Source organism: Pseudomonas sp. 8(2025), assembly GCF_052665325.1.
This window is the reverse complement of sequence record NZ_JBQOIE010000006.1, coordinates 54,873-166,881: the sequence shown is the minus strand read 5'-3', so window position 1 is coordinate 166,881 and position 112,009 is coordinate 54,873. Positions and strand designations below refer to the sequence as shown.

Below are 112,009 nucleotides of genomic sequence, written 5' to 3'. Positions count from 1 at the left end.
TGATCATCGCCATGCTGTTCATCGGCGCCGGCATGGTGGCGTCGGTTTCCGCGCGTCATGAATGGCTGATCCACCTGCACAAGCCCCTGGGGATCGCCATCCTGCTGTTGGTGCTGGTGCGCCTCTGGGTGCGGTTTTACACCCGACAACCGCCGTTGCCGGCAGACCTGCCGGGCTGGCAGGTGCTGGCGGCCAAGGCCTCCCATGTGCTGCTGTACGCCTTGATGCTGAGCCTGCCGCTGCTGGGCTGGGGCATGATCTCGGCGGCCGGCGACCCGGTGATGCTCGGCAGTTCGCTGCAACTGCCGGCGATCCTGCCGGCCAATGCCCAGCTGTTTGCGGTGTTGCGCAAGGCCCATGGTTATCTGGCGTACCTGCTGTTTTTCACCGTGCTGCTGCACCTGGCCGCGGCGCTGTTCCATGGCTGGGTGCGTCGCGATGGCGTGCTGCAGAGCATGCTGCGCGGCCGCGGTTGATTGAACTCGGCGGCGCCGGGCTCAAGTGGCGCAACGCACCCTGGCCGCGGCTTTGCCCGGGGCCAGGCTCCATAGCCAGTAGATCAGCGCCACGCCGTTGATCCCGGCACCCAGCAGGCAGACCCCGGTCCAGCCGGCCCAGGCATAGGTGGCGGTGGCGGCGATGGAGCCTGCGGCGCTGCCCAGGGAATAGAACAGCATGTAGCCGGCGGCCAGTCGGCTCTGCGCCTCGGGGCGCACGCTGTAGATCAGGCTCTGGCTGGTGACGTGCACGGCCTGCAGGCCCAGGTCGAAACTGATCACCCCCAACAGCAGGGCCCAGAGGGACGATTGAGTGAAGGCAATGGGCAGCCAGGACAGCAGCATCAGGCCCAGGGCCAAGCCGCTGGTCCACTGCGCCAGGCCGCGGTCGGCCAGGTGCCCGGCCCGTGCCGCGCCCAGGGCACCTGCCGCGCCGGCGAGGCCGAACAGGCCGATCTCGGTGTGGGACAAGGACAGTGGCGGGGCGCTCAATGGCAACACCAATGGCGTCCACAGCACGGTGCCGGCGGCGAAGATCAGCATCGCCAGCACCGCCCGGTCCCGCAGCACTTTTTCCTCCCTGAACAGTTGCAGCAGCGAACCGAGCAATTGCCCGTAACCCTGGGTGGCCTTGGGTTGCTCGCGGGTAGGCAGGGTTTTCCACAGGGCCAGGGCCACCAGCAGGGTCAGCCCGGCGGATAACAGATAGACCGAACGCCAGCCCGCCAGGTCGGCCATGGTCCCGGCCACGGTACGGGCCAGCAGGATGCCAACCACCACGCCGCTGGTGACCATGCCCACGGTTCGGCCACGTTGCTCTGCCGGGGCCAGGTTGGCGGCGTAGGCCACCAGTACCTGGGTTACCACCGCCAGCAGGCCGATGCAGGCCATGCCCAGCAGCAGCCAGGCGCTGCTCGGGGCCAGGGCCACGGTGAGCAGGGCCAGCACCGAGAGCAGGGTCTGGGTCACGATCAGCCGTCGCCGGTTGTACAGGTCCCCCAGGGGCACCAGCAACAGCAGGCCCAGGCCATAGCCGACCTGGGTCAGGGTGATGACGATGCCCACGGTGGCCGGCGCCAGGTCGAAGGTATGAGCCATGGCATCCAGCAGTGGCTGGGCGTAGTAGACGTTACCCACCGCCAGACCGCAGGCGATGGCGAACAGCAGCACCACTTTAGTGGAAAGAGCAGGCGAGGCATGAGGGGAAGAATTGGCTGACATGTTGGGCTCCGGGTTTTGGTTTCATAATGAAACCAGTTGTACGGTAAAGATCGTGGTTTTATATTGCAACCACTTTCCTTTGGCCTGATCGGAGAATGCCCTACATGGTCAAGCGCACCAGCCTGCAAGATGCCGAGTGCCCGGTTGCCCGCTCACTGGACGCCATTGGCGACTGGTGGTCGCTGCTGATCGTGCGGGATGCCTTTGACGGAATCCGCCGTTTTGGCGAGTTCCAGCGCAACCTCGGCATGGCCAAGAACATCCTGGCCACACGCCTGCGGACCCTGGTGGAACATGGGGTGTTCGAGGTTGTCCCGGCGTCCGATGGCAGTGCCTACCAGGAGTACGTGCTGACGGAAAAGGGCAGGGGGCTGTTTCCCCTGATCATCGGCTTGCGCCAATGGGGCGAAGCGTTTTTCTACCAGGAAGGGGAAGCGCATTCACGGATGGTCGACCGGCAGACCGGGCAGCCGTTGCGCGCGCTGGAACTGCGCTCGGCGGACGGGCGCTTGCTGGGGCCGGAGGATTGCCGGCGGGTGCCGGTCGGGGAGGGTGACTGAGGGCTGCGCAACGGGGGGCGCAGCCCTCAGTCGGGTTCAGCGCAGGTGATCCACCAGGTCGGCCAGGGTGCTCAGCACATCCTTGCCCAGTTGCATGGAGCGTTTGCCCGACCAGCCGGTGAGCGGGTTGGGGTTGTCATCGTGGTCCTTGAAGGGCATTTCCAGGGTCAGGGCCAGGCAGTCGTACTTTTCCCCGACGGCATTGCAGGCCAGGGCCATGTTGGCCTGGCCGGGTTTGTCCCGGGTGTAGCCGTGGGTGGTCTGGAAGTCCCGGGTCTGGCGTTTCAGGTGGCTGCGGAAATGCTCCTCGAGCTTCTCCAGTCGCGGGGTATAGCCCGGGTTGCCTTCGCAGCCGGCGGTGAACACGTGGGGAATCTCTTCATCGCCGTGCACATCGAGAAACAGGTCGACGCCGTATTGTTCCATCTGCTGCTGGACGAACAGCACTTCCGGGCTGAGTTCCTGGCTGGCGGTCTGCCAGGCACGGTTCAGGTCCTGGCCCTGGGCGTTGGTGCGCAGGTGGCCGTGGAATGCGCCGTCGGGGTTCATGTTCGGCACCAGGTACAGGTCGGCCTTGGCCAGTAGCGCGTTGAGCTCCGCATCATCGTGACGGAACAGGCGCTCGATCACGCCCTCCATGAACCATTCGGCCATGTGCTCACCGGGATGCTGCTGGGCGATGATCCAGATCTTGCGTTGGCCTGGCGCGCCGCTGCCTTTGCGCAGCAACTGGATGTCCCGGCCTTCGACGCTTTTACCCACGGCCAGCAACTCGGTGCCGGCCTTGGTCAGGGCCTGGTCGATCAGCCAGTCGTGGCGGCCACGGCTGTAGGGTTCGAAGTAGGCGAACCAGGCATGGGTCTGGGTGGCTTCCAGGTTGAAGCGCAAGGCGTCGCCTTCGAAGATCGTCGGTACGCGAAACCAGTTCACATGGTCGTAGGAGGCCACTGCCTGGTAGCCGGTCCAGGCTTTGTTGTAGGAGGACTGGCTGGCGTTGGTCAGGCGAAACCAGTGTTCCTGGCCGACATGCAGGCCGCTGACCTTGAAATGAAACCACTGGAAGTGCGGGCTGCGGGTATCCGGGCGGATGGCCAGCAGTGCCTGCAACGGGTTGCTGATATCCAGTACGTCGATGTTGCCACTGTCGAAATCAGCGCAAATATCAAAAGAAGTGTGATTGCCCACGGTCATAATCGATTCCTTATCAGGATTGTTATGAGCGCTACTCTACACAGAAGGGGGGGTAAAAGAAGGGGGGCGTCGTCCTTGACGCAGACGAAGCTTAGTGGCTATGCGATTGATTCTCAAGCGCTACTTTTTGATTTGCGAGGCTTTTACGACGGGCGTTTGCTTGCAAAAGGACATTCTTTTGCTATCATCGCCGCCATTATTTTTTGCGACACCTACAGTCTTCATTAGCCTGAAGCCAAGCCAGAAAAACTGGCAAAAAAAAAGACCCGGCAAAAAGCCGGGTCAAAAACCGTGATTAGCCTGATGAGGAGATAATCCAAAGGTCCGACCTAAGGTCCTTTGGGCTATCGACTGATCTCGCGACCAGTTGCTTGCAATAATAATCATTATCATTTGCAAGTCAAATGTTTTTCCCCGCCTTCCGGAAAATATTTTTCCACTTCCGTTTTTTCCCGTCGCTGGCTTCACGTCCAGCCGTGCGCAGGGCTTCAGTTCGACTCAACGCGCTGGCTTTCCAGTGATTTGTCCACCAGGGCCTTGGCCAGATCGATCATGTGCACCACTGAAAACGCCAGGTCGCGATTGGCTCCCCGCAGATTGTCCGCTGCATCGTAGGCGGTGGCCGCTGCACAGCGCAGCAGGTCGGAAGCGTGGATCATGGCTTCCTCGCTGCTCAGGCTGCGCCTGATTTCGAAGAACTTCTCTTCCTTGTCTGACTCGGTAATGGCCGGCTTCAAGTAATAGTCCATTGCGCGTCGGGCAGCCTGGCTGTCCTTGAGTGAGCTTAATGTGGTCTCTGTATCGAGTTCCGGCACGTCCTTGCTGCTTGTGTTCATGAAGTGTTCTGCCCTGTCTGAGAAAGGAAAGAGGGGTAGGCCGATGTTAATACACATTGTAATTGTGACGGGATTTCAAATACTACAAGTTGTGTGTTGAGGCTGGAAATACACAACGTATTGTTCGGCCCATGGACAAATGGATCGAGTTGGTCAAAGCCAACATGAAAGGCCGCAAGGTCACACAGGAAAAGCTCGCCGAGCGCCTGGGCATGTCTCAAGGGGGTATCGGTCACTGGTTGAGCAAGCGCCGCCAACCGAAGATCGAAGACATGAACCGGGTGCTGGAAGAGATCGGCATGGGCTTTCTCGAAGTGGCCCTGGTGGTCCGCGAGAAACCCTTGCTAGGAGACGATGGCGAGCCCCTGGCAGACGGGCCTGCGCTGCTCAACAAGTACAACCCGTACTTCCGATACCCGGTGAGCGATTGGCGGGTGGCCGGCGAAGTTCGCGAAGACGGGCAGCCTGCCTACGTGCCGGAGCGCTACGAGCTTTCCGACTATCAGGCCCGGGGCGCGGCATTCTGGCTGGTGGTGGTCGGCGACGCGATGATCGCTCCCAGCGGTCTGAGCATCAGCCAGGACATGCTGATCCTGGTGGATCCGGCAATTGGCGCCGAACCCGGGAAGTTGGTGGTTGTACAGTGTCCTGGTAGTGACGAGGCGATCTTCCGCAAGTTGGTGCAAGAGGGTGGTTTGCGTTACCTGGTTCCGCTCAATCCTACTTATCCGAAGATGCTCTACAGCGACAAGTGCCGGATTATTGGTGTAGTCGTACAAGCTACTGCGAAGTTTTAACTTTCCCTAGAAGCCCCTTCCTGCAAACAGGAAGGGGCTTTCTTACTTGGGAGTTATTCCAACTCCACCAATGCACTGCCTTCGCTGACCATTTCGCCTTCCTGGCAATACAGCGCCTTGATGACCCCGGCCTGGGGGGCACGAATGCTGTGTTCCATCTTCATGGCTTCCAGCACTACCAGTTGTGCACCGGCCTCGACGCTTTGCCCCGGGCTGACCAATATCCGAACGATGCTGCCATTCATCGGCGCAGTCAGCCCGCCTTGCTGGCTATGGCTGGCTTCGGCCGCGGCAATCGGGTCATAGGCGCTGACGGCATGTGTGTCGCCCTGCCAGTTCAGGTACAGGGTGTCGCCGCGGCGGATGGCCCGGTGCTCGCGGCGCAGTCCCTGTTGCTCTGTCCATAGGTGCTCGCCCTGCAGCTCAAAGGCCGCAGTGCGAGCGCCAAGGCTGATGGCCTGATCCTGGCCGGCGCAGCTCAGGTGCAGGCTGGTTTGCGCTGGCAGGCCGTTGCGCCAGCCGTTGATGGCGGACCATGGCGAGTCGGGATCATCGCTTCGTGTGCGTGGCGGCTGGCTCTGGCTGAAGGCGTGGGCGGCCGCTTGCCAGAAGTCTGCACTCAGCTCGCCTGCGGCTGGCAGCAACTGCTCCTGATAGCGAGGGATAAAGCCGGTATCCAGCTGCGCTTCGGCAAAGGCCGGGTGGGCAATGATGCGCCGCAGAAACGCCAGGTTGGTCTTCAGGCCACCGATGACGAACTCGTCCAGCATGCTCAGCAACCGCAGGCGCGCCTGCTCGCGGTCTTCGCCCCAGGCAATGAGCTTGCCCAGCATCGGGTCGTAGAAGGGCGAAACGCTGTCGCCTTCCTCGACACCGCTGTCCACCCGCCGACCGGGGCCTGCAACCGATTCGCGGTACAGCTCCAGGCGCCCGGTGGCCGGAAGAAAGTCGTTGGCCGGGTCTTCGGCATACAGCCGTACTTCGATCGCATGCCCGCGCAGTGGCACCTGCTCCTGGCTGATGGGCAGGGTTTCGCCGCGGGCCACGCGGATCTGCCAGGCCACCAGGTCCAGGCCGGTGATGGCCTCGGTGACCGGGTGTTCCACCTGCAATCGGGTGTTCATCTCCATGAAGAAGAATTCGCCACGGGCATCCAGGAGAAACTCCACGGTGCCCGCGCCCACGTAGCCAATGGCCTGGGCCGCGCGCACCGCGGCTTCGCCCATGGCCTTGCGCAGTTCGGGGCTGAGGCCCGGGGCCGGAGCTTCCTCGACCACTTTCTGGTGGCGGCGCTGGATCGAACAGTCGCGTTCGTTGAGGTACAGGCAGTTGCCGTGCTGGTCGGCAAACACCTGGATCTCCACGTGCCGTGGCTTGAGCAGGTACTTTTCCACCAGCATCCGCGAATCGCCGAAGGACGACTGGGCTTCGCGCTGGGCCGAGGCCAGGGCTTCGGCCAGTTGGCTGACGTCCTCGACGACTTTCATGCCCTTGCCGCCACCGCCCGCGGTGGCCTTGAGCAGCACCGGGTAGCCGATGCGTTCGGCGGCATTGCGGAAGGTTTCCAGGTCCTGGGCTTCACCGTGGTAACCCGGAACCAGGGGCACCCCGGCGGTTTCCATCAGCGCCTTGGCTGCCGACTTGCTGCCCATGGCGTCGATGGCCGCGGCAGGCGGCCCGAGGAAAATCAGCCCGGCGGCTTCGATGGCTCGGGCAAAACCGGCGTTCTCCGAGAGAAACCCATACCCGGGATGGATGGCCTGGGCGCCGCTGGCCCGGGCGGCGGCAATCAGCTTGTCGATCTGCAGGTAGCTGTCGGCAGCCTTGCTGCCGCCCAGGTCCACGCGGATATCCGCTTCACGGCTGTGCCGGGCGTCGCGGTCGGTAGCGCTGTGCACGGCCACGGTGGTCAGGCCCAGGGCCTTGGCGGTGCGCATCACCCGGCAGGCGATCTCGCCGCGGTTGGCCACCAGCAGGGTGTCTAGAACAGGGGCGCTCATCAACGGGACTCCTTGGACGTGGTCTCGGACTGCCAGCTGGGCGGGCGTTTTTCCAGGAATGCCCGCAGGCCTTCCTGGCCTTCGGCGCTGACCCGGATGCGGGCGATGGCGTTTTCGCAATAGCGACGCAGGGCGGTGGTCAACGCGCCGTTGCCCACTTCCCGCAGCAGGTCCTTGCTGGCGCGCATCGCCTGGGGACTGTTGAGCAGCAGATTGTCGACCCACTGCTGGACCTGTTGATCCAGCTCTGCGGCGGGATAGCTTTCTGCCAGGAGACCGATTTCCCGCGCCCGCTGGCCGCCAAAGCGTTCGGCGGTGAGGGCATAGCGGCGGGCAGCGCGTTCGCCGATGGCCTGGACCACGAACGGGCTGATGACCGCTGGTGCCAGGCCGATGCGCACTTCGGAGAGGCAGAACTGCGCCTCGTCACTGCCAATGGCCATGTCGCAGCAACTGATCAGGCCCAGGGCCCCGCCAAAGGCCGCGCCTTGCACCACCGCCAGGGTCGGGATCTTCAGCTTGGCCAGGTTGTACATCAGCTCCGCCAGTTCCCGGGCGTCGTCGAGGTTGGTGTGGTAGTCGAGCTCGGCCGATTGCTGCATCCAGGCCAGGTCGGCGCCGGCGCTGAAATGCCGGCCGCGCCCGCGCAGCAGCAGGAAGCGCAGGCTCGGGTCGCCCTGCACCTGATCCAGGGCGAGGATCAGTTCACGGATCATTTCGGCGTTGAAGGCGTTGTTCTTGTCTTCGCGGCTGAGCCACAGGGTGGCGAAGCCTCGAGGGTCACGCAGCAGTTCCAGGGTATTGAAGTCGCTCATGTTCTTCTCGCGCAGGATTACATGCGGAACACGCCGAAGCGGCTCTGTTCGATGGGGGCGTTGAGGGCCGCAGACAGGGCCAGGGCCAGTACGTCACGGGTTTGCGCCGGGTCGATGACGCCGTCATCCCAGAGCCGTGCGCTGGAGTAGTAAGGGTGCCCCTGATGCTCGTACTGGTCGAGGATCGGCTGCTTGATCTGGGCTTCCTGGGCGGCGTCGAAGCTTTGCCCGCCGCGCTCGGCCTGTTCGCGCTTGACCTGCACCAGGACTCCGGCGGCCTGCTCGGCCCCCATCACGCCGATGCGCGCGTTGGGCCACATCCACAGGAAGCGCGGGTCATAGGCCCGGCCGCACATGCCGTAGTTGCCGGCACCGAAACTGCCGCCGATGATCACCGTGAACTTCGGTACCTGGGCGCAGGCCACTGCGGTCACCAGCTTGGCGCCGTGCTTGGCGATGCCGCCAGCCTCATATTTCTGCCCCACCATGAAACCGGTGATGTTCTGCAGGAACAGCAGCGGAATCCCGCGCTGGCAGGCCAGCTCGATGAAGTGCGCGCCTTTTTGCGCGGCTTCGGCGAAGAGGATGCCGTTGTTGGCGAGGATGGCCACCGGGTAGCCGTGCAGGTGGGCGAAGCCGCAGACCAGGGTGGTGCCGAACAGGGCCTTGAACTCATCGAATACCGAACCGTCCACCAGCCGGGCGATGACTTCACGTACATCGAACGGCTGCTTGGGATCGGCCGGGACCACGCCATAGAGTTCGTCGCGGGCATATAGCGGAGCGATCGGCGTGCGTTGTTGCAATTGGCCCTGTTTGTGCCAGTTGAGGTTGGCCACGCTGCGCCGGGCCAGGGCCAGGGCGTGTTCGTCGCTCTCGGCATAGTGGTCGGCGACCCCGGAAATCTTGCAATGCACATCGGCGCCGCCCAGGTCCTCGGCACTTACCACTTCGCCGGTAGCGGCTTTCACCAGGGGCGGGCCGGCGAGAAAGATAGTGGCTTGTTCACGGACCATGATGGCTTCGTCGGCCATGGCCGGAACATAGGCACCCCCGGCGGTGCAGGAGCCCATCACCACGGCGATCTGCGGGATGCCCTGGGCGCTCATGTTGGCCTGGTTGAAGAAGATCCGCCCGAAGTGCTCGCGGTCCGGGAACACTTCATCCTGGCGCGGCAGGTTGGCGCCGCCGGAGTCCACCAGGTAGATGCACGGCAGGCGGTTCTGCTGGGCGATGGTCTGCGCCCGCAGGTGCTTTTTCACCGTCAGCGGGTAATAGGAACCGCCTTTCACCGTGGCGTCGTTGGCCACGATCATGCATTCGACGCCTTCCACCCGGCCGATACCGGCAATCACGCCTGCGGCGGGTACGTCTTCGCCATAGACCTCATAGGCGGCCAGGGCGCTGATTTCCAGGAACGGCGAGCCGGGGTCGAGCAGGCGGTTGATGCGCTCGCGGGGCAGCAGCTTGCCCCGCGAAGTGTGGCGCTCCTGGGCCTTGGCGCCGCCGCCTTGCTGGACCTGGGCGAGCAGGCTGTGCAAGGCGTCGACCTGGGCCAGCATCGCCTCGCTGTTGGCCACGAACTCCGCCGAGCGCGGGTTGAGCTGGGTATGCAAGATAGCCATGGACAGCTCCGTTAGCGGGTTTCGTTGAACAGTTCGCGACCGATCAGCATGCGGCGGATCTCGCTGGTGCCGGCGCCGATCTCGTAGAGCTTGGCGTCGCGCAGCAGGCGGCCGGCGGGGAATTCATTGATGTAGCCGTTGCCGCCGAGGATCTGGATTGCGTCGAGGGCCATCTGGGTCGCGCGCTCGGCGCTGTAGAGAATCACCCCGGCGGCATCCTTGCGGGTGGTTTCGCCGCGCTCGCAGGCTTGGGCCACCGCATACAGGTAGGCGCGGCTGGCGTTGAGCTGGGTGTACATGTCGGCGATCTTGCCCTGGATCAGCTGGAATTCGCCGATGCTCTGGCCGAACTGCTTGCGGTCGTGGATGTAGGGCACCACCAGGTCCATGCAGGCCTGCATGATCCCGGTGGGGCCGCCGGAGAGCACCACGCGCTCGTAGTCGAGGCCGCTCATCAGCACTTTGACGCCACCATTGAGCACGCCGAGGATGTTTTCCTCCGGCACTTCCACGTCATCGAAGAACAGCTCGCAGGTGTTGGAGCCGCGCATGCCCAGCTTGTCGAACTTGTTGCTGCGGCTGAAGCCTTTCCAGTCGCGCTCGACGATGAACGCGGTGATGCCGTGGGGGCCTTTCTCCAGGTCGGTCTTGGCGTAGATCACGTAGGTGTTGGCATCGGGGCCGTTGGTGATCCAGGTCTTGCTGCCGTTGAGCACGAAATGGTCGCCGCGTTTGTCGGCCCGCAGCTTCATCGACACCACGTCGGAGCCGGCATTGGGTTCGCTCATGGCCAGGGCGCCGATGTGTTCGCCGCTGATCAGCTTGGGCAGGTATTTGCTCTTCTGTTCGTGGTTGCCGTTGCGGTTGATCTGGTTCACGCAGAGGTTGGAGTGCGCGCCGTAGGACAGCGCCACCGAGGCCGAGCCGCGGCTGATCTCTTCCATGGCCACCACGTGCGCCAGGTAACCCAGGCCGGCGCCACCGTATTCTTCCGCCACGGTGATGCCCAAGAGGCCCATGTCGCCGAATTTGCGCCACATGTCGGCGGGGAACAGGTTGTCGACGTCGATCTGCGCTGCCCGGGGTGCCAGCTCCGCCTTGACGAAGGCCTGGACCTGTTGGCGCAGCATGTCGATGGTTTCACCGAGGGCGAAGTTCAGGGTCGGGTAACTCATGGCGGGGCACCTTCAAACTTGTTTTTATTGAGGGAATAGGATGTCGAGAGCGGCGCGGCCTGGCTCTCACCTTTACGTTAACGTAAACCTGCGACCGGTGACTGTCAATCGCCCTTTACGTAAACGTCAACTTGCGCCAGAGTAGCGAGGCTTTCGATTGGAGCCAGGCTGTTTTGCACCTTTCGCCTGGCTCCTGCACACCCACTAATAAAGACAATAGGGGTCGTCATGGAACACTCGGGTTTCCAGCCGGATCGCAGTTACACCCGTGGTACGCAAGACCAGCCGCTGCTGGCGTTGACCATCGGCCAGGCTTTCGATAACACCGTCGCCGCCTATCCCCAGGGTGAGGCTCTGGTGGTGCGCCACCAGCAGCTGCGCTACACCTGGCAGCAACTGCGCGAGGCGGTCGACCTGCATGCCCGGGCGCTGCTGGCCCTGGGGCTCAAGACCGGCGATCGCCTGGGGATCTGGGCCCCCAACTGCGCCCAGTGGTGCATCGCCCAGTTCGCCAGCGCCAAGATCGGCGCGATTCTGGTGAACATCAATCCGGCCTACCGCAGTTCCGAGCTGGAGTATGTGCTCAGGCAGTCCGGCTGCCAGTGGCTGATCTGCGCCGGAGCCTTCAAGACGTCCGATTACCACGGCATGCTTCAGGGCCTGGTGCCCGAGCTGGCGGAACAGTCCATCGGCCAATTGCACAGCGAGCGGTTACCCGAGCTGCGCGGGGTGATCAGCCTGGATGCGCAGCCGCCGTCGGGTTTCCTGCCCTGGTCGCAGCTATCGGCGCTGGGGGCGGGGGCCACGGCCGAGCAGTTGCAGGCGCGCCAGGACAGCCTGGATTTCGACCAGCCGGTGAATATCCAGTACACCTCCGGCACCACCGGTTTCCCCAAGGGCGCGACCCTGAGCCACTACAACATCCTCAACAACGGTTACATGGTGGGGGAGAGCCTGGGCCTGACTGCTGCCGACCGGCTGGTGATCCCGGTGCCGCTGTACCACTGCTTCGGCATGGTCATGGGCAACCTGGGGTGCATCACCCACGGCACCACCATGATCTATCCCAATGACGCCTTTGACCCGCTGCTGACCTTGACTGCGGTGGCCGAAGAGCGCGCCACCGGCCTGTACGGCGTACCCACGATGTTTATCGCTGTGCTCGATCAGCCCCGACGCAGCGAGTTCGACCTGTCGAGCCTGCGGACCGGGATCATGGCCGGGGCCACCTGCCCGATCGAGGTGATGCGCCGGGTGATCAGCGAAATGCACATGAGCGAAGTGCAGATCGCCTACGGCATGACCGAAACCAGCCCGGTGTCGCTGCAGACCGGGCCGGACGACGACCTGGAACTGCGGGTGACCACCGTGGGCCGGACCCAGCCGCATCTGGAGAGCAAGATCATCGACGAGGCCGGCAATGTGGTGCCCCGCGGCACCATCGGTGAGCTGTGCACCCGGGGCTACAGCGTCATGCTCGGTTACTGGAACAACCCTGAGGGCACCCGCGAGTCCATCGATCAGGCCGGCTGGATGCATACCGGTGACCTGGCCACCATGAACCAGCAGGGGTACGTGTGCATTGCCGGGCGCAACAAGGACATGATCATTCGCGGTGGCGAGAACATTTATCCGCGAGAGCTGGAAGAGTTCTTCTTCACCCATCCTGCGGTGGCCGATGTGCAGGTAATCGGCATCCCCTGCGACAGGTACGGCGAGGAGATCGTCGCCTGGATCAAGTTCCACCCCGGCCATTCGGCCAATGAGCTGGAGCTGCAGACCTGGTGCAAGGAGCGTATCGCGCACTTCAAGACGCCGCGTTACTTCAAGTTCGTTGAAGAGTTTCCCATGACCGTGACCGGTAAGATCCAGAAGTTCCGCATGCGCGAAATCAGCATCGAGGAGCTGCGTGAGCGCATGAGCAAGGGGTGAACCCGGATGGAGCGTGCATCGGCGCCGGTGCACGCTTTATGGGCAGCAAAGAGGGATCGCAGAAAGCACAAAGGGGAGCCGAAGCTCCCCTTTAATTTTGTCGTTGCGTGCTCTTTTTTTATTATTGAGGGGCGGTCTATTGTTGTTTTTGGCAACCGTTGCCCTTTACTGCTGTTTTTGGCGATCCCCATCCGGGATCAAGAGCAAACGTATTTTTTTGAGCGCTGATTCAATGTGTCGCCAGGGCGATCCAACCAGTTCGGGAGCTACCTCAGGGTAGTTTTATTGTTCTCTGACCGGTTGCGGGTGGCTCTTGCAAGCCCTCCTGCACAGTGCATCCTCTCCAAAAAAATCTGTTAGCTGCGTCTCTGCCGTGTTGTTTTTGTTATCTCAGAGTCGTTACGTCTTATTTTTATTAGGTTTGCTGCTTTTTATTCTTGTTATGCCATAGAGATAGCAGAAGCCGTGCCAACTTTTTAAAGTCCTTTAAAATCAATGGTTTGATAATTTTGTAGGACAATCTGTACCGCAACAAATTCGACAAACTGTTTCCGTGTTACTCGTTCCCGCCCCAGATCGGAGTGGCCGGTAACACCCGGCCGCACAATGCCTCAGCTGGCGTTACGCGCCTTGGCCACGCGGGAGCCGGTGGGGCGCCCCAGCACGTTGCAGATCTGCCGGCCGGCGTCGATCAGGCTGTCCATGTCGATACCGGTATGGATGCCCAGGCCATTGAGCAGGTAGAGCACGTCTTCGGTGGCGACGTTTCCGCTGGCGCCCTTGGCATAGGGGCAGCCGCCGAGGCCGGCGATGGAGCTGTCGAACACCGCGATGCCTTCCAGCAGGCTGGCGTAGACATTGGCCAGGGCCTGGCCGTAGGTGTCGTGGAAGTGCCCGGCGAGTTTTTCCCGTGGTACCTGGGCGCCTACCACCTCGAACATGCGCCGGGTGGCACCGGCGGTGCCGGTACCAATGGTGTCGCCCAGAGAGACCTCGTAACAGCCCATGTCATGCAGTTCACGGGCGACCATGGCCACCTGTTCCGGGGCCACTTCACCTTCATAAGGGCAGCCCAGCACGCACGACACGTAACCGCGCACGCTGATGCCGTGCTGCTTGGCGGCGTCCATGATCGGCACGAAGCGTTCCAGGCTTTCGCTGATGGAGCAGTTGATGTTGCGCTGGGAGAAGGCTTGCGAGGCCGCGGCGAACACCGCCACTTCCTTGACCCCAGCCGCCAGGGCATCTTCGAAACCCCGCAGGTTGGGCGCCAGTGCGCCATAGACAACCCCGGGCTTGCGCTGGATACGGGCGAAGACCTCGGCTGAACCGGCCATCTGCGGCACCCATTTGGGTGACACGAAACTGCCGACTTCTATGTAGCCCAGGCCGGCGGCGGTGAGGGCATCCACCAATTGCACCTTGTCTTCGACGCTGATGGGCTGGGCTTCGTTCTGCAGGCCGTCGCGGGGGCCGACTTCGATCAGGCGTACATGGCTGGGGAGTGACATAGAGGTTCACCTTCTTATAGGGAGTGGCGGATACCGGCGTCCGGGCGCAGGTGTGCCGATGATTATCGGGCGGTGCTTTTCTGGTTCAGGATGGTCTGTTCCAGCGCCTGGGTGCAGCGCTCTTCGGCGGTGTCCAGTTCCAGCTTCATCTGTTCGATGTCGAGCAGTTGCTGTTCGAGCTGTTCGCGACGCTCGGCGATTTTCGCCAGCATGCTGTGCAGCTGCTTCAGGTTGCCGCTGCTCGGGTCGTAGAGCTCGATCAGTTCGCGGCACTCGGCCAGGGAAAAGCCGATGCGCTTGCCCCGCAGGATAAGTTTCAGGCTGACCTTGTCCCGGGGCGAATAGATGCGCTCCTGGCCACGGCGTTCGGGAGCCAGCAGGCCCTGCTCTTCATAGAAGCGGATGGCCCGGGTGGTGATGTCGAGCTCGCGGGCGAGGTCGGAAATGCTGTAGGTCTGGCTGCTCATGGAGGCGCTCAAGAGGGGGCTTGGCGCTAAGCTAAAGGCAGGTTGACGTATACGTCAAGCAGTCCGAGCCGATCCCGTTCGCCGGCAAGCCGGCTCCTGCAGTGAGGGCTTGCCGGCGAAAGGGCTCAGGCGGTCTGCTGGTCGAGCTTCTTTTCGTAGGCCGTGACCTGCTGGCAGAGCTCGATCATCTGCTCGCGCATCCAGCGGTTGGCCGGGTCCTGGTCGGTGCTCTCATGCCAGTACAGGTGGGTTTCCACCGGCGGGACATCATTGACCGGCAGGTTGAACGCGTGCAGTTCATGGCGACGGGCAAAGCGCTCCGGTACGGTCATCACCATGTCGGTCTGCTGCAGCACCTGGGAAGCCATCAGGTAGTGCTGGGAGCGCAGGGCGATCTTGCGCTGGATACCCATCTTGCCCAGGGCCAGGTCGACATGCCCGAGGCCGCTGCGGCGGCTGGAGATATGGATGTGGGTCAGGGACAGGTAATCGTCCAGGCTGAATTTTTCCTTGCCCGCCAGCGGGTGGCCCTTGCGCATGGCGCACACATAGCGGTCTTCCATCAGCTTGACGTGACGCACCTGGGGGTCGGTATTGAGCGGTGCGTCGACGGCAAAGTCCAGGCGCCCGGCTGCCAGCTCCTTGGTGGTTTCCCGGCGCTTGGAGAGAAAGCTTTCGATGATCACCGCCGGCGCCAGGCGCCGCAGGCGCTGGAACAGTGGTGGCAGGATCACCGCTTCGGTGAGGTCGGTCATGCTGATGCGGTAGGTCTTGACCGCTTGCAGGGGGTTGAAAATGCGACTTTCCTGGACCGAAACCCGCAGCAGCGACAGGGCATTGCGCACCGGCCCGATGATGTTCTGCGCCATGGGCGTGGGCACCATGCCCTGGGCGGTACGCACGAAGAGCGGGTCGTTGAAGGTCTCGCGCAGGCGTGCCAGGGCGTTGGATACCGCCGGTTGGGTGATGCCGACGATCTGCCCTGCGCGGGTCAGGTTGGCTTCGGTGTAGATCGCATCGAAAACGATGAAGAGGTTGAGATCGACCTTGCTCAGATTCATTGCGCTGCACTCTTATTGTTAGGGCCTGTGGGAGGGCTCGGAAGCCTGTCGGATCAGCCGATCATATATCGGTGATGAATGTTAATACACGCCGAGAATAGGCTAGGTAAATTTTCGTAGCTGATCTAGCATCGATTTCAGTCCTCCAACACCCGATCGTCACAAAGGTAGAGCTGCCCATGGAATTCGCCTATTCCCCCAAGGTTCAGGAACTGCGTGAGCGTGTCACCGCGTTCATGGATGCCTATGTTTATCCGGCTGAAGCGGTCTTCGAGCGTCAGGTTGCCGAAGGCGATCGCTGGCAGCCGACCGCCATCATGGAAGAGCTGAAACTCAAGGCCAAGGAGGCCGGGCTATGGAATTTGTTTCTGCCTGAGTCGGAGTTGGGGGCAGGCCTGACCAACCTTGAGTACGCGCCGCTGGCGGAAATCATGGGGCGGTCGTTGTTGGGCCCGGAGCCCTTCAACTGCTCGGCACCGGATACCGGCAACATGGAAGTGCTGGTGCGCTACGCCAACGAAGAGCAGAAACAGCGCTGGCTGGAGCCATTGCTGCGCGGCGAGATCCGTTCCGCGTTCGCCATGACCGAGCCGGACGTGGCGTCCTCCGATGCCACCAACATGGCGGCCCGTGCGGTACGCGACGGCGACCAGTGGCTGATCAACGGCAAGAAATGGTGGACCTCGGGCGCCTGCGACCCACGCTGCAAGATCCTGATCTTCATGGGCCTGAGCAACCCGGATGCGCCGCGTCACCAGCAGCACTCGATGATCCTGGTGCCGGTGGATACCCCCGGGGTGAAGATTGTTCGCCCGTTGCCGGTGTTCGGCTACGACGACGCACCCCATGGCCACGCCGAAGTGCTGTTCGACAATGTCCGGGTGCCCTACGAGAACGTGCTGCTGGGTGAGGGCCGTGGTTTCGAGATTGCCCAGGGCCGCCTTGGCCCGGGCCGGATCCACCACTGCATGCGTTCCATCGGCATGGCGGAGCGGGCGCTGGAACTGATGTGCAAGCGTTCGGTGAACCGTACTGCCTTTGGCAAGCCGCTGGCGCGCCTGGGGGGCAACATCGACAAGATCGCCGACTCGCGGATGGAGATCGACATGGCCCGGCTGCTGACGCTGAAGGCCGCGTACATGATGGACACCGTGGGCAACAAGGTGGCCAAGAGCGAGATTGCCCAGATCAAGGTCGTGGCGCCGAACGTGGCCCTGCGGGTGATCGACCGGGCGATCCAGATCCACGGCGGGGCCGGGGTCTCCAACGACTTCCCGCTGGCCTACATGTATGCGATGCAGCGTACCTTGCGCCTGGCCGACGGCCCGGATGAGGTGCACCGCGCGGCGATCGGCAAGTATGAAATCGGCAAGTATGTACCCAAGGAGCTGATGCGCAGCGGGCATTGAGGGCGATGCGGCCGGCCTGTCGAAAGGCCGGCCGCTGTGAGTTCAGTACACCCAGACCTCCACGCGGCGGTTCTTGATCCGCCCTTCGTCGGCACTGTTGGCCGCTACCGGCAACTCGGCGCCAAAGCCGCGAATCTCGCGAAACACCACGCCGCTCTTCACCAGTTCCCGGCGTACCGCCATGGCCCGCAGTTTGGACAGCAGGGCCGCGCGGGCCGGATCGTTCTTGGCGTCACCGAAGCCGGCCAGGGTCACCTGGCGGTTCATCTTGCCGTGCTGGCGCAGGTAATCCAGTACCCGATTGAGGTCCTGGCGGGCCTTGTTGTCCAGGCTGGCGCTGCCTTCCTCAAAACGAAAGTTGACCGTCAGGCGCTGCGCCTGGCGGGTGAGCGCCTGATAAGCCTCCGGCATCTGCGGGCCGGGAGCGACGCGCATGGCCTGCACGGTCTGGGCGATAAAGCCGTTGGCGGCGACGATGGCCTGGCCCTTGCTGCCCTGGGCAAAGCTCACCAGGGCATCGGCCCAGGGGTTCTGCCCATTGGGCGGCAGGTACAGGTACAGGCGCCGTGACAGCGGGTAATCCTCGGTGGCGATCAGGCTGTTGAGCGGCAGCATCGGCTGTGAGTCGCCGTCGACAATGGCCACCGCCTTGGCCTGGCGCACATAGGGCAGGCCGATGAAACCTATGCCCTGGGGGTCATGGCTGACTGCGTCGGACAACTGCTCGCTGGATTCGAAACGTTTTGCGCCGGGGCCCAGGGTCTTGCCGCGACGGCTGAGTACCAGTTCCTTGAAGGTGTCGTAGGTGCCGGACTGGTCATCCCGGGCATAGAGATGTACCGCGCCGCCAATGCCACCCAGTTCTTCCCAGGTCCTGGCTTCGCCGCTGAACAGCCGGGCCAGTTGCTCGGTGTTCAGTTGGTTCAGCGGGTTGTGCGGATGCAGGATGATTGCCAGCCCGTCGATGGCGATCACCTGTTCGGCGCTGGGGCTTTTCAGGTCCCCCAGGCTTTCAAGGTCCACCAGCTCGCTGTCCTTGATCGGCCGTGAAGCGGCGGCCAGGTCGGCCCGGGCGGTTTTCAGAGCGGCAAAGCCGGTACTCGAACCGTGGGCGGCCACTTCCACCCGCACCGCTCGGCCCTGGGCGGTTTGCCCCACCACCTGTTGTTCATTGTCTTTGCCACTGGCGGTGATCCTGATATCGCGCAGGCCCTGTTCTTCCATCAGGCCCTTGACCAGGGCCGGGCCCAGCCGGGCGCCGATGGTATTGGAGCCTTGGATGCGCAGGACCGGCGCATTGTCCGGGGCTGGGGGCAGGGCGGCGAATACCGACCAGGGCAGGGCGTAGCAAACGAAACCGATCAGAAACAGGCTGATGGTCCGGCACCAGATATCTCGTTCGCTGACGGTGGAAGCGCGGGGCATGGCGGCACTGGCCTTCTATATAGAGGGAGGAGGTAAGTGCTGGGGACATTAAGTCAGGGAGGTGACAGGGATGTGACGGACGGGGCTATTTGCGGAGAAATGGCGAAAGTCCTACATCATAAATAGCTGTTTTCTCTAGATTTTTTGAGATTTGTCCTAAAGACCAACCCCGGAACGGCGCGTAGAGTGGGCAACTTTGTCTGGCGGGGATTGGGGCGACTGCCAACGCGTCATCCCCCGCGGATGCCTCGGCAGTGTTGAGCTGCTATTTCGTAGTGTGCAAAGGAGTTACAAATGAGTGCCTGGTTCGAGCTGAAGCAGTATGGCAGTGGTGCATGCAGATTCTTGCTGAAGACAAAGGAGGCGCAGACCATGCTTCAAAGCGACCGCTACCCTTGCCGGGACAGTGCCGAGGCGGCTCTCGGCCTGTTCCGCGCACACTGCGCTTCCCCGGAACGCTACGTCAAGAAAATTTCGTCGGGCGGCAAACCTTTTTTCAAGCTCAAGTCCGGTAAGGAAGTGATTCTGGTCAGCCACTTGTACGATTCGGAAGCCACCCTCGAGAGCGCCATCAGCGCTATCGCCAGTGCCGGTACCACGGAGCGAGTCGAGCACATACAGCTGTAACCGCAAAAAAAAAGCCCATCGGCAGATGGGCTTTTTTGTGCCTGTCGATCAGCCCAGTTCGAGCCAGATCGGCGCATGGTCCGAAGGTTTTTCCATGCCTCGCAGTTCATAGTCGACCCCAGCGTCCTTGACCCGTGGCAACAACCCCTGGGAAGCCATGATCAGGTCGATGCGCAGGCCGCGCTTGGGCTCATCCTCGAAGCCGCGGCTGCGGTAGTCGAACCAGCTGAAGCGGTCGTTCACCTCGGGGTTCAGGTGACGAAAGCTGTCCACCAGGCCCCAGTTCTTCAGGCGGGCCATCCACTCGCGCTCTTCTGGCAGGAAGCTGCACTTGCCGGTCTTTAGCCAGCGCTTGGCGTTCTCGGCGCCGATGCCAATGTCGCAATCTTCCGGGGAAATGTTTACATCGCCCATCACCACCAGGGGCTGGTCATTGCTGAAACGGCTTTCCAGCAGGTGCTGCAGATCCTGGTAGAAGCGCTCTTTGGCCGGGAATTTGGTGGGATGGTCGCGGCTTTCGCCTTGGGGGAAGTAGCCGTTCATGATGGTCACCGGGGTGCCGTTGGCATCGGCGAAGGTGCCCCAGATAAAGCGCCGCTGGGCGTCTTCGTCGTCACCTTCAAAGCCTTTATGCAGGGCCAACGGTGCCTGGCGCGAGAGCAGGGCTACGCCGTAATGGCCTTTCTGGCCGTGGTAATGCACGTGGTAGCCCAGGGCCTGGATGTCGGCAAGGGGGAACTGTTCGTCGGCGACCTTGGTTTCCTGCAGGCCGATCACGTCCGGCTGGTGTTTGTCGATCAGCGCCGCCAGCTGATGGGGGCGGGCACGCAGCCCGTTGATATTGAACGAGACGATTTTCATGGTCGGCGGTCCTGGCAAAACAGCGATGCTAGCTGACAACGCCCGGGCCGGCCAGCGTGGCGGCGTGGCGGATGCGCTGCTAATGTCCCAGGGGCGCGGGAACGATCAGCGGCGCGCAGGGCTCGTACTAACAAGAACGCGGCCATTTGAGCCGGGTCCAGGGGAGAGTGACCGTCATGCCTGATTCCTCCAATGTCATCGCCGATATTCACCAGCTCGACAGCGGCTATTCCCGCGAAGCGCGGTCGCTGCTGTACCAGGCCTACCGCCATGAGCCGACCTTCGGCTTCATTTTCGAAGCCGATCGCCCCGGCTACGAACAGCGGGTACGAGCCACAGTGCGCGAATTGGTGAAGCAGCATTTTCTTCAGGACCTGCCGGCCATCGGCCTGCTGGTCAATGACCGGCTGATCGGTATCGCCCTGATCGCGCCGCCGCAACGGCGCCTGGGCATCACCGAAAGTTGGGCATGGCGCCTGCGCATGGTGCTCAGCACCGGGTTTCGCTGCACCCAGCGCTATCTGGAGTATCACCAGGCGGTGCAGGCCTGCCTGCCCAATGATGCGGTGCATGTGCTGCCGCTGCTGGGGGTACATCCGCAGTTTCAGGGCCAGCATTTCGGTGAGCAATTGCTGGCGGCGGTGCACAACTGGTGCGCCGTGGACGAGCATTCCCAGGGTGTGGTGCTGGACACCGGCAATCCGCGTTACCTGGAGTTCTACAAGCGCCAGGGCTATGAAGAGATCGGTGAGATTGCGGTGGGGCCGGTGCGTGAGCACGTATTTTTTCACCCCAACCCGCAGCACTTACAAAGAGCAACAGCCTGATATAGAACTTTCCGTGCACCTGAGCGCTCTATCGCCCTCCCAAGCTCGTGATAGCATCCGCGCCTATGAAGTTTCCAGGAAGATTTACCAGCGGCTTTTTGCTGTTGTTCACAAGCTGTGCGGCGCTGGCGCAGAGCGAATTGGATGTCAGGGTCAAGCCCGCCAATGACGAGTTGAAGGCCAATGTGGAGGGTTACATTGGCAGTGTCGGCGATCGCGATGAAGAAGCCTTGCTGCGGTTCAGCCGGGGCGCCGAGGAGCAGGCGAAGAAAGCCGCCCAGGCCCTGGGCTACTACCAACCGCATATCCAGAGTGAGGTGCGCGGCGGTGACAAACCGCGCCTGATGTTGCGGATCGACCCCGGCGAACCGGTGCACCTGCGCAACGTGACAGTCCGGGTCGAAGGTCCGGCGGCCTCCCTCAAGTCGTTTCGCCTTCCCGACGGCGACCAGCTCAAGCCTGGTGCCGTGCTCAATCATGGCCATTACGAAGACGCCAAGCGCCTGATCCAGAACCAGGCTTCGCGCTATGGCTTTTTCAGCGGGCGCTTTACCCAGCAGAAACTGTCGGTGGACCCCCAGGCAGGTGTCGCGGACATCGACCTGGTCTATGACAGCGGCCCGCGCTACGCGCTGGGCAAGGTCAGCTTTAGCGGCGACTCCCTGTTCGATGAAGACCTGTTGCGGCGCATGGTGCCGTTCAAGGCCGGCGCGCCCTATGACTCCGAACTGATTGCCGAACTCAACCAGGCCCTGCAGTCGAGCGGCTACTTCGAGGGCGTGCGGGTGGACGCCGCGCCTACTGCCGCCGAGCACGAGGTGATTCCGGTGGCGGTCCAGCTGGAAACCCGCAAGCCCCGGACCATGGGCCTCGGCCTCGGCTATTCCACCGACGTGGGGCCGCGGGTCAAGGCCAACTGGACCCGGCACTGGGTCAACCCCCAGGGCCACAGTTACGGCTGGGAGGCGGAAGTTTCTGCCCCGCGGCAGAACGTCGGCCTGTGGTACGACATTCCCCTGGACCCGCCTTTGACCGACAAGCTGCGGTTCGCCGGTGGTTACCAGAATGAAGAGATTGCCGGCACCGATACCCTGAGTAAGTTGCTCACCATCGGTCCCGAGTGGCACAGCAAGTTGCCCAGCGGCTGGCAGCGGGTGCTGTCGCTGAAGTATCAGCGAGAGGAATATCGCCTCGGGGACGACTCGGGACTGAGTAATCTGCTGATGCCTGGCCTGACTTATTCCTACCTGCGCAGCGACAATCGCATCGACCCGCATAACGGCTATCGCATTCAGTTCGACACCAAGCTGGCCAAGGAAGGGGTCGGTTCCGACACCAACCTGCTATATGGCACGGTGCTGCTCAAGGGCCTGACCACGGTCTGGGACAACCACCGCTTTCTCGGGCGAGTGCAGTTCGGTGGCAGTGCCACCAATGGCTACAAGTCGATTCCGCCGTCCTTGCGCTTCTTTGCCGGTGGCGACCAGAGCGTTCGGGGCTACGACTATCAGACCCTGTCACCGGAAAACTCCGAAGGCGATCGCATCGGCGGCCGCTACATGGTGGCCGGTAGCGTCGAGTACCAGTATTCGATTGCCGAGAAATGGCGGATCGCGACCTTTGTCGACCAGGGCAACTCTTTCAACAAGCTGGAGCTGCCTAACCTCAAGACCGGGGTGGGCGTCGGCGTACGCTGGGTTTCGCCAGTGGGACCGATCCGGGTCGACCTGGCCCACGCGATGAATGACGACGGCGGTATTCGTTTGCACTTTTCCATGGGGCCAGAGCTTTGAAGCGTGGTTTGAAGATAACGCTGCTGGCGATTGTTGCGCTGGTGATCCTGATCATTCTGGCCGTGGCCAGCGTACTCGGAACCCAGGCTGGCAGCCGCTGGGCCCTGGCGCGAGTGCCGGGGCTGACCCTGGACAATTTCGAGGGCCGCCTTGGCGGGCACTGGAGCGCCGATCATTTGCTCTGGCAACAGGAGGGCAACCGGGTCGAGCTCAACGCCGTGCAGTTCACCTGGTCGCCCGGCTGCCTGCTGCGCATGACCCTGTGCATCGAGCAGTTGGAAGCCGATCAGGTCAGCCTGCTGTTCCCTCCGAGCGGCGAAACCGAAACCAGTTCGGAGCCCATCAGCCTGCCGGAATTGAAGCTGCCGTTGGCCATCGAGTTGGGGCAAGTGCGTGTGGGCAGCCTGCTGTTCAATGGCAGTGAAGAACTCAAGACCCTGCAGCTGGCGGCGCACTGGACTGCCCAAGGCCTGCAGATCGACTCTTTGCACCTAAAGCGCGATGAACTGAGTCTGGACCTTTCCGGGCTGCTGCAACCCAGTGGCGACTGGCCCCTGACCGCCCAGGGCAACCTCGGCTTGCCCGCTCCCGGCGGTGGCCCCTGGTCCCTGGCGTTGAAGGTTGAAGGCGACCTGCTCAAGACTCTGCTGCTCAATGCCGACAGCAGTGGCTACCTGCAAGGGCAATTGAGCGGCCAGTTGCAGCCCCTGGTGGAGAACCTGCCGGCCCAGGTGCGCATCACTGCCGACGGGTTCAAGGCCAGCGCCGATCTGCCGGACACCCTGCAACTGGATCAGCTGGAACTGACTGGCCAGGGCGACCTGAAAAGCGGCTACCAGCTCGCCGGCAAGGCCAGCCTGCCGGCGGAGCAGGGCCCGGTGGCCCTGTTGCTGCAAGGCAAGGTCGACGCCAAGGGCGCACAGATTGCCGCCCTGGACCTGAGCGCCAACGACAAGCAACACCTCAAGCTCAGTGGGCAACTGGACTGGAGCGAAGGTTTCGCCGCCGAGGCCAAGCTGGCCTGGCTGGACTTCCCCTGGCACCGCCTGTATCCGCTGATTGACGAGCCAGCGGTGCGGGTCCGCAGTTTTGATGCCGAAGTGGCTTACCGTGACGGTAACTACCTGGGCAACTTCAAGGGCGACCTGGACGGCCCGGCAGGCGCGTTCAGCCTGAGCAGCCCGTTCAGCGGCGACCTGACGAAAATCTATCTGCCGCAGTTCAAGCTGGCGGCGGGCCAGGGCAAGGCCGAGGGCCACCTGAACCTGCAGTTCGCCGACGGCATTGCCTGGGATACCGCCCTGGATCTGTCGGCCATCAACCCCGCGTACTGGGTGGCGGAGCTGCCCGGAACCCTGGCCGGCCCCCTGCGCAGCCAGGGCGAAATGAAGAACCAGCAACTCAAGCTCAATGCCAACCTCGACCTCAAGGGACGCTTGCGCGGACAGCCGGCGGTTCTCCAGGCCAAGGCCGACGGAGCGGGCGAGCAATGGACCCTGGGCGCGCTGGACATCCGCCTGGGAGACAACCGGATCAACGGCTCCGGCAGCCTGCAACAGAAGATCGCCGGCCAGCTGGAGATCAAGATGCCGCGCCTGGGTCAGCTCTGGCCCGAGTTGCGTGGGCAGCTCAACGGTCGGCTGGACCTGGCCGGCACCCTCAAGGCGCCACAGGGCAAGCTGGACCTGGCCGGGCAGCAACTGGCCTTTGCCGAAAACCGCCTGCAGAACCTCAAGTTGGACGCCACTCTGGATGGTGCGCAAAAGGCCCAGGTGGACCTCAAGGGCAGCGGGATTCAACTGGGCGACACGCAGTTGGGGACCCTGACCCTGGCCGGCCAGGGCGACATCAAGAAACAGAAACTGCAACTGGACCTGCAAGGGCCGCTGTTGAAACTGGCCCTGGGCCTGGATGGCGTCCTGGACCAGGGCAACTGGCGCGGGCGCCTGGCCAGCGGTGATGTACAGACCGGCGGCCAGGACTGGAAGCTGCAGAACCCGGCCCGGCTTGAGCGGCTGGCCAACGGCACGCTGAACTTCGCTGCCCACTGCTGGGCCAGCGGCGATGCCAGCCTGTGCGGTGAAGACCAGCGGCTGATGCCGGACCCGAAACTGCGTTATCACCTCAAGCGTTTTCCCCTCGACAGCCTGGCGCAGTGGCTGCCCAAGGATTTCGCCTGGAAGGGCATGCTCAATGCCGATGTGCAACTGGACTTGCCGGCCAGCGGGCCCCAGGGCCAGATCATGCTGGACGCCAGCGGCGGCACCTTGCGGGTCAAGGAAAAGGACCAGTGGCTGGATTTCCCCTATCAGGCGTTGAAGCTCAATACCCGACTCACCCCGCGGCGCATCGACACGCAGTTGCAGTTCGACGGCGGCAAACTGGGTGAGCTGATGCTCCAGGCGCAGATCAATCCTTTGCCGAAAAGCAAACCGCTGTCCGGTGATTTCCGCCTCAGTGGGCTGGATCTGTCCGTGGCGCGGCCGTTCGTGCCCATGGTGGAAAAGCTCAGCGGCAGCCTCAATGGCAGCGGTCGTTTGTCTGGCGGCCTGCTGGCGCCTCAGGTCAACGGCAACGTGCAGTTGTCCGGGGGCGAGGTGTCCGGCTCCGAGTTGCCCATCAGCCTTGAAGACCTGCAACTGAGCGCGCAGATCGCTGGCGAGAGCGTGCAGCTCAACGGCGGCTGGAAAAGCGGCAAGGCCGGGCAGGGCAGCCTCAATGGCAACATCGCTTGGGGCCGGGCGCTATTGGTGGACCTGAGCCTCAAGGGCACCCAACTGCCGGTGACGGTGGAGCCCTATGCAGCGCTGGAGGTGGCGCCGGACCTGAAGATCTCGCTGCAGGAAGAAAAGCTGGCGATTGCCGGCAAGGTGCTGATCCCCAAGGGCCAGATCACCGTGCGCGAATTGCCGCCTTCGACGGTCAAGGTCTCCGACGACACGGTGATCGTCGGCCAGCAGACCGACGACGGCAAAAAGCCCATGGCCATGGCTATGAACATCGATGTGGAGGTGGGCCAGGACAAGCTGGCCTTCAGCGGTTTCGGCCTGACTGCCAACCTGCAGGGGCACGTGCACATTGGTGACAACATGGATACCCGCGGTGAGCTGTGGCTCAACGACGGCCGCTATCGGGCCTACGGCCAGCGCTTGACCGTGCGTCGTGCGCGGCTGCTGTTTGCCGGCCCCATCGACCAGCCTTACCTGGACATCGAGGCCGTGCGCCAGACTGACGACGTGATTGCCGGCATCCGCCTGAGCGGCAGCGCCGAGCAACCGGCGACGCAGATCTTTTCGGAGCCGGCCATGAGCCAGGAACAGGCGCTGTCCTATCTGGTCCTGGGGCGCCCGCTGACGTCCACCGGTGAAGACAACAACATGCTGGCCCAGGCGGCTCTCGGGCTGGGGCTGATGGGCAGCTCGGAACTGACTGGCGGCATTGCCAAGAACCTGGGCATTCAGGACTTCCAACTCGATACCCAGGGCAGCGGCAACAACACCAGCGTGGTGGCCAGCGGCGCCATTTCCGAAAGGCTCAGCCTGCGCTATGGCGTCGGGGTCTTTGAGCCGGCCAGTACCATCGCTCTGCGTTACAAGCTGAGCAAGAAGGTCTATCTGGAAGCGGCGAGCGGTTTCGCCAGCTCCCTGGATATCTTTTACAAGCGCGATTTCTGAGGAATCAGGGGCGGCACACCAGTGTCGCCCGCTCGTAGTTCAGCGCGGTGTTGCGTTCGGGCAACGCATAAGGCGCTTCACAGCGCTGGCCCTGCCAGTTGATGGTCAGGGTACCGGCGTCGGCTTCAACCAGCGCCAGAGCCTTGCCACCAGGGTCAGAGATCGCCAACTGTTTGCCGGCGCTGTCTTCGAGCGACGCGCCAAACGGAATCGGCTGGTGTCGAGCGTCGAACAGCGCGAACTGCACTCGCCGTCCGGTCTTGCTGGTGTAACGCGCCAGCACCACGGCACCACGACGTGGCACCACTTGCCGGGTCGCGCTGTCGATCTCGATATCGGCGCCCAGGTCTCGAGTGTCGAGGTTGATCCAGTTCACGCGATAGGGCTGTGCATTGGGGACCACGGCGAAGCCGTTGCTGCCGGTCCTGGCTCCGGAGAAGCTGCCGATTTTCACCCCTTCCACGCCTTCGACCTGCGCCAGCGCGAACGTCTCGCCCACGGTCTGTCCCAGGTTGATCCCGCCGCCATGGCCGACGATCGAGCCTGACAGGTTAAGGTTTTGCGAGTTGTAGCCGCGCCCCTGGCTGTAGCCGGCACTGATATCCATTACCGAGGTGCGGGTGCTGAGGTTGACCGAGCCGGAGCTGCCGCCAGTGCTGCTGTTGCCGGCTTGCACCGAGTAATAGGTGTCGCTGTCTTGCGACAGATAGCCGTTGATGCCCATTTGCGTGGTGTCGCCGGACTTCTGCGTGCTGGCCGAGACGAAGGCGCGGGGTGCACGAGGCTTGGAGCCCAGCGGGAACGATACGGACAGGTTCACCAGCGTGTCATTGTTCGCCGGCCCGTAGTTGCCGACATCCTTGGAGTAGGTGGCGCCGAGGTTGTAGCTCACATCGCCCCAATAGTTGCTGTAACCCGCCGACAGGCTTTGCGAACCACCGCGTCCCCAGTAACGCTGGTCGCTGGCGTTGATGTAGATGCTGCCGTATCGCTGGTTTCGGCCCAGGCTCTGGTTGACGGTCAGGTCGGTACGGGTTTTCGAGTTGCCGATACGCTTCTGGCCGTCGTTGCTCAGTTCCTCGACGTGCTCGGTGAGGGTGCGATAGCCCTCGGTCGAGTAGCGATAGGCGGCGAGGGTAAAGTTGGTGTCGGTGCCGGTGAATGTCTTCGCATACAGGGCGCGCAGGCTGTTGCCGGTGATGGTTGCGCCGAAAGTGCTGCTCATGGAGTGGGTCAAGTCCAGTGAGACGGCACCGATCGTTGTATTGCGGCCAGCTCCGACGGACAGCGCCTTGAAGTTTTCCGAGGCCTGCACCCCGATGATCCCGGACAAGTTACTGCTGATGCCGTACGCCAGGGTGCTGCTGACAAATTGCGGTGACTTCTGGTCATCGCTGTTGCTGTTGTACTGGCCGGCCGAGACGCTGTACTTCAACTGGCCCTCACGGACCATGATCGGCAGGCTGGAAAATGCCTGCACCGTCACCCGGCGGCGGCCATCGGCTTCGATAATCGTCACTTCCAGGTCGCCGTTGGAGCCGCTGGGGTAGATATCGCTGATCTCGAATGGCCCCGGCGGCACGTTGGCGGTGTAGAGAAGGTAGCTGTCCTGGCGGATCTCCACGGTGGCGCTGGACTGCGCAATGCCGCGAATGATTGGCGCATAACCGCGCTCGCTGTCGGCACGCATGCCGTCGTCGGACGCCAGTTTCAGGCCGCGATAGCGCACGCTGTCGAACAGGTCGGCATCTGAAAAGATATCCCCGGCGCTGAACTGGCCTTTCAGGGCAGTCACGTCATGTTGCAGATAGCTGCGGTTACTTTTGAATGTACTAGGGCGGCCTGTGCTGCTGCTGAAGTTCGATTCGTTACGCAAGCGCCAGGCGCCGAGGTTGATGCCGTTGCGCAGGCCGACGTTGTTGGACAGGGTACTTTCACCCCGAGTGCCGTTGCGGCTGCTGCTCAATTGATAGTTGATGAACGCGGCGGGAACGCCTTCGTCCCACAGGGCCGGGTCGACATAACCACGTCGGCCACGCGCCATGGCGCTTTGCGGGACACTGACCATCAAGCGCAGGCGGGGCACGTCGTAACGCACGCTGGCGTGATCGATCAAGGCGGGCAGGTCCAGGCAGGTGTCGGGATCATCGCTGCCCAGTTTGCCGCTGGCCTGCAGCTTGCCGATGTCGACCCCCAATTGCTGCACCATCTCCAGAGTCAGGCAGGCCTCGATCTTGTTCGTGCCGGGAGAACGACGAAAATCGATGTCGCGGCGCCCGACCAGCGTCTCGTTGCCGTACAGGTCCACCCGATAGATGCCGGGCAGTACGCGGCTGCTGGCGAGCAGTGATTGCAGATCGACAGAAGACGTTGCGCCTTGCAGAAACGAGGTATTGAAATGTTCTTCGTCATCGGCAAGGCAGGTGCAGCTGAAAACCAGGGCAATCGAAAACGGCGCCCATCCGTCGCGCTTGAGTAAAAACATTCAGGAACCCTATATCACCTCCGATACGAACTAACGGAGCGAAGAGAAATACAGTGGAAGTGCAGCCGTCACAGCGGCACGTAAGTTATGGGGTTTGTTTATTCAAACTGGCTCGGGTATCAGCACTGTTGGAAAGTTGCGCGCCATAACGATCTTGTGCGCCATAGTCATTAATACTGCTGAATGAAAGGTGGGCTGTATTGGGGGTGTGAAGTTGTTTAAGGGGGAAGCTTTTTTGTTCGCCGGGGGCAATCATCATCGAATCGAAGGGGTGTTCACTGATGGTGCCGGATTGAAGTGTGATATTTGCAATCGACACGTGATACCGGCCTGGGTTATTCACCACCAACAAGCTCTTGCCGGCTTGTTCTGTCAGGCGCCAGGTCAGTTCGCTCGGTGCCAGATAGGCGTTGTTTTTCAGGCCTGCCGGGCGGAAGAACACCTTGATGCGCTGGCGCACGGCCAGTTGCAACGTGTTCTCGGATTTTGCCGCTTTAGGGATCTCTTGCACATTGAGCCACACCACCGACTCGCGGTCGGTTGGCATGCCCGCACCTTCGTAGATCACCCGCAATATTTGCTGCTCGTCGCCGCTGACGCGCACCAGGGGCGGCGTCACAGCAAAGGGTACGGCTGCGGTTTCGCTGGAGTCGGTGTCGATCCACGACTGGATCAACACATCTTCACCGCTGTTACGCACGGTGATTCCGGCCTCCTTGTGCTGGCCGTCGAAAATCAGACGGGTGCTGCTCAAGGAAATTCCGGCCATGGCCTGATTGACCGCGAACAGGCCCAGCAGGCCTGCACAAAAGGACAGTGAGTGACGATAAAGCATGAGGGCTACCGCGCAAGTGAATGAGGATGCAGGGCCGAAAGGCCCCGCACCAGGCTTGTGTGTTCGCGCGGGTTATTCGTATTGCAGCGTGAACGGCAGGGTGGCGTCGCCACGACCGGCAACAGCTAGTTTCGGATCGACGGTGGTTACGTAAGCTGCGGAGAATTTGAGGGTTGCGTTGCTGTCTTGCAGAGTGTTTTCGATTTTTGCGGTGCTCGGCGAGCTGAGGTCGATCACGGCGCCATTGGAATCAAGCAGCGCAATGCCGACACCTTTCGCAGCCCCCAGGCCATCGATTAGGCGCAGCACCTTGGTGCCGGGTTCAATGCCCGAACCTGCGCCCTTGGTTGGTTCGAAGATCATCGCGACCTTGGTTCCGGCGTTGCAGTTGATCTTCATGTCGAAGTTCTCGGCGCTCAGGGTGCCGTTGCCTTTAGGTGCAGTGGCGGTGCCCATGTCCTTGATCGAAACTTCGCCCATGGCGACTGAAATGGTCTTGTTGTTTCCGGCGCCTTCGACCGAACAGGCATCGTTGTTGATGGTACCGGTGAAGTTGATAGTGCCGCTGCCAGCCTTGGTTGGTGTAACCGGATCGGCTGCCAGAGCATTTCCGGTAGCGGCAATGATTGAAAGGGCGAGAAGTGCGCGAGTTAGCTTTTTCATGTTGTTTTCCAATGGTTAGGTTTAAAACAACAACACGATATAACGCGAATTTTTGGTGGTACATCAGACGATTCCTAGAAGTTGATTGCAACTGGAATGTAGTTGTCTGTTAGTTTGAGTTGGTTGTTGTGTATGGTAATTCAAGTTTTTATAGTTGCTGTTGACTTCAAGTTTGCTCGTGACGAACATCTTTTGAATGCTTGTTATCTTTGCGCTCTCAAGTCAGTCGTCTCTGACTCCCTCTCCCGGAATAAATAAACGCACTATTTTATTTTCCTTTAGCAACAGGTGAGTAAAGCGCTGTCAGCACCAGCACGTTGGGGAGGTGCCGCGTCAGGTATTCCATCAGTGCGAAAGCATTGGCCACGCTCAACCCGCTCTCGTACCCCACCGGGACGATGGGGTGGTCATCGGCAATGGCAACCTTGAGGGTTTCCATGGCTGATTATCCGCGTTGAAATTATTCAAGGTTGCCCAGCAAGTCTTTCAATCGAGCCAGATTCTGGCGTACCTCCAGGTCCAGGGCGTGGGTCAAGCTCAGGCCGTTCAGGCGGCACTCCAGCTCGACGAAGGTTGTGGCCAGTTCTTCGAGCTGTACCGCACCCAATGCACCGGCCATGCTGTGCAGCTGTTGCGCCACGCGATGGGCATCGGCGTTGTCCAATGCCGTCAGCGTGGTCTGCATGTCCTGGCGCAGCGTCGTGACAAAGAGTTCGCGCATTTTCGGTGACAGCTTTAGAGGGGCAACGCTGGTCGCCGGCAGGGCGATTTTGCAATGTCTTTCCAGGTGCGCGCGCAGGGTGGCGAGGTTCAGTGGCTTGACCATCCAGGCGTTCATGCCGACGTCGGCGCAGCGCTCGCCTTCTTCGCGCAAGGCGTTGGCGGTGACGCCGATAATCGGCAGCGTCTGATCCTGAAGCCGTAACGCCGTGGCCAATTGGTAGCCGTTCATGACCGGCATGTTGACGTCGGTCAGCAGCAGATCGAAGCGTCCGGGCGACCACTGCGCCAGGGCCAGCTCGCCATTGGCCGCGACGACCACCGAGCAGCCCAGCACTTCCAGTTGCTCCTTGATGATCGCCGAGTTGATCACATTGTCTTCCGCCACCAGCACTTGCAGATTCAACTGCCGGGGCTTTTCCGGCGACGAAGGTTGGCTGTCGGTGCTGACGCCGTGCTGGGCCTGGTAAATCGCCCAGGCGATCGCGCGGACATCATGGGCGTCGACTTCTCGGTCGGTACCGCGCAATTGCGCAGGGTTGGGGCCATCCGCCCTGGCGACGACCTTCGGACCGGGCCAGGCCGCGGTATCGGCCAGGGGGGAAAGCTCTACCAGCAGTGCCGATGGCACCGGTGTATCGGGCCTCAGCGGGCGGCAGTCGAGGCCAAAACGGTTGAGCCAGGCGATCAGGTGTTGTGCCTGCTCAGTGACTTGCGCACGCACATAGACGGTGCTGCTGCCGGGGTTGAACACAGGGCAACCGGCCAGCTCACCGGGTGCGTGTTCCAGTGCGAGTTGAAGGGTGAAACTGCTGCCGAGCCCGGGCTCGCTGACTAGGTTCAACTGGCCCTCCATCAACTCGCACAGCCATTTGCAAATGGCCAGTCCCAATCCGGCACCGGCCTGTTCAGTGGCATCGTTGACTTGATAGAAAGGGTCGAACAGTTGTTGCTGTTGCGCCAGGGAAATTCCTCCTCCCGAATCGCTGACCTGCCACTGCACGTGGGCGCGGCCATCGTCGCTTTCCAGCAACTGAACCCGCAGCACTACGCGACCGTTATCGGTGAACTTGATGGCGTTGCTCAGCAGGTTGTTGAGGATCTGGCGAATCCGTATCGGGTCGCCGCGCAACCGGTCCGGCAGCGCCGGGTCGATGCAGGCATAGAGCAGCAGGCCCTTGGATCGGGCGGAGGCGCTGTAGGTGCGCACGGTGTCTTCGGTCAGTTGCAGCGGGCAGAAATCCTGAAGTTCGAGGGTCATCTGTCCGGCTTCGATTTTCGACACATCCAGCACATCGCTGATCAGTTGGAACAACGTGGCGGAGGAGCGCTGGATGGTGTGCAGGTAATCCTGCTGGCGCGGGGCGAGCGAGGTCAGGCCGAGCAGCTCCAGAGTTCCCAGCACGCCGTACAGGGGAGTGCGGATCTCGTGGCTCATGGTAGCGAGGAAGCGGCTCTTGGCCTGGTTTGCCGAGTCGGCGGCCTGGCGCGCTTCTTCCAGCGCCGCCGCATCTTCGACATGCCGGGTCACGTCATGCAACGCACATAACCAGGCGTCCTGGCCCTGATAGCGGGTGGGCACAAAGGCGACGTGCAGGTGGCGCCCATTGATTTCAAGATCGGCGTGACCGGGGCCCGTAAGGGGTGTGAGCAAGCTCATCAACCGGCCGTTATCGTGCCATTGCTGGGCGCGCTGGTTTTCCAGTAGGACGTGGTGATCGCTGCGGCGAATCACGCACAGGCCGGTCGGCGCCGTATCGATCACCGTGCGGCTGAACGCCTCGCTTTCGGCGATGCTGGCGTGCGCCCTCTGCGCGGGCAGGATGACCCGGGCCTGGTACCAGCGATTGACCGCCCGACTGCAACCGAGTAGCGCAAGCGCCAGAGCAACCAGGCACAGCAATGGCCACAGCGCGTAGTCGAGGAAACTGCGCAGGCTGATGACGTAGATCGCCGTCCAGTGTTGCTCCCCGGGGCTGCTCAGTTTGAACACCAGGCCGTCGCGGTTGAAATTCACCCCTTCATCCAGCACCTGGCCGGGTTTCAGAGCACCGGTCAATACCACGCCACGGGGGGTGATCAAGGTGAAGTCATCGTAGATCGACCACTGCATCAGCCGTTCGATGTTGTTGACCTGGGACAGGTTCATCAGCGAACCCAGTACCACCCAGGTATCGGCGCCCTCGACGGTCAATGCGGTTTTCGCCAGGTTGATACTCACGTAAGCCAGCAGGGTGGGCGCGCTCTTGTCGTCCTCGGAAGAGACATAGGGTTCCCAGCGCACCTGAAGATCTGGCGATGGCGAGTTGTGCCCGCGCAGGCGTTTGTTCACCTGGGTCATCACATCGACCAGATGGCCCGTCTGCATCGGTAACTGCCCCGTACCGCGCAAACGCCCGACGGAGGGTACGGCCAGGTCAAAATTGTCGGGGCCATTGATCAGGACAACCTGCGGAGACTGATAGTGCGAGGCCGACCAGAACGCGCTGTAATAGGCCGCCAGATGGGTACCCAGCGCAAAGATTTTCGGGTATTGGCTGGGGGCAATCCTGTCCGTATTGATCTTCAAGCTATAGGGCAGCGAAAACGGCAGGCCGCGGCCTTCGTAAATGTTCGGCCCTTCATCGGGCAGGAGTTTTTTTGAGTAGGGCGGCAACATGGCATTGGGCAGCCGTTCGCCCTTGGCGCTTTCCCGGGCAATATCCTGCAGGAACACTTCCTGTTCGTGGACATTCTCCATCAGCCGGGCAAAGTGAAATTGCAAGGTTTCGCGCCGCTCTTCGATCATGCGCGTCACCCCCACATAGCTGATGCCCAGCAACAGCAGCACCAGGGCGCCGAGCACCAGCAGGCTCTTGTTCAGGCGCGATGAACTGCTGGCGAGTTTCTCCAGAAAGGCGTTGGGATGTGGCATTAGAGGGCCTGGGCAGCAGTGATGGGAGAGCCGTTGGACACAGTGACCTCGATGGCAAGTGACGGGTATCAACACCCGCCTGCCAATCCGTACGCGTTTGCCGGCCCGTCATGGGACAGCAACTGCCGGAATTGATCCGAAGACATGGCGTGAAAGATCAGGAAATCCTGAATCTGAGTGCAGTCGATTTTATGCAACAGATCAAGTTCTTGCGCGGTCTCCAAGCTTCCCGCCATCACCGGTAGACCCGACGGGTGACCGAGCCGGGCAATGCAGGTTGGCGCCTGGGCCAGTTCCTCGTTGGCGTTGCAGTCGTGCACCTGTATGCGCTCCATCTTCAATTCGCTGAAGGAGGGTGATACCGGGGGCACGTGCGAGCCATAGCCTTTGTCGAAGTCATCGTGGAATAGGCCAACCCCGATGATTCACAGGCAGCAGGCAGAGGGATGGAAACGATCCGTCGCCAGCAGGTTGGCGATGACGCACGCCTGTTCAGCATAAAGACCCAGTCCATTGGTCAACTAATTACAAAGCAACCTAACTATTGCGTTGACATTCGCTGCCTAGGCAGTAACATCTCGACATATATTCACTGCCTAGGCAGTTATTAGGTGAGCACATGAAGCATTTCACCCCGGACGAATTCAAAACCTGCCATCTCGGCCTGTTGCTGGGCCGCGCCGCATTGCTCAAGGACCGGATCATCGACACCCACATGGAACCCCACGGCATCACTGCCGCGCAGTTCAAAGTGTTGATCATCATGGCCCAGTTCGGCGTCGATACCCCGGCCGAGCTGTGCCGGCACCTGTCGCTGGACAGCGGTTCGATGACACGCATGCTCGATCGTCTGGAGCAGAAAGGTTTCCTGGCTCGCCAACGCAGCGAAGGTGATCGCCGCCAAGTGCAACTGACCCTGACCGAACAGGGCCAGCAGTTGACGGATCGGCTGCCGCAGATCGGCGCCGACGCGATGAATGAACTGGCTGGCGCGATCTCCCCGGACGAGTTGAAGACCCTGGAATACATCCTCAAGAAAATCCTGCTGGCCGCCGGTGACCCGATCACCATCCAGCGCTTAGGTGAACACAATGAGCAGTAAAACCTTGCGCAGCAGCCTGACGCTGGTGCTGTCGGCGATGATCCTTGCCGGATGCGCCAATTACAGCGGCCTCGATACCCAAGGCAAAAATCTCGACGCGAAAAGCCTGAAGGCCGGCCAATCCCTCAACGGTGTGACCCTGTCGCCTGCGGCATGGCCGAAAAGCGACTGGTGGACCAGCCTTGGCGATCCACAGCTCGACGGTCTGATCCGCGAAGCCCTGCGCGACAGTCCGGACATGCAGATCGCCGCCGCCCGCGCCCATCAGGCCAGCGCCGCCGCGTATGCCGCCGATGCCGAACGCTATCCGACCCTCGACGCCAGCGCCGGCATCAGCCGTTCGCGCCTGGCCAAGGATCAGGATCCGCTGGGGCAGGGCGATGCCTACGCCACCGTGCGTAACATCAGCGCCGGCTTCAATTACAACTTCGACCTGTGGGGCGGCCAGCGTGATGCCTGGGAAGCCGCACTCGGCCAGGCTCGTGCTGCTGAAGTCGACCGTCAGGCCGCGCAATTGACCCTCGCCGCCGATGTGGCCCGGGCCTACAGCGATCTGGGGCAGGCGCACATCGTCTATGACCTGGCCAGCGACGACCTCAAGCGCACCAGGCAAATGCTCGATCTGAGCCAGCGTCGCTTGAGCGCCGGGATCGACAGCCAGTACCAGTTCCAGCAAACCCAGAGCCTGGAAGCCAGTTCCGAAGCCAGCCTGATCGACGCCGAAAAACGCCTGAGCAGTGCGAAAATCGCCCTGGCCGTGCTGCTCGGCAAAGGCCCGGATCGCGGCAGTGAAATCGCCCGGCCCAAAGTATTGCAAGCCAGCGCCGTGGCAGTGCCCTCGGTTCTTCCGGCAGAGCTGCTTGGCCGCCGCCCGGACCTGGTCGCCGCCCGCTGGCGTGTAGAGGCCGCGAGCAAAGACATCGATTCGGCGAAAACCCGCTTCTATCCCAACCTGAACCTTACGGCGTCCGCCGGTGCCGAATCCTTGTTGGGTGACGCAATGTTTGGTTCGGCCAGTCGCTTCTTCAGCATCGCCCCGACCATTTCGCTACCCATCTTCGATGGCGGGCGCCTGCGCGCCAACCTCGATTCACGTGACGCCGATTACGATCTGGCGGTGGCGCAGTACAACAAAAGCCTGGTGAAAGCGCTGGGTGATGTCAGCGACACGATCAACCAGTTGCGTGACATCGGCCGGCAAATCGGCGCGCAACAGCACGCCACCGATATTGCTCAGGATTCCTATAACACCGTGGTCCAGCGTTACGGTTCCGGCATCGGCAACTACCTGGACGTGCTCAGCATCGAGCAGCAACTGCTGCAGGCCCAACGTCAGTTGGCCAACCTCAATGCCGAGCAGATCGATCTGTCGATTCAACTGATGCAAGCGCTGGGCGGGGGCTTTCAGGGCGAGACCCTGAGCGCAGCCAACGCCATTCCAGCCACGCCGCACAACTAATTCAGGTATTTGTCATGGCCACTGCCGAAAACACCCAAGCTCAAGACAACTCGCAAGACACCGGCAATCCGCGCAAGCGCAAAGTGATGCTGCTGGTGCTGGCCATTGTTGTAGCCCTCACCGGTGCTGGTGTCTGGGCTTATCACGAATTCATCGGGCGCTGGAATGAGAGCACCGATGACGCCTACGTCAACGGCAACGTCGTTGAAATCACTCCGCTGGTGACCGGTACCGTGGTCAGCATCGGCGCCGACGATGGTGACCTGGTCCACGAAGGTCAGGTGCTGATCAACTTCGACCCCAACGATGCAGAAGTCGGTCTGCAAAGTGCCCAGGCGAAACTGGCGCGTACCGTGCGTCAGGTTCGCGGCCTGTACAGCAATGTCGACGGCATGAAAGCCCAGGTCAACGCGCAACAGGCCGAAGTGCAGAAGGCTCAGGACAACTTCAACCGCCGGAAAAACCTTGCCGCTGGCGGCGCGATTTCCCAGGAAGAACTGTCCCACGCCCGCGACGACCTGACCTCGGCGCAAAACGCCCTGGCCAACGCCAAGCAGCAGTTGAAAACCACCAGTGCGCTGGTCGATGACACCGTGGTCTCGTCGCACCCGGACGTGATGTCGGCGGCTGCGGATCTGCGCCAGGCCTACCTGACCAATGCGCGCAGCACCCTGATCGCGCCGGTCACCGGTTACGTTGCCAAACGCACCGTGCAGCTCGGCCAGCGAGTGCAACCGGGTACGGCGTTGATGGCGGTGATCCCGCTGGATCAACTGTGGATCGATGCCAACTTCAAGGAAACCCAACTGCGTGACATGCGCATCGGCCAGCCCGTGGACATCGAGTCCGACATCTACGGCAGCAGCGTGAAATACAGTGGCACCGTCGACAGCCTCGGCGCCGGCACCGGCAGCGCGTTTGCTCTGTTGCCCGCGCAAAACGCCACCGGCAACTGGATCAAGATCGTGCAGCGTGTGCCGGTGCGGATTCACATCAATGCCGAAGAGCTGGCCAAGCACCCACTGCGGGTTGGGCTGTCGACCAATGTTGAAGTGAACCTGCATGACCAGAGCGGCCCGGTACTGGCGCAGCAACCGCAGCAAAAGGCCTCGTTCAGCACCAACGTCTACGACCGGCAGTTGGCCGAAGCCGACGCGATGATCGCTCAGCTGATCCATGACAACAGCGCTGTGGTCAGCAAAACCGCGCAACGCTGATTCGCCACTGACCCTGTGGGTGCGAGCATGCTCGCCCCACAGGGGCGCAGCGCCACCCCGGTTCCAAAGGATTCGCGATGAGCAATAACGCTTCTTTCACGCCGCCCAGCCTGTTGCTCAGCACCATCGGCCTGTCGCTGGCGACCTTCATGCAGGTGCTCGACACCACCATCGCCAACGTGGCGTTGCCGACGATTTCCGGCAACCTTGGTGTGAGTTCGGAGCAGGGCACGTGGGTGATTACCTCGTTCGCCGTGAGCAATGCGATTGCGTTGCCGCTGACCGGCTGGCTCAGCCGGCGCTTTGGCGAGGTAAAACTGTTTCTCTGGGCGACGATGCTGTTTGTGCTGGCCTCGTTTCTCTGCGGCATCTCGACCTCGATGCCTGAGCTGATCGGCTTTCGTGTGCTGCAAGGCCTGGTGGCCGGGCCGTTGTACCCGATGACGCAAACCCTGTTGATCGCCGTTTATCCACCCGCCAGGCGCGGCATGGCCCTGGCATTGCTCGCAATGGTCACGGTAGTGGCGCCGATTGCTGGTCCCATTCTTGGCGGCTGGATCACCGACAGCTACAGCTGGCCGTGGATTTTCTTCATCAACGTTCCGATCGGCATTTTTGCGGTAATGGTGGTGCGTTCGCAGCTGGCCAAGCGCCCGGTGGTCACCAGCCGTCAGCCGATGGACTACGTCGGGCTGATTTCGCTGGTCATTGGCGTCGGCGCGTTGCAGGTGATCCTCGACAAGGGCAATGACCTGGACTGGTTCGAGTCGAACTTCATCATCATCGGTGCGGCGATTTCGGTGATCGCGCTGGCGGTGTTCATCATCTGGGAAATGACCGACCAGCATCCGGTGGTCAACCTGCGGCTGTTCGCGCACCGCAACTTCCGCATTGGCACGATAGTGCTGGTGCTGGGCTACGCCGGGTTCTTCGGTATTAACCTGATCCTGCCGCAATGGTTGCAGACCCAGATGGGCTACACCGCGACATGGGCGGGGCTGGCGGTGGCACCGATCGGCATCCTGCCGGTGCTGTTGTCACCCTTTGTCGGCAAGTACGCGAACAAGTTCGACCTGCGCCTGCTGGCCGGGCTGGCATTCCTGGCCATTGGCCTGAGCTGCTTCATGCGTGCCGGTTTCACCAATGAAGTGGACTTCCAGCACATCGCCCTGGTGCAACTGTTCATGGGCATCGGCGTGGCGCTGTTCTTCATGCCGACCCTGAGCATCCTGATGTCCGACCTGCCACCGCACCAGATCGCCGACGGCGCTGGCCTGGCAACCTTCCTGCGGACTCTGGGGGGCAGTTTTGCGGCGTCGCTGACCACCTGGATCTGGATTCGCCGGGCAGACCAGCATCACGCTTACATGAGCGAAAGCATGAGCATCTTCGATTCGGTCACCCGGGATGCGCTGAACAATCTCGGAGGCGCGAGCACCAAGGCTTACGCGCAGCTGGATCAAGTCCTGACCAGCCAGGCATACATGCTCTCGACCGTGGACTACTTCACCTTGCTGGGCTGGGGCTTCATGGGCCTGATTCTGCTGGTCTGGCTGGCCAAGCCGCCATTCGCTGCCAAGGCCGGCCCAGCCGCGGCGGGGCATTGATGCCCTTCGTCGCAGGCGCAGGCGTCCGAAAGGGCCATGCAAGGCTTGCTGGCCCCTTCGCCGGCAAGCCGGCTCCTACGGTAGGGCATTTGTTGTAGGAGCGGGCTTGCCAGGGAAGGCGCCCGACAGGGCCATGCAAGGCTTGCTGTTCCCTTCGCCGGCAAGCCGGCTCCTGCGGCAGCGAGGGCGTCCGTTCAGGGCGAACCGGGCAGCGCCAGTTGCGTCGGTACGAAATCGAACGCCGCCAGTTGGAAACCCTGCTCATCCACCTGCAGCGCCCAGCCCTGACGGTCCCAGTCCCCCAGCACAATGCGCTTGGCGGCTTGTTCGCCGATCTGCAGCTTGTGGATCGCCGGGCGATGGGTGTGGCCGTGAACCAGGGTGCGCACCCCGTGTTCCTGCATGACCTGCGGTACCTGGTCCGGGGTCACATCGACAATGTCGTTGGCCTTCATGCGGGTCTGGGCCCGGCTTTCGTTGCGCAGCTTGCGCGCCAGCTTGCGCCGGGTGCCCAGGGGCAGGTGGCGCAGAATCCACAGGCTCAGTGGGTTGCGCAGGTAGCGGCGCATACGCATGTAGGCTTCGTCACGGGTGCACAGGCTGTCACCGTGCATCAGCAATACCGGCTCGCCGTAGAAGTCGACGACGCTGGGATCCTTGAGCAGGGTGGCACCGGCCGCCTTGCAGAAGGCCTTGCCGAGCATGAAGTCGCGATTGCCATGCATCAGGAAGATCTGCGTGCCGCTGTCGCTGAGCTCGCGCAATGCCTGGCAAATGGAAAGCTGGTAGGGGGTCATGGCATCGTCGCCGATCCATACCTCGAAAAAGTCCCCGAGGATGTACAGCGCCTCGGCGGCGCGGGCGCGCCCACCGAGTAATTCCAGAAACGCCCGGGTGATGTCCGGGCGCTCCTCTTCCAGATGCAGATCTGAAATCAGCAGTATCACTCAATGATCTCGGCTTTCTCGATGATCACGTCGTCTGCGGGTACGTCCTGGTGGCCGGACTTCATGGTGGTGGCCACGCCCTTGATCTTGTCGACCACCTCGGTGCCGGCGATCACTTTGCCGAATACGGCGTAGCCCCAGCCCTGCACGGTCTTGCCGCTGTGGTTGAGGAAGCTGTTGTCGGCAACGTTGATGAAGAACTGCGCGGAAGCCGAATGCGGCTCCATGGTGCGGGCCATGGCAACGGTGTACTTGTCGTTGGAAAGGCCGTTGTCAGCTTCGTTCTGGATGCTTGGACGCTTGTCTTTCTTTTCTTTCATGCCAGGTTCGAAGCCGCCGCCCTGGATCATGAAGTTACCGATGACGCGGTGAAAAACGGTGTTTTCATAGTGACCGGCTTTCACGTATTCGACGAAGTTGGCCACGGTCAACGGGGCTTTCTCGGCGTTCAGTTCCAGCACGATCTCGCCGTGGTTGGTGGTCAGTTTGACTTGGGTCATGGTCGGTACTCTTTATAAGGAGAAGCGTTTTCAAGAAAATCCTGGGTATCGGGACGCGCGGGCAACCCGGACCGGTTTGGCCATCTTGTGGCCAAGGAGCGCAGTTTAGCGTGACAGCCACGAATTTCGAGGCTGTTTTTTCACCGGCCTGCCATTAATAGCCGCAGTTTTAAAGCTGCGCTCTGTCAGGTACTTGACAGCATCGGCTATGATATCCGTTTTGATTTGTCAGGCCGCACCCGGCCACGCACTTGTACGTTCAAGGATCCTATGAGCAAGCCCACTGTCGACCCTACCTCGAATTCCAAGACTGGACCGGCCGTACCGGTCAACTTCCTGCGCCCGATCATCCAGGCGGACCTGGACTCGGGTAAGCACACACAGATCGTGACCCGCTTCCCTCCGGAGCCCAATGGTTACCTGCACATCGGTCACGCCAAGTCGATCTGCGTGAACTTCGGTCTGGCCCAGGAATTCGGTGGTGTCACCCACCTGCGCTTCGACGACACCAACCCGGCCAAGGAAGACCAGGAATACATCGACGCCATTGAAAGCGACATCAAGTGGCTGGGCTTTGAGTGGTCCGGTGAAGTGCGTTATGCCTCGCAGTACTTCGACCAGTTGCACGACTGGGCCGTGGAACTGATCAAGGCAGGCAAGGCTTATGTCTGCGACCTGACTCCCGAGCAAGCCAAGGAATACCGCGGCAGCCTCACCGAGCCAGGCAAGAACAGCCCGTTCCGCGAACGTTCGGTGGAAGAGAACCTGGACTGGTTCGCCCGCATGCGCGCTGGCGAGTTCCCGGATGGTGCCCGCGTGCTGCGGGCCAAGATCGACATGGCCTCGCCGAACATGAACCTGCGCGACCCGATCATGTACCGGATCCGTCACGCTCACCACCACCAGACCGGTGACAAGTGGTGCATCTACCCCAACTACGACTTCACCCACGGCCAGTCGGATGCCATCGAAGGCATCACCCACTCGATCTGCACCCTGGAGTTCGAAAGCCACCGTCCGCTGTACGAGTGGTTCCTCGAGCACCTGCCGGTGCCCGCGCACCCGCGTCAGTACGAGTTCAGCCGCCTGAACCTGAACTACACCATCACCAGCAAGCGCAAGCTCAAGCAACTGGTGGATGAGAAGCACGTCAATGGCTGGGACGATCCGCGCATGTCGACCCTGTCGGGCTTTCGTCGTCGTGGCTACACGCCGGCGTCGATCCGCAACTTCTGCGAGATGGTTGGCACCAACCGCTCCGACGGCGTGGTCGACTACGGCATGCTGGAATTCAGCATCCGCCAGGATCTGGACCAGAACGCACCCCGCGCCATGTGCGTGCTGCGTCCGTTGAAAGTCGTGATCACCAACTACCCGGAAGGCCAGGTCGAGAATCTCGAACTGCCGCGTCACCCTCAGAAAGAAGCGCTGGGCGTGCGCCAGCTGCCGTTCGCCCGTGAAATCTACATCGACCGTGACGACTTCATGGAAGAGCCGCCCAAAGGCTACAAGCGCCTGGAGCCTAACGGCGAAGTGCGCCTGCGTGGCAGCTACGTGATCCGTGCCGATGAAGCGATCAAGGACGCCGAGGGCAATATCGTCGAGCTGCGTTGCTCCTACGATCCGGATACCCTGGGCAAGAACCCTGAAGGCCGCAAGGTCAAGGGCGTGGTCCACTGGGTGCCGGCTGCCGCCAGCGTCGAGTGCGAAGTGCGTTTGTACGATCGTCTGTTCCGTTCTCCGAACCCGGAGAAGGCCGAGGACAGCGCGAGTTTCCTGGACAACATCAACCCTGACTCCCTGCAAGTGCTCACTGGTTGTCGTGCCGAACCCTCGCTGGGCAACGCACAGCCGGAAGACCGTTTCCAGTTCGAGCGCGAAGGCTACTTCTGCGCGGATATCAAGGACTCGAAACCAGGCGCTCCGGTATTCAACCGTACTGTGACCCTGCGCGACTCCTGGGGTCAGTGATTCAGTCAAGGAACTAACGTGCTAACGATCTACAACACGCTCACCAAGAGCAAAGAAGTCTTCAAGCCGCTGGATGGCAACAAGGTGCGCATGTACGTGTGCGGCATGACCGTGTACGACTACTGCCACCTGGGGCACGGCCGCAGCATGGTGGCCTTCGACCTGATTACCCGCTGGCTGCGTTTCAGCGGGTATGACTTGACCTATGTGCGCAACATCACGGATATCGACGACAAAATCATCAATCGTGCCAATGAGAACGGCGAGGCCTTCGAGGCCCTGACCGAGCGCATGATCGCGGCGATGCACGAGGACGAGGCGCGGCTGAACATCAAGAAGCCGGACATGGAACCGCGCGCCACCGACCATATCCCCGGCATGCACGCGATGATCCAGACCCTGATCGACAAGGGCTACGCCTACGCTCCGGGCAATGGCGACGTGTACTACCGCGTCGGCAAGTTCATGGGCTACGGCAAGCTGTCGCGCAAGAAGATCGAAGACCTGCGCATCGGCGCGCGGATCGAAGTCGACGAGTCGAAACAGGACCCGCTGGACTTCGTCCTGTGGAAAGCCGCCAAGCCGGGTGAGCCGAGCTGGCCATCGCCTTGGGGTGACGGTCGTCCGGGCTGGCACATCGAGTGCTCGGTGATGTCCACCTGCTGCCTGGGCGAGACCTTCGACATTCATGGCGGCGGCAGCGACCTGGAGTTCCCGCACCACGAGAACGAGATCGCCCAGAGCGAGGCGGCTACCGGCAAGACCTACGCCAACGCCTGGATGCACTGCGGCATGATCCGCATCAATGGCGAGAAGATGTCCAAGTCCTTGAATAACTTCTTCACCATTCGCGACGTGCTCGACAAGTACCATCCGGAAGTGGTGCGTTACCTGCTGGTGGCCAGCCACTACCGCAGCGCCATCAACTACTCGGAAGACAACCTCAAGGACGCCAAGGGCGCCCTGGAGCGTTTCTACCATGCACTCAAGGGCCTGCCGAAAGTGGCGCCGGCCGGTGGCGAAGCCTTCGTCGAGCGTTTCACCCAGGTGATGAACGACGACTTCGGTACTCCGGAAGCCTGTGCCGTGCTGTTCGAGATGGTGCGCGAGATCAACCGCCTGCGTGAGAGCGATATCGATGCGGCGGCCGGTCTGGCAGCCCGCTTGAAGGAACTGGCCAGTGTGCTGGGCGTGCTGCAACTGGAGGCCGACGACTTCCTGCAGGCCGGTGCCGAAGGTCGGGTCGATGCGGCAGAAGTCGAGGCGCTGATCCAGGCCCGCCTGGCGGCCCGTGCCAACAAGGATTGGGCAGAGTCCGATCGGATCCGCGACCAGATCACCGCCATGGGCGTGATCCTGGAAGACGGCAAGGGCGGTACGACCTGGCGCCTGGCTGACTGAGCCTGCGTTCGCTGCAACAAGAAACCCGCCTGGTGCGGGTTTTTTGTTGCCCTTCGAACAGTGCAGGATCAGGCCAGCGAGGCGAGGCGCTCCACTGTATCGGGGTAGCGCTCCACCAGGCGTATCAAGGTCGTGGCCTGGGCGTTGGGTATGGCGCGGCCCTGTTCCCAGTTCTCCAGGGTGCGGGTGTTGGTGCGCAGGTACATGGCGAACACCGAGCGCGAGAGGTTGAGTTGCTGGCGGATGTTCATCACCTCGGCGGCGGTGATGGGCGGCAGCTTTTCGAGCTTCACTTTATGGCTGCGTAGGGTGATCTTGCCCTGGCGTTCCTGGGTGAGGGCGTCGATGCCTTCTACCAGTTCGGAAAAGATGTCACGTTTGGTCATGTCGTCTGGCCTCGATTTCACGTTCCAGCAGTTGTTTGAGCTGTTGTCGCTGCTGCGGTAGCAGGTCGTCCATCTGCTCCTTGTCGAACAGGGTGAAGAGCCAGAACTGTGCTCCTCCGGACCACCAGTAATAAATCACCCTCAGCCCGCCACGCCTGCCCTTGTTGCGTCGCTCATCGATGAAACGCATCTTGCGCAAGCCGCCAGTGCCCTGAATCAGAACACCCGCGTGCGGGTGACGCAGCAACTCGATCTGCAGTTCGCAGAACAACTCGTCGTCAAGGAAGCCTTTTCGGTATCGCGCAAATGCCGGTAGTTCAATAAACAGAGCATTCATTTCATACGCTTCCTGCGTATAGACTGGATGACGCTGCAGCTTTGGTCAAGGCCCGCTGAGCGCCGCGTTTGATCTGGCAACAGTCTATGTCTGCGGCAGTGGGCTGAATGTCGGACCGGGCCGACGTGACAGGAAGGGCGATTCCGAGTTTCGCTGGGAAGAGGGGAGGGCAGGGCCCTGAAATGCAAAACGGCACCCGAAGGTGCCGTTCTGTTTGTTGCGTTGAAACCTAAGCGATCAACCCGCCAGGCCGGAGTGCTGGACCAGGGTCAGCAGCGGCTGTGGGTATACGCCGAGGAAGAACGCCAGGAGCGCGATGGCCAGCAGCATGACGCCACCGGCTTTCTGTTCCCAGTGCAGTTGGGCATCGACGCGACGCAGGTTAGGTTCGATCAGGTACAGGGTGACCATCACTCGCAGGTAGTAGAAGACGCCGATGGCGCTGCCCATGACCAGGGAACCGACCAGCCACCATTGGTGCGCTTCGACACCGGTAGCGATGATGTAGAACTTGCCGATGAAGCCTGCGGTCAGCGGGATACCGGCCAGGGACAGCATCATCACGGTGAGGACGGCGGTCAGGTACGGACGGCGCCAGAACAGGCCGCGGTACTCGTACAGTGCGTCGGCGTCACGGCCCTTGTACGGCGAGGACATCAGGGTGATCACGCCGAAGGCGCCCAGGCTGGTGATCACGTAGGTGACCAGGTACACGCCGATGGCTTCCATGGCCAGGCCCTTGCTGGCCACCAGGGCGATCAGCAGGTAACCGAAGTGGGCGATGGAGGAGTAACCCAGCAGACGCTTGAGGTTGCTCTGGGTCAGCGCCAACAGGTTGCCCACCAGGATCGAGGCAATGGCGATCACGGTCAGCACGTTGCTCAGGACACCGCTGCTGGCCACTGGCGAGAGCTGGAACAGACGCACCAGCACCGCGAACACCGCCACCTTGCTGGCGGTGGCCAGGAAGGCGGCGACCGGGGCCGGGGCGCCTTCGTAGACGTCCGGAGTCCACAGGTGGAACGGCACCAGCGACAACTTGAAGGCCAGGCCGATCAGCATCATGCCCAGGCCCAGTTGCGCCAGCGGGCTTGGCAGGCCGGTGGCGGCCAGGGCCTGGCCGATACCGCTGAAGCTCAGGCTGCCGGCTTCTGCGTAGAGCAGGGCCATGCCGAACAACAGGAAGCCCGAACCGGCTGCCGACAGCACCATGTACTTGATGCCGGCTTCCAGGGAGCGCTTGTTGAAGAAGGCATAGGCCACCAGGCCGTAGACCGGTACCGAGAGCAGTTCCAGGCCGATGAACAGGCCGGCTAGGTTCTGCGCGCTGACCAGTACCAGGCCACCAGCGGCGGCTAGCAGGATCAGCAGGTACAGCTCTTCACGGTTGCCCGGGTAACCGCTGCTGCCATCGCCCAGGTAGGCGTGGGCCAGGGTGACGCAGGCCAGGGTGGCCACCAGGATCAGGGCCATGTACAGGCAGGCGAACTGGTCGATCTGCAACAGCGGGGTGACCGCCAGCGGTGCCACTTTCAGCACCGGGAAGATCGACAGCAATGCCAGGTTCAGACCGGCCACCGACAGCAGGAAGGTCTGGGCGTGGTTGCGCCGCCAGGCGATCGCCAACATCACCACCACAAGGGTGGCGCTGGTGATCAGCAGCGGCGCCAGGGCTATAAAGTGTTGAATCGTAAAGTCCATAGCGCTCTTACCGGGCCGAAGCGAGTTGAGTGAAGGCGGTGCTGAGCCATTGCTGCACGCCATGCATGGTGGCGGCAGAGGTATCGAGGAACGGTTGCGGGTAAACGCCGATGTAGATCAGCAGTACCGCCAGCCCCAGCACCATGATCAGTTCGCGAGCATCCATTCCGTGCAGTACCGCGTCCGACTTGGACGGGCCGAAGTAGGCACGGTGGATCATGATCAGCGAGTAGACCGAGCCGAACACCAGGCCCGAAGTCGCGATCGCGGTGATCCATGGAGCGCTGACGAAGGTGCCGATCAGGATCAGGAACTCGCCGACGAAGTTGCCGGTGCCCGGCAGGCCCAGGGAGGCGGCTGCGAAGAACAGGCTGATGGCCGGCAGGTAGGCGATACGCGACCACAGGCCGCCCATTTCACGCATGTCGCGGGTATGGGTGCGCTCGTATAGCTGGCCGCTGAGGATAAACAGCGCGGCTGCCGAAACACCGTGGGCCAGCATCTGGATCACCGCGCCCTGCAGGGCCTGCTGGCTGCCGGAGTAGATCCCGATCAGCACGAAGCCCATGTGGGAAACGCTGGAGAAGGCGATCAGGCGCTTGATGTCGGTCTGGGCGAAGGCCAGGAAGGCACCGTAGAAGATCCCGACCAGACCCAGGGTCATGGCGATCGGTGCGAACTCTGCCGAGGCGTTGGGGAACAGTGGCAGGGCGAAACGCAGCAGGCCGTAGGCCGCCGTCTTCAGCAGGATGCCCGCCAGGTCCACGGAACCGGCGGTCGGTGCCTGGGCGTGAGCGTCAGGCAGCCAGGAGTGGAATGGCACCACGGGCAGCTTCACCGCGAAGGCGATGAAGAAGCCGAGCATCAGGATGTACTCGGTGGCAGTGGACATCTTGGTTTTCAGCAACTGGGCGTAATCGAAGGTGATAACCCCGGTGTTGTTGAAGTTCACCAGCACCAGGCCCAGGATCGCCACCAGCATGATCAGGCCGGAAGCCTGAGTGAAGATGAAGAACTTGGTCGCTGCGTAGATCCGGGTTTTCTTGCCGTCTGCCGAGCTGTGACCCCAGAGCGCGATGAGGAAGTACATCGGCACCAGCATCATTTCCCAGAAGAAGAAGAACATGAACAGGTCCAGCGCCAGGAACACGCCGACCACGCCGCCCAGGATCCACATCAGGTTCAGGTGGAAGAAGCCCACGTGGCGCTGGATCTCTTTCCAGGAGCAGAGTACCGAGAGGATACCCAGCAGGCCGGTCAGCAGGATCATCAGCAGCGACAGGCCGTCCAGCGCCAGGTGCACGTTGATGCCGAAGCGCTCGATCCACTGGTGCTTGAACTCCAGGGCCCAAGTCGGATCGACGCCAGGCGCCGGAGCATATGAATAGTTACCGTGGGCCCACAGCCAGAGGCCGAGGGCGAGTTCCAGGGTCATGGTCAACAGCGCAATCCAGCGGGGGAGGGTGGCGCCGAAGCGCTCACCCAGCCAGCACAGCAGGCCGCCGATGAAGGGGATCAGGATTAGCCAAGGCAGAATCATGACGGGCTCAATTCCTTTCGCAAGTTCGCAAGGTTCATATCAGACCGCTACCAGCACAATGGCGCCGATGACCAGCACGGCACCGGCTGCCATCGAGGCGGCGTACCAACGCAGTTGACCGGTCTCGGTACGGCTCAGGGAGGTGTGACCCCCTTTGGCCATACGCGGTATCAAACCGATGGTCTGATCGAGCGGGTCCTTGCGCAGTACGTGGCTGATGGCCAGGTATGGCTTGACGAACAGTTTGTCGTAGATCCAGTCGAAGCCCCAGGCGGCGAACCACCAGGCCGAGAGCAGACGCCCGATGCCGCTGTTGGCGATGGCGGTCACAACGCGACGCTTGCCAAGGAACAACAGGGCGGCCAGCAGGATACCGGCCAGGGCGATGGCGCCCGAGGCGATTTCCAGGCTGTGCTTGGCTTCGCCACCGGCATGGCCGACGCTTTGCGGCAGCACGCCATGCAGGGGCGGGGTGATCATCGCGCCGATCGCAGTGGACAGCACGATCAGTACCACCAGCGGCAGCCAGTGGGAGATCCCGTGGCCGGCGTGGGCTTCGGTCTTGGCTTCACCGTGGAAGGTGATGAAGATCAGGCGGAAGGTGTACAGCGAGGTCATGAACGCACCCACCAGGCCGGCGTACAGCAGGCCATGGTTGCCGCTGGCGAAGGCTTCCCAGAGGATCTCGTCCTTGGAGTAGAAGCCTGCGGTCACCAGAGGCAGGGCCGCCAGGGCCGCGCCGCCGACGATGAAGCTGGCGTAGGCCAGAGGCAGTTTCTTCCACAGGCCGCCCATCTTGAAGATGTTCTGCTCGTGGTGGCAGGCAACGATCACCGCACCGGAAGCAAGGAACAGCAGGGCCTTGAAGAAGGCGTGGGTCATCAGGTGGAAGATCGCGCCGTCCCAGGCGCCAACGCCCAGGGCCAGGAACATGTAGCCGATCTGGCTCATGGTGGAGTAGGCGAGGATCCGCTTGATGTCGGTCTGCACCAGCGCGGCGAAACCGGCCAGTACCAGGGTCACGCCGCCGACCAGGCCCACCAGGTGCAGGATTTCCGGCGCCAGGGTGAACAGGCCGTGGGTACGGGCGATCAGGTAAACACCGGCGGTGACCATGGTTGCGGCGTGGATCAGTGCCGAAACCGGGGTCGGGCCGGCCATCGCGTCCGCCAGCCAGGTCTGCAGTGGCAACTGGGCAGATTTACCCACGGCGCCACCCAGCAGCATCAGGGTTGCCAGGGTGATCCAGAAGTCACCGGCCTGGAATTTCTGCGGAGCCAGCACCAGCAGTTCCTGGACGTTCAGCGTGCCCACCTGTTGGAACAGGATGAACAGGCCGATGGCCATGAACACGTCGCCGATACGGGTAACGATGAAGGCCTTGAGTGCGGCGTTACCGTTGTTGCGGTTGCTGTAGTAGAAACCGATCAACAGGTAGGAGCACAGGCCCACGCCTTCCCAGCCGAAGTACAGGAACAGCAGGTTATCGCCCAGTACCAGGAACAGCATGCTGGCGATAAACAGGTTGGTGTAGGCGAAGAAGCGCGAGTAGCCGGCTTCACCACGCATGTACCAGGACGCGAACAAGTGGATCAAAAAGCCCACGCCCACCACCACGCCCAGCATGGTCACGGACAGACCATCCAGGTACAGGGCGAAGTTCGGCGCGAAACCGTCCACCGACATCCACTGCCACAGCACCTGGGTGTAGTGGCCACCCTCGGGCGGTGCGACGTTGAATTGCCAGATCACGTAGGCAGCAACGATGGCCGACAGGCCAATGGAGCCGACACCGATCAGGGCCGAGAGGTTTTCCGAGAGGCGTCCACGGGAGAACGACAGCAGCAGGAAACCGATCAGGGGGAATACGAAAGTCAGAAAGAGAAGGTTCATCCGCGCATCTCGCTGGCTGCATCGATATCGAGAGTGTGGAAGCGGCGGTACAGCTGCAGCAGGATCGCCAGGCCGATACTGGCCTCGGCGGCTGCCAGGCTGATCACCAGGATGAACATCACTTGTCCATCCGGCTGCGCCCAGCGGGCACCCGCAACGATGAAGGCCAGTGCAGAGGCGTTCATCATCACTTCCAGGCTCATCAACACGAAGAGGATGTTACGGCGGACCATCAGGCCGACCAGACCGAGGCAGAACAGGATACCGGCAACCGCCAGGCCATGTTCCATCGGGATAGTACCGAGAGAGATAGTAGGCATCGTATTACTCCTTCGCCTCGTTGCGGCCCAAGTGGAACGCCGTGACGGCCGCGGCAAGCAGCAGCATCGAGGCGAGTTCGACCACCAGCAGGTAAGGACCGAACAGGCTGATGCCCACGGCCTTGGCGCTGACGGTGGTTTGACCGATACCGGCACCGCTCTGATGGCTGAACAGTACGTACAGCAGTTCAGCCAGCAGCAGCGCGGCCAGGATGACCGGGCCGATCCAGATGCCGGGCGTGAGCCAGATGCGCTCTTGCTGAGCCGCGGCCGGGCCGAGGTTCAGCATCATCACCACGAACACGAACAGCACCATGATGGCACCGGCGTAGGCGATCACTTCCAGGGCACCGGCGAACGGCGCGCCAAGGCTGAAGAAGGTCATGGCCACGGCGATCAGCGAAATGATCAGGTAGAGCAGGGCGTGCACAGGGTTGGTATTGGTGACCACACGGAGTGTGGAGACAACCGCAACACCTGACGCGAAATAGAAAGCGAATTCCATCTTTCTTCCTTAAGGCAGCAAGCTCTTCACGTTGATCGGCTCGGCTTCATTCTGCGCGGAGCCTTTTGGCTTACCGGCAATGGCCATACCTGCAACACGATAGAAGTTGTAATCAGGGTTCTTTCCGGGACCGGAGATCAGTAGATCTTCTTTCTCGTAAACCAGGTCCTGACGTTTGAACTCGGCCATCTCGAAATCCGGTGTCAGCTGGATCGCGGTGGTCGGGCAGGCTTCCTCGCAGAGGCCACAGAAAATGCAGCGCGAGAAGTTGATGCGGAAGAAGTCCGGGTACCAGCGACCGTCTTCGGTTTCAGCTTTCTGCAGCGAGATGCAACCCACGGGGCAGGCCACGGCGCACAGGTTGCAGGCTACGCAACGCTCTTCGCCATCGGGGTCGCGGGTCAGGACGATGCGGCCACGGTAGCGTGGAGGCAGGTAGACCGGCTCTTCCGGGTATTGCAAGGTGTCGCGCTTGCGAAAGCCATGGCCGAAGACCATGACCAGGCTGCGCAACTGGGTACCAGTACCCTTAACGATGTCGCCAATATATTTGAACATGGGTCAAATCCTCACTGAACCGCAACCGCAGGTGTGTTCCACAACACAACCGCAGCGGTTATCAGCAAATTGATCAGGGTCAGTGGCAGGCAGAATTTCCAGCTGAAGTCCATCACCTGGTCATAACGCGGACGCGGGATGGAAGCGCGCAGCAGGATGAACAGCATGATGAAGAACGCGGTCTTCAGTGCGAACCAGACGAAGGACAGTTGCGGCAGGATGCCGAACGGACCGTGCCAGCCACCGAAGAACAGGGTGACCAGCAGCGCCGAGATCAGGATGATGCCGATGTATTCACCGACGAAGAACATGCCCCATTTCATACCGGCGTATTCAATGTGGTAGCCGTCGGCCAGTTCCTGCTCCGCTTCCGGCTGGTCGAAGGGGTGACGGTGAGTCACGGCCACGCCAGCGATGAAGAAGGTACAGAAGCCGAAGAACTGCGGAATGATGAACCACAGGTTCTGCGCCTGGTACTCGACGATGTCGCGCATGTTGAACGAGCCGACCTGTACCACGATGCCCATCAGGGCCAGGCCCATGAACACTTCGTAGGACACGGTCTGCGCCGAGGCACGCAAGCTGCCGAGCAGGGCGAACTTGTTGTTGCTCGACCAGCCGGCGAACAGTACCGCGTAGACCGACAGACCGGCCATGGCGAAGAAGAACAGCAGGCCGATGTTCAGGTCCGCCACGCCCCAGGTCGGGGTGATCGGGATGATCGCGAAGGCGATCAGCAGGGCGGACATGGCCACCACCGGTGCCAGGGTGAAGATCACCTTGTCGGCAAACGGCGGAGTCCAGTCTTCCTTGAAGAACATCTTCAGCATGTCGGCTGCGATCTGGAACATGCCGAACGGGCCAACACGGTTCGGACCGTAACGGTCCTGCCACCAGCCCAGCAGGCGACGTTCGACGAAGCTCAGCAGCGCACCGGCGATCACTACGGCCAGCAGGATGACGATGGCCTTGACGACCGTCAGGATCACGTCGATCACTTCAGGGGTAAACCAACTCATTGTGCCGCCTCCTGCAGACCATCAACGGAAATGCCTGCGATTGCCGGAGGAATACCCGCCAGGCCGGCAGGCAGGCCCACCAGGCCAGCACCCAGCTCTTCGTTGATGCGCAGCGGCAGACGCAGGGTCTGGCCAGCCACGTTCACCGCGAGCAGGGCACCGTCGTTGACACCCAGGCGATCCGCTTCGGATTTGGCCAGAGCAACGTACGGAGCCGGGATGCGCTCCTGCACCGGAGCGGCTTTCGAAGAGTTTTCCTCGCTGCCGAACAGGTGGTAGAACGGCACGGCCTGCCAGGTGCCCGGGGCCGGGGAGAAGGCTCGCGGCACGCTGGCGAACCAGTTGAGGCGGTCGCCCTGGGTTTCGATCAGGCGAGTGCCCGGGTCACCGGCGCGCAGGTGGCCACCGACTTCGTCCTGGAACTTGTTCCAGGCCTGTGGCGAGTTCCAGCCCGGCGACCAGGCGAACGGCACTTGCGAGCGCGGTTCGACGGAGCCCGAGTAACCTTCCATGGAGTAGGCGAAGGCGGTATCCGGATCTTGCGGGGTACGTGGCTCGTGCACGCTCTGGTTGGCGCGCATGGCGGTACGGCCACTGTAGCGCAGCGGTTCGCGCGCCAGTTTCAGGCCCTTGATGCGGAACGCCGCGGAAGGTGCGGCATCGACGATGCTGGCCAGTTGCGCCGTGCTCGCGGCGCACGCTGCGGTCACGTGGTCCAGTTGGGTCCAGTCCACCGGCTTGTTCAGCAGGGTGCTGCGCAGGGCGTGCAGCCAGCGCCAGCCTTCGTGGACCATGATGCTGGCGTCCAGGTAGGTCGGATCGAAGACCTGGAAGAAGCGCTGGGCGCGACCTTCCTGGCTGACCAGGGTACCGTCGCCTTCGGCAAAGCTCGCCGCCGACAGCACCAGGTGCGCGCGCTCGACGGTCGCGGTTTGTTGATGATCGGCAACGATCACCACCTTCGCTGCGTTCAGTGCGGCATCCACCTTGGCTGCATCGGTGCGGGTGTACAGGTCGTTTTCCAGCACCACGATGGCGTCGGCCTTACCGTCGATTACCGCCTGCAGGGCCGCGTCCACGGATTCGCCACCAAGCATGGCCAGGCCGAGGCTGTTGGCCTCTGGCACGATCAGACTGATGGAGCCGGCTTTCTCGCGCAGCTTCAAGGCTTTGGCGATGTTCGCCGCCGCTTCGATCAGTGCCTTGGAGCCCAGGGAGGTACCGGAAATGATCAGTGGACGCTTGGCCGCCAGCAGAGCGTCGGCAATGCGTTTGGCCAGTTCCAGGGCTTCACTGTCCAGGCCTTCCACGGCAGGGGCACTGGCGTCGATGGCGTGGGCCACGGCGAAACCGATGCGCGCCAGGTCGTCTGGAGCGGCGTGTACACACTCCTCGGCCACGTCGTCGAGCTTGGTTTCAGCCAGGCTGGCGATGAACAGCGGGTTCAGCGCGTGCTGGCCGATGTTCTTCACCGCAGCGTCGAGCCAAGGCTGGACGCGCATGGCATCGGCCATTTCCTCGGCCTTGCCCTTGACCGACTGGCGCAGGGCCAGGGCCATGCGTGCGGCGGTCTGGGTCAGGTCTTCGCCGAGGACGAAGATGGCATCGTGGTCTTCGATGTCGCGCATGTTCGGAACCGGCAGCGGGCTGTCGTTCAGAACCTGCAGAACCAGGCGGATGCGCTCCAGCTCGGAGGCTTCGATACCGGAGTAGAAGTGCTCGGCACCTACCAGCTCACGCAGCGCGTAGTTGCTTTCCAGGCTGGCGCGGGGCGAACCGATACCGACGATGTTACGGCCGCGCAGCAGGTCTGCGGCCTGATCCAGTGCCTGGTCCAGGGTCAGCTTGGTGCCATCGGCCAGGCGTGGCTGGCGTGGACGGTCCTTGCGGTTGACGTAGCCATAGCCGAAACGGCCACGGTCGCAGAGGAAGTACTGGTTCACCGAACCGTTGTAGCGGTTCTCGATGCGGCGCAGCTCGCCGTAGCGCTCGCCGGGGGAGATGTTGCAACCGCTGGAGCAGCCATGGCAGATGCTCGGCGAGAACTGCATGTCCCACTTGCGGTTGTAACGCTCGGAGTGAGTCTTGTCGGTGAACACGCCGGTCGGGCAGACCTCGGTGAGGTTGCCGGAGAACTCGCTTTCCAGGGTGCCGTCTTCAACGCGACCGAAGTACACGTTGTCGTGGGCGCCGTAGACGCCCAGGTCGGTGCCGCCGGCGTAGTCCTTGTAGAAGCGCACGCAGCGATAGCAGGCGATGCAGCGGTTCATCTCGTGGGAAATGAACGGGCCGAGGTCCTGGTTCTGGTGGGTACGCTTGGTGAAGCGATAACGGCGCTCGTTGTGGCCGGTCATCACCGTCATGTCCTGCAGGTGGCAGTGACCGCCTTCCTCACAGACCGGGCAGTCGTGGGGATGGTTGGTCATCAGCCACTCGACGACACTGGCGCGGAACGCCTTGGATTCTTCATCGTCGATGGAGATCCAGGTGTTGTCGGTGGCCGGGGTCATGCAGGACATGACGATACGACCACGGGTGTCGTTCTCGTCGGTGTACTGCTTGACCGCGCACTGGCGACAGGCACCGACGCTACCGAGAGCGGGGTGCCAGCAGAAATAAGGGATGTCGAGGCCTAGTGACAGACAAGCCTGTAACAGGTTGTCCGCCCCATCGACTTCGAGCGCTTTGCCGTCTACGTGGATAGTGGCCATGGTTCAAAGTTCTTCGTTGGCCCGGTGTCAGCGGGCGTGGCTAATGGAATCTTGTTATGCGTGCGAATCAACACAGCCGTTCACGGCGTCATCGCACGTCGAGCGCAGGGCACGGACCCGGCGCCCTCATTTAAGCGTTACGCGCCGACTACGATCGGTCGGGCCAGAGGCGGGACGGCGGCGCTGGTGGGCGCGATGCCGGCTTCGAACTCTGGACGGAAATACTTGATGGCGCTGCCCAAAGGCTCCACGGCACCCGGTGCGTGAGCACAGAAGGTCTTGCCCGGGCCGAGGAAACCCACCAGGCCCAGCAGGGTCTCGATGTCCCCTTGCTGGCCCTGGCCTTTTTCCAGGGCCATCAGCAGCTTGACGCTCCAGGGCAGGCCGTCGCGGCACGGTGTGCAGAAGCCGCAGGACTCGCGGGCGAAGAACTGCTCCATGTTGCGCAGCAGGGACACCATGTTGATGCTGTCGTCCACCGCCATGGCCAGGCCGGTACCCATGCGGGTGCCCACTTTGGCGATGCCGCCGGCATACATCTGGGCGTCCAGGTGCTCGGGCAACAGGAAGCCGGTACCGGCGCCGCCTGGCTGCCAGCATTTGAGCTTGAAGCCGTCGCGCATGCCGCCGGCGTAGTCTTCGAACAGCTCGCGCGCGGTCACGCCGAAGGGCAGCTCCCACAGGCCGGGGTTCTTCACTTTGCCGGAGAAGCCCATCAGCTTGGTGCCGTGGTCTTCGCTGCCTTCGCGGGCCAGGGATTTGTACCATTCCACGCCGTCGCCGATGATCGCCGGCACGTTGCACAGGGTCTCGACGTTGTTCACGCAGGTCGGCTTGCCCCACACGCCCACGGCGGCAGGGAAGGGCGGCTTGGAGCGCGGGTTGGCGCGACGGCCTTCCAGGGAGTTGATCAGTGCGGTTTCTTCACCGCAGATGTAACGCCCGGCGCCGGTGTGGACGAACAGCTCGAAATCGAAGCCGCTACCCAGGATGTTCTTGCCCAGAAGGCCTGCGGCCTTGGCTTCTTCCACGGCACGACGCAGGTGCTTGGCGGCGGTGGTGTACTCGCCCCGCAGGAAGATGTAGCCGCGGTAGGTTTTCAGTGCGCGGGCACTGATCAGCATGCCTTCGATCAGCAGATGGGGCAGTTGCTCCATCAGCATGCGGTCCTTCCAGGTGTTGGGCTCCATTTCGTCCGCGTTGCACAGCAGGTAGCGGATGTTCATGGATTCGTCTTTGGGCATCAGGCCCCACTTCACACCGGTGGGGAAGCCCGCACCGCCGCGACCCTTGAGGCCGGCATCCTTGACGGTCTGCACGATGTCGTCCTGGGACAGGTCGGCGAAGGCCTTGCGGGCCGCCGCGTAACCGTTCTTGGCCTGGTACTCGTCGAACCAGACCGGCTCGCCGTCGTCGCGCAGGCGCCAGGTCAGGGGATGGGTTTCTGCGGTGCGCGCAATGCGGTTCGCAGGACCGAAAGAGGTCAGGGTCATACGTAGCCCTCCAACAGTTTGGCCACGCCAGCAGGCTGCACGTCGCCGAAAGTGTCGTCGTCGATCATCAGCGCCGGTGCCTTGTCGCAGTTGCCCAGGCAGCAAACCGGCAGCAGGGTGAAGCGGCCGTCGGCGGTGGTCTGGCCGAGGCCGATGCCCAGCTCGCTCTGGATCTGGCTGACCACGGACTCGTGGCCGCCGATGTAGCAGACCATGCTGTCGCAGACGCGAATGATGTGGCGGCCCACTGGCTGGCGGAAGATCTGGCTGTAGAACGTCGCCACGCCTTCAACGTCGCTGGCAGGAATGCCGAGGATCTCGCCGATGGCGTAGACCGCGCCGTCAGGCACCCAGCCACGTTCCTTCTGGACGATCTTCAGGGCTTCGATGGACGCCGCGCGCGGGTCCTCGTAGTGATGCATCTCGTGCTCGATGGCCGAGCGCTCGGTTTCGCTCAGGGCGAAACGGTCTGTCTGGATAAGCGTGCTGTTCATGCTTAGCGGTCCACGTCGGCCATAACGAAGTCGATACTACCCAGGTACGCGATCAAGTCCGCGACCATGCTGCCGCGGATCACCGAAGGGATCTGCTGCAGGTGGGCGAAGCTTGGGGTACGGATCCGGGTGCGGTAGCTCATGGTGCCGCCATCGCTCGTCAGGTAATAACTGTTGATGCCCTTGGTCGCTTCGATCATCTGGAAGGATTCGTTGGCCGGCATCACCGGGCCCCACGAAACTTGCAGGAAGTGCGTGATCAAGGTTTCGATGTGCTGCAGGGTGCGCTCTTTGGGTGGCGGCGTGGTCAGCGGGTGATCCGCCTTGTACGGGCCTTCCGGCATGTTGCGCAGGCACTGGTCGATGATCTTGATGCTCTGGCGCATTTCCTCGACGCGAACCATGCAGCGGTCATAGGCGTCACCGTTGGCGGCCAGCGGGACTTCGAACTCGAAGTTCTCGTAGCCGGAGTACGGACGGGCCTTGCGCAGGTCGAAATCGCAACCGGTGGAGCGCAGGCCGGCACCGGTGACGCCCCATTCCAGGGCTTCCTTGGTGTTGTAGGCGGCAACGCCGATGGTCCGGCCCTTGAGGATGCTGTTCTGCAGGGCAGCCTTGGTGTATTCGTCGAGGCGCTTGGGCAGCCATTCGACGAAGTCCTTGACCAGCTTCTCCCAGCCACGCGGCAGGTCGTGGGCGACGCCACCGATGCGGTACCAGGCCGGGTGCAGGCGGAAGCCGGTGATGGCTTCGATCACCGTGTAGGCGCGCTGACGGTCGGTGAAGGTGAAGAACACCGGGGTCATGGCGCCGACGTCCTGGATGTAGGTGCCCAGGAACAGCAGGTGGCTGGTGATCCGGAAGAACTCGGCCATCATGATGCGGATGACGTCGACCTTCTCCGGCACCTTGATGCCGGCCAGTTTCTCGACCGAAAGCACGTACGGCAGGTTGTTCATCACCCCGCCGAGGTAGTCGATACGGTCGGTGTAAGGGATGAAGCTGTGCCAGGACTGACGCTCGGCCATCTTCTCGGCACCACGGTGGTGGTAGCCGATGTCCGGTACGCAGTCGACGATCTCTTCACCGTCCAGCTGCAGGATGATGCGGAAGGCACCGTGGGCCGAAGGGTGGTTCGGGCCCAGGTTGAGGAACATGTAGTCCTCGTTGGCACCGGAACGCTTCATGCCCCAGTCTTCCGGACGGAAGCGCGCGGCTTCTTCTTCCAGCTGCTGCTTGGCCAGGTTCAGGCTGAACGGGTCGAACTCGGTGGCGCGGGCCGGGAAGTCCTTGCGCAGCGGGTGACCTTCCCAGGTCGGCGGCATCATGATCCGCGAAAGGTGAGGGTGGCCGGCAAAGTCGATGCCGAACATGTCCCAGACTTCACGTTCGTACCAGTTGGCGTTGGGCCAGATACCGGTCACGGTGGGCAGGCTGAGGTCGCCTTCGGACAGGGCCACCTTGATCATCACGTCGCTGTTACGTTCGATCGACAGCAAGTGGTAGAACACGCTGAAATCGGCACCCGGCAGGCCTTGGCGCTTGGTGCGCAGGCGCTCGTCTACGCCATGCAGGTCATAGAGCATGACGTACGGCTTGGGCAGGTTGCGCAGGAAGGTCAGGACTTCAACGAGTTTGGAGCGGGTAACCCACAGCACCGGCATGCCGGTGCGGGTGGCTTGGGCGGTGAACGCCTCAGGGCCAAAACGGTTATTGAGTTCGACGACCACATCCTGGTCGTCAGCCTTATAAGGCGGGATGTACAGAGCACTGCCTGTAGTCATGGTTTTTTATCGCTTTCGGTCAACGTAAAGAGTGAAGCCAGGTTCGTTTCTTTGTAAGAACAGAACTGGATCAGACTTCGTCAGGGCTGCGCAGGTTGGTGACCTGTATACGCTGTTCGCGGCGCTGTTCCTTTTGCGACGGCATCTCGGCGCGATACACGCCTTGGTCGCCGACGACCCAGGAAAGTGGGCGACGCTCCTGGCCAATGGATTCCTGCAAGAGCATCAGGCCTTGCAGGAACGCTTCGGGGCGGGGCGGGCAGCCAGGTACGTAGACGTCCACGGGCAGGAACTTGTCCACCCCCTGGACTACCGAGTAGATGTCGTACATGCCGCCGGAGTTGGCGCACGAACCCATGGAGATAACCCATTTTGGCTCGAGCATTTGCTCATAGAGACGCTGGATGATCGGCGCCATCTTGATGAAGCAGGTCCCGGCGATAACCATGAAGTCCGCCTGACGCGGCGATGCCCGGATAACCTCGGCGCCAAAGCGCGCGATGTCGTGGGGCGCCGTGAAGGCGGTGGTCATTTCCACGTAGCAGCAGGACAGGCCGAAGTTGTACGGCCACAGGGAGTTCTTACGCCCCCAGTTGACCGCGCCGCTCAGCACGTCTTCGAGCTTGCCCATGAAGATGTTTTTGTGGACCTGATCCTCTAACGGATCGGAAACGGTTTCCCGTTCGCCGATCGGGTACTGATCGTTAGGAGCATCGGGGTCGATCCGGGTGAGATTGTATTGCATCGCCAAAGCCTCATTGTTTTAGCTTCGCCTGCCGCTTACGACGACCTTCCGGAGCCCAGTCAAGAGCCCCCACCCGCCAAAGGTAGACAAGACCTGCCAACAGAATTGCTATGAAAACGAGAGCTTCGACGAATCCGGTCCAGCCGCTTTCGCGGACGGACACAGACCAGGCAAAGAGAAAGAGGGCTTCGATATCGAAGATCACGAAGAGCATCGCGACCAGATAGAATTTGGCTGAGAGCCGCAAGCGGGCGCCACCGGTAGGTAGCATGCCGGACTCGAACGGTTCGTTTTTGCTGCGGCCCCAGGCTTTTGACCCGAGGAGGCTGGAGACGCCGAGCATGAAGGCGCAAAGGCCGACAACGCCCAGAAGGAAAATGGCAAAGCCCCAGTTGTGGGCCATGAGTCCTGTCGCTTCGGGCATGCTGGTAATCCTTAACAGAGAGCAAGAGTCTCTGAGCTTGATAAAGAAATAAAGCAGTGACGATATGTCGCAGCGCAATCAATCGCGCTGATTTTATGGCTAAACACCGGGCAAGTAAAATTTCTAAAGCGAAATTGTTTATCGTAATAAGGACATAGCTCACCCCGGTAGCCCCGTAAGCCGCGGCCTGCGGGCATTAGGGGAGGTTTTGTTAATTATGTTTTGTAGCGGCTGTAACGAAAGTTACAACTGCTAAATGATAATCAATATTGTTTAGAGGCTATTTTAATCTGCTTTCCTTCGGGGAGTGGGAAAGTTGCTTGTTATATCCCTGTTACTGCAAGTAGCAGGGGCGCACCTTTTAACCTCTTTCGCCCTTGCTAACACCGCCCTGGATCAATGTTTGGCCAGCTTTTTTGCAGGGGCGGGCATGGCGAGGCTTTTGAGGAGGGCGCGCAGGGTAGAGGTTCGCCGGCAAGCCGGCTCCTACAGGAGGGGTGGGCAAAAAAAACGCCCCGAACCAGTCGGGGCGTCAGCTGTACAGCAATGCAGTTGTTTTTACCGGGTCTGCATTGGCCGCTCGATCAAGCCGTGAGGCCTAAATCAGTGGAACTGTTCTTCTTCGGTGGAGCCGGTCAGCGCGGTTACCGAGGACGAGCCACCCTGGATCACGGTGGTCATGTCGTCGAAGTAGCCGGTGCCCACTTCCTGCTGGTGAGCCACGAAGGTGTAGCCCTTGGCGGCGTCAGCGAACTCTTGCTCTTGCAGTTTCACGTAGGCGGTCATGTCGTTGCGGGCGTAGTCGTGCGCCAGGTTGAACATGCTGTGCCACATGTTGTGGATGCCGGCCAGGGTGATGAACTGGTGCTTGTAGCCCATGGCGGACAGTTCGCGCTGGAACTTGGCGATGGTCGCGTCGTCCAGGTTCTTCTTCCAGTTGAAGGAAGGCGAGCAGTTGTACGACAGGATCTGGTCCGGGTATTCCTTCTTGATCGCCTCGGCGAAGCGACGGGCTTCGTCCAGGTCCGGCTTGGCGGTTTCGCACCAGATCAGGTCGGCGTACGGAGCGTAAGCCAGGCCGCGGGCGATTGCCTGGTCCAGGCCGGCTTTCACTTTGTAGAAGCCTTCCTGGGTGCGGGTGCCAGTCACGAATGGCTGGTCGTACGGGTCGCAGTCGGAAGTCAGCAGGTCAGCGGCGTTGGCGTCGGTACGGGCCAGGATGATGGTCGGTACACCGGCAACGTCGGCCGCCAGACGGGCAGCGGTCAGCTTCTGTACGGCTTCCTGGGTTGGAACCAGTACCTTGCCGCCCATGTGGCCGCACTTCTTCACGGAAGCCAGCTGGTCTTCGAAGTGAACGCCGGCGGCGCCTGCTTCGATCATGCTCTTCATCAGCTCGTAGGCGTTCAGTACGCCGCCGAAACCGGCTTCAGCGTCGGCCACGATCGGTGCGAAGTAGTCGATGTAGCCGTCGTCGCCCGGGTTCTTGCCGGCTTTCCACTGGATCTGGTCGGCGCGACGGAACGAGTTGTTGATGCGCTTGACCACGGTTGGAACCGAGTCCACCGGGTACAGCGACTGGTCGGGGTACATGGATTCGGCGGAGTTGTTGTCCGCAGCCACTTGCCAGCCCGACAGGTAGATCGCCTGGATACCGGCTTTAACCTGTTGTACAGCCTGGCCGCCGGTCAGGGCGCCCATGCAGTTGACGAAATCTTTATCAGGACGGAAGGACGGCTTGGCACCTTGGGTGACCAGGTTCCAGAGCTTCTCGGCGCCCATGCGTGCCAGGGTGTGCTCGGGTTGAACCGAGCCACGCAGACGGACCACGTCGGCAGCGGAGTAGGTGCGAGTCACGCCTTTCCAGCGCGGGTTTTCAGCCCAGTCTTTTTCAAGGGCTGCAATTTGCTGTTCGCGTGTCAGTGCCATGGAGATAAACCTCGTCGCGTCTTGTGTAAAAAGTCGTTCTTGGTTGGAGAATTCCGGCTCCGCCGATCACGCGTCATAACGCTGCGTAAAAGGCTGCTCGCTGACCAGGAAGCTTATGGCGGTCAAGTCGGGTCTGGCGGGGATGGCGACGGGTGAACGATGGGCTCGAGGGGAAAGTGAGCAGGTGAAGGCGAGCTGCGGGGCGCATGCCGGCGTCGTGGGCCTTGGTGCGTTCCATCAGTGTGTTGCCGATCTACCTAATTACGCTTCCGTCCCTCGGGACAACTTCGTTCCAGTCGCAATCTCGTCAAACACACCTTGTGGGCGGTACAGACACGAATCGGCTCAGGTGGGTAGGTTAGAGCGGCGATCCGAAGGCCCTTGCCAGGGCCCCTGATTAGCGGGAGCGAGGCCATCATGCCCGCGGTTTTTTGGCTCGTCAAATGTTTTGTAGTGCTTTTTTTGTGGCACTACATCTTTGGTCTAATACGACTAATCAGTCAGTTTTTGGTGCTTTAGTCCAAGGCATCGACCTTGACCCGCAAGGTCATGTCGTCCCGGCCTTGAGTCGAGTAGCTGCGGCCCGGGCCCTGTTTATCGGCCTGGGTCTGGCGATTGACTCCGGCCAGGGTGATCCATTCGCCCAGGCGCCCACTGACAGTTGTGTCGGTGCTTTGCACGTTCACTACATCGGGACGCTCCTGGCTCATGCGGTCACGGTTGGTGCTGATGCTCAGGTGCACGGTTTCACCGGTAACGCTGGCGGTGACATAGAAGCCCTGAGTGACGTTGCGGTACTGGGTCTGGTTCTGCAGGCGCCCGTAGGGGTCGGTCTGGGTGGTGGTCAACGGCACGCTCTGGCCGACCTGGATCAGCGCTGGCACGCCTTCGCTGGCCTGGATCTGCTGGATACCGCCGTCGCGGCTCTCGGTGCTGCGGTTGATGATCCGCGTCTGCGGTACGCCGTTGACCGAATAGCCCTGGTTGTCCTGAAGGTTGTTTTCGTTGGTGTCGACGGTGATCAGCAGGCGTTTGGCCGCGGTGTCCAGTTGGGCGATAAAGGCTCGCAGTTCGGCGATCTTGTCCGGCTCGGCGTTGACGATCAGCTGGTTGCCATAGGCGCTGACCTTGCCGTCCTTGCCGAGGAAGTTCTGCGCCACCGGCAGCAGGTCGGCACTGGTGCGGTTGTTGAGGGGCACGATCTCGGTGGCGGCCATGACCGAACAGCTGAAGGTCAGCAGCAGCGTCGTGAGCAGGGTGCGTAGGGACATATCCGTTATCTCCGCGAGTAGCTGGCGTAAAGCCTTGAGTTTGACACTTTGTCGGCTTTGGGTGGGGCAAGTTGAATCGCGCACGGCAAAACGCCCCGGCATCCTGGTCTCCAGCTTAGTTGCCGGAGGAGGGATGGCGGGGCGTTTTGGCTGGCCGTTGCCGCGAGCGGCGTGTCGGTCAGGCGCCGCGAACCATGTCGACGTGGGGAATGCCCGCTTCGAGGAACTCCTCGCTGACGATGGAGAAGCCCAGGCGCTCATAGAACGCCGTGGCCTGGACCTGGGCGCTGAGCATCTGCTGCTTCAGGCCGCGCTTTTCGGCTTCATCGATCACCGCGCGCATCAGCGCGTCGCCAACCTTCAGGCCGCGCCAGTCCTTGAGCACCGAAACCCGGCCCACATGGCCGTCGGGCAGCAGGCGCGCGGTGCCGATGGGGAAGTCGCCCTCGAAGGCCAGGAAGTGCACGGCGCTGTCGTCGTCGGCATCCCACTCCAGTTCGGGCGGCACCGATTGCTCGGCAATGAATACGGCTTCACGGATGCGCCGGATCTCGGCGTTGTCCTTTTGCCAGTCTGCGACACGTACGTGAATCTTATTCATCGGCAAACCCCAGGCTCCCTTGCTTGACCAGTTCACACAACAGGCCGCGCCCATCGTCATCCGCCAGCCACTGGCCGAGGTTGTCGATATGCAGGGCATCGGCGGCGCAAATCATTTTCAGCAGTTCGCGCAGCTTACCGGGAAGCAGGCGGCTTTGGCCGCTGGCGAACAGTAGCAGGTCTTCATCCACTTCCGACCAGGCCAGGCGCGCGCTCGGGTTGCGGATCAGGATCGCGCCCTGTTCCAGGCTGCCCAGCAGGTCTTCTTCTTCCAGTTCGGGTCCGGTCACCAGTTCCGGGTAGCGTGGTTCGGTCATGAACTGGCCGAACCAGGTCAGCAGCAGGCGCTCGTCGCTCATGTGCTCGGCCAGCAGGCCCTTGAGCCGGTCGAGGGCGTCCTGCTGGATCTGGTGCGGGTCGCTGGCCGGCTGCACGTCGGCGTCGGTGTAGCGGTCTTCGTCCGGCAGGAACTGGCCGAGGAAGTCGGTGAAGTGGGTCAGGACTTCGGCGGCGCTCGGGGCGCGGAAACCGACCGAATAGGTCATGCAATCGTTCACCGCAACACCATAGTGGGCCAGGCGCGGTGGCAGATAGAGCATGTCGCCGGGCTCCAGGACCCAGCTTTCGGTTTCTTCGAACTCGGCGAGGATGCGCAGGTCCGCGTGTTGCAGCAGCGGGCTTTCGGAGTCGCACATCTGGCCGATCTTCCAGTTGCGCTTACCAAAGCCTTGCAGCAGGAACACGTCGTAGTTGTCGAAGTGCGGACCGACGTTGCCGCCAGGCGCAGCGAAGCTGATCATCACGTCATCGATGCGCCAGCTCGGCAGGAAGCGGAAATGCTCCAGCAACTCGGCGACTTCCGGGACGAACTGGTCCACGGCCTGGACCAGCAGGGTCCAGTCGCGTTCCGGCAGCTTGCTGAACTCGTCTTCGGCGAAGGGGCCGCGGCGCAGTTCCCATGGGCGCTCGCCGTTCTCGATCACCAGGCGCGATTCGACTTCTTCTTCCAGGGCCAGGCCGGCCAGTTCGTCAGGTTCGATCGGGCTTTCGAAGTCAGGCAGGGCCTGACGGATCAGCAGGGGTTTCTTCTGCCAGTAGTCACGCAGAAATTCCCGTGCAGTGATGCCGCCCAGAAGTTGAAGAGGAATATCAGGATTCATGTGTAACCTATTGAAAAAGTGTACTTTTCTAGCAGGAATAAAAACGCCCGGCGCGGCCGGGCGTCAAAAGGTCGAGCAATCGGTCAGATGCGCTTGGCCTGGGCTGCGGCATTACCGATGTAGCTGGCCGGGGTGAGCTGTTTCAGCTCGGCCTTGGCCGCGGCGGGCATGTCCAGCCCGTCGATGAAAGTCTGCAGCGCTTCTGGGCTGATGCCCTTGCCGCGCGTCAGTTCCTTGAGCTTTTCGTAGGGGTTTTCGATGTTGTAGCGGCGCATCACGGTCTGGATCGGCTCGGCCAGGACTTCCCAGCAGGCGTCCAGGTCTTCGGCGATTTTCTGGGCGTTGAGCTCCAGTTTGCTGATGCCCTTGAGGCTGGCCTCGTAGGCAATCACGCTGTGAGCAAAGCCCACGCCCAGGTTGCGCAATACGGTGGAGTCAGTCAGGTCGCGCTGCCAGCGGGAGATCGGCAGCTTGCTCGCCAGGTGCTGGAACAGGGCGTTGGCGATGCCCAGGTTGCCTTCGGAGTTTTCGAAGTCGATCGGGTTGACCTTGTGCGGCATGGTCGAGGAACCAATTTCGCCGGCGATGGTGCGCTGCTTGAAGTAGCCCAGGGAGATGTAGCCCCAGATATCGCGATCGAAGTCGATCAGGATGGTGTTGAAGCGGGCGATGGCGTCGAACAGCTCGGCGATGTAGTCGTGCGGCTCGATCTGCGTGGTGTAGGGGTTGAAGGCCAGGCCCAGCTCGTCTTCGATGAAGGCGCGGGCGTTGGCTTCCCAGTCGATGTCCGGGTAGGCCGAGAGGTGGGCGTTGTAGTTGCCTACGGCGCCGTTGATCTTGCCCAGCAGCGGCACGGCAGCGACCTGGGCGATCTGGCGCTCCAGGCGGTACACGACGTTGGCCAGCTCCTTGCCCAGGGTGGTCGGCGAGGCCGGCTGGCCGTGGGTGCGCGACAGCATCGGCACTTCAGCGAAACGGATCGCCAGTTCGCGGATGGCGTTGGCGGTCTGGCGCATCAGCGGCAGCATCACTTCATCACGGCCTTCGCGCAGCATCAGGGCGTGGGACAGGTTGTTGATGTCCTCGCTGGTGCAGGCGAAGTGGATGAACTCACTGACGTTGGCCAGTTCAGGCAACTTGGCAGCTTGCTCCTTGAGCAGGTACTCGATGGCCTTGACGTCGTGGTTGGTGGTGCGCTCGATCTCTTTGACGCGCTCGGCGTGCTCCAGGGAGAAATTCTCTGCCAGGGCATTGAGGACGGCGTTGGCTTCGGCGGAGAACGCCGGCACTTCGCTGATGGCGCTATGGGCGGCCAGGCGCTGGAGCCAGCGCACTTCAACGAGGACGCGAGCACGGATCAGGCCGTATTCGCTGAAAATGGGGCGCAGGGCCTGGGTTTTGCCGGCGTAGCGGCCGTCAACAGGGGAAACCGCAGTGAGCGAAGAGAGCTGCATGGGGTGTTCTCGGACAGTCGGGCAACGAAATGGGGCGCGTATCATACATGAAAATATCCGCCGGTCCGTTGCCAACTGACCAGCGTCTTACGCGCAGCTCTTGAAAAATCAGGCGCAGCTCAGCTGCTGCGCATCAATGGATAAAGCTCTTTGAGCAATTTGCGCCGGCTGATCACCAGTTGCCAGCGATGGCCGCCCAACTGTCGCCACAGGCGTGCCGAGCGGATGCCGGCCAGCAGCAGGGCGCGGATCTTCGAGGCATTGCTGGGCTGCTGCAGGTTGCGCATGTCGCCGTGCACCTGAATGCGCTGGCGCAGGGTGCTCAGGGTGTCCTGGTACAGCCCGCCGCACGCGGCGATGACGTTTTCGTGGGCTGGACCGAAATGTTCTACCTGGGACTGGATCTGCGGCAGGCGTTTGCCGATGGTCTCCAGCAGGTCGTCGCGCTTGGCCAGCTGGCGCTCCAGGCCGAGCATCGACAAAGCGTAGCGCAGCGGTTCGCGCTGCAGGGTGCTGGGGTCGCGCTCCAGGGCGCCGATCAGGGCCCGGTAACCCTCGCGCAGGTTGATGTCGTCGCCGCCGTAGACTTCCAGGGTGTCTTTCGGGTCGCGGATCAGCAGGCTGCCGAGCATGCAGCTCAAGGCCGCTTCGCTGACCTGGCCGGTCTTGGCGATCCGGTCGACCAGCACGGCGGCCAGGAATACACCGCCCAGCGCCGTCAGTTGTTCCTGAATCGGGCTCATGGACGGGCGTCCTTGCTGCTCCAGGGTTCGGCCACTTCGATCACGCCGCCACCGAGGCAGATCTCGCCGTCGTAGAACACCACGGACTGGCCGGGAGTGACGGCGCGCTGTGGGTCGTCGAAGGTGGCGCGGTAGCCGTTGGCGGTCATTTCCAGGGTGCAGGGCTGGTCGCTCTGGCGGTAGCGCACCTTGGCGGTCAGGCGTCGCGGCTGGCTCAGGTCGATGGGGTTGACCCAATAGATGTCGGAGGCCAGCAGGGCGCGGGAGAACAGCCAGGGGTGATCATTGCCCTGGCCCACGATCAGCTCGTTGTGCTCCAGGTCCTTGATCAGCACGTACCACGGCTCTTCGCCGGCGTCTTTCAGGCCGCCGATGCCCAGGCCCTGACGCTGGCCGATGGTGTGGTACATCAGGCCGTGGTGGCGGCCGATGACTTCGCCTTCGGTAGTCTTGATCTCGCCGGGCTGGGCTGGCAGGTATTGCTTGAGGAAGTCACTGAAGCGCCGCTCACCGATAAAGCAGATGCCGGTGGAGTCTTTCTTCTTCGCCGTGGCCAGGTCGTGTTTTTCGGCGATGGCGCGTACTTCGGGTTTTTCCAGCTCGCCCACCGGGAACAGGGTCTTGGCGATCTGCTCGCCGCCAACGGCGTGGAGGAAGTAGCTCTGGTCCTTGTTCGGGTCCAGGCCCTTGAGCAGTTCGGTGCGGCCGTCGATGTCGCGACGACGCACATAGTGGCCGGTGGCGATCAGGTCGGCGCCGAGCATCATGGCGTAGTCGAGGAAGGCCTTGAACTTGATTTCGCGGTTGCAGAGGATATCCGGGTTCGGCGTGCGGCCGGCCTTGTATTCGGCCAGGAAGTGCTCGAACACGTTGTCCCAATATTCGGCGGCGAAGTTGGCGGTGTGCAGCTTGATGCCAATCTTGTCGCACACGGCCTGGGCGTCGGCCAGGTCGTCCATGGCGGTGCAGTATTCGGTTCCGTCGTCTTCCTCCCAGTTCTTCATGAACAGGCCTTCCACCTGGTATCCCTGCTCCATCAGCAGGAGGGCGGAAACGGAAGAATCCACGCCGCCGGACATGCCGACAATGACGCGCTTCTTTTGGGTGTCAGAAGGGGCTGGATCACGCATAGGAATTCAATGGGTGTCTTGAAAAAGGACGCGATTCTAACAGGCTGAGGCCTGCAAGGCTAAAACTGCGGTTAAAGCGACGGACGGATCAGTGCCAGGCTGTGCAGTTGGCCGTCCAGGTAGTCGTCCAGGCACTGCAGGATCAGCTCGCTGCGCCAGTTGGCCCGTTGTTCCAGCAGTTGCGCGCGGGTCAGCCAGCGTGGGCCGATGATGCCGTCGTCCAGTTGATAGTCCGGATGATGGCGCAGCGGCTTGGCGGCAAAGCACACGCGCTGGTAGGTCACGCCGTTGCTGGGGGCGGTATAGAGGTAGATACCGACCACGCCGGTCAACTCCACGTCCCAGCCGGTCTCTTCCAGGGTTTCGCGGATGGCGGCCTGGAGCAGGCTTTCATTGGCATCCAGGTGCCCGGCAGGCTGATTGAGTACGGCCTGTTCGCCCGAGTACTCCTCGACGAACAGGAAGCGCCCCTGATCCTCGACGATGGTGGCGACAGTGATATGGGGTTGCCATTCCATAAAGGCACTCCTTTATAAGGGGGGAAGCATTGTAGGAGCCGGCTTGCCGGCGAAGCGAGCGCCTCATGTTCGCGTGAGGGCAGTCGCCGGCAAGCCGGCGACTGCGGGCTCCAGAAGCACAAACCCCGGCGCGGGGCCGGGGTTTGTGTGTTCGCTCGTGCTTACACCAGCGCAGCAATGGCTGCGTTGAGGGTAGCGCTCGGGCGCATGGCCTTGCTCACCAGCTCAGGGTTGGCGCTGTAGTAGCCGCCGATGTCCACAGGCTTGCCCTGAACGCTGTTGAGCTCGGCGACGATGGTCGCTTCGTTCTCGGTCAGGGTCTTGGCCAGGGTGCTGAACTGCGCTTGCAGGGCGGCGTCCTCGGTCTGGGCGGCCAGGGCTTGGGCCCAGTACAGCGCCAGGTAGAAGTGGCTGCCGCGGTTGTCGATGTTGCCGACCTTGCGCGATGGCGACTTGTTGTTGTCGAGGAACTGGCCGGTAGCCTGGTCCAGGGTCTTGGCCAGTACCAGGGCTTTCGGGTTGTTGTAGGTGTTGCCCAGGTGCTCCAGGGAGGCGGCCAGGGCCAGGAACTCACCCAGGGAGTCCCAGCGCAGGAAGTTCTCTTCCAGCAGCTGCTGTACGTGTTTGGGAGCCGAACCGCCGGCGCCGGTTTCGAACAGGCCGCCACCGTTCATCAGCGGCACGATCGACAGCATCTTGGCGCTGGTGCCCAGTTCCATGATCGGGAACAGGTCGGTCAGGTAGTCGCGCAGTACGTTGCCGGTCACCGAGATGGTGTCCTTGCCGTCGCGGGTGCGGGCCAGGGTGAACTTCATGGCTTCAACCGGGGACATGATGCGGATGTCCAGGTCGCTGGTGTCGTGATCCTTCAGGTAGGCCTGAACTTTCTCGATCATCACGCCGTCGTGGGCACGCATCGGGTCCAGCCAGAAAATGGCCGGGGTGCTGCTGGCACGAGCACGGTTGACCGCCAGTTTGACCCAGTCCTGGATCGGCGCGTCTTTGGTCTGGCACATGCGGAAGATGTCGCCGGCTTCGACTTTCTGCTCCAGCAGCAGGCTGCCTTTGCTGTCGGTGACGCGAACCACGCCGTCAGCCTTGATTTCGAAAGTCTTGTCGTGGGAACCGTATTCTTCGGCTTTTTTCGCCATCAGGCCAACGTTCGGCACGCTGCCCATGGTGGTCGGATCGAACGCGCCATTGGCTTTGCAGTCTTCGATCACGGCCTGGTAGATGGTGGCGTAGCAACGGTCCGGGATCACGGCCTTGGTGTCGTGCAGCTGGCCGTCGGTGCCCCACATCTTGCCGGAGTCACGGATCATGGCAGGCATCGAGGCGTCGACGATCACGTCGCTCGGCACGTGCAGGTTGGTGATGCCTTTGTCGGAGTTGACCATGGCCAGGGCAGGGCGGGCAGCGTAGACGGCCTGGATGTCGGCTTCGATCGCAGCTTGCTGGTCGGCCGGCAGGGCCTTGATGCGGGCGTACAGGTCGCCGATGCCGTTGTTCAGGTTGAAGCCGATTTCCTGCAGCACGGTGGCGTGCTTGCTCAGGGCATCCTGATAGAACTCGGCAACGATCTGGCCGAACATGATCGGGTCGGAGACCTTCATCATGGTGGCCTTGAGGTGTACCGAAAGCAGTACGCCTTGCTTCTTGGCGTCTTCGATTTCAGCGGCGATGAAGGCGCGCAGGGCCTTTTTGCTCATTACGGCGCAGTCGAGGATCTCGCCGGCTTGCACGGCGGTCTTTTCCTTCAGGACGGTGGCAGTGCCGTCCTGGGCGATCAGTTCGATCTTGACACTGTCGGCTGCTTCGATCAGGGCCGCTTTTTCGCTGCCGTAGAAGTCGCCGTTGCTCATGTGGGCAACGTGGGACTTGGAGTCCTTGGCCCAGGCGCCCATCTTGTGCGGGTGCTTGCGCGCATAGTTCTTCACCGACAGCGGAGCGCGGCGGTCGGAGTTGCCTTCACGCAGGACCGGGTTCACGGCGCTGCCCTTGACCTTGTCGTAACGCGCCTTGGCGTCTTTGTCGGCGTCGCTGGTGACGGTCTCGGGATAGTCCGGCAGGGCATAGCCCTGGGCCTGCAGCTCTTTGATCGCGGCTTGCAGTTGCGGGACCGAGGCGCTGATGTTCGGCAGCTTGATGATGTTGGCTTCTGGGGTGACCGCCAGCTCGCCCAGTTCGGCAAGGTGGTCCGGCACCGCTTTGGTACCCAACTGCTCAGGGAAGCTGGCGAGGATGCGGCCGGCCAGGGAGATGTCGCGGGTTTCCACGGCGATATCAGCCGAAGCGGTGAAGGCTTCTACGATAGGCAGCAGGGAATAGGTGGCGAGGGCCGGGGCTTCGTCGGTGAAGGTGTAGATGATCTTCGAGCGGGTGGGCATATTCGGATTAACTCTCTTCTTTGCTAAAGCGTGCGCAGAAACTCGAGGTGCGCCGGGTAAGCGCTTTCGTTCAAAGGTCATCCATGAGCCGAATGTCGAGGTTTCTTCGCGGTGATGTTGGGTGCATCAGTCGAGCGTCAAGCGGGTGGGCTGCGGTAACAACCCGGCTTTGGGCGGCCATTCTCGGCTTGTTTTGTCGGTAGCAGAGCGTTCGGCCGTCGTGACTCTGTGGTCAGCGGCGGCATTATACATAGGTAGCTAGCAAAACGCCGATGCTTCATAGGCGCCCGTTCTCGTCCATTGGTCTAAAGGTCGCAGGCAGGGTGCAGGCGTAGAGTCGCTCGGGGTGCTTTACTTTGGCACTTTTCCCTTTGCTTTCAGGCTTGTAGGCCGCGAACTGTGCAGCTTTCACGGCATATGGGTGGAACATGAGGTTCCCGTCCAGATTCAACTGGGGTACGCTCGAACGCAGCCAGATGTTCAATCCACACAACGGAGTTCAGCATGGGATACAAGAAGATTCAGGTTCCAGCAGTCGGCGACAAAATCACCGTCAACGCAGACCATTCTCTCAATGTTCCTAACAACCCGATTATTCCTTTCATCGAAGGCGACGGTATTGGTGTTGATATCAGCCCGGTCATGATCAAGGTTGTCGATGCTGCGGTTAAGAAGGCTTACGGCGGCGAACGCAAGATTTCCTGGATGGAAGTGTATGCCGGGGAAAAAGCGACTCAAGTGTACGACCAGGACACCTGGCTTCCTCAGGAAACCCTGGACGCAGTGAAGGATTACGTGGTTTCCATCAAGGGCCCGCTGACCACTCCGGTCGGTGGTGGCATCCGTTCCCTGAACGTGGCCCTGCGTCAGCAACTCGATCTTTATGTATGCCTGCGCCCTGTGCGCTGGTTCGAAGGCGTGCCCAGCCCGGTGAAGAAGCCGGGTGACGTGGACATGACCATCTTCCGTGAAAACTCCGAAGACATTTACGCCGGCATCGAGTGGAAAGCCGGCTCGGCAGAAGCCACCAAGGTCATCAAGTTCCTCAAGGAGGAAATGGGTGTCACCAAGATCCGTTTCGACGAAAACTGCGGCATCGGCGTCAAGCCGGTTTCCCTGCAGGGCACCAAGCGTCTGGCGCGCAAGGCGCTGCAATATGTAGTGGATAACGACCGCGACTCGCTGACCATCGTGCACAAAGGCAACATCATGAAGTTCACCGAAGGTGCCTTCAAGGAATGGGCCTACGAAGTGGCGGCCGAAGAGTTCGGCGCGACCCTGCTGGACGGCGGTCCCTGGATGCAGTTCAAGAACCCGAAAACCGGCAAGAACGTCATCGTCAAGGATGCCATCGCCGACGCCATGCTCCAGCAGATCCTGCTGCGCCCGGCCGAATACGATGTGATCGCGACCCTCAACCTCAACGGTGACTACCTGTCCGACGCCCTGGCGGCGGAAGTGGGCGGCATCGGCATTGCACCAGGCGCCAACCTGTCCGATACCGTGGCCATGTTCGAAGCCACCCACGGTACCGCGCCCAAGTATGCCGGCAAGGACCAGGTCAACCCGGGTTCGCTGATCCTCTCCGCAGAGATGATGCTGCGCCACATGGGCTGGACCGAAGCGGCCGACCTGATCATCAAGGGCACCAATGGCGCAATCTCGGCCAAGACCGTGACCTATGACTTCGAACGCCTGATGGACGGTGCAACCCTGCTGTCTTCCTCGGCCTTCGGCGATGCGCTGATCTCGCACATGTAAGCTGTACGGCGCCCAAAGCAAACCGGCCGACTCAATCCCTTGAGTCGGCCGGTTTTTTCATGACTGGATGTTGGTTGGATCAGCTCAGGGCGCTTTCGGGCTGGGCCTCGGCGGTGACGATTTCGCCGGGCACCTTCAACGCGCTGATTTTGATCGCATGCAGGCCCTTGGGCCCTTGGATGATCTCGAAGCTCACAGCCTGTCCGGCTTTCAAGGTCTTGTAGCCATCCATATCGATGGCCGAGTAATGGGCAAACAGATCGTCAGTCTTGCCCTCCTCATTAATAAAGCCATAACCCTTGGCGTTGTTGAACCACTTGACCTTACCGCTAGCCATACTCATATCCCTCTGCAACAGACTCCATCACTGGAGTATCATCCAGTTCATCCGCCGCCAAGCTTGGTAAAAAGGTTGACGCCGCGGACGTTTATTACCCAATGTGGGCCCTATTGGTTGTAACACCGTTTTGCCGATAGTCAAGTTGACCCGGCGGTCGGAGTTGAAATCCTTCCAGGGCGCCCCCACCACTGTATTTGCACAACTGACGAACCTTTCTTTCCATGCATGCAATCAGCCAGATTCGACTAACATTCAATCAGGATCGCCCGGACTTGCACGACGACGATTCCGCTGGCTTGGCAGTACAGGAGGCTAAGCCTGCTCTCCAGGCGCCGCCGATGTACAAGGTGGTTTTGTTCAACGATGACTACACGCCGATGGATTTCGTCGTCGAAGTGCTCGAGATGTTTTTTAACCTGAATCGCGAGCTGGCGACCAAGGTCATGCTGGCCGTCCATACCGAAGGGCGGGCAGTGTGTGGATTGTTTACCCGCGACATCGCCGAGACCAAGGCCATGCAGGTCAACCAGTACGCCCGGGAAAGCCAGCATCCGCTACTCTGTGAAATCGAGAAGGACGGTTAACGCCGACCACTTGGGTATGAGGTGAAGCTATGTTAAACCGCGAGCTCGAAGTCACCCTCAATCTCGCCTTCAAGGAGGCCCGTTCGAAGCGTCATGAGTTCATGACCGTCGAGCATCTCCTGTTGGCTCTTTTGGATAATGAGGCCGCCGCCACCGTTTTACGTGCCTGCGGAGCAAACCTCGACAAACTCAAGCACGACCTGCAGGAGTTCATCGACTCCACAACGCCGCTGATTCCCGTGCACGACGAGGATCGCGAAACTCAGCCAACCCTGGGTTTCCAGCGTGTATTGCAACGTGCTGTCTTTCACGTACAGAGCTCGGGCAAGCGTGAAGTCACCGGTGCCAATGTGCTGGTGGCAATCTTCAGTGAGCAAGAGAGCCAGGCGGTGTTCCTGCTGAAACAGCAGAGCGTTGCCCGTATCGACGTGGTCAACTACATCGCCCATGGCATCTCCAAGGTGCCCGGGCATGGCGATCATTCTGAAGGTGAACAGGATATGCAGGACGAAGAGGGTGGTGAGTCGTCTTCTTCGGGCAATCCTCTGGATGCCTATGCCAGCAACCTCAATGAGCTGGCCCGTCAGGGGCGCATTGATCCGTTGGTAGGGCGCGAGCAGGAAGTCGAGCGCGTAGCGCAGATCCTGGCGCGCCGGCGCAAGAACAACCCGCTGCTGGTGGGTGAGGCAGGCGTGGGCAAGACCGCGATTGCCGAGGGCCTGGCCAAGCGCATCGTCGACAATCAAGTGCCGGACCTGCTGGTCAACAGCGTCGTCTACTCGCTGGATCTCGGGGCGTTGCTGGCCGGTACCAAATACCGCGGCGATTTCGAGAAGCGCTTCAAGGCGCTGCTGGGCGAACTGAAAAAACGCCCTCAGGCGATCCTGTTCATCGACGAAATCCACACCATCATCGGTGCCGGTGCGGCCTCCGGTGGGGTGATGGACGCCTCGAACCTGCTCAAGCCGCTGCTGTCCTCGGGTGATATCCGTTGCATCGGCTCGACTACCTTCCAGGAGTTCCGTGGCATTTTCGAGAAGGACCGCGCCTTGGCGCGGCGCTTCCAGAAAGTCGATGTGTCCGAGCCCTCGGTTGAAGACACCATTGGCATCCTGCGCGGCCTCAAGGGGCGTTTCGAGCAGCATCACAGTATCGAATACAGTGATGAAGCCCTGCGTGCCGCTGCAGAATTGGCCTCGCGCTATATCAATGACCGGCATATGCCGGACAAGGCCATCGACGTCATCGACGAGGCAGGTGCCTATCAGCGCTTGCAGCCGGCGGAGAAGCGCGTGAAGCGCATCGAAGTGGCCCAGGTCGAAGACATCGTGGCGAAAATCGCGCGGATTCCACCAAAACACGTCACCAGTTCCGATAAAGAGCTGCTGCGCAATCTCGAGCGCGATCTCAAGCTGACGGTGTTTGGCCAGGATGCGGCGATCGATTCGCTGTCCACCGCGATCAAGCTGTCCCGTGCAGGCCTGAAATCGCCGGATAAACCGGTCGGTTCCTTCCTGTTCGCCGGTCCTACCGGTGTCGGCAAGACCGAAGCGGCGCGGCAGTTGGCCAAGGCCATGGGGATCGAGCTGGTGCGCTTCGACATGTCCGAGTACATGGAGCGGCACACCGTCTCGCGCTTGATTGGTGCGCCTCCCGGCTATGTCGGTTTCGACCAGGGTGGCTTGCTGACCGAGGCCATCACCAAGCAGCCGCATTGCGTATTGCTGCTCGATGAAATCGAGAAGGCCCACCCGGAAGTCTTCAACCTGCTGCTGCAGGTGATGGACCACGGGACCCTGACCGACAACAACGGGCGCAAGGCGGATTTCCGCAATGTGATCGTCATCATGACCACCAACGCCGGTGCTGAAACTGCGGCGCGAGCCTCCATCGGCTTCACGCATCAGGATCACTCTTCCGATGCCATGGAAGTGATCAAGAAGAGCTTCACGCCGGAGTTCCGCAACCGTCTGGATACCATTATCCAGTTCGGTCGCCTGAGCCACGAAGTGATCAAGAGCGTGGTGGACAAGTTCCTTACCGAGCTTCAGGCGCAGCTGGAAGACAAGCGCGTGCAGCTGGAAGTGACCGATGCCGCTCGCAGCTGGCTGGCCGCCGGTGGTTACGACGTGACCATGGGCGCCCGTCCGATGGCGCGCTTGATCCAGGACAAGATCAAGCGTCCCCTGGCCGAGGAGATCCTGTTTGGCGAGCTGTCCGACCATGGCGGTGTGGTCCACATCGACATCAAGGATGGCGAGCTGACCTTCGATTTCGAGACCACGGCGGAAATGGCTTGATCGCCGCATAACGCAGCAGTACAGCCAAAGGCACCGGGAGGTGCCTTTGTGCTATCTGGCGTTTGAAACGTTTTTTTGCAGACGAACAAAAACGCCCGGCATAACCGGGCGTCTTGTATTGACTTGCTTAGCGAGCGCGGTAAGTGATGCGCCCTTTGCTCAAGTCATAGGGCGTCAGCTCGACGCGCACTTTGTCACCGGTAAGAATACGAATGTAGTTCTTGCGCATCTTGCCGGAAATATGCGCGGTTACGACGTGCCCATTTTCCAACTCCACACGAAACATGGTGTTGGGCAGGGTGTCGACGACAGTGCCTTCCATTTCGAAGCTGTCTTCTTTCGACATGCAGTAAAGCCCTCGGTGTCCAATGAATGGCCCGGTGCAACTGCGCCAGGCAAAAGCGGCGTGCATTGTGCCCGAAAAGTGGGGTTTAAGCCAAGACCTTCTAGTTGAGGATCACCCATCTCTGGTTAACCAGCAGCTCTATGGGGCGATATTGGGTCTTGTAGTTCATCTTTTTGCAGTTCTTGATCCAGTAGCCGAGGTACACCGCATCCAGCCCCAGGCGCAGGGTTTCGCCGATTTGCCAAAGGATCGCAAAGCGCCCGAGGCTGCGGCGCTCTTCGTCGGGTTCATAGAAGGTGTAGACCGCCGACAGGCCATTGGGCAGCAGGTCGGTGACCGCCACGGCCAGCAGGCGGCCGTCCAGGCGGAACTCGTAGAAGCGCGAGAAGGGCAGGTCTCGAACCAGGAAGGTCGAGAACTGGTCGCGGCTTGGGGGAAACATGTCGCCATCGGCGTGGCGTTGCTCGATGTACCGCTGGTAGAGGTCGAAATACTCTTCGCTGAAGCAGGGTTTGGCCGCGTGTACGGTCAGGTCGCTGTTGCGTTTTAGAATGCGCTTTTGCTGGCGGCTGGGCAGGAACTGTGTAGCAGGAATGCGCGCCGGCACGCAGGCGTTGCAGTTCTGGCAGTGGGGGCGATACAGATGATCGCCGCTGCGCCGAAAGCCCATTTCCGACAGATCCGCGTAGACATGCACGTCCATGGGCTGGCTGGGATCGAGGAACAGAGTGGTCGCCTGTTCGTCGGGCAGGTAGCTGCAAGAGTGGGGTTGGGTGGCATAGAACTTCAGGCGCGCCAACTCGGTCATGAGTCAACCCTCGGAATAAGCTTTGCAATTAAGTGTAAGCCACCCCCGGCAAACCCGCCTAGGAAACCCATATGGCGCGGCTCGGCAGGTCCAGGTGGTGTTTCAGGTAATTCGCGAACTCTGGCCGGGAAATGGATCGGGCGCCGAGGCTGTGCAGGTGTTCGGTGGGCATCTGGCAGTCGATCAGCACAAATCCCCACGCCTTCAAGCGTTCCACCAGAGTGGCAAAGCCGAATTTCGAGGCATTGTCGGCGCGGCTGAACATCGACTCGCCGAAAAACAGCTGCCCCATGGCCAGTCCATACAAGCCGCCCACCAGCACTCCCTGATCCCAGACCTCCACCGAATGGGCGTAGCCGCGTTGATGCAGTTGCAGGTAGGCGCGTTGCATCGCTTCGCTGATCCAGGTGCCGTCGGCATAGGCGCGAGGCGCTGCGCAGGCGCTGATGACTGCGGCAAAGTCCCGATCGAAGGTCACCTGATAGCGTTGTTTGCGCAACAGTTTGCCCAGGCTGCGGGAGACATGCAGTTCGTCCGGGAATAACACCGTGCGCGGATCGGGGGACCACCAGAGAATCGGCTGGCCTTCGGAAAACCAGGGAAAGCAGCCGTGACGATAGGCCTGGATCAGGCGGTCGGCAGACAAGTCTCCGCCCGCGGCCAGCAAGCCATTGGGCTCGCGCATGGCCTTTTCCAGCGGCGGGAAGTCGAGTGTGTTGCGTTGTAACCAGGTCAGCATGGTATCCAGACTTGCGGCAGGGGAGGGCGGTGGCGAGCCATTGCGGGCCCGCCACAAGCGTAGGGCGAGGGCTTAGTTGTCGTCGAGGAATTTTTCCGCATCCAGCGCTGCCATGCAGCCGGCGCCGGCCGAAGTGATGGCCTGGCGATAGACGTGGTCGGCCACGTCGCCGGCGGCAAATACCCCCTGGATGCCGGTGGCCGTGGCATTGCCTTCGCTGCCGCCACGCACCAGCAGGTAGCCGTCGCGCATCTCCAGCTGGCCCTGGAACAGATCGGTATTGGGCTTGTGGCCGATGGCGATAAACACCCCGGCCAGTGGCAGATCCTTGGTTTCTCCGCTGTGGCTGTCCTTGAGGCGGGCGCCGGTCACGCCGCTGGCATCGCCCAGCACTTCCTCCAGGTGCTGGTTCCAGTGCAGGCGGATATTGCCATTGGCGGCCTTGTCGAACAGCTTGTCCTGGAGAATCTTCTCGGCTCGCAGCTTGTCGCGGCGATGCACCAGGTGCACTTCTTTGGCGATGTTCGACAGGTACAGTGCTTCCTCCACGGCGGTGTTGCCGCCGCCCACCACGGCCACCACCTGATTGCGGTAGAAGAAGCCATCGCAGGTGGCGCAGGCGGAAACCCCCTTGCCGGCAAAGGCCTCTTCGGAGGGCAGGCCCAGGTATTGCGCCGAGGCGCCGGTGGCGATGATCAGCGCGTCGCAACTGTAGGTGCCGCTGTCGCCGATGAGGATAAACGGCCGCTGCTGCAACTGTGCGGTGTGGATGTGGTCATAGACGATCTCGGTGTCGAAGCGTTCGGCGTGTCTCTGCATGCGCTCCATCAGTACCGGGCCGGTCAGGCCTTCGACATCGCCGGGCCAGTTGTCGACTTCGGTGGTGGTGGTCAGTTGGCCGCCGGCTTGCAAGCCGGTGATCACCGTCGGTTTGAGGTTGGCCCGAGCGGCATAGACGGCAGCGCTGTAACCGGCAGGGCCAGAGCCCAGAATGATCAGGCGTGAATGCTTCGCATCGTTCATAAAAACACCTCATAAGCCTTTGTCACAAAAGAGAATGCATGCTCCAATTGAACAGTGCGTAACAGGCCGTTGACTATGCTGGTCGGAGGGTTCCGACGTGGCATGGCGTGAACAAACCCGTACAATACGACGCTGTACCGGGTTTATTCAGAATTGCACTGTTTCAGAAGCAAGGGGCAGAGTGTTAAAAGTAGCCCCAGTTACGCCGGTCAACTTTATTTACCTGCTCGGATTGAGCAGTATCTTGTAGTCAATCACCCGTTGGACGCGCCCTTGGCGCAGGAAAAGACGCGTTTTGAAGAAATCCACCGCAGCACCTAAACCTGTTGTTCCGCTCTGGCGTCAACAATTGCACTACCGGCTCAAGGAAGGTGCGTTGATCGCCATTGGCGCCCTGTGCCTGTTCTTGATGATGGCACTTCTGACCTATGGGAAAGATGATCCGGGCTGGAGTCATAACAGCAAGATTGAAGACGTGCAGAACTTCGGTGGCCCGGCCGGTTCCTACAGCGCCGATATCCTGTTTATGGTGTTGGGTTACTTCGCCTATATCTTCCCGCTGCTGTTGGCGATCAAGACCTACCAGATCTTCCGCCAGCGCCATGAGCCCTGGCAGTGGAGCGGCTGGCTGTTTTCCTGGCGGCTGATCGGCCTGGTGTTCCTGGTGCTGTCGGGCGCCGCGCTGGCCCATATCCATTTCCATGCCGCCACGGGCCTGCCGGCCGGTGCCGGTGGCGCCTTGGGCGAGAGCCTGGGCGACCTGGCCAAGAACGCCCTGAACGTGCAGGGCAGCACCCTGATGTTCATTGCCCTGTTCCTGTTCGGCCTGACGGTGTTCACCGACCTGTCGTGGTTCAAGGTGATGGACGTGACCGGCAAGATCACCCTCGACCTGTTCGAACTGTTCCAGGGCGCCGCCAACCGCTGGTGGGATGCGCGCGTGGAGCGCAAGCAACTGGTGGCGCAATTGCGCGAAGTGGATGCCCGGGTCGATGAAGTCGTGACCCCGAACGTGGCCGACAAGCGCGAGCAGGCCAAGGTCAAGGAGCGCCTTATCGAGCGCGAGCAGGCCCTGAGCAAGCACATGTCCGAGCGCGAAAAGCAGGTGCCGCCAGTGATCACGCCGATCGCCACCAAGGCGCCGGAGCCCAGCAAGCGCGTGCAGAAAGAGAAACAGGTGCCGCTGTTCGTCGACAGCGCGGTGGAAGGCACCTTGCCACCGATCTCGATCCTCGACCCGGCAGAAAAGAAACAGCTGAACTATTCCCCCGAATCCCTGGCGGCAGTCGGCCACCTGCTGGAAATCAAGCTCAAGGAGTTCGGCGTCGAAGTCTCGGTGGATTCGATCCACCCGGGGCCGGTGATTACCCGTTACGAAATCCAGCCGGCGGCAGGGGTGAAGGTCAGCCGGATCGCCAACCTGGCCAAGGACCTGGCGCGTTCCCTGGCCGTGACCAGTGTTCGCGTAGTGGAAGTGATTCCCGGCAAGACCACCGTGGGCATCGAGATTCCCAACGAAGACCGGCAGATCGTGCGCTTCTCCGAAGTGCTCTCGACCCCGGAATACGACAACTTCAAATCCCCGGTCACCCTGGCCCTGGGCCACGATATCGGCGGCAAGCCGATCATCACTGACCTTGCGAAAATGCCTCACCTGCTGGTGGCCGGTACCACCGGTTCCGGTAAGTCGGTGGGGGTCAACGCGATGATCCTGTCGATCCTGTTCAAGTCCGGCCCGGAAGACGCCAAGCTGATCATGATCGACCCGAAGATGCTCGAACTGTCGATCTACGAGGGCATTCCGCATCTGCTGTGCCCGGTGGTGACCGACATGAAGGACGCGGCCAACGCCCTGCGCTGGAGCGTGGCGGAGATGGAGCGGCGCTACAAGCTCATGGCCAAGATGGGCGTGCGCAACCTCTCGGGCTTCAACGCCAAGGTCAAGGAAGCGATTGACGCCGGTACCCCGCTGGCCGATCCGCTGTACAACCGCGAAAGCATTCACGACGAAGCGCCGCTGCTGACCAAGCTGCCGACCATCGTCGTGGTGGTGGACGAATTCGCCGACATGATGATGATCGTCGGCAAGAAGGTTGAGGAACTGATCGCCCGTATCGCCCAGAAGGCCCGTGCCGCCGGTATCCACCTGATTCTCGCCACCCAGCGGCCATCGGTGGACGTGATCACCGGCCTGATCAAGGCCAACATCCCGACCCGCATGGCGTTCCAGGTGTCGAGCAAGATCGACTCGCGGACCATCATCGACCAGGGCGGTGCCGAACAATTGCTGGGCCACGGTGACATGCTCTACATGCCGCCGGGCACCAGCCTGCCGATCCGCGTCCACGGCGCCTTCGTCTCCGATGATGAAGTGCACCGCGTGGTGGAGGCCTGGAAGCTGCGCGGTGCGCCGGAATACAACGACGATATCCTCAACGGTGTCGAAGAGGCGGGCAGTGGTTTCGAAGGCAGCAGCGGCGGGGGTGACGGCGATGATCCTGAAGCCGACGCGCTCTACGACGAAGCCGTGCAGTTCGTCCTGGAAAGCCGCCGGGCCTCGATCTCTGCGGTACAGCGCAAGCTGAAGATTGGCTACAACCGCGCCGCCCGGATGATCGAAGCCATGGAAATGGCCGGGGTGGTGACGGCGATGAACACCAACGGCTCCCGCGAAGTGCTGGCGCCGGGCCCGACGCGCGACTGATCCCTGTTTCGCTTGCAGCGGCGTGAAGTCACGCCGCTCGTATACCCATCCAATTAATGAGGAATTCCATGCGCCTGATTCGCATGTTGCTGCTGCCGGTATTGGCTGTGACCACCTTGTCGGCCCACGCCGACCCCAAAGACGTGGCGCGCCTGACCCAGTTGCTGGAAAAGTCCCAGACCCTGACCGCGCGTTTCTCCCAGCTGACCCTGGATGGCAGCGGCACCCAGTTGCAGGAAACCGCCGGCGAGATGTCCCTGCAGCGCCCGGGCCTGTTCTACTGGCACACGGATGCGCCACAAGAACAGCTGATGGTTTCCGACGGCCAGAAAGTCTCCCTGTGGGACCCGGACCTGGAGCAGGTGACCATCAAGAAGCTTGACCAGCGCCTGACCCAGACCCCGGCCCTGTTGCTCTCCGGTGACGTGTCGAAAATCAGCGAAAGCTTCGACATCACCTCCAAGGAAGCCGGCGGCGTGATGGACTTCACCCTCAAGCCGAAAACCCGCGACACCCTGTTCGACAGCCTGCGCCTGTCGTTTCGCAACGGCATGATCAACGACATGCAGTTGATCGACAGCGTTGGCCAGCGCACCAATATCCTGTTCACCGGGGTCAAGGCCAACGAAGCCATCCCGGCGTCCAAGTTCAAGTTCGACATCCCCAAGGGTGCCGATGTGATCCAAGAGTAAGCAGCCGCAACCGCAAGGTTTCGAAGGTAGTCCATGGACCTGTTTCGTAGTGCCCCGATTGCCCAGCCACTGGCCGCACGCCTGCGTGCGACCAACCTGGACGAGTACGTTGGCCAGCAGCACCTGTTGGCCCGGGGCAAGCCGCTGCGCGAGGCCCTGGAGCAGGGCGCGCTGCATTCGATGATCTTCTGGGGCCCGCCCGGGGTCGGCAAGACCACCCTGGCGCGGCTGTTGGCGGAAGTCTCGGATGCCCACTTCGAAACCGTCTCGGCGGTGCTGGCCGGGGTCAAGGAGATCCGCCAGGCGGTGGAAGTCGCCAAGCAGCAGGCCGGGCAATACGGTCGGCGGACCATCCTGTTTGTCGACGAAGTGCACCGCTTCAACAAATCGCAGCAGGATGCCTTCCTGCCTTACGTGGAAGACGGCACGCTGATCTTTATCGGCGCCACCACGGAAAACCCGTCCTTCGAGCTCAACAACGCCTTGCTCTCCCGAGCGCGGGTCTATGTGCTCAAGAGCCTGGATGAAGCGGCCCTGGGCACCCTGGTACAGCGCGCCCTGACCGAGGAGCGGGGGCTGGGCAAGCGCCAGCTGAGCCTCAGCGATGAAGGCTTCCAGATGCTGCTGTCGGCCGCCGATGGCGATGGCCGGCGCATGCTCAACCTGCTGGAAAACGCCTCGGACCTGGCGGAAGACGGTGGCGAGATCAGTGTCGATCTGTTGCAAAGCCTGCTGGGTGACACCCGCCGGCGTTTCGACAAGGGCGGCGAAGCCTTCTACGACCAGATTTCCGCGTTGCACAAATCGGTGCGCGGCTCCAATCCCGACGGCGCCCTGTACTGGTTCGCGCGCATGCTCGACGGTGGCTGCGACCCGTTGTACCTGGCCCGGCGAGTGGTGCGCATGGCCAGCGAAGATATTGGCAACGCCGACCCGCGGGCCCTGAGCCTGTGCCTGGCGGCCTGGGATGTGCAGGAGCGCCTGGGCAGCCCCGAAGGCGAGCTGGCAGTGGCCCAGGCCATCACCTACCTGGCCTGTGCGCCGAAGAGCAACGCCGTGTACATGGGTTTCAAGGCCGCCATGCGCGCTGCTGCCGAGCACGGCTCGCTGGAAGTGCCGATCCACCTGCGCAATGCCCCGACCAAGCTGATGAAGCAACTGGGCTATGGCGACGAATACCGCTACGCCCATGACGAGCCGGATGCCTACGCCGCCGGTGAAGACTATTTCCCCGAAGAACTCGAACCCTTGCCGCTCTATCAACCGGTGCCCCGTGGCCTGGAACTGAAGATCGGCGAGAAGCTCAAGCACCTGGCCGCCCTGGACCGGGCCAGCCCCTTGCAGCGGAGAAAACCTTGATCCCCCTGATCCTCGCAGTCTCCGCCGGCGGTGTGGCTGGCACCCTGTTGCGCTTTGCCACCGGCAACTGGATCAATGCCAATTGGCCGCGGCACTTCTATACCGCGACGCTGGCCGTTAATATCGTGGGCTGCCTGCTGATCGGCGTGTTGTACGGGCTGTTCCTGGTCCGTCCGGAAGTGCCGATCGAAGTGCGTGCCGGATTGATAGTGGGCTTCCTCGGTGGCCTGACGACTTTTTCATCCTTTTCACTGGATACCGTGCGTCTGCTGGAAAGCGGACAAGTGGCGCTGGCCCTGGGCTATGCGGCACTGAGTGTATTCGGCGGGCTGCTTGCTACCTGGGCCGGCCTGTCCTTGACCAAACTTTGATAAACGAGAGAACGACATGCTCGATTCCAAACTGTTACGTAGCAACCTCCAGGACGTAGCGGATCGTCTGGCATCCCGCGGCTTTGCCCTGGATGTGGCACGCATCGAAGCGCTGGAAGAACAGCGCAAGACCGTGCAGACCCGCACCGAGCAACTGCAGGCTGAACGTAACGCGCGCTCCAAGTCCATCGGCCAGGCCAAGCAACGCGGCGAAGACATCGCCCCGCTGATGGCCGACGTTGAGCGCATGGGGAACGAGCTGAGCTCCGGCAAGGCGGAGCTGGAAAACATCCAGAGCGAACTGGATTCGATCCTGTTCGGCATTCCCAACCTGCCCCACGAGTCGGTGCCGGTGGGCGAAGACGAAGACGGCAACGTCGAAGTGCGCCGCTGGGGCACTCCGACCGCCTTCGATTTCCCGATCAAGGACCACGTGGCCCTGGGCGAAACCCACGGCTGGCTGGACTTTGAAACCGCGGCCAAGCTGTCCGGCGCGCGCTTCGCCTTGCTGCGCGGCCCGATTGCCCGTCTGCACCGCGCCCTGGCGCAGTTCATGATCAACCTGCACACCGGCGAGCACGGCTACGAAGAGGCCTACACCCCGTACCTGGTGCAGGCTCCGGCGCTGGTGGGCACCAGCCAGTTGCCGAAGTTCGAGGAAGACCTGTTCAAGATCACTCGCGAAGGCGAAGCCGATCTGTACCTGATCCCGACCGCTGAAGTGTCGCTGACCAACATCGTCGCTGGCGAGATTCTCGACGCCAAGCAACTGCCGCTGAAGTTCGTCGCCCACACGCCGTGCTTCCGTAGTGAAGCCGGTGCCTCGGGCCGTGACACTCGCGGCATGATCCGCCAGCACCAGTTCGACAAGGTCGAGATGGTCCAGGTGGTCGAGCCGTCGACCTCCATGGAAGCCCTGGAAGGCCTGACCGCCAACGCCGAGAAAGTCCTGCAACTGCTGCAACTGCCGTACCGCGTACTGGCCCTGTGCACCGGCGACATGGGCTTCAGTGCGGTCAAGACCTACGACCTGGAAGTCTGGGTACCGAGCCAGGACAAGTACCGCGAGATCTCCTCGTGCTCCAACTGTGGCGACTTCCAGGCCCGCCGCATGCAGGCTCGCTTCCGCAACCCGGAAACCGGCAAGCCTGAGCTGGTGCACACCCTCAACGGTTCCGGCCTGGCCGTGGGCCGCACTCTGGTGGCGGTGCTGGAGAACTACCAGCAGGCCGACGGTTCGATCCGTGTGCCGGATGTGCTGAAGCCGTACATGGGTGGCCTTGAGGTCATCGGCTAAATGGAATATCTGCCGCTGTTTCACAACCTTCGCGGCAGTCGTGTGTTGGTGGTCGGCGGAGGGGAGATTGCCTTGCGCAAATCCCGTCTGCTGGCCGATGCCGGTGCGCAGCTGCGAGTGGTCGCACCTGAAATAGAAGCGCAATTGCAGGAACTGATCGTCGCCAGCGGCGGTGAGTCCCTGTTGCGCGGGTATGTCGAGGCGGACCTCGACGGCTGCACCCTGATCATCGCCGCCACCGACGACGAATCCCTGAATGCCCAGGTCTCCGCCGATGCCCATCGGCGTTGCGTGCCGGTCAATGTAGTGGACGCGCCGGCCCTGTGCAGCGTGATCTTCCCGGCCATCGTCGACCGTTCGCCGCTGGTCATCGCAGTCTCCAGTGGCGGCGATGCGCCAGTGCTGGCGCGGCTGATCCGGGCCAAGCTGGAAACCTGGATTCCTTCCACCTACGGCCAACTGGCCGGGTTGGCGGCGCGTTTCCGCGCCCAGGTCAAAGGCCTGTTTCCGGATGTGCAGCAACGCCGGGCGTTCTGGGAGGACGTGTTCCAAGGGCCCATTGCCGATCGTCAGCTGGCGGGGCAGGGCGCGGAAGCCGAACGTCTGTTGCAGGCCAAGATTGCGGGCAAGGCGCCTCATGCGCCGGGCGAGGTGTATCTGGTGGGCGCAGGCCCGGGTGATCCGGACCTGCTGACCTTCCGCGCCCTGCGCCTGATGCAGCAGGCCGACGTGGTGCTCTACGACCGCCTGGTGGCGCCGGCGATTCTCGAGCTGTGCCGCCGCGACGCCGAACGCATCTACGTCGGCAAGCGTCGTGCCGATCACGCCGTGCCCCAGGAACAGATCAACCAGCAACTGGTGACCTTGGCCCAGCAAGGCAAGCGTGTAGTGCGTCTCAAGGGGGGCGATCCGTTCATCTTCGGCCGGGGCGGCGAAGAGATCGAAGAACTGGCGGCCCACGGCATTCCGTTCCAGGTGGTGCCGGGGATTACCGCGGCCAGTGGTTGCTCGGCCTATGCCGGGATTCCCCTGACTCACCGTGACTACGCCCAGTCGGTGCGCTTCGTCACCGGCCATCTCAAGGACGGCACCAGCAACCTGCCCTGGAGCGACCTGGTGGCGCCGGCCCAGACCCTGGTGTTCTACATGGGCCTGGTGGGCTTGCCGACCATCTGCGAGCAACTGATCAAGCACGGTCGCGGCGCCGACACCCCGGCGGCGCTGGTTCAGCAGGGCACCACCAGCAACCAGCGTGTCTTCACCGGCACCCTGGGCAACCTGCCGGCCCTGGTTGCGGAACACGAAGTGCATGCCCCGACCTTGGTGATCGTTGGCGAAGTGGTCCAGCTACGCGAGAAGCTGGCCTGGTTCGAAGGCGCTCAGTCCGAGGTCTGAAAAGCTTCGCCGGCAAGCCGGCTCCTACACATCCCGCTGTTGTAGGAGCCGGCTTGCCGGCGAAAGCGTCCTCAACCCCTGCACCAAACCCCTTGCCCACTCAACCGCTGCCGATCATGGCCGCGGCTGAAGTCCTGTAACGGCCCCTTCGGCACAATCCCCGTCGGATTGATGGTGGTGTGGCTGGCGTAGTAGTGCCCCTTGATGTGGGTAAAGTCCACGGTCTGGGCAATCCCCGGCCACTGGTACAGCTCCCGCAGCCAGTTCGACAGGTTCGGGTAATCGGCAATCCGTCGCAGGTTGCACTTGAAGTGGCTGTAGTACACCGCATCGAAGCGGATCAGGGTGGTGAACAGCCGCACGTCGGCTTCGGTCAGGTACTCGCCGGCCAGGTAGCGCTGCGTGTCGAGCAGGGCCTCCAGCGCATCCAGTTCGGCGAAGACATCATCGAACGCCGTCTCATAAGCCTTTTGCGAGGTGGCGAACCCGGCGCGGTACACACCGTTGTTCAGTGCCGGATAGATGCGCCCGTTGAGCTCATCGACCCTGCTGCGCAAGGGTTGCGGATAGAAGTCCAGGGTATTGTCGGTCAAGCCGTCGAAGGCGCTGTTGAACATGCGGATGATTTCCGCCGATTCGTTGCTGACGATGCATTGGCGCTGTTTGTCCCACAGCACCGGTACGGTGACGCGGCCGGTGTAGTCCGCGGTGTCGGCGGTGTAGCGCTGGTGCATGAAGTCGAAGTGGTCCAGGGGGTCGCCGCTGGAGCCGTAGGCGGTGTCGAAGGTCCAGCCGTTCTCGCGCATCAGCCAGCTGACCACCGAGACGTCGATCAGCTTTTCCAGACCCTTGAGCTTGCGCAGGATCAGCGTGCGGTGGGCCCAGGGGCAGGCCAGGGACACATAAAGGTGGTAGCGCCCGGCCTCGGCGGCGAAGCCGCCTTCACCGCTGGGGCCGGGGCGGCCATCGGCAGTGACCCAGTTGCGACGTTGCGCCTGTTCTCGTTGGAAGGCGCCGTCCTTGCCGCTTTCGTACCACTGGTCATGCCAGCGCCCTTCGATCAGCAGACCCATGAAATGCTCCTCGGCTGTTTTGCGTTGGAGTGCAGTCTATGCCCCTGGGTTCGAACAAAAAGCGCAAAGCATGGGCGGTTTTGATCGATTAAATCGATCTGTCCCGGGCATCCCAGTACTGCTGGGCCAGGGCGAAGGCTTGCTCCCGGGGCGTGCCCAGGCCACGCAAGGCCAGGGCCATGGTGGCCAGCAGGGCCAGTTGCGGGTAGCTGTCTTCTACATCGCCGCGCCACAGCGCCTTGAGGTGCTCGGGTTCCAGGCTCGCAGGTTTCACATGGCGTTGTGCCGACAGTGCCGGCCATTCCTCGTCCCAACTGACGCCACCGGTGCTGCCGTACAGATGGCTGGCGGTGTCCGGGTTGATCTCGATCTCGCCGCCATCGCCCTTGATCACGATGACGTTGTCCCCCAGCAGGCCGCTGGCATCGCGGTGCACTGCCTGGTAGCCGGGGTGGAAGATGCTCTGCAGGCCGCAGCGGGCGCCCAGGGGGTTGAGGATTCGCGCCAGGGAATGGATCGGTGAGCGCAGGCCGAGGATGTTGCGCAGGTCGATCATGCGCTGCAGTTGCGGCGCCCAGTCCCCCAGGGGCATGAAGGCCAGGTTGCCCTGGTCCAGTGCCTGGCCGACCGCCTGCCAGTCACGGCACAGGGGAATCCCCAGGGGCTCCAGCAACTGCTCGGTGTACAGGCGACCGGCCGTATGGGCGCCGCCGCCGTGGAGCAGGATGCGCACGCCGTTTTGCGCCAGGCACTTGGCCGCCAGCAGGTACCAGGGCAGGTGGCGCTTCTTGCCGGCGTAGGTCGGCCAGTCGAGGTCCAGGGCAATCGCCGGGGTGTTGAGGCGTTCGCGCAAGGCTTCGGTGAAGCCCGCCAGCTCTTGCGGGCTTTCTTCCTTGTGCCGCAGCAGCATGAGGAAGGCGCCGAGCTGAGTGTCCTCGACCTGGCCGTCCAGCAGCATGCCCATGGCTTCCCGGGCTTCCTCGCGAGTCAGGTTGCGCGCGCCGCGCTTGCCCTTGCCGAGAATCCGCACGAATTGGGCGAAAGGGTGTTCTTCCGGGGTTTGGGTGAGCAGGGGAGCGAAATCGTTCATAGGCAATTGGTCGGCTTGGGCAGGCCCGCCAGCTTGGCGGCAAGTTTGGCGGGAGTGCCTTTGAAGAGTCGGTTCAGGTGCAGGCTGTTGCCCTTGTCCGGGCCCAGCTTGAGGGCGGTGTACTTGATCAGCGGGCGGGTGGCCGGGGACAGCTGGAATTCCCTGTAGAAGCCCTGGAGCAGTTCGAGGATTTCCCAGTGCTCCGCGCTCAGCTCAAGCTCTTCGTTGGCGGCCAGGGCTTGCGCCACGTCGGCGGACCAGTCGTCGAGGTTGACCAGGTAGCCGTCCTTGTCCAGTTCGATGGCGCGAGCGCCCACAGTCAGGGTACTCATAGCCAGGTGTTGACCTTGTCATGCTGAAGGGACAGCTCGACGAAGCCCGGGTAGTCCACCGCGCGGGCCCAGGCCGGCAGGGCCAGGCCGCGGGCGTTCAGGTCTTCTTCCAGCACGTACAGATTCAAGCCGCTACGGGTGCTCAGTTCGCTGCAAATGGCGCTGCCCGGTTGCAGGGCATAGGCGGCGTCGCCGCACAGCAGCAGGCCGTCGGCGCTGCCCAGCAGGCGCAGGCAACTGCTCAGGCGGGTGTCGGTAAAGGGCGAGTGGGACAACACATGCAAGGTCGACATCAGAGGGTAATCACCTGGTCAAAACGGTCGATGATCCCGGCCAGTTCCGGGGCGTCCAGCAGCTGTACATCGTCAAGACTCAAGCTCGCCGGGTCGAGGCCGCGGGCAGCGAGGCTGGCGCTGCAGGCAAACAGTTCGTCGACGCCGAACAGCGACAGCGCCTGCAGGTTGGCGCTCAGGTCTTTCTGGCGCAGCAGCGAGGCCTGTTGCCCGGGCGCCAGTTGCAGCACGCCATCATCGAGAAACAGCAGGCCGATGGGCAGGTCGAAGGCCCCGCCGGCCAGGACGATATCCAGCGCTTCCCGGGCGCCAGGGCCGGTCCACGGCGCCTGGCGGCTGATCAACAACAGGGATTTGGCCATGTCACGCCCCTCCAAAACAGATCAGGCGGTCGGCGGCCTGTACCGCGTCATGCAATTGCCCGAGCCCCGACAGCTCCCAGGGGGCTTCGACGCTCACCGACGTACGCTGGTAGCGCTGGGCTTCGTCAGCATTCAACACGCCTCGGCGCAGGGCTGCGGCGATGCACACCACGCCGTCCAGTTGATGCTGGCCGACAAACTCGCGCCATTCCCGAGGCAGGTCCTGTTCGTCCTGGGGCGTGACGATGCTGTTGGCGGCGTTGTACACGCCGTCCTGGTAGAAAAACAGCCGGACAATTTCATGCCCGCCCGCCAGCGCCGCCTGGGCGAACAGCAGGGCGCGGCGCGAGGAAGGCGCGTGGGCGGCAGAGAACAGGGCGATGGCGAACTTCATGACGGACTCGATGGATAAAACTGCGGCCATGATAAAGCTTTATCCGAACATCGGCTAAACCCGTTTCGCCCCCGGGGCTCTGGTTCCAGGCATGCAGGACATATCGGGTAAAGCTTTGCCCGGCCCCAAACCGCGAAGCGAGGGATAGACTCGCGCCTTCATTCAACCGGGGACAAGGAGCAAGGGATGATGGATCTGAATTCGGCGGTGGTAGTGGTCACGGGGGCCGGAAGAGGCTTGGGGGCCGCGCTGGCCATCAGCCTGGCGGACCAGGGCTGCAAGCTGATTCTCTGTGGGCGCAACCCCGAGGCCCTGGCGCAGGTCAGCGCGGCCATCGAGGCGCGTACCGGCAGCCCCGCCGATCAGGTGGTGGTGGACCTGGCCAGCAGCGACAGCGTCAAGGCCGCCCTGGCTGAGATCCACGTCCGCCACCCGCAAGTGGACATCCTGATCAACAACGGCGCCATGTGGCTGGAGGCCAGCGAGCAGCCCCACAGCGCCGCTGAAGTCACCGGGGTGATCGACGCCGCACTGAGCGGCACCTTCCTCCTGACCCAGGGCCTGCTGCCGGTGCTCAAGGCTTCCAAGCGCCCGGACATCGTCACCATCGGCTCCATCAGCGGCTTGCCCAATGCACCGCTGCACAGCGTGTCGCTGCCGTTCTATGCGGCCAAGCACGGGCAACTGGCCCTGGCCGATGGCCTGCGGCAGATGCTCAAGGGCACGCCGGTGCGCTCGCTGTGCGTGCACCCGCCGTACCTGGAGGATGTCTCGCCGCTGGATGAGGCCTGGCAGCAGATTCCGGCGCGGCAGAAGGGCGAGCAGGGCACCAACCGTGATGTGGTGGAGGCCGTGATCTTCGCCCTGACCCGGCCGCGGCATATCAGCCTGTCGTCGATCGTGATCGATACCGACAGCGGCGGCCTGTTCAGCTGATAGCCATGCTCAATGTCAGCGGTTCTTGTAGCCCAGTTGCCAGCGGCGGGGGATCTTCAATGACGCCACACCCAGCAGCACGGCAAACAACCCGCTGACATACAGTGCCTTGAGCCCCAGGTGCTGTTCCAGCAAGGCGCCCAGCACCGCCCCGGCGAACATGCCGCTCCAGGGCACCAGTTGCACCCGCCAGCCGTTGCGCCGGTCGCCGAGCATCCAGCGCCCCAGGCCGCGGCCAAAGCGTGAGAGGGCGCCGGTGACGTAGGTCAGGCCGATGGGCAGGCCGTTCACTTCCTCCACCGCGGCGTTGAGCATGCCCATGGCAATGATGGCCGCCAGCAGGGCCGGCAGTTGCTGCTCGAAAGGCCAGGCAGCAGAGGCGCAGAGCAACGCGCCGATGCTCAGCAGCAAGGGCAGGGCACGGTGCCCGGCCAGGCGGCTGACCACCACGCCCAGGGCGTTACCGACGATAAAGGTCGCCACCAGGAGCAGCAGGCGCAGTACCAGGCCCGGTTCGCCATCGCTGATGGCTACGGCCATGCGCGTGGTGTTGCCGCTCATGAAGGAAACGAAATCCCCGGTGGCCATGAAGCCGATGGCGTCGGTCATCCCCGCCAGCACCGAAAGGCAGGCCACCAGCCCGAGGCCGACCCGTCCGCGCCATTTCTGCGCGTGCTGCAGGGCTGCGCTGGCCGATTGCGTGGAAGTCGAAGGCAACATCGTCGGTTCTCCTGAACAGGGACTGCGAGGGGCGCGTGCGGGTCAAGGCCGAGGGTCAAGGTGGTGCAGGGTGCAGTACTCGTCCCACGGCATGCCGGCCATCTCCGCCACTTCCCGGTGCACCTCAAGGCGCTGGACGTGGAATTCCTCGGGGCTGGCAGCGGTCAGTTGCAGGCTCAGTTCCCAGGCGAACAGCCCAAGGCGTTCGGCTTCGGCCTCGAAGGCTTCATGCAGGCGCTCGGCGCGATACTGCGCCGGGGTTTCGCCCCGGGCCCGGGCCTCCAGGGGGTTGAGGTTGTCCAGCTGTTCGCGCAGCTCGGGGCGCTGTTCGAGGAACGTGACCAAGGCCTGTTCATGCGGGTGTTGATCGATTGCCATGAAGACTCCCGGAAAAAGCGCCACGCCAGGGCGCAAGACTGAATGGGTTACGGCCGGATGCTCAAGGCAGGTTCGGCTGAGCGGTCATCAAGCCACGCAGCCGCGCCAGATCCTTGCACGGGATGACATAGGTGCGCGCCAGCCGGTCGCCGATGCGCTGGCCGCGGCTTGATTCGCAGCAGATCAGCAGGGTCACCGGGCTGATGGCCGCTTCGAAGGGGCGGGTCGCCGAGCGGATCAATACCTGCAACAGCGAGGGGGGCTGGCCGATGCCATTGATCACTTGCAGGCCGCAAAGGGCCTTGCCGGCGGTGTAGCCACGCCACAGGTATTCGTTGAGGGGAAAATACAGGCACCAGGTGGCCAGCAGGCACCAGGTGGAGAATTGCTCCATATCCGGGTATTGGAGGCGTTCGGCCAGTCGGCACAGGACAAACCACAGCAGCAGTGCCAGCAGGCAGTCGACCAGATAAGCCAGAATGCGCCGGATGATCAGGCCGGCTCTCGATACTTCCATGCACTGCCCCAAAGACTACGCCCTGTATTGAGCGCCCTATTGTAAGGCCTAAAGCCCCTGCGGGGGCGAGGCTTCACAGGGATGTGAAAAAAACGTGAAAAATAATTAGAACCTTTTGCTTTCGACTTCCCTCGAAAAGGCTCCTGCAGCATTTGCCTTATTCAAACAGGGAGATCTACACACGATGTCAAAGGTATTCGCAACCCTTCTGGCCAGCACCTCTGCAGCCACCTTGCTGGCCCTTTCCAGCAGCGCCATGGCCGCCCCGGCCACCGGGCCGATTTCCACCCTGGGTATCCTCGGTAGCTACAACGACTTCAAGCTCGAAGGCGGTAGTGAAAGCGACAAGGAGCACCTGGGTGAAGGGGGTGTGTTCTACAACTTCGGCAACAAGATGACCGCCGAATCGGGCCTGATCTACCAGGCTGGGGTCGAGGCCAAGTTCGGCAAGAAGCACGACAACAAGCTCAAGGAAGGCCAGGCCGACCTCGACCTGGGCTGGCGCGCGGCTCTGGACGCACGCAACTTTGTCGATGTGCTGGTGGGGGGTGGCTACACCTGGACCCGCTACGAGCCGGACACCGGCGACTACGACATGAAGCTCACCAACAAGTCGCCCTTCGCCAAGGCCGCCCTGGGCTACAACCACCAGTTCGACGACCTGACCATGCGCGTCGAGCTGGGTGCGCGCCACACCATCAACGGCAAGGCGCGGCTCAAGGTGGATGACGTCGGCAGCGACACCGTGGACCTCAAGGACCGCACCAACCCTTACGCCGAGGTGAATTTCTTGATGAACCAGAACGGCTCGCTGCCGGTCATGGCCGGGGTCTATTACACCCGCACCGAGTACAAGCTGGACGAAGATACGCCTGTGGCTGACAACACCAAGCTCAAGCGTAACGAGTATGGCTTCAAGGTTGGCCTGACCTTCTAAGGGCTGCCGCCCGTTCCAAGCTGCAAGAGAGCCGCCGGTGCCCGTCTTTCGATGGGGCCGGCGGTTGTGCTTTCAGCTGACGATGGGGTGTTCGCGGCCGATCTCGCTGCGCAACTGGGCGATCAGGTGCAGGCAGTGGGTGAGGCCCGGCGAGGGCTCGCCGATGCGGCGGCTGAGGATGATCGGCGAGGTGGCCTCGGACTCCAGTAGCGGGCAGAAGCCGATGTCGTCACGGTGCAGCACCTGCACCGAGGCCGGTACCAGGGTAATGCCGATGCCGGCGCCCACCAGGCCGATGGCGGTCTGCAGTTCATTGGTCCACTGGGCGATCTTCAGGTTCAGGCCGCGGGCGTTGAACAGCGCGATCACATGGTCGGCGTAGCTCGGGCGCGGGTTGGCCGGGTACAGCACGAAAGGCTCCTCCGCCAGTTGCGCCAGGCTTACCGGTTGCCCCAGCAGCGGGTGGCCGGCGGGCAGGGCGACCACCAGGCGGTCTTCGGTCAGCACCTTCTGCACGATGGCCGGGTCGTCGATATGGATACGCCCGAAGCCGATATCGATGCGCCCGGCCTTCAAGGCTTCCACCTGCTGCAGGGTAGTCATCTCCGACAGGCCCAGTTCCAGTTCCAGGGTGCCGTTGCTGCGCAGGCGGCGGATCAGTTGCGGCAGCACGCCGTACAGGGTCGAGGGGGCAAAGCCGATGCCCAGCCAGGTCTTGTGCCCCAGGCCGATGCGCCGGGTGTTGTCGCAGACCTTGCCCAACTGCTCCAGTACCCGGTTGGAATGCTCGTAGAAAAACCGCCCGGCGGCGGTCAGGCGCAGCGGTCGGCCACGCTCCAGCAGCAGCACCCCCAACTCGTCTTCCAGTTGCTGGATCTGCCGGCTCAACGGCGGCTGGGCGATGTGCAGGCGCTCGGCGGCGCGGGTGAAATTGAGGGTTTCCCCCAGCACCTGGAAATAGCGCAGATGACGCAGTTCCATGACAGCTCCCCAGTGGTGAAGTGCATACCTTAAAGGTATCAAGCCAGACCAATTCTATATTGGAACCCCGGAAAAAGCCGGGACAGAATCGCTGGCAGAACTTCAAGAACCTGATGGGTATGGAAATGCACGCTTCTGCCATTGAATCGATCGAGACGATCATCGTCGATCTGCCGACCATCCGCCCCCACAAGCTGGCCATGCACACCATGCAGAACCAGACCCTGGTGCTGATCCGCCTGCGCTGCGCCGACGGCATCGAAGGCCTGGGGGAATCCACCACCATCGGTGGCCTGGCCTATGGCAATGAAAGCCCGGATAGCATCAAGACCAATATCGACCGTTTCGTCGCGCCGCTGCTGATCGGCCAGGACGCCAGCAACATCAACGCCGCCATGCTGCGCCTGGAGCAGAGCATCCGCGGCAACACCTTCGCCAAATCCGGTATCGAAAGCGCCTTGCTCGACGCCCAGGGCAAGCGCCTCGGGCTGCCGGTCAGCGAACTGCTGGGCGGCCGGGTGCGCGATGCGTTGCCGGTGGCCTGGACCCTGGCCAGCGGCGACACCGCCAAGGACATCGCCGAAGCGCAGAAGATGCTCGACCTGCGCCGCCACCGCATCTTCAAGCTGAAGATCGGCGCCGGTGAAGTGGACCGCGACCTGGCCCACGTGATCGCCATCAAGAAGGCCCTGGGCGACAGCGCCAGCGTGCGGGTCGACGTCAACCAGGCCTGGGACGAAGCCGTGGCCCTGCGCGCCTGCCGCATCCTCGGCGGCAATGGCATCGACCTGATCGAACAACCGATTTCGCGCAACAACCGCGCCGGCATGGTGCGCCTGAATGCCAGCAGCCCGGCGCCGATCATGGCCGACGAATCCATCGAGTGCGTGGAAGACGCCTTCAACCTGGCCCGGGAAGGGGCGGCTTCGGTGTTCGCCCTGAAGATCGCCAAGAACGGCGGTCCTCGCGCCACCCTGCGCACCGCGGCGATTGCCGAGGCGGCGGGCATCGGCCTGTACGGCGGCACCATGCTCGAGGGCGGCATCGGCACCCTGGCCTCGGCCCACGCCTTCCTGACCCTGAACAAACTGCGCTGGGACACCGAACTGTTCGGCCCGCTGCTGCTGACCGAGGACATCCTCGCCGAGCCGCCGGTGTACCGGGATTTCCACCTGCATGTCTCAAAGGCACCGGGCCTTGGCCTGAGCCTGGACGAAGAGCGCCTGGCGTTCTTCCGTCGCGACAAAACCACCCCCGTGCTGCATCACACCTGAGGAGGGCTGCATGCTATTCCACGTGAAAATGACCGTGAACCTGCCGGTCGACATGAACCCCGAGCGCGCCGCGCAGCTGAAAGCCGACGAAAAGGCCCTGGCCCAACGCCTGCAGGCCGAAGGCAAGTGGCGCCACCTGTGGCGCATCGCCGGGCTGTACGCCAACTACAGCGTGTTCGACGTCGACAGCGTGCAGGAATTGCACGACACCCTGATGCAATTGCCGCTGTACCCCTACATGGCCATCGAAGTTGATGCGATGTGCAGGCATCCTTCTTCCATTCATGAGGATGACCGCTGAGCCCGTGCCAGCCCGTTCACCACTCTAATAAATACAAGATGAGGATTAATCATGAACGTCAGAATTTCCCACACTGCCAGCGCCCAGCAGTTTCTTGAAGAAGCCAGCGGCCAGTTCACCGAGGGCGGCAACCCCCGGGCCAAGGCCATCATCTACCGCATCCTGCGGGATTCGGTGAACATCATCGAAGACCTGGAGATCACCCCGGAAGAGTTCTGGAAGGCCGTCAATTACCTCAACGTTCTCGGCGCCCGCCAGGAAGCCGGGCTACTGGCCGCGGGCCTGGGCCTGGAGCATTACCTGGACCTGCTGATGGACGCCGCCGACGAACAGGTGGGCAAAACCGGCGGCACCCCGCGCACCATCGAAGGCCCGCTGTACGTGGCCGGTGCACCGCTGAGCCAGGGCGAAGCGCGCCTGGACGACGGCGTCGACCCGGGGGTGGTGCTGTTCATGCAGGGGCAGGTTCGCAACACCGCCGGCGAGCCACTGGCCGGGGCCATCGTCGATGTCTGGCACGCCAACACCGGCGGCACCTATTCCTACTTCGACGGCAGCCAGTCGGAGTTCAACCTGCGCCGGCGCATCGTCACCGACGCCGAGGGCCGCTACCGCTTTCGCAGCATCGTGCCGTCCGGCTACGGTTGCCCGCCGGATGGCCCGACCCAGCAACTGCTGGACCAACTGGGCCGCCATGGCCAGCGCCCGGCGCACATCCACTTCTTCATCTCCGCCGATGACCATCGCCACCTGACCACCCAGATCAACCTGGATGGCGACCAGTACCTGCACGACGATTTTGCCTACGCCACTCGCGACGAGCTGATCGCCCAGATCACCTTCAGCGAAGACCAGGCTCGGGCCAAGGCCCTGGGGGTCAGCGGGCGCTTTGCCGAGATCGAGTTCGACTTCACCCTGCAGTCTTCGGCCCAGCCGCAAGAGCAGCAGCGCCACGAGCGGGTCCGCGCCCTGGAGGACTGAACCGCCGACCGTGCCTGGCCCGGCCACGGAGCACCGACCCAGGTGCCCGTGGCTTTTGCCGTTATGCCGGGCCTGACGAGACTGCGCTGCGTGCCTGAAGCGCAGACCCAATAAGAACCATCAGAGTGACCCGATCATGCAGATGCATCTGTTGAGTGAGCGCAGCAGCGTGTTTGTTCAAGCCGATCCCTATGCCGTATCCGGTTACGTCAACCAGCACGTGGGCAGCCACTGCATCCGCCTGCCCCGGGCCGGCCATCCCCAGGCCAGCCTGCAGCACCGGGCACTGGCCAGCCTGGATTTGTGCAGCATCAGCTACGGCGCCAGCGTGCGCGTCACCTCGCCGGCCCTGGAAAGCATCTACCACTTGCAAGTACTGCTGCGGGGCCACTGCCGGTGGCGTGGCCCGGGCCAGGAGCACTACTTCGCCCCGGGGGAGCTGCTGCTGATCAACCCCGACGACCCGGTGGACCTGACCTATTCCGACGACTGCGAAAAATTCATCATCAAGATTCCCACCCACCTGGTGGAAAACACCTGCCAGGAACAGCGCTGGCAGTACCCGGGGCAGGGCGTGCGCTTTCTGCGCCAGCGCTACCAACTGCAGGAACTGGAAGGCTTCGTGCCCTTGCTGAGCCTGCTGTGCCAGGAAGCCGAAGCCCTGGAAAGCATGCCCAAGGTTCAGGAGCACTACGCCCACATCCTGGTGGGCAAACTGCTGGGGCTGATGCAGACCAACGTACAGCGCGGTGCCCTGGGCGCCTCGGCGGCGACCTTCGAACGGATTGCCGACTACATCGAACGCAACCTCAAGCACGACATCGGCTGCGAAGAACTGGCGCAACAGGCGCGCATGAGCCTGCGCTCGCTGTACGCGCTGTTCGAACGCAACGCCCGCACCACGCCTAAGAACTACATCCGCCAGCAGAAACTGCAACGGGTGCACGCCTGCCTCAGCGACCCGCACAGCCCGGTGCGCAACGTCACCGAACTGGCCCTGGATTTCGGCTTCCTGCACCTTGGGCGTTTTGCCCAAAGCTACCGCCAGCAATACGGCGAACTGCCTTCCGACACCCTCAAGCGCCGGCACTGATCCTCAGGCATCGGCCTCTTGTAGGAGCTGGCTTGCCAGCGAAGAGGCCTGCAGGCTCAGCACCCCATCCAAGGGCCTTTTCGCCGGCAAGCCGGCTCCTACACAGGCCACGTCGGCGCTTTTGCAGAAAACGGATACAGGTCTGCACGCATTGGCTATTGCCCGTTCCAAGCCCGCCCTAGCATGGCCCTGCCTGAATAAAAACAATGGAGGCGGCGGCCATGTCCCTGCGACCCGAATACCTGCATTCCCTGCTTGAAGAAGACCCCGATCAGGGCGTCTACCGCTGCAAGCGGGAGATGTTCACCGACCCCCGGCTGTTCGACCTGGAGATGCAGCACATCTTTGAAGGCAACTGGCTGTACCTGGCCCATGAAAGCCAGATCCCCAACCCCAACGACTACTACAGCACCACCATGGGCCGGCAGCCGGTGTTCATCGCGCGCAACAAGAACGGCGAGCTCAATGCCTTCATCAACGCCTGCAGCCATCGCGGCGCCATGCTCTGCCGGCACAAGACCGGCAACAAGGCCTCCTTCACCTGCCCGTTCCACGGCTGGACCTTCAACAACACCGGCAAGCTGCTCAAGGTCAAGGACCCGGCCGCCGCCGGCTACCCGGCCAGCTTCAACTGCGAAGGCTCCCACGACCTGACCCGCGTCGCGCGTTTTGAGTCCTACCGTGGCTTCCTGTTCGGCAGCCTCAACCCCGACGTGCTGCCCCTGGTGGAGCACCTGGGGGAGTCGGCGAAGATCATCGACATGATCGTCGACCAGTCCGCCGACGGCCTGGAAGTGCTGCGCGGTTCTTCCAGCTACATCTACGAAGGCAACTGGAAGCTCACCGCCGAGAACGGCGCCGACGGCTACCACGTCAGCTCGGTGCACTGGAACTACGCCGCCACCCAGAACCAGCGCAAGCAGCGCGAGGCCGGGGAAGACATCCGCACCATGAGCGCCGGCACCTGGGCCAAGCAGGGCGGCGGTTTCTACTCGTTCGACAAGGGCCACATGCTGCTCTGGACCCGCTGGTCCAACCCCGAAGACCGCCCGCTCTACGAGCGCCGCGACGAACTGGCCCAGGACTTTGGCCAGGCCCGCGCCGACTGGATGATCGAGAACTCGCGCAACCTGTGCCTGTATCCGAACCTCTACCTGATGGACCAGTTCAGCTCGCAGATCCGCATTGCCCGGCCGATCTCCGTGGACCGTACCGAAATCACCATCTACTGCATCGCCCCCAAGGGCGAGAGCGACGAAGCCCGGGCCCGGCGCATCCGCCAGTACGAAGACTTCTTCAACGTCAGCGGCATGGCCACCCCCGACGACCTGGAGGAATTCCGCTCCTGCCAACTCGGCTACCAGGGCAGCACCCCGGCCTGGAACGACATGTCCCGCGGCGCCGAGCATTGGGTCCAGGGGGCGGACGACGCAGCGAAAGAAATCGACCTGCAACCGATCCTCAGCGGGGTGCGCACCGAGGACGAGGGCCTGTTCGTGATGCAGCACAAGTACTGGCAGCAAACCATGCTCGCGGCCCTGGAGCTTGAAGCCTCTCGCCGGATCGACGTGGAGGCCGTGCAATGACCATTTCCTACGATGCCGTGCGCGATTTCCTGTACCGCGAAGCCCGCTACCTGGACGACAAGGACTGGGACAGCTGGCTGGAACTCTACGCCCCGGACGCGACCTTCTGGATGCCCTCCTGGGACGACAGCGACCAGTTGACCGAAGACCCGCAGCGGGAAATCTCGCTGATCTGGTACGGCAACCGCAGCGGCCTGGAAGACCGGGTGTTCCGCATCAAGACCGAGCGCTCCAGCGCCAGCATTCCCGACACCCGCACCTCCCACAACCTGAGCAATATTGAGCTGCTGGAGCAGGGCGACGGCCAGTGCAAGCTGCGCTTCAACTGGCACACCCTGAGCTTTCGCTACAAGACCGTGGACAGCTACTTCGGCTGCAGCTTCTACACCCTCGACCTGCGGGGCGAAAACCCGCTGATCCTGGCCAAGAAAGTCATCCTGAAGAACGACTACGTTCGCCAGGTCGTCGATATCTACCACCTCTGAGGCGACTGCCATGAGCCATCAAATCGCACTCAATTTCGAAGACGGCGTGACCCGTTTCGTCAACGCCAACCCGGGCGAAACCGTGGCTGACGCCGCCTACCGCCAGGGCATCAATATTCCCCTGGACTGCCGCGACGGCGCCTGCGGCACCTGCAAGTGCCTGGCCGAGGCGGGGCGCTACGAGCTGGGGGAGGACTACATCGAGGACGCGCTGAGCGCCGACGAGGCCGAGCAGGGTTTTGTCCTCACCTGCCAGATGCGCGCCTTGAGCGACTGCGTGGTGCGGGTGCCGGCCTCGTCCCAGGTCTGCCGGGCCGGGCAGGCCACCTTCCAGGCCAGCATCAGCGCGGTGCGCCAGTTGTCCGACAGCACCATCGCCCTGTCGATCAAGGGCGAGGCCCTGAACCAGCTGGCGTTCCTGCCGGGGCAGTACGTCAACCTTGGCGTGCCTGGTAGCGAGCAGACCCGCGCCTATTCCTTCAGCTCCCTGCAGCGCGATGGCGAAGTCAGTTTCCTGATCCGCAATGTGCCCGGCGGCCTGATGAGCAGCTTCCTCACCAGTCTCGCCAAAGCCGGCGACAGCATGACCCTGGCCGGGCCCCTGGGCAGCTTCTACCTGCGGGACATCCGCCGGCCCTTGCTGTTGCTGGCCGGTGGCACCGGGCTGGCGCCGTTCACCGCCATGCTGGAGAAAATCGCCGAGCAGGGCAGCGAGCACCCGTTGCATCTGATCTACGGCGTGACCAACGATTTCGACCTGGTGGAACTGGAGCGCCTGGAAGACTTTGCCGCGCGTATCCCGCAGTTCAGCTTCAGCGCCTGCGTGGCCAACCCCGAGAGCCAGTACCCGCGCAAGGGCTACGTGACCCAGCACATCGAACCGGCGCACCTCAACCAGGGCGATGTGGATGTCTACCTGTGCGGGCCGCCGCCAATGGTGGAGGCGGTGAGCCAGTTCATCCGCGAACAGGGCATCGCCCCAACGAATTTCTACTACGAGAAATTTGCCGCCAGCGCCGCCTGAAGAGCGCCCCGCCGCTGTAGGAGCTGGCTTGCCAGCGAAGGCGTCCACAAGGGCGCTGCAAGGCTCAAGGGCTTCTTCGCCGGCAAGCCGGCTCCTACGGAATCCCACACGGCAAGCCATAGCGCTGTAGGAGCTGGCTTGCCAGCGAAGGCGTCCACAAGAGTGCTGCAAGGCTCAAGGGCCCCTTCGCCGGCAAGCCGGCTCCTACGTCGGGTGGTGTTCTCCCTATCTTTTTGCATTCACGAGGTTTCCATGAACCGTTTCCACAACCAAGTCGCCCTGGTCACCGGCGCCGCCCAGGGCATCGGCCGTCGCGTTGCCGAACGCCTGGCCGAAGAGGGCGCCCGCGTGGTGCTGGTGGACCGCTCCGAACTGGTCTTCGAACTGGCCGCCGAACTCAGCCCCCGCTACCCGGTCCTGGCCCTGACCGCCGACCTGGAGCAGTACAGCGAATGCAGCCGGATCATGGCGGCGGCCATCGCCCACTTCGGCCGCCTCGACATCCTCATCAACAACGTCGGCGGCACCATCTGGGCCAAGCCCTTCGAACACTACGAGACCGCGCAGATCGAAGCCGAAGTCCGTCGCTCATTGTTCCCCACCCTGTGGTGCTGCCACGCCGCCTTGCCGCAGATGCTGGAGCAGGGCAGCGGCGCCATCGTCAACGTCTCGTCCATCGCCACCCGCAGCCTCAACCGCGTGCCCTACGGCGCGGCCAAGGGCGGCATCAATGCACTCACTGCGTGCCTGGCCTTCGAAACCGCCGGCCGCGGCGTGCGGGTCAACGCCACCGCTCCCGGCGGCACCGAGGCACCGCCGCGGCGCATTCCGCGCAACAGCGCCGAGCCTAGTACCGAAGAGCAGGCCTGGTACCAGCAGATCGTCGACCAGACCCTGGATAGCAGCCTGATGCACCGCTACGGCAGCGTTGACGAGCAGGCAGCGGCGATCCTGTTCCTGGCCTCCGACGAAGCCTCCTACATCACCGGCACGGTGCTGCCGGTGGGCGGCGGCGATCAGGGCTGAACGAGGGGCGAATTGGACGCCCTTACCTGTGGCTGGCCACGGCGGTGCTTATGCAGCTGGCCAGCCCGAGGGCCTCTATGGCTGCGGTGGAATGGGGTAGGGCAAGGTGATCGGCGGTGCATCCTGCAGTTGCCGCGAAGACTGCGCCATCAGATAACCGATGATCTGCGCCGAGCTCAGCTCGATATGCAACATATCTTGATCGCCAAACCACTCGTTGGGCCAGAAGATCAGGTCCGAGGCATTGGCCTCGGGGAAGTTGGTTTCCAGCAGGTTCAGGGCGTAGTCCGTATCAGATTCCGTGCCCTCGCACTGGCAGATGAAATCCGCCAGGGCGCAGGCCTCGGCGAAGCTCAGGTCGTCAACGTAGCGCTCCTGATGAAAGGCCGTGCGCAGAAAGTTCGCCGCGCTGGTATGGCTGTGCATATCGCGAAATTCGTGGAACTCGAAAGGCCGGCCGGCGTGGCTGTTCCACTGCTGGATCAGTGCATTGATCTCGGGGCTTTCCCGTTCCTGGTTGTCCCAGATGCGGTCGAGGATCTGCTTCAGCAAGCCCTTCATCAGCGCACGTATTTTCGGCGTGGCGGGTGTTGGTTTCAGCCGTTCCGGCATGGCCATGGGTATCTCCCTGATTGTCAGTTCGTTTGTGGGAGCCGGCTTGCCGACGAAGGCGATCTTACGGACGCTTTCGCCGGCAAGCCGGCTCCTACGGGGGCGTGCTTGTGTAGGCGCTGGCTTGCCAGCGAATACGCCCGCAAGGCCGCCCCCATTCCCGAGCGGCGCACAGGATAGGCCCTTCGCGCCGCCGACTAAAGCGCCGGCCCCAGCAACAACAATGCACACAGCCCGCCCTCAGGCCGATTGCGCAACTCCAGGCGACCGCCGATCTTGCTGACGATCATCTGCACAATCGCCAGCCCCAGCCCGGCGCCATTGGCATTGCCCTGGCTGTAGAAGCGCTCCAGCAAACGCTCGCGCTGCTGCTCGTCGATACCCGGCCCCGCATCTTCCACACACAGGTGCATCGCGCCGTCCGCCTGGGGCCGCAGGCCGACCCGTACCTCGCTGCCCGCTGGGGCAAAGTTCAGGGCGTTGGTCACCAGGTTCTGCAGGGCGATGGCCAGGGCCACCGGGTCGGTAGCGATCAGGCAGCCTTCGTCGCCTTCCAGCACCAGTTCGACGTCTTTCTCCAGGGCCAGGGGCGTCAGTTCCGCCAGCTCTTCGCGCACCAGGGCGCTGAGGTCGATGCGGCTCAGGCGCGGGCTGTTCAGCTGCGGTTCGATGCGGGCCATGGTCAGCAACTGGCTGCCGATGCGGGTGGCCCGGTCGACGCCGCTCACTAGAAAATCCAGGGCTTCCCGGCGTTGCTCCGGGTTGCCGGCACTCTGGGCGTTCTGCGCATGAATCCGCAGGATCGCCAGGGGCGTGCGCAGTTCATGGGCGGCGTCGGCGATAAAGCGTCGCTCGCGCTCCAGCAGGCTGTCGATCTGGGCCAACAACTGGTTGAGGGCGGTCTGCATTGGCTCCAGGTCCTGGGGCAGGGGCTTGAGCCCGAGCGGCTGCAAGGTGTCGCTGCTGCGCCCGCGAATGGCCCGGGCCATGGCCCGCAGCGGCGCCAGGCCCCAGCCGATGGTCAGCCAGATCAGCAACGCCAGCAGCGGCACGCCGATCAGGGTCGGCCACAGGGTATGGCGCACGATGCGCTGGATCAGGTCCTGGCGGATGTCATCGCGCTCGCCGACCCAGATCAGCAAGCCCTGCTGCGGGTCGGCCAGAAGAAAGGCGCACCAGTCCTTGCCGTTTTCCAGGATGTCGTGGGCCCCCAGGGTGGTGGGCGGCGCCTCCAGCAGCGGGGCCTCGGCGGAGCGCATCAGCAACTGGCCGTCATCGCGCCACACCTGGAAGGTCAGGCGGGTTTCATAGGGGTGGGCGGCGCCGTCCACGCCGACCCGGCTCATGGCCTGGTCGAAGGCCTGGTGCAGGCGCTCCCAGTCCGCCGCGTCCGGCTTTTGGGCCGGGTCGCGCTGGCGCAGTACCCCTTGCAGAAGGCGCGCGCTCTGGGCCAGTTGGGCGTCGTAGACCTCTTCGACCTCATGGTGGCTGTCGCGCAGCACCAGCCAGCTGATCAGCAAATCCCCCAGCAGCACTAGGACCAGGACCGGCAGCATAATCCGCGTGCGCACCGAGCTCATGGCTTGAGCGCCAGCACGTAACCGACGCCGCGCACAGTGCGGATCAGCTCGCTGCAGAGCTTCTTGCGCAGGTTATGGATCAGCACTTCCAGAGTGTTGCTCTCGACCCGGTCCTGCCAGCCGTACAGCGCCCGGGACAGGCGCTCGCGGGTCACCACCTTGCCCGGGCGCACCATCAGCTGGTGCAGCAGCTGGTATTCCATGGGCGTCAGCACCACTTCGTTGTCTTGGTAATGCACCTGCTGGTTGGCCGGGTCGAGGCGGATGCCGGCGTGTTCCAGCAGCGGCTGGGCACGACCCTGGCTGCGGCGCAGCAGGGCGCGGACCCGGGCCTTGAATTCCTCGACATCGAAGGGCTTGACCAGGTAGTCGTCGGCCCCGGCATCCAGCCCGGCGATGCGTTCGGCGGTGCCGTCGCGAGCGGTGAGGATCAGCACCGGCAGGTCCTGCTGGGCGGCGCGCAATTGCTGCAGCAGTTCCAGGCCGTCGAGCCGCGGCAGGCCCAGGTCCAGCAGCAACAGGTCGAAGCTTTCGGTGCGCAGGGCGTGCAGGGCGCTGGCGCCGTCCTGCAGCCAGTCCAGGGTGTAGCCTTCGGCGCTCAGGGCCACGCGGATGCCCTGGCCGAGGGCACGATCATCTTCGACAAGCAGCAGGCGCATGGGCGGTTCTCGGTAGGGCGAGGGGGCAGGGAAGGGGCGCATGATGACGCCGGCCAGGGTCCGTCGGCAGGGGTTTTTAGCGGGGAAAATGTTACCGCGCGTTGCCAACTAAGCTTTCACTAAGCTTGGTTTTGCACAGTGGAATCTCCCCCATCACCGGAGCGTTTTCCATGCGCAAGATCCTCCTGCTGTCCCTGGTTCTCGCCAGCCCCCTGGCCCTCGCCGGCCCGCAATGCACCACCGCCGAACGTTCGCAATGGCAGGATCAGAAGGCCTTTCAGGAACAGCTCAAGGCCCAGGGCTACCAGATCAGCAAGTTCAAGGTCACCGACGGCAACTGCTACGAGATCTACGGCTTCGACAAGGACAAGCGCAAGGTCGAGATCTACCACGATCCGGTAACCGGCAAGGCGGTGAAGATCGAGATCAAAGGCTGATGCCGCACGCTTCCCTGCGGCTGTGGGACCCGCTGGTGCGACTGTTTCACCTGTCCATCGCCGGGGTCTTTATCGGCAACTACTTCTTCAATGAAGCCGGTGACGACTGGCACGTCTGGCTCGGCTACTACGCCATGGCCTGGCTGCTGTTGCGCACAGCCTGGGGATTTGTCGGGCCGCGCAGTGCGCGCTGGTCCGACTTCTGGCCGACCCGGGCCCGGCTGGCGCGGCACCTGCGCTCGCTGCTGGCCGGGCGCCCCGAGCATCGCCTGGGGCATTCGCCCCTCGGGGCTTTAGTGATGTTGCTGATGCTGCTGGCGCTGTTGCTGATCGGCATCAGCGGTTTTCTGATGGAAGAGGTCGATGCCCTGTGGGGCGCCGATTGGCCGCTGCAAGTGCATGAGACTAGCGCCGATGTGCTGCTGGGGCTGGTGCTGTTGCATGTGTGCGCGGCGATTTTTGAAAGCCTGCAGGTGCGCGACAACCTGCCGTTGTCGATGCTCACCGGCCGCCGTCGGCCCTTGCCGGACAGTGATCGGCACTAATGGTTTTTCCCTTGTTCCCACCCTGTATTTGCCACGGGCTCCTGTATGCGTGCGCTGTCCTTTCGCCTGATCTTCCTCTGCGGCAGCCTGCTGTTGGCCGTCGTCTTTATTGCCGCCTGGCGCAGCCATCCTCCCCATCAGCTGGCGCCGTTTGCCCAGGCTGTGGTCAGCAGCGATACGGCTACGACCAACAGTACGCCGCAATACAACAGCCGTTTCGTCTCCTCTGACCTGGATGACTTCGTGCATTCGTCCTCGGTGACCGCCTTGCCCGGCGGCGACCTGATGGCCGTGTGGTTCGCCGGCTCCCGGGAAGGCGCCGCCGACGTCCAGGTGCGCAGCGCACGCTTTGACGCCCAGAGCGGCGAGTGGGGCGCCGAGCAGGTGCTGGCCACCCGCGAATCGACCCGTGACGGCACCGGGCGCTATATCCGCAAGCTCGGCAACCCGGTGATCGCCCTGGGCCCGGATCAGCGCCTGTGGCTGTTCTACGTCTCGGTGTCGGTGGGCGGCTGGGCCACCAGCGCCATCAACCTGATGGTTTCCGACGACCTGGGGCGTAGCTGGTCGGCGCCGCGACAGCTGGTGACCTCGCCGTTCTTCAACATCAGCACCCTGGTGCGCGCCGCGCCGGTGTTCCATGCCGACGGCGCGATCGGCCTGCCGGTGTACCACGAGTTCATGGGCAAGTTCGCCGAGTACCTGTACCTGAGCGCCGATGGCGCGGTGATCGACAAATTCCGCATCAGCCGTGGCAAGCACTCCCTGCAACCGACCATCGTGCCCCTGGACGAACGCCGCGCCGTGGCCATGCTGCGCTACGCCGGCGACACCCACCACAAGGTCCTGGCCAGCCGCACCGAAGACGCCGGGCAGACCTGGAGCGAGCCCTATCCGTTGCAACCGTCCAACCCCAACTCATCGCTGGCGGCGGTGGGCACCGACAACCAGGGCCTGCTGGTGGCCCTCAACGATCTGCAGGACGGGCGCTTCAAACTCAGTCTGTACGGCACCGACGCCGGCCTCAGCCAGTGGCGGCCCCTGGTGGAACTGGACCAGTCCCCCGATCCCCTGGGCCAGCCGTTTTCCCACGAGGCCTACAAGGACATCATCGGCGAAGGTTTCCGTGCCTCCAGCGGCGCCCGGCGTCTGCCCCTGGAACAGCGCTTCCTGAGCAACCTCGACTACCGGGTGTGCAAGCCCCAGGGCTGCGACTTCGAGTACGAATACCCCTACTTCAGCCGCGGGACGGACGGCCTGTACCACCTGGTCTATTCCTGGAACAACACCTTTATCAAGCACGTCAGCTTCAACGCGGCGTGGCTGGCGGAGCGCTTGTGATGCTGTCCCTGTGGCAAGCCCACCTGAGTTTTATCCTCCTGGGCTTCGTGCTGCTTGGCAGCCTGCGAGTGACCGCGCCCTGGCGGCCCTGGCTGCTGCCGGTGCTGGCGCTGGTCAGCTTTATTCCACTGAACCAGCTGCCGCTGGCGGCCTATGTGCGCAGCTTCACCGATGACCTGGCCATCAGCACCCTGGTGCTGCTGGGCTGGGTCAGCCTGCGGCACTTGGGGGTGATGGCGCCCTTGCCAGCCAAACACCGGGTGCAGGTTTTGCTGCTGTTTATCGGCCTGACCCTGAGCCTGTACCCCGCGACCCTGGGCCTGACCTACCTCGACCCCTACCGCTGGGGCTACAACCCACGGCCGATGATCGTGCTGATGGGCCTGGTGGCGCTGGTGCTGCTGTGGCAGCGCAACCTGCTGGGGGTACTGATGCTGGCAGCCGGGACCCTGGCCTTTGCCCTGCGTCTGAAGCCTTCGGAAAACTACTGGGACTACCTGCTGGACCCGCTGCTGGCGGGCTACTGCCTGATCGCCGGCAGCGGCGCGCTGCTGCTGTGGCTGTGGCGCCGCGTCACCCAGCGCAGCCGCGGGCAGCCCCTTGCCGGGTAAACCAACCGGCCGCGCCGCGGCCTTCGACAACACCACACAGAGGTCAATGATGGGCGGGTTGCAATCACGCCGCCTGCGCTACGGCGTGGGCGCAATCGGGCTGGTATTCGGATTGCTGGCACTGCTGCGGCTGCTGTTCGCCGTGGTTTTTTCCGGGGTGGGCCTGAGCGCCGCCGACCAGCGCGAGGCCATCCTCCAGACCCTCGGCATCGGCCTGCGCTTCGACCTGCGCCTGACCTTGCTGATACTGCTGCCCCTGGCCCTGCTGGCCTGGTTGCCGCGCTGGAACCTGCTGCGCCTGCCAACTTTGCGCTGGCTGGCCCGGGCCTACCTGCTGCTGGTACTGGGCGGGGTAGGGCTGCTGTACATCATCGACTTCGGCCACTACGCCTACCTGGGCGTACGCATCAACGCCACGGTGCTGCGCTACCTGGACGACGCACAGATCTCCCGGCAAATGCTCTGGGAAAGCTACCCGGTGCTGTGGATCGTCCTCGCCTGGGGCAGCGCCCTGGCCCTGTGCTGCTACGCCTTGCTGCGCCTGGAACGCCGGACCCTCGACCGCCCGGCGCAACCCCTGGGCCGCTGGTCCCTGGCCAGCGTCAGCGTCCTGGGCATCGCCGCCGTGTTCCTCGGCCTGCTGGGCCGGGTAGACAACCTCAACCTGGAAAACCCCGTCCCTCTGCGCTGGAGCGACGCCTACTTCTCCGGCAACAGCCAGATCGCCGCCCTGGGCCTCAACCCCGTGCTGTTCTTCTACGACACCCTCAAGGCCGGCCAGGCCCAGTACGACGAAGCCCAGGTGCGCCAACACTACCCGGCCCTGGCCCGTTACCTCGGCGTCGACCAGCCGGACCCGCACAGCCTGAGCTTCACCCGCCAACAAGGCGTGCAGCCGTACCGCATCGACCGCCCACGGCCGCCCAACGTCATCTTCGTCATGCTCGAATCCCTCGGCACCAGCGCCGTGGGCGCCTACGGCAACCCGCTCAACCCCACCCCCAACCTCGACCGCCTGGCCAGCCAGAGCTGGTTCTTCAAACACTTCTACGTCCCGGTCACCGGCACCGCCAAGACCGTGTGGGCCAGCATCACCGGCGTGCCCGACGTCACCCGCCAAGAGACCGCCACCCGCCAGCCGCTGATCACCCGCCAACACAGCCTGATCAACGCCTTCAGCGACTACCACAAGCTCTACCTGATCGGCGGTAACGCCGGCTGGGCCAACATCAACGGCCTGATTCGCCAAAGCATCGACAACGTGCGCCTGTACGACGAAAGCCACTGGCAATCGCCCCAGGTGGACGTCTGGGGCATCTCCGACCTCGACCTGTTCAAGGAAAGCGACCGCCTGCTGCGCGCCATCCCCCGGGACCAACCGTTCTTCGCCTACCTGCAAACCTCCGGCAACCACCGCCCGTTCACCATCCCCAAGGACAACGACGGCTTCCAAGCCCAGGACCTGCCCCTGGAACAGGTCCAGGCCGCGGGTTCCCGCAGCCTGGCGCAATACAACGCCGTGCGCCTGCTGGACTTCAACATCGGTCGGCTGATGGAGATCGCCAAAGCGGGCGGCTACTACGACAACACGATTTTCGTGTTCTTCGGCGACCACAACACCCGCATCAGCCAGATCCCCCACATGGCCCCCGCGTTTGAACAGCTAGGGCTGGAAAGCAACAACGTACCGCTGCTGATTCATGCCCCGGGGATGTTGCAGCCCAGAGTGATCGAAGAAGCCGTCGGCCTCGCCGACCTGCTGCCCACCGTGGCCGGCATGGCCGGGATGCCCTTCACCAATGGCGCCATGGGGCGGGACATTCAGCAGCCTGCACCGGAAGGGGAGCGGGTGGTGCCGTTGGTGTTGAGGGAAGGAACCTTCCCGGTGATTGGCGGCGTGACCAAGGACTTTTTGCTGCAGATGCAACACGACGGCAGTGGCGCGACTTTGCATGATTTGGCGTCGAGCACCCCGCGTGAGGATGTGGCGCAGGAGCATCCGCGGGAGTTTGAACGGTTGCTGGAGTTGACCCGGGGGATGCATGAGGGGGCGCGGTTGATGTTGTATAAGAACGTGAGATGAATTCAAGGTTGGAGAGGATAATCGGTTTTAAATTGAAGTGTAAGGATTTCAGAATTTAACGATAGATTGGATGGCCGTTACCATTGCACTACTGCTTTGGTAACGTATGGAAGTCTAATTGTTGTTGTGTATTCGTTGTTTTTAATGGGGGCTATCCTAAGAGCTTAAGGTTTATGCTGTGGGGAAGAAGTGTTGTTCTGCTAATATCTTTATTTCCTCTGTTGATGATCCTTTGTTGGTTTTTCCAAAGTCTTCTAGTTCTAATGCACTCGGTAGAGGTAGGGAGTTCAAGTCTGTTGCGTTTATCTGGGTGTGGCCAGAGAATCTCCTCACGTACATGTCGATGGATGGGGTTGAGAGGTAAGCGAACAATCCAATGCAAAGTTCTTGAGTTAGGAGGTTTTTTTCTCCCCATATATAATTTAGATGGTTCTCGATTCCTATAAATTCATCGTTATAGACCTGAGTAAGTAGAGGTGCTGCTACAATTCTAGTTTTTGATTCCTTAAATGATATTCTCCGAATTATAATGTAGTTTTTTCTGGGTATTAAAATGGATTTTGAATCGTTGTTGACCTTTATGAATCGTGGTTTGATTGTGCTGTTCAGGCTGAAGTTGATTTCGTTCTGGGAGGTAATGCTGTCTTGATATAGAAGATGGGTGGTTGAGCTTGATTTTCTTCTAACTAGAAGATCTTCGCATCTGAAATCTACAACCTTTCCTGTAGATGCCTTGAGCCCTAAAGACAAAAGATTATTTTTGAACTTTGATACTTTGTCTAAGAGTTCGTCGTCACCGCTTGCTAATGGTATATGAAAAAACTTTTGCGGGTCCGCTTCGAAGTAGACTTTTTTGTTGGAGATTAGCTTCTTGTTGATTTCGCCATTTAGACGCTCGTGAGATATTTTAACCAGCTCACTAGGTGTCTTGGAAATTTTCAAAATTACAGTTTCTTGTAGGACGCTAGAGTCCCAAAAAATCTTACGAGACTCAAAAAGATAAATTTCATGGATATAGAACTCGCTTAGAATAAATGTTCTGAATCCCTTAAACATAGGCCCATTGCAAAAGCTTCTCGGTATTATTGCTACTAACTCTCCAGTGTCGGAAAGAAGTTTTAAGCAAAGCGAGACAAATGCTGAATATATATTCGACTCTCTATATCCTAGGGTTTTACGGCAAAATTTTGATAAGTCCGAATTTGATGGGATTTTAGAGTAAGGTGGGTTTAGTATTATTCTGTCGAATTTATCGGATTTCTGCCAAAACTCAAAAAAGTCAGCTTCCAATACAATGGTGTTTGGAGCGTGCATGAAATTTTTATTCGCGATTGATACTAATATTGGATCTTTTTCAACCAAAGTAATACTGGTTTTTTCCTTGCGCTCTAATGAACGAGTCAGTAATGCGG

General features: G+C 62.1%; 103 protein-coding genes (2 of these 103 only partly in view). 40 read left to right on the top strand and 63 right to left on the bottom strand.

What is annotated here, in order from left to right:
- Window positions 1-476, top strand: the 3' portion of a protein-coding gene (locus tag ACUXVH_RS14065) for a cytochrome b (RefSeq protein WP_011062232.1). 64 nt of this gene lie to the left of the window's left edge; 476 of the gene's 540 nt are visible here — the last part of the coding sequence; its start codon lies off the left edge, out of view; it ends in the stop codon at window positions 474-476.
- A 21-nt stretch (window positions 477-497) separates the two neighbouring features.
- Here the strand turns inward: ACUXVH_RS14065 and ACUXVH_RS14060 are convergent, their stop codons facing one another.
- A complete protein-coding gene (locus ACUXVH_RS14060; protein WP_065363224.1) occupies window positions 498-1,718 on the bottom strand; it encodes an MFS transporter in 1,221 nt (406 codons plus the stop codon).
- Between the two features lie 104 nt (window positions 1,719-1,822).
- On the opposite strand from ACUXVH_RS14060, the gene ACUXVH_RS14055 reads away from it, so the two are divergent.
- Window positions 1,823-2,278, top strand: coding sequence for a winged helix-turn-helix transcriptional regulator (locus tag ACUXVH_RS14055; protein WP_011062230.1), 456 nt, complete (start codon window positions 1,823-1,825; stop codon window positions 2,276-2,278).
- A gap of 36 nt (window positions 2,279-2,314) precedes the next feature.
- Here ACUXVH_RS14055 and ACUXVH_RS14050 read toward each other — a convergent pair whose 3' ends face one another.
- Window positions 2,315-3,469, bottom strand: a complete 1,155-nt coding sequence (locus ACUXVH_RS14050; RefSeq protein WP_011062229.1) for a M14 family metallopeptidase — start codon at window positions 3,467-3,469, stop codon at window positions 2,315-2,317.
- A gap of 488 nt (window positions 3,470-3,957) precedes the next feature.
- Window positions 3,958-4,305 (bottom strand): DUF6124 family protein, encoded by a 348-nt coding sequence (locus ACUXVH_RS14045; protein ID WP_015636319.1) that lies wholly within the window; start codon window positions 4,303-4,305, stop codon window positions 3,958-3,960.
- A gap of 131 nt (window positions 4,306-4,436) precedes the next feature.
- On the opposite strand from ACUXVH_RS14045, the gene ACUXVH_RS14040 reads away from it, so the two are divergent.
- Entirely contained in the window at window positions 4,437-5,102 is a 666-nt protein-coding gene (locus ACUXVH_RS14040; protein ID WP_011062227.1) for a LexA family protein, read from the top strand.
- A gap of 53 nt (window positions 5,103-5,155) precedes the next feature.
- On the opposite strand, the gene ACUXVH_RS14035 is transcribed toward ACUXVH_RS14040, so the two are convergent.
- The 4 genes from ACUXVH_RS14035 to ACUXVH_RS14020 are packed head-to-tail and all read right to left on the bottom strand — an operon-like array spanning window position 5,156 to window position 10,717.
- Window positions 5,156-7,102: an acetyl/propionyl/methylcrotonyl-CoA carboxylase subunit alpha gene (locus ACUXVH_RS14035; protein WP_065363225.1), complete on the bottom strand. Its 1,947-nt coding sequence runs from the start codon at window positions 7,100-7,102 to the stop codon at window positions 5,156-5,158.
- Complete coding sequence (locus ACUXVH_RS14030) at window positions 7,102-7,917, bottom strand: gamma-carboxygeranoyl-CoA hydratase (RefSeq protein ID WP_011062225.1); 816 nt, start codon at window positions 7,915-7,917, stop codon at window positions 7,102-7,104. The genes ACUXVH_RS14035 and ACUXVH_RS14030 overlap by 1 nt, the downstream gene beginning before the upstream one ends.
- A gap of 17 nt (window positions 7,918-7,934) precedes the next feature.
- Window positions 7,935-9,542, bottom strand: coding sequence for a carboxyl transferase domain-containing protein (locus ACUXVH_RS14025; RefSeq protein WP_015636317.1), 1,608 nt, complete (start codon window positions 9,540-9,542; stop codon window positions 7,935-7,937).
- Between the two features lie 11 nt (window positions 9,543-9,553).
- Window positions 9,554-10,717: an isovaleryl-CoA dehydrogenase gene (locus ACUXVH_RS14020; protein WP_015636316.1), complete on the bottom strand. Its 1,164-nt coding sequence runs from the start codon at window positions 10,715-10,717 to the stop codon at window positions 9,554-9,556.
- 228 nt (window positions 10,718-10,945) lie between these two features.
- Here ACUXVH_RS14020 and ACUXVH_RS14015 point away from each other — a divergent pair, with 228 nt between their 5' ends.
- Entirely contained in the window at window positions 10,946-12,649 is a 1,704-nt protein-coding gene (locus ACUXVH_RS14015) for an AMP-binding protein (RefSeq protein WP_065363226.1), read from the top strand.
- Between the two features lie 6 nt (window positions 12,650-12,655).
- On the top strand, window positions 12,656-12,877 hold the full coding sequence (locus ACUXVH_RS14010; protein ID WP_125062762.1) for a hypothetical protein: 222 nt from the start codon (window positions 12,656-12,658) through the stop codon (window positions 12,875-12,877).
- Window positions 12,878-13,260: 383 nt separating this feature from the next.
- On the opposite strand, the gene ACUXVH_RS14005 is transcribed toward ACUXVH_RS14010, so the two are convergent.
- From ACUXVH_RS14005 to ACUXVH_RS13995, 3 genes are all read right to left on the bottom strand, one after another.
- The gene (locus tag ACUXVH_RS14005; protein ID WP_445495142.1) at window positions 13,261-14,160 is read right to left on the bottom strand and encodes a hydroxymethylglutaryl-CoA lyase; all 900 of its coding nucleotides are present in this window, start codon (window positions 14,158-14,160) and stop codon (window positions 13,261-13,263) included.
- 62 nt (window positions 14,161-14,222) lie between these two features.
- Window positions 14,223-14,627: a MerR family transcriptional regulator gene (locus ACUXVH_RS14000; RefSeq protein ID WP_011062220.1), complete on the bottom strand. Its 405-nt coding sequence runs from the start codon at window positions 14,625-14,627 to the stop codon at window positions 14,223-14,225.
- A 125-nt stretch (window positions 14,628-14,752) separates the two neighbouring features.
- On the bottom strand, window positions 14,753-15,688 hold the full coding sequence (locus ACUXVH_RS13995; protein WP_011062219.1) for a LysR family transcriptional regulator: 936 nt from the start codon (window positions 15,686-15,688) through the stop codon (window positions 14,753-14,755).
- A gap of 179 nt (window positions 15,689-15,867) precedes the next feature.
- Here ACUXVH_RS13995 and ACUXVH_RS13990 point away from each other — a divergent pair, with 179 nt between their 5' ends.
- Window positions 15,868-17,097 carry an acyl-CoA dehydrogenase gene (locus tag ACUXVH_RS13990; RefSeq protein WP_011062218.1) on the top strand — a complete coding sequence of 410 codons (1,230 nt, stop codon included), beginning with the start codon at window positions 15,868-15,870 and terminating at the stop codon, window positions 17,095-17,097.
- A 42-nt stretch (window positions 17,098-17,139) separates the two neighbouring features.
- On the opposite strand, the gene ACUXVH_RS13985 is transcribed toward ACUXVH_RS13990, so the two are convergent.
- Window positions 17,140-18,522, bottom strand: coding sequence for a substrate-binding domain-containing protein (locus ACUXVH_RS13985; RefSeq protein WP_019092828.1), 1,383 nt, complete (start codon window positions 18,520-18,522; stop codon window positions 17,140-17,142).
- A 294-nt stretch (window positions 18,523-18,816) separates the two neighbouring features.
- Between ACUXVH_RS13985 and ACUXVH_RS13980 the strand changes: the two genes are divergently transcribed.
- A complete protein-coding gene (locus ACUXVH_RS13980; protein ID WP_011062216.1) occupies window positions 18,817-19,149 on the top strand; it encodes a DUF1508 domain-containing protein in 333 nt (110 codons plus the stop codon).
- A gap of 48 nt (window positions 19,150-19,197) precedes the next feature.
- Here ACUXVH_RS13980 and xthA read toward each other — a convergent pair whose 3' ends face one another.
- Window positions 19,198-20,010, bottom strand: coding sequence for an exodeoxyribonuclease III (gene xthA, locus ACUXVH_RS13975; protein WP_011062215.1), 813 nt, complete (start codon window positions 20,008-20,010; stop codon window positions 19,198-19,200).
- Between the two features lie 176 nt (window positions 20,011-20,186).
- Between xthA and ACUXVH_RS13970 the strand changes: the two genes are divergently transcribed.
- From ACUXVH_RS13970 to ACUXVH_RS13960, 3 genes are all read left to right on the top strand, one after another.
- Window positions 20,187-20,837, top strand: a complete 651-nt coding sequence (locus tag ACUXVH_RS13970; protein ID WP_011062214.1) for a GNAT family N-acetyltransferase — start codon at window positions 20,187-20,189, stop codon at window positions 20,835-20,837.
- A 65-nt stretch (window positions 20,838-20,902) separates the two neighbouring features.
- Window positions 20,903-22,630, top strand: a complete 1,728-nt coding sequence (locus tag ACUXVH_RS13965; RefSeq protein ID WP_065363227.1) for an autotransporter assembly complex protein TamA — start codon at window positions 20,903-20,905, stop codon at window positions 22,628-22,630.
- Complete coding sequence (locus ACUXVH_RS13960; RefSeq protein ID WP_445495136.1) at window positions 22,627-26,304, top strand: translocation/assembly module TamB domain-containing protein; 3,678 nt, start codon at window positions 22,627-22,629, stop codon at window positions 26,302-26,304. Before ACUXVH_RS13965 ends, ACUXVH_RS13960 begins: the two co-directional genes overlap by 4 nt.
- Before the next feature lie 4 nt (window positions 26,305-26,308).
- Here the strand turns inward: ACUXVH_RS13960 and ACUXVH_RS13955 are convergent, their stop codons facing one another.
- From ACUXVH_RS13955 to ACUXVH_RS13930, 6 genes are all read right to left on the bottom strand, one after another.
- A complete protein-coding gene (locus ACUXVH_RS13955) occupies window positions 26,309-28,789 on the bottom strand; it encodes a fimbria/pilus outer membrane usher protein (protein ID WP_065363229.1) in 2,481 nt (826 codons plus the stop codon).
- 85 nt (window positions 28,790-28,874) lie between these two features.
- Complete coding sequence (locus ACUXVH_RS13950) at window positions 28,875-29,624, bottom strand: fimbrial biogenesis chaperone (RefSeq protein ID WP_065363230.1); 750 nt, start codon at window positions 29,622-29,624, stop codon at window positions 28,875-28,877.
- A 72-nt stretch (window positions 29,625-29,696) separates the two neighbouring features.
- Entirely contained in the window at window positions 29,697-30,287 is a 591-nt protein-coding gene (locus tag ACUXVH_RS13945; protein ID WP_065363231.1) for a fimbrial protein, read from the bottom strand.
- A 268-nt stretch (window positions 30,288-30,555) separates the two neighbouring features.
- Window positions 30,556-30,726, bottom strand: a complete 171-nt coding sequence (locus ACUXVH_RS13940; protein WP_019092833.1) for a hypothetical protein — start codon at window positions 30,724-30,726, stop codon at window positions 30,556-30,558.
- A 21-nt stretch (window positions 30,727-30,747) separates the two neighbouring features.
- Complete coding sequence (locus tag ACUXVH_RS13935) at window positions 30,748-33,921, bottom strand: hybrid sensor histidine kinase/response regulator (protein WP_065363232.1); 3,174 nt, start codon at window positions 33,919-33,921, stop codon at window positions 30,748-30,750.
- 68 nt (window positions 33,922-33,989) lie between these two features.
- Entirely contained in the window at window positions 33,990-34,241 is a 252-nt protein-coding gene (locus tag ACUXVH_RS13930; RefSeq protein WP_255313400.1) for a hypothetical protein, read from the bottom strand.
- Between the two features lie 299 nt (window positions 34,242-34,540).
- Here ACUXVH_RS13930 and ACUXVH_RS13925 point away from each other — a divergent pair, with 299 nt between their 5' ends.
- The 4 genes from ACUXVH_RS13925 (at window position 34,541) to ACUXVH_RS13910 (ending at window position 39,306) form a co-directional block, all read left to right on the top strand.
- On the top strand, window positions 34,541-35,023 hold the full coding sequence (locus ACUXVH_RS13925) for a MarR family winged helix-turn-helix transcriptional regulator (RefSeq protein WP_011062206.1): 483 nt from the start codon (window positions 34,541-34,543) through the stop codon (window positions 35,021-35,023).
- On the top strand, window positions 35,013-36,482 hold the full coding sequence (locus ACUXVH_RS13920) for an efflux transporter outer membrane subunit (protein ID WP_053159455.1): 1,470 nt from the start codon (window positions 35,013-35,015) through the stop codon (window positions 36,480-36,482). The genes ACUXVH_RS13925 and ACUXVH_RS13920 overlap by 11 nt, the downstream gene beginning before the upstream one ends.
- A 14-nt stretch (window positions 36,483-36,496) precedes the next feature.
- Window positions 36,497-37,699: an HlyD family secretion protein gene (locus tag ACUXVH_RS13915; protein ID WP_011062204.1), complete on the top strand. Its 1,203-nt coding sequence runs from the start codon at window positions 36,497-36,499 to the stop codon at window positions 37,697-37,699.
- Window positions 37,700-37,776: 77 nt separating this feature from the next.
- On the top strand, window positions 37,777-39,306 hold the full coding sequence (locus ACUXVH_RS13910) for a DHA2 family efflux MFS transporter permease subunit (RefSeq protein WP_065363234.1): 1,530 nt from the start codon (window positions 37,777-37,779) through the stop codon (window positions 39,304-39,306).
- A 194-nt stretch (window positions 39,307-39,500) separates the two neighbouring features.
- On the opposite strand, the gene ACUXVH_RS13905 is transcribed toward ACUXVH_RS13910, so the two are convergent.
- Window positions 39,501-40,253 (bottom strand): UDP-2,3-diacylglucosamine diphosphatase, encoded by a 753-nt coding sequence (locus tag ACUXVH_RS13905; RefSeq protein WP_011062202.1) that lies wholly within the window; start codon window positions 40,251-40,253, stop codon window positions 39,501-39,503.
- On the bottom strand, window positions 40,250-40,753 hold the full coding sequence (locus ACUXVH_RS13900) for a peptidylprolyl isomerase (protein WP_011062201.1): 504 nt from the start codon (window positions 40,751-40,753) through the stop codon (window positions 40,250-40,252). The genes ACUXVH_RS13905 and ACUXVH_RS13900 overlap by 4 nt, the downstream gene beginning before the upstream one ends.
- 270 nt (window positions 40,754-41,023) lie before the next feature.
- On the opposite strand from ACUXVH_RS13900, the gene ACUXVH_RS13895 reads away from it, so the two are divergent.
- Window positions 41,024-42,724: a glutamine--tRNA ligase/YqeY domain fusion protein gene (locus ACUXVH_RS13895; RefSeq protein WP_065363235.1), complete on the top strand. Its 1,701-nt coding sequence runs from the start codon at window positions 41,024-41,026 to the stop codon at window positions 42,722-42,724.
- Between the two features lie 18 nt (window positions 42,725-42,742).
- Complete coding sequence (cysS, locus tag ACUXVH_RS13890) at window positions 42,743-44,125, top strand: cysteine--tRNA ligase (protein WP_053159449.1); 1,383 nt, start codon at window positions 42,743-42,745, stop codon at window positions 44,123-44,125.
- A 68-nt stretch (window positions 44,126-44,193) separates the two neighbouring features.
- On the opposite strand, the gene ACUXVH_RS13885 is transcribed toward cysS, so the two are convergent.
- The 24 genes from ACUXVH_RS13885 to ACUXVH_RS13770 form a co-directional block, all read right to left on the bottom strand.
- On the bottom strand, window positions 44,194-44,511 hold the full coding sequence (locus ACUXVH_RS13885) for a helix-turn-helix domain-containing protein (RefSeq protein WP_011062198.1): 318 nt from the start codon (window positions 44,509-44,511) through the stop codon (window positions 44,194-44,196).
- On the bottom strand, window positions 44,498-44,848 hold the full coding sequence (locus ACUXVH_RS13880) for a hypothetical protein (protein WP_053152689.1): 351 nt from the start codon (window positions 44,846-44,848) through the stop codon (window positions 44,498-44,500). The genes ACUXVH_RS13885 and ACUXVH_RS13880 overlap by 14 nt, the downstream gene beginning before the upstream one ends.
- A gap of 237 nt (window positions 44,849-45,085) precedes the next feature.
- The gene (gene nuoN / locus ACUXVH_RS13875; RefSeq protein WP_011062196.1) at window positions 45,086-46,549 is read right to left on the bottom strand and encodes an NADH-quinone oxidoreductase subunit NuoN; all 1,464 of its coding nucleotides are present in this window, start codon (window positions 46,547-46,549) and stop codon (window positions 45,086-45,088) included.
- Window positions 46,550-46,556: 7 nt separating this feature from the next.
- Window positions 46,557-48,089, bottom strand: a complete 1,533-nt coding sequence (gene nuoM / locus ACUXVH_RS13870) for an NADH-quinone oxidoreductase subunit M (RefSeq protein WP_019092840.1) — start codon at window positions 48,087-48,089, stop codon at window positions 46,557-46,559.
- Between the two features lie 39 nt (window positions 48,090-48,128).
- The gene (nuoL, locus tag ACUXVH_RS13865) at window positions 48,129-49,982 is read right to left on the bottom strand and encodes an NADH-quinone oxidoreductase subunit L (protein ID WP_011062194.1); all 1,854 of its coding nucleotides are present in this window, start codon (window positions 49,980-49,982) and stop codon (window positions 48,129-48,131) included.
- Complete coding sequence (nuoK, locus tag ACUXVH_RS13860; protein WP_011062193.1) at window positions 49,979-50,302, bottom strand: NADH-quinone oxidoreductase subunit NuoK; 324 nt, start codon at window positions 50,300-50,302, stop codon at window positions 49,979-49,981. The genes nuoL and nuoK overlap by 4 nt, the downstream gene beginning before the upstream one ends.
- 4 nt (window positions 50,303-50,306) lie before the next feature.
- Window positions 50,307-50,807 (bottom strand): NADH-quinone oxidoreductase subunit J, encoded by a 501-nt coding sequence (nuoJ, locus tag ACUXVH_RS13855; RefSeq protein ID WP_011062192.1) that lies wholly within the window; start codon window positions 50,805-50,807, stop codon window positions 50,307-50,309.
- Between the two features lie 9 nt (window positions 50,808-50,816).
- Complete coding sequence (gene nuoI, locus ACUXVH_RS13850; RefSeq protein WP_003223795.1) at window positions 50,817-51,365, bottom strand: NADH-quinone oxidoreductase subunit NuoI; 549 nt, start codon at window positions 51,363-51,365, stop codon at window positions 50,817-50,819.
- Window positions 51,366-51,376: 11 nt separating this feature from the next.
- Complete coding sequence (gene nuoH, locus ACUXVH_RS13845) at window positions 51,377-52,384, bottom strand: NADH-quinone oxidoreductase subunit NuoH (protein ID WP_011062191.1); 1,008 nt, start codon at window positions 52,382-52,384, stop codon at window positions 51,377-51,379.
- The gene (nuoG, locus tag ACUXVH_RS13840; protein ID WP_065363236.1) at window positions 52,381-55,095 is read right to left on the bottom strand and encodes an NADH-quinone oxidoreductase subunit NuoG; all 2,715 of its coding nucleotides are present in this window, start codon (window positions 55,093-55,095) and stop codon (window positions 52,381-52,383) included. The genes nuoH and nuoG overlap by 4 nt, the downstream gene beginning before the upstream one ends.
- A 137-nt stretch (window positions 55,096-55,232) precedes the next feature.
- Window positions 55,233-56,588 (bottom strand): NADH-quinone oxidoreductase subunit NuoF, encoded by a 1,356-nt coding sequence (nuoF, locus tag ACUXVH_RS13835; RefSeq protein ID WP_011062189.1) that lies wholly within the window; start codon window positions 56,586-56,588, stop codon window positions 55,233-55,235.
- Window positions 56,585-57,082 (bottom strand): NADH-quinone oxidoreductase subunit NuoE, encoded by a 498-nt coding sequence (gene nuoE / locus ACUXVH_RS13830; protein ID WP_011062188.1) that lies wholly within the window; start codon window positions 57,080-57,082, stop codon window positions 56,585-56,587. Before nuoE ends, nuoF begins: the two co-directional genes overlap by 4 nt.
- Window positions 57,083-57,084: 2 nt before the next feature.
- On the bottom strand, window positions 57,085-58,866 hold the full coding sequence (gene nuoC / locus ACUXVH_RS13825; protein WP_011062187.1) for an NADH-quinone oxidoreductase subunit C/D: 1,782 nt from the start codon (window positions 58,864-58,866) through the stop codon (window positions 57,085-57,087).
- Window positions 58,867-58,936: 70 nt separating this feature from the next.
- On the bottom strand, window positions 58,937-59,611 hold the full coding sequence (locus tag ACUXVH_RS13820) for a NuoB/complex I 20 kDa subunit family protein (RefSeq protein WP_011062186.1): 675 nt from the start codon (window positions 59,609-59,611) through the stop codon (window positions 58,937-58,939).
- A 10-nt stretch (window positions 59,612-59,621) separates the two neighbouring features.
- Window positions 59,622-60,035: an NADH-quinone oxidoreductase subunit A gene (locus ACUXVH_RS13815; protein ID WP_011062185.1), complete on the bottom strand. Its 414-nt coding sequence runs from the start codon at window positions 60,033-60,035 to the stop codon at window positions 59,622-59,624.
- A gap of 603 nt (window positions 60,036-60,638) precedes the next feature.
- Window positions 60,639-61,964: an isocitrate lyase gene (gene aceA, locus ACUXVH_RS13810; RefSeq protein ID WP_011062184.1), complete on the bottom strand. Its 1,326-nt coding sequence runs from the start codon at window positions 61,962-61,964 to the stop codon at window positions 60,639-60,641.
- Between the two features lie 515 nt (window positions 61,965-62,479).
- Complete coding sequence (locus ACUXVH_RS13805; RefSeq protein ID WP_019092908.1) at window positions 62,480-63,235, bottom strand: secretin N-terminal domain-containing protein; 756 nt, start codon at window positions 63,233-63,235, stop codon at window positions 62,480-62,482.
- A gap of 178 nt (window positions 63,236-63,413) precedes the next feature.
- A complete protein-coding gene (locus ACUXVH_RS13800; protein WP_011062182.1) occupies window positions 63,414-63,836 on the bottom strand; it encodes a GNAT family N-acetyltransferase in 423 nt (140 codons plus the stop codon).
- The gene (locus tag ACUXVH_RS13795) at window positions 63,829-64,995 is read right to left on the bottom strand and encodes a ribosomal protein uL16 3-hydroxylase (protein ID WP_015636294.1); all 1,167 of its coding nucleotides are present in this window, start codon (window positions 64,993-64,995) and stop codon (window positions 63,829-63,831) included. Before ACUXVH_RS13795 ends, ACUXVH_RS13800 begins: the two co-directional genes overlap by 8 nt.
- A gap of 83 nt (window positions 64,996-65,078) precedes the next feature.
- Complete coding sequence (gene purB, locus ACUXVH_RS13790) at window positions 65,079-66,449, bottom strand: adenylosuccinate lyase (RefSeq protein ID WP_019092906.1); 1,371 nt, start codon at window positions 66,447-66,449, stop codon at window positions 65,079-65,081.
- 119 nt (window positions 66,450-66,568) lie between these two features.
- Window positions 66,569-67,192: a high frequency lysogenization protein HflD gene (gene hflD / locus ACUXVH_RS13785; RefSeq protein ID WP_011062179.1), complete on the bottom strand. Its 624-nt coding sequence runs from the start codon at window positions 67,190-67,192 to the stop codon at window positions 66,569-66,571.
- Window positions 67,189-68,322, bottom strand: a complete 1,134-nt coding sequence (mnmA, locus tag ACUXVH_RS13780) for a tRNA 2-thiouridine(34) synthase MnmA (RefSeq protein WP_065363237.1) — start codon at window positions 68,320-68,322, stop codon at window positions 67,189-67,191. The genes hflD and mnmA overlap by 4 nt, the downstream gene beginning before the upstream one ends.
- Window positions 68,323-68,393: 71 nt before the next feature.
- Entirely contained in the window at window positions 68,394-68,840 is a 447-nt protein-coding gene (locus tag ACUXVH_RS13775; RefSeq protein ID WP_065363238.1) for an NUDIX hydrolase, read from the bottom strand.
- A gap of 161 nt (window positions 68,841-69,001) precedes the next feature.
- Window positions 69,002-71,227, bottom strand: coding sequence for an NADP-dependent isocitrate dehydrogenase (locus ACUXVH_RS13770; protein WP_065363239.1), 2,226 nt, complete (start codon window positions 71,225-71,227; stop codon window positions 69,002-69,004).
- A 504-nt stretch (window positions 71,228-71,731) separates the two neighbouring features.
- Here ACUXVH_RS13770 and icd point away from each other — a divergent pair.
- Window positions 71,732-72,988, top strand: coding sequence for an NADP-dependent isocitrate dehydrogenase (gene icd / locus ACUXVH_RS13765; RefSeq protein ID WP_011062175.1), 1,257 nt, complete (start codon window positions 71,732-71,734; stop codon window positions 72,986-72,988).
- A 79-nt stretch (window positions 72,989-73,067) separates the two neighbouring features.
- On the opposite strand, the gene cspD is transcribed toward icd, so the two are convergent.
- Window positions 73,068-73,331 (bottom strand): cold shock domain-containing protein CspD, encoded by a 264-nt coding sequence (cspD, locus tag ACUXVH_RS13760; protein ID WP_019092905.1) that lies wholly within the window; start codon window positions 73,329-73,331, stop codon window positions 73,068-73,070.
- 218 nt (window positions 73,332-73,549) lie between these two features.
- Between cspD and clpS the strand changes: the two genes are divergently transcribed.
- Complete coding sequence (gene clpS / locus ACUXVH_RS13755; RefSeq protein ID WP_011062173.1) at window positions 73,550-73,912, top strand: ATP-dependent Clp protease adapter ClpS; 363 nt, start codon at window positions 73,550-73,552, stop codon at window positions 73,910-73,912.
- 29 nt (window positions 73,913-73,941) lie between these two features.
- The gene (clpA, locus tag ACUXVH_RS13750; protein WP_011062172.1) at window positions 73,942-76,212 is read left to right on the top strand and encodes an ATP-dependent Clp protease ATP-binding subunit ClpA; all 2,271 of its coding nucleotides are present in this window, start codon (window positions 73,942-73,944) and stop codon (window positions 76,210-76,212) included.
- Between the two features lie 127 nt (window positions 76,213-76,339).
- Here clpA and infA read toward each other — a convergent pair whose 3' ends face one another.
- The 4 genes from infA to trxB all read right to left on the bottom strand — a co-directional run bounded on the left by infA (window position 76,340) and on the right by trxB (window position 79,128).
- The gene (gene infA / locus ACUXVH_RS13745; protein WP_002553999.1) at window positions 76,340-76,558 is read right to left on the bottom strand and encodes a translation initiation factor IF-1; all 219 of its coding nucleotides are present in this window, start codon (window positions 76,556-76,558) and stop codon (window positions 76,340-76,342) included.
- Between the two features lie 100 nt (window positions 76,559-76,658).
- Complete coding sequence (locus tag ACUXVH_RS13740; protein ID WP_015636288.1) at window positions 76,659-77,366, bottom strand: arginyltransferase; 708 nt, start codon at window positions 77,364-77,366, stop codon at window positions 76,659-76,661.
- A 58-nt stretch (window positions 77,367-77,424) separates the two neighbouring features.
- Window positions 77,425-78,105 (bottom strand): leucyl/phenylalanyl-tRNA--protein transferase, encoded by a 681-nt coding sequence (gene aat / locus ACUXVH_RS13735; RefSeq protein WP_053152680.1) that lies wholly within the window; start codon window positions 78,103-78,105, stop codon window positions 77,425-77,427.
- Between the two features lie 72 nt (window positions 78,106-78,177).
- The gene (gene trxB, locus ACUXVH_RS13730; protein ID WP_011062169.1) at window positions 78,178-79,128 is read right to left on the bottom strand and encodes a thioredoxin-disulfide reductase; all 951 of its coding nucleotides are present in this window, start codon (window positions 79,126-79,128) and stop codon (window positions 78,178-78,180) included.
- Between the two features lie 295 nt (window positions 79,129-79,423).
- On the opposite strand from trxB, the gene ACUXVH_RS13725 reads away from it, so the two are divergent.
- The 6 genes from ACUXVH_RS13725 (at window position 79,424) to cysG (ending at window position 86,946) form a co-directional block, all read left to right on the top strand.
- On the top strand, window positions 79,424-81,832 hold the full coding sequence (locus tag ACUXVH_RS13725; protein ID WP_019092904.1) for a DNA translocase FtsK: 2,409 nt from the start codon (window positions 79,424-79,426) through the stop codon (window positions 81,830-81,832).
- A 68-nt stretch (window positions 81,833-81,900) separates the two neighbouring features.
- The gene (lolA, locus tag ACUXVH_RS13720) at window positions 81,901-82,524 is read left to right on the top strand and encodes an outer membrane lipoprotein chaperone LolA (protein WP_011062167.1); all 624 of its coding nucleotides are present in this window, start codon (window positions 81,901-81,903) and stop codon (window positions 82,522-82,524) included.
- Window positions 82,525-82,557: 33 nt separating this feature from the next.
- Entirely contained in the window at window positions 82,558-83,883 is a 1,326-nt protein-coding gene (locus ACUXVH_RS13715) for a replication-associated recombination protein A (protein ID WP_015636284.1), read from the top strand.
- A complete protein-coding gene (gene crcB, locus ACUXVH_RS13710) occupies window positions 83,880-84,254 on the top strand; it encodes a fluoride efflux transporter CrcB (RefSeq protein ID WP_011062165.1) in 375 nt (124 codons plus the stop codon). Before ACUXVH_RS13715 ends, crcB begins: the two co-directional genes overlap by 4 nt.
- Window positions 84,255-84,270: 16 nt before the next feature.
- Window positions 84,271-85,551 (top strand): serine--tRNA ligase, encoded by a 1,281-nt coding sequence (gene serS, locus ACUXVH_RS13705; protein WP_011062164.1) that lies wholly within the window; start codon window positions 84,271-84,273, stop codon window positions 85,549-85,551.
- Window positions 85,552-86,946 carry a siroheme synthase CysG gene (gene cysG / locus ACUXVH_RS13700; RefSeq protein WP_011062163.1) on the top strand — a complete coding sequence of 465 codons (1,395 nt, stop codon included), beginning with the start codon at window positions 85,552-85,554 and terminating at the stop codon, window positions 86,944-86,946. It abuts the gene before it with no gap.
- A gap of 71 nt (window positions 86,947-87,017) precedes the next feature.
- Here the strand turns inward: cysG and ACUXVH_RS13695 are convergent, their stop codons facing one another.
- The 6 genes from ACUXVH_RS13695 to tusD form a co-directional block, all read right to left on the bottom strand.
- Window positions 87,018-88,019 carry a glutathione S-transferase family protein gene (locus ACUXVH_RS13695; RefSeq protein WP_065363241.1) on the bottom strand — a complete coding sequence of 334 codons (1,002 nt, stop codon included), beginning with the start codon at window positions 88,017-88,019 and terminating at the stop codon, window positions 87,018-87,020.
- An 88-nt stretch (window positions 88,020-88,107) separates the two neighbouring features.
- Window positions 88,108-89,109, bottom strand: a complete 1,002-nt coding sequence (locus ACUXVH_RS13690) for a glycosyl transferase family protein (RefSeq protein WP_065363242.1) — start codon at window positions 89,107-89,109, stop codon at window positions 88,108-88,110.
- Window positions 89,106-89,441: a TusE/DsrC/DsvC family sulfur relay protein gene (locus ACUXVH_RS13685; RefSeq protein ID WP_011062160.1), complete on the bottom strand. Its 336-nt coding sequence runs from the start codon at window positions 89,439-89,441 to the stop codon at window positions 89,106-89,108. Before ACUXVH_RS13685 ends, ACUXVH_RS13690 begins: the two co-directional genes overlap by 4 nt.
- Window positions 89,438-89,734, bottom strand: a complete 297-nt coding sequence (gene tusB, locus ACUXVH_RS13680; protein ID WP_065363243.1) for a sulfurtransferase complex subunit TusB — start codon at window positions 89,732-89,734, stop codon at window positions 89,438-89,440. Before tusB ends, ACUXVH_RS13685 begins: the two co-directional genes overlap by 4 nt.
- A complete protein-coding gene (gene tusC / locus ACUXVH_RS13675; protein WP_011062158.1) occupies window positions 89,734-90,096 on the bottom strand; it encodes a sulfurtransferase complex subunit TusC in 363 nt (120 codons plus the stop codon). Before tusC ends, tusB begins: the two co-directional genes overlap by 1 nt.
- 1 nt (window position 90,097) lies before the next feature.
- Window positions 90,098-90,490 carry a sulfurtransferase complex subunit TusD gene (gene tusD, locus ACUXVH_RS13670; RefSeq protein ID WP_019092899.1) on the bottom strand — a complete coding sequence of 131 codons (393 nt, stop codon included), beginning with the start codon at window positions 90,488-90,490 and terminating at the stop codon, window positions 90,098-90,100.
- A 186-nt stretch (window positions 90,491-90,676) separates the two neighbouring features.
- On the opposite strand from tusD, the gene ACUXVH_RS13665 reads away from it, so the two are divergent.
- Window positions 90,677-91,426, top strand: a complete 750-nt coding sequence (locus ACUXVH_RS13665; protein ID WP_011062156.1) for an SDR family oxidoreductase — start codon at window positions 90,677-90,679, stop codon at window positions 91,424-91,426.
- Between the two features lie 15 nt (window positions 91,427-91,441).
- On the opposite strand, the gene ACUXVH_RS13660 is transcribed toward ACUXVH_RS13665, so the two are convergent.
- The 3 genes from ACUXVH_RS13660 to ACUXVH_RS13650 all read right to left on the bottom strand — a co-directional run bounded on the left by ACUXVH_RS13660 (window position 91,442) and on the right by ACUXVH_RS13650 (window position 93,041).
- Window positions 91,442-92,146, bottom strand: coding sequence for a YoaK family protein (locus ACUXVH_RS13660; protein WP_065363244.1), 705 nt, complete (start codon window positions 92,144-92,146; stop codon window positions 91,442-91,444).
- A 42-nt stretch (window positions 92,147-92,188) separates the two neighbouring features.
- A complete protein-coding gene (locus ACUXVH_RS13655; RefSeq protein ID WP_015636275.1) occupies window positions 92,189-92,524 on the bottom strand; it encodes a DUF6388 family protein in 336 nt (111 codons plus the stop codon).
- A gap of 61 nt (window positions 92,525-92,585) precedes the next feature.
- The gene (locus tag ACUXVH_RS13650) at window positions 92,586-93,041 is read right to left on the bottom strand and encodes an RDD family protein (protein WP_065363245.1); all 456 of its coding nucleotides are present in this window, start codon (window positions 93,039-93,041) and stop codon (window positions 92,586-92,588) included.
- Between the two features lie 184 nt (window positions 93,042-93,225).
- Between ACUXVH_RS13650 and ACUXVH_RS13645 the strand changes: the two genes are divergently transcribed.
- On the top strand, window positions 93,226-93,978 hold the full coding sequence (locus ACUXVH_RS13645) for an outer membrane beta-barrel protein (RefSeq protein WP_011062152.1): 753 nt from the start codon (window positions 93,226-93,228) through the stop codon (window positions 93,976-93,978).
- 72 nt (window positions 93,979-94,050) lie between these two features.
- Here ACUXVH_RS13645 and ACUXVH_RS13640 read toward each other — a convergent pair whose 3' ends face one another.
- Entirely contained in the window at window positions 94,051-94,959 is a 909-nt protein-coding gene (locus tag ACUXVH_RS13640; protein ID WP_401017564.1) for a LysR family transcriptional regulator, read from the bottom strand.
- 125 nt (window positions 94,960-95,084) lie between these two features.
- Here ACUXVH_RS13640 and ACUXVH_RS13635 point away from each other — a divergent pair, with 125 nt between their 5' ends.
- The 8 genes from ACUXVH_RS13635 (at window position 95,085) to ACUXVH_RS13600 (ending at window position 102,729) form a co-directional block, all read left to right on the top strand.
- Entirely contained in the window at window positions 95,085-96,233 is a 1,149-nt protein-coding gene (locus ACUXVH_RS13635) for a muconate cycloisomerase family protein (protein ID WP_176707086.1), read from the top strand.
- Window positions 96,234-96,243: 10 nt separating this feature from the next.
- Window positions 96,244-96,534 carry a muconolactone Delta-isomerase gene (catC, locus tag ACUXVH_RS13630; RefSeq protein WP_011062149.1) on the top strand — a complete coding sequence of 97 codons (291 nt, stop codon included), beginning with the start codon at window positions 96,244-96,246 and terminating at the stop codon, window positions 96,532-96,534.
- A 51-nt stretch (window positions 96,535-96,585) separates the two neighbouring features.
- The gene (catA, locus tag ACUXVH_RS13625; RefSeq protein ID WP_011062148.1) at window positions 96,586-97,515 is read left to right on the top strand and encodes a catechol 1,2-dioxygenase; all 930 of its coding nucleotides are present in this window, start codon (window positions 96,586-96,588) and stop codon (window positions 97,513-97,515) included.
- Between the two features lie 136 nt (window positions 97,516-97,651).
- Window positions 97,652-98,608 (top strand): AraC family transcriptional regulator, encoded by a 957-nt coding sequence (locus ACUXVH_RS13620; RefSeq protein WP_065363248.1) that lies wholly within the window; start codon window positions 97,652-97,654, stop codon window positions 98,606-98,608.
- Between the two features lie 221 nt (window positions 98,609-98,829).
- On the top strand, window positions 98,830-100,194 hold the full coding sequence (gene benA / locus ACUXVH_RS13615) for a benzoate 1,2-dioxygenase large subunit (protein WP_065363249.1): 1,365 nt from the start codon (window positions 98,830-98,832) through the stop codon (window positions 100,192-100,194).
- Window positions 100,191-100,679 carry a benzoate 1,2-dioxygenase small subunit gene (gene benB / locus ACUXVH_RS13610; protein ID WP_011062145.1) on the top strand — a complete coding sequence of 163 codons (489 nt, stop codon included), beginning with the start codon at window positions 100,191-100,193 and terminating at the stop codon, window positions 100,677-100,679. Before benA ends, benB begins: the two co-directional genes overlap by 4 nt.
- A 10-nt stretch (window positions 100,680-100,689) precedes the next feature.
- Window positions 100,690-101,703, top strand: a complete 1,014-nt coding sequence (gene benC, locus ACUXVH_RS13605; protein ID WP_065363250.1) for a benzoate 1,2-dioxygenase electron transfer component BenC — start codon at window positions 100,690-100,692, stop codon at window positions 101,701-101,703.
- Between the two features lie 252 nt (window positions 101,704-101,955).
- Complete coding sequence (locus ACUXVH_RS13600; RefSeq protein WP_065363251.1) at window positions 101,956-102,729, top strand: 1,6-dihydroxycyclohexa-2,4-diene-1-carboxylate dehydrogenase; 774 nt, start codon at window positions 101,956-101,958, stop codon at window positions 102,727-102,729.
- 75 nt (window positions 102,730-102,804) lie between these two features.
- Here ACUXVH_RS13600 and ACUXVH_RS13595 read toward each other — a convergent pair whose 3' ends face one another.
- The 3 genes from ACUXVH_RS13595 to ACUXVH_RS13585 all read right to left on the bottom strand — a co-directional run bounded on the left by ACUXVH_RS13595 (window position 102,805) and on the right by ACUXVH_RS13585 (window position 105,580).
- Entirely contained in the window at window positions 102,805-103,347 is a 543-nt protein-coding gene (locus ACUXVH_RS13595) for a hypothetical protein (protein WP_065363252.1), read from the bottom strand.
- 191 nt (window positions 103,348-103,538) lie between these two features.
- On the bottom strand, window positions 103,539-104,921 hold the full coding sequence (locus ACUXVH_RS13590) for an ATP-binding protein (protein ID WP_065363253.1): 1,383 nt from the start codon (window positions 104,919-104,921) through the stop codon (window positions 103,539-103,541).
- Complete coding sequence (locus ACUXVH_RS13585) at window positions 104,918-105,580, bottom strand: response regulator (protein ID WP_019092959.1); 663 nt, start codon at window positions 105,578-105,580, stop codon at window positions 104,918-104,920. Before ACUXVH_RS13585 ends, ACUXVH_RS13590 begins: the two co-directional genes overlap by 4 nt.
- 170 nt (window positions 105,581-105,750) lie before the next feature.
- On the opposite strand from ACUXVH_RS13585, the gene ACUXVH_RS13580 reads away from it, so the two are divergent.
- From ACUXVH_RS13580 to ACUXVH_RS13560, 5 genes are read left to right on the top strand one after another with little or no spacing between them, the layout of a single operon-like run.
- Window positions 105,751-106,017: a PepSY domain-containing protein gene (locus ACUXVH_RS13580; protein WP_065363254.1), complete on the top strand. Its 267-nt coding sequence runs from the start codon at window positions 105,751-105,753 to the stop codon at window positions 106,015-106,017.
- Window positions 106,017-106,562, top strand: coding sequence for a cytochrome b/b6 domain-containing protein (locus ACUXVH_RS13575; protein WP_065363255.1), 546 nt, complete (start codon window positions 106,017-106,019; stop codon window positions 106,560-106,562). The genes ACUXVH_RS13580 and ACUXVH_RS13575 overlap by 1 nt, the downstream gene beginning before the upstream one ends.
- A 45-nt stretch (window positions 106,563-106,607) precedes the next feature.
- Window positions 106,608-107,903, top strand: coding sequence for a sialidase family protein (locus tag ACUXVH_RS13570; protein ID WP_445495099.1), 1,296 nt, complete (start codon window positions 106,608-106,610; stop codon window positions 107,901-107,903).
- Window positions 107,903-108,514 carry a hypothetical protein gene (locus ACUXVH_RS13565; RefSeq protein WP_065363257.1) on the top strand — a complete coding sequence of 204 codons (612 nt, stop codon included), beginning with the start codon at window positions 107,903-107,905 and terminating at the stop codon, window positions 108,512-108,514. The genes ACUXVH_RS13570 and ACUXVH_RS13565 overlap by 1 nt, the downstream gene beginning before the upstream one ends.
- 49 nt (window positions 108,515-108,563) lie before the next feature.
- Window positions 108,564-110,597, top strand: a complete 2,034-nt coding sequence (locus ACUXVH_RS13560; RefSeq protein WP_445495097.1) for an LTA synthase family protein — start codon at window positions 108,564-108,566, stop codon at window positions 110,595-110,597.
- A 171-nt stretch (window positions 110,598-110,768) separates the two neighbouring features.
- On the opposite strand, the gene ACUXVH_RS13555 is transcribed toward ACUXVH_RS13560, so the two are convergent.
- A protein-coding gene (locus ACUXVH_RS13555; RefSeq protein WP_445495095.1) for an HsdM family class I SAM-dependent methyltransferase crosses the window boundary here: on the bottom strand, window positions 110,769-112,009 show its 3' portion. It continues 199 nt past the right edge of the window; the window shows 1,241 of its 1,440 coding nt (coding positions 200-1,440); its start codon lies off the right edge, out of view; its stop codon occupies window positions 110,769-110,771.

What these genes read in the sequence shown, in the direction of transcription:
- ACUXVH_RS13655 (WP_015636275.1), bottom strand. Translation starts at nt 92,524, where the DNA reads ATGGCAATCGATCAACACCCGCATGAACAGGCCTTGGTCACGTTCCTC.
- ACUXVH_RS14040 (WP_011062227.1), top strand. Translation starts at nt 4,437, where the DNA reads ATGGACAAATGGATCGAGTTGGTCAAAGCCAACATGAAAGGCCGCAAG.
- ACUXVH_RS13910 (WP_065363234.1), top strand. Translation starts at nt 37,777, where the DNA reads ATGAGCAATAACGCTTCTTTCACGCCGCCCAGCCTGTTGCTCAGCACC.
- ACUXVH_RS13920 (WP_053159455.1), top strand. Translation starts at nt 35,013, where the DNA reads ATGAGCAGTAAAACCTTGCGCAGCAGCCTGACGCTGGTGCTGTCGGCG.
- ACUXVH_RS14055 (WP_011062230.1), top strand. Translation starts at nt 1,823, where the DNA reads ATGGTCAAGCGCACCAGCCTGCAAGATGCCGAGTGCCCGGTTGCCCGC.
- ACUXVH_RS13690 (WP_065363242.1), bottom strand. Translation starts at nt 89,109, where the DNA reads ATGAACGATTTCGCTCCCCTGCTCACCCAAACCCCGGAAGAACACCCT.
- catC (WP_011062149.1), top strand. Translation starts at nt 96,244, where the DNA reads ATGCTATTCCACGTGAAAATGACCGTGAACCTGCCGGTCGACATGAAC.
- lolA (WP_011062167.1), top strand. Translation starts at nt 81,901, where the DNA reads ATGCGCCTGATTCGCATGTTGCTGCTGCCGGTATTGGCTGTGACCACC.
- ACUXVH_RS14000 (WP_011062220.1), bottom strand. Translation starts at nt 14,627, where the DNA reads ATGAGCAGCCAGACCTACAGCATTTCCGACCTCGCCCGCGAGCTCGAC.
- ACUXVH_RS13945 (WP_065363231.1), bottom strand. Translation starts at nt 30,287, where the DNA reads ATGAAAAAGCTAACTCGCGCACTTCTCGCCCTTTCAATCATTGCCGCT.
- ACUXVH_RS13950 (WP_065363230.1), bottom strand. Translation starts at nt 29,624, where the DNA reads ATGCTTTATCGTCACTCACTGTCCTTTTGTGCAGGCCTGCTGGGCCTG.
- tusC (WP_011062158.1), bottom strand. Translation starts at nt 90,096, where the DNA reads ATGGCCAAATCCCTGTTGTTGATCAGCCGCCAGGCGCCGTGGACCGGC.
- ACUXVH_RS14030 (WP_011062225.1), bottom strand. Translation starts at nt 7,917, where the DNA reads ATGAGCGACTTCAATACCCTGGAACTGCTGCGTGACCCTCGAGGCTTC.
- ACUXVH_RS14035 (WP_065363225.1), bottom strand. Translation starts at nt 7,102, where the DNA reads ATGAGCGCCCCTGTTCTAGACACCCTGCTGGTGGCCAACCGCGGCGAG.
- benA (WP_065363249.1), top strand. Translation starts at nt 98,830, where the DNA reads ATGTCCCTGCGACCCGAATACCTGCATTCCCTGCTTGAAGAAGACCCC.
- ACUXVH_RS13570 (WP_445495099.1), top strand. Translation starts at nt 106,608, where the DNA reads ATGCGTGCGCTGTCCTTTCGCCTGATCTTCCTCTGCGGCAGCCTGCTG.
- ACUXVH_RS13980 (WP_011062216.1), top strand. Translation starts at nt 18,817, where the DNA reads ATGAGTGCCTGGTTCGAGCTGAAGCAGTATGGCAGTGGTGCATGCAGA.
- nuoC (WP_011062187.1), bottom strand. Translation starts at nt 58,866, where the DNA reads ATGACTACAGGCAGTGCTCTGTACATCCCGCCTTATAAGGCTGACGAC.
- ACUXVH_RS13995 (WP_011062219.1), bottom strand. Translation starts at nt 15,688, where the DNA reads ATGAATCTGAGCAAGGTCGATCTCAACCTCTTCATCGTTTTCGATGCG.
- ACUXVH_RS13940 (WP_019092833.1), bottom strand. Translation starts at nt 30,726, where the DNA reads ATGGAAACCCTCAAGGTTGCCATTGCCGATGACCACCCCATCGTCCCG.
- ACUXVH_RS13925 (WP_011062206.1), top strand. Translation starts at nt 34,541, where the DNA reads ATGAAGCATTTCACCCCGGACGAATTCAAAACCTGCCATCTCGGCCTG.
- ACUXVH_RS13775 (WP_065363238.1), bottom strand. Translation starts at nt 68,840, where the DNA reads ATGGAATGGCAACCCCATATCACTGTCGCCACCATCGTCGAGGATCAG.
- tusB (WP_065363243.1), bottom strand. Translation starts at nt 89,734, where the DNA reads ATGTCGACCTTGCATGTGTTGTCCCACTCGCCCTTTACCGACACCCGC.
- purB (WP_019092906.1), bottom strand. Translation starts at nt 66,449, where the DNA reads ATGCAGCTCTCTTCGCTCACTGCGGTTTCCCCTGTTGACGGCCGCTAC.
- ACUXVH_RS14050 (WP_011062229.1), bottom strand. Translation starts at nt 3,469, where the DNA reads ATGACCGTGGGCAATCACACTTCTTTTGATATTTGCGCTGATTTCGAC.
- mnmA (WP_065363237.1), bottom strand. Translation starts at nt 68,322, where the DNA reads ATGCGTGATCCAGCCCCTTCTGACACCCAAAAGAAGCGCGTCATTGTC.
- nuoE (WP_011062188.1), bottom strand. Translation starts at nt 57,082, where the DNA reads ATGAACAGCACGCTTATCCAGACAGACCGTTTCGCCCTGAGCGAAACC.
- hflD (WP_011062179.1), bottom strand. Translation starts at nt 67,192, where the DNA reads ATGAGCCCGATTCAGGAACAACTGACGGCGCTGGGCGGTGTATTCCTG.
- clpA (WP_011062172.1), top strand. Translation starts at nt 73,942, where the DNA reads ATGTTAAACCGCGAGCTCGAAGTCACCCTCAATCTCGCCTTCAAGGAG.
- nuoK (WP_011062193.1), bottom strand. Translation starts at nt 50,302, where the DNA reads ATGCCTACTATCTCTCTCGGTACTATCCCGATGGAACATGGCCTGGCG.
- ACUXVH_RS13645 (WP_011062152.1), top strand. Translation starts at nt 93,226, where the DNA reads ATGTCAAAGGTATTCGCAACCCTTCTGGCCAGCACCTCTGCAGCCACC.
- ACUXVH_RS13970 (WP_011062214.1), top strand. Translation starts at nt 20,187, where the DNA reads ATGCCTGATTCCTCCAATGTCATCGCCGATATTCACCAGCTCGACAGC.
- ACUXVH_RS13915 (WP_011062204.1), top strand. Translation starts at nt 36,497, where the DNA reads ATGGCCACTGCCGAAAACACCCAAGCTCAAGACAACTCGCAAGACACC.
- ACUXVH_RS13685 (WP_011062160.1), bottom strand. Translation starts at nt 89,441, where the DNA reads ATGAGTACCCTGACTGTGGGCGCTCGCGCCATCGAACTGGACAAGGAC.
- ACUXVH_RS13695 (WP_065363241.1), bottom strand. Translation starts at nt 88,019, where the DNA reads ATGGGTCTGCTGATCGAAGGGCGCTGGCATGACCAGTGGTACGAAAGC.
- ACUXVH_RS13955 (WP_065363229.1), bottom strand. Translation starts at nt 28,789, where the DNA reads ATGTTTTTACTCAAGCGCGACGGATGGGCGCCGTTTTCGATTGCCCTG.
- ACUXVH_RS13935 (WP_065363232.1), bottom strand. Translation starts at nt 33,921, where the DNA reads ATGCCACATCCCAACGCCTTTCTGGAGAAACTCGCCAGCAGTTCATCG.
- ACUXVH_RS13600 (WP_065363251.1), top strand. Translation starts at nt 101,956, where the DNA reads ATGAACCGTTTCCACAACCAAGTCGCCCTGGTCACCGGCGCCGCCCAG.
- ACUXVH_RS13820 (WP_011062186.1), bottom strand. Translation starts at nt 59,611, where the DNA reads ATGCAATACAATCTCACCCGGATCGACCCCGATGCTCCTAACGATCAG.
- icd (WP_011062175.1), top strand. Translation starts at nt 71,732, where the DNA reads ATGGGATACAAGAAGATTCAGGTTCCAGCAGTCGGCGACAAAATCACC.
- ACUXVH_RS13640 (WP_401017564.1), bottom strand. Translation starts at nt 94,959, where the DNA reads ATGGAACTGCGTCATCTGCGCTATTTCCAGGTGCTGGGGGAAACCCTC.
- nuoI (WP_003223795.1), bottom strand. Translation starts at nt 51,365, where the DNA reads ATGTTCAAATATATTGGCGACATCGTTAAGGGTACTGGTACCCAGTTG.
- ACUXVH_RS13740 (WP_015636288.1), bottom strand. Translation starts at nt 77,366, where the DNA reads ATGACCGAGTTGGCGCGCCTGAAGTTCTATGCCACCCAACCCCACTCT.
- nuoL (WP_011062194.1), bottom strand. Translation starts at nt 49,982, where the DNA reads ATGAACCTTCTCTTTCTGACTTTCGTATTCCCCCTGATCGGTTTCCTG.
- ACUXVH_RS13895 (WP_065363235.1), top strand. Translation starts at nt 41,024, where the DNA reads ATGAGCAAGCCCACTGTCGACCCTACCTCGAATTCCAAGACTGGACCG.
- ACUXVH_RS13795 (WP_015636294.1), bottom strand. Translation starts at nt 64,995, where the DNA reads ATGAATCCTGATATTCCTCTTCAACTTCTGGGCGGCATCACTGCACGG.
- ACUXVH_RS13900 (WP_011062201.1), bottom strand. Translation starts at nt 40,753, where the DNA reads ATGACCCAAGTCAAACTGACCACCAACCACGGCGAGATCGTGCTGGAA.
- ACUXVH_RS13815 (WP_011062185.1), bottom strand. Translation starts at nt 60,035, where the DNA reads ATGCCCGAAGCGACAGGACTCATGGCCCACAACTGGGGCTTTGCCATT.
- ACUXVH_RS13575 (WP_065363255.1), top strand. Translation starts at nt 106,017, where the DNA reads ATGCCGCACGCTTCCCTGCGGCTGTGGGACCCGCTGGTGCGACTGTTT.
- ACUXVH_RS14015 (WP_065363226.1), top strand. Translation starts at nt 10,946, where the DNA reads ATGGAACACTCGGGTTTCCAGCCGGATCGCAGTTACACCCGTGGTACG.
- trxB (WP_011062169.1), bottom strand. Translation starts at nt 79,128, where the DNA reads ATGAACGATGCGAAGCATTCACGCCTGATCATTCTGGGCTCTGGCCCT.
- ACUXVH_RS13805 (WP_019092908.1), bottom strand. Translation starts at nt 63,235, where the DNA reads ATGTCCCTACGCACCCTGCTCACGACGCTGCTGCTGACCTTCAGCTGT.
- catA (WP_011062148.1), top strand. Translation starts at nt 96,586, where the DNA reads ATGAACGTCAGAATTTCCCACACTGCCAGCGCCCAGCAGTTTCTTGAA.
- ACUXVH_RS14060 (WP_065363224.1), bottom strand. Translation starts at nt 1,718, where the DNA reads ATGTCAGCCAATTCTTCCCCTCATGCCTCGCCTGCTCTTTCCACTAAA.
- ACUXVH_RS13770 (WP_065363239.1), bottom strand. Translation starts at nt 71,227, where the DNA reads ATGCCCACCCGCTCGAAGATCATCTACACCTTCACCGACGAAGCCCCG.
- ACUXVH_RS13595 (WP_065363252.1), bottom strand. Translation starts at nt 103,347, where the DNA reads ATGGCCATGCCGGAACGGCTGAAACCAACACCCGCCACGCCGAAAATA.
- ACUXVH_RS13660 (WP_065363244.1), bottom strand. Translation starts at nt 92,146, where the DNA reads ATGTTGCCTTCGACTTCCACGCAATCGGCCAGCGCAGCCCTGCAGCAC.
- ACUXVH_RS14020 (WP_015636316.1), bottom strand. Translation starts at nt 10,717, where the DNA reads ATGAGTTACCCGACCCTGAACTTCGCCCTCGGTGAAACCATCGACATG.
- nuoH (WP_011062191.1), bottom strand. Translation starts at nt 52,384, where the DNA reads ATGAGTTGGTTTACCCCTGAAGTGATCGACGTGATCCTGACGGTCGTC.
- clpS (WP_011062173.1), top strand. Translation starts at nt 73,550, where the DNA reads ATGCATGCAATCAGCCAGATTCGACTAACATTCAATCAGGATCGCCCG.
- ACUXVH_RS13620 (WP_065363248.1), top strand. Translation starts at nt 97,652, where the DNA reads ATGCAGATGCATCTGTTGAGTGAGCGCAGCAGCGTGTTTGTTCAAGCC.
- nuoG (WP_065363236.1), bottom strand. Translation starts at nt 55,095, where the DNA reads ATGGCCACTATCCACGTAGACGGCAAAGCGCTCGAAGTCGATGGGGCG.
- ACUXVH_RS13665 (WP_011062156.1), top strand. Translation starts at nt 90,677, where the DNA reads ATGATGGATCTGAATTCGGCGGTGGTAGTGGTCACGGGGGCCGGAAGA.
- nuoJ (WP_011062192.1), bottom strand. Translation starts at nt 50,807, where the DNA reads ATGGAATTCGCTTTCTATTTCGCGTCAGGTGTTGCGGTTGTCTCCACA.
- ACUXVH_RS13580 (WP_065363254.1), top strand. Translation starts at nt 105,751, where the DNA reads ATGCGCAAGATCCTCCTGCTGTCCCTGGTTCTCGCCAGCCCCCTGGCC.
- ACUXVH_RS14005 (WP_445495142.1), bottom strand. Translation starts at nt 14,160, where the DNA reads ATGTCACTCCCCAGCCATGTACGCCTGATCGAAGTCGGCCCCCGCGAC.
- benB (WP_011062145.1), top strand. Translation starts at nt 100,191, where the DNA reads ATGACCATTTCCTACGATGCCGTGCGCGATTTCCTGTACCGCGAAGCC.
- ACUXVH_RS13635 (WP_176707086.1), top strand. Translation starts at nt 95,085, where the DNA reads ATGCACGCTTCTGCCATTGAATCGATCGAGACGATCATCGTCGATCTG.
- ACUXVH_RS13880 (WP_053152689.1), bottom strand. Translation starts at nt 44,848, where the DNA reads ATGAATGCTCTGTTTATTGAACTACCGGCATTTGCGCGATACCGAAAA.
- aat (WP_053152680.1), bottom strand. Translation starts at nt 78,105, where the DNA reads ATGCTGACCTGGTTACAACGCAACACACTCGACTTCCCGCCGCTGGAA.
- ACUXVH_RS14025 (WP_015636317.1), bottom strand. Translation starts at nt 9,542, where the DNA reads ATGGCTATCTTGCATACCCAGCTCAACCCGCGCTCGGCGGAGTTCGTG.
- benC (WP_065363250.1), top strand. Translation starts at nt 100,690, where the DNA reads ATGAGCCATCAAATCGCACTCAATTTCGAAGACGGCGTGACCCGTTTC.
- nuoM (WP_019092840.1), bottom strand. Translation starts at nt 48,089, where the DNA reads ATGATTCTGCCTTGGCTAATCCTGATCCCCTTCATCGGCGGCCTGCTG.
- ACUXVH_RS13990 (WP_011062218.1), top strand. Translation starts at nt 15,868, where the DNA reads ATGGAATTCGCCTATTCCCCCAAGGTTCAGGAACTGCGTGAGCGTGTC.
- nuoN (WP_011062196.1), bottom strand. Translation starts at nt 46,549, where the DNA reads ATGGACTTTACGATTCAACACTTTATAGCCCTGGCGCCGCTGCTGATC.
- serS (WP_011062164.1), top strand. Translation starts at nt 84,271, where the DNA reads ATGCTCGATTCCAAACTGTTACGTAGCAACCTCCAGGACGTAGCGGAT.
- ACUXVH_RS13565 (WP_065363257.1), top strand. Translation starts at nt 107,903, where the DNA reads ATGCTGTCCCTGTGGCAAGCCCACCTGAGTTTTATCCTCCTGGGCTTC.
- tusD (WP_019092899.1), bottom strand. Translation starts at nt 90,490, where the DNA reads ATGAAGTTCGCCATCGCCCTGTTCTCTGCCGCCCACGCGCCTTCCTCG.
- cspD (WP_019092905.1), bottom strand. Translation starts at nt 73,331, where the DNA reads ATGAGTATGGCTAGCGGTAAGGTCAAGTGGTTCAACAACGCCAAGGGT.
- ACUXVH_RS13715 (WP_015636284.1), top strand. Translation starts at nt 82,558, where the DNA reads ATGGACCTGTTTCGTAGTGCCCCGATTGCCCAGCCACTGGCCGCACGC.
- ACUXVH_RS13590 (WP_065363253.1), bottom strand. Translation starts at nt 104,921, where the DNA reads ATGAGCTCGGTGCGCACGCGGATTATGCTGCCGGTCCTGGTCCTAGTG.
- ACUXVH_RS13650 (WP_065363245.1), bottom strand. Translation starts at nt 93,041, where the DNA reads ATGGAAGTATCGAGAGCCGGCCTGATCATCCGGCGCATTCTGGCTTAT.
- ACUXVH_RS14010 (WP_125062762.1), top strand. Translation starts at nt 12,656, where the DNA reads ATGGAGCGTGCATCGGCGCCGGTGCACGCTTTATGGGCAGCAAAGAGG.
- ACUXVH_RS14045 (WP_015636319.1), bottom strand. Translation starts at nt 4,305, where the DNA reads ATGAACACAAGCAGCAAGGACGTGCCGGAACTCGATACAGAGACCACA.
- infA (WP_002553999.1), bottom strand. Translation starts at nt 76,558, where the DNA reads ATGTCGAAAGAAGACAGCTTCGAAATGGAAGGCACTGTCGTCGACACC.
- ACUXVH_RS13560 (WP_445495097.1), top strand. Translation starts at nt 108,564, where the DNA reads ATGGGCGGGTTGCAATCACGCCGCCTGCGCTACGGCGTGGGCGCAATC.
- xthA (WP_011062215.1), bottom strand. Translation starts at nt 20,010, where the DNA reads ATGAAAATCGTCTCGTTCAATATCAACGGGCTGCGTGCCCGCCCCCAT.
- nuoF (WP_011062189.1), bottom strand. Translation starts at nt 56,588, where the DNA reads ATGACCCTGACCTCTTTCGGTCCTGCGAACCGCATTGCGCGCACCGCA.
- ACUXVH_RS13985 (WP_019092828.1), bottom strand. Translation starts at nt 18,522, where the DNA reads ATGCCCCGCGCTTCCACCGTCAGCGAACGAGATATCTGGTGCCGGACC.
- ACUXVH_RS13585 (WP_019092959.1), bottom strand. Translation starts at nt 105,580, where the DNA reads ATGCGCCTGCTGCTTGTCGAAGATGATCGTGCCCTCGGCCAGGGCATC.
- aceA (WP_011062184.1), bottom strand. Translation starts at nt 61,964, where the DNA reads ATGGCACTGACACGCGAACAGCAAATTGCAGCCCTTGAAAAAGACTGG.
- ACUXVH_RS13965 (WP_065363227.1), top strand. Translation starts at nt 20,903, where the DNA reads ATGAAGTTTCCAGGAAGATTTACCAGCGGCTTTTTGCTGTTGTTCACA.
- ACUXVH_RS13885 (WP_011062198.1), bottom strand. Translation starts at nt 44,511, where the DNA reads ATGACCAAACGTGACATCTTTTCCGAACTGGTAGAAGGCATCGACGCC.
- ACUXVH_RS13800 (WP_011062182.1), bottom strand. Translation starts at nt 63,836, where the DNA reads ATGAATAAGATTCACGTACGTGTCGCAGACTGGCAAAAGGACAACGCC.
- cysG (WP_011062163.1), top strand. Translation starts at nt 85,552, where the DNA reads ATGGAATATCTGCCGCTGTTTCACAACCTTCGCGGCAGTCGTGTGTTG.